The sequence below is a fragment of the Acinetobacter junii genome, assembly GCF_018336855.1.
Classification (GTDB): Bacteria; Pseudomonadota; Gammaproteobacteria; order Pseudomonadales; family Moraxellaceae; genus Acinetobacter; species Acinetobacter junii.
The window spans coordinates 749730-865072 of record NZ_CP059558.1 but is presented as its reverse complement, the minus strand read 5'-3'; the positions used below and the strand labels follow the sequence as shown (position 1 = coordinate 865072).

General features: G+C 38.6%; 108 protein-coding genes, 6 tRNA genes, 1 other RNA gene and 1 riboswitch (2 of these 116 cut by a window edge). Of the genes, 49 read left to right on the top strand and 66 right to left on the bottom strand.

Features of this window, described 5'->3' with window-relative positions; all coding sequences use genetic code 11:
- Positions 1–1215, bottom strand: partial view of a DNA translocase FtsK gene (locus H2677_RS04140; RefSeq protein ID WP_212639198.1) — the 5' end (the start) only. It extends 1875 nt beyond the left edge of the window; 1215 of the gene's 3090 nt are visible here — the first part of the coding sequence; the start codon lies at positions 1213–1215; the stop codon falls past the left edge of the window.
- 255 nt (positions 1216–1470) lie between these two features.
- On the opposite strand from H2677_RS04140, the gene trxB reads away from it, so the two are divergent.
- From trxB to H2677_RS04120, 4 genes are all read left to right on the top strand, one after another.
- A complete protein-coding gene (trxB, locus tag H2677_RS04135; RefSeq protein ID WP_004952686.1) occupies positions 1471–2421 on the top strand; it encodes a thioredoxin-disulfide reductase in 951 nt (316 codons plus the stop codon).
- A gap of 111 nt (positions 2422–2532) precedes the next feature.
- Positions 2533–4089, top strand: a complete 1557-nt coding sequence (locus H2677_RS04130) for a class I SAM-dependent methyltransferase (protein ID WP_212639197.1) — start codon at positions 2533–2535, stop codon at positions 4087–4089.
- Positions 4090–4179: 90 nt separating this feature from the next.
- Complete coding sequence (gene aat / locus H2677_RS04125) at positions 4180–4911, top strand: leucyl/phenylalanyl-tRNA--protein transferase (protein ID WP_099948230.1); 732 nt, start codon at positions 4180–4182, stop codon at positions 4909–4911.
- A gap of 28 nt (positions 4912–4939) precedes the next feature.
- A complete protein-coding gene (locus tag H2677_RS04120; protein ID WP_004913944.1) occupies positions 4940–5755 on the top strand; it encodes an arginyltransferase in 816 nt (271 codons plus the stop codon).
- A gap of 1 nt (position 5756) precedes the next feature.
- On the opposite strand, the gene rimI is transcribed toward H2677_RS04120, so the two are convergent.
- From rimI to H2677_RS04080, 8 genes are all read right to left on the bottom strand, one after another.
- Entirely contained in the window at positions 5757–6218 is a 462-nt protein-coding gene (gene rimI / locus H2677_RS04115; RefSeq protein ID WP_004913946.1) for a ribosomal protein S18-alanine N-acetyltransferase, read from the bottom strand.
- Between the two features lie 97 nt (positions 6219–6315).
- Positions 6316–7200: a metal-dependent hydrolase gene (locus H2677_RS04110; protein WP_004952675.1), complete on the bottom strand. Its 885-nt coding sequence runs from the start codon at positions 7198–7200 to the stop codon at positions 6316–6318.
- A 205-nt stretch (positions 7201–7405) separates the two neighbouring features.
- Complete coding sequence (locus H2677_RS04105) at positions 7406–8287, bottom strand: metal-dependent hydrolase (protein ID WP_004952673.1); 882 nt, start codon at positions 8285–8287, stop codon at positions 7406–7408.
- A 203-nt stretch (positions 8288–8490) separates the two neighbouring features.
- Positions 8491–9681, bottom strand: a complete 1191-nt coding sequence (gene tuf, locus H2677_RS04100) for an elongation factor Tu (RefSeq protein WP_004913952.1) — start codon at positions 9679–9681, stop codon at positions 8491–8493.
- Positions 9682–9773: 92 nt separating this feature from the next.
- On the bottom strand, positions 9774–11912 hold the full coding sequence (fusA, locus tag H2677_RS04095) for an elongation factor G (protein ID WP_075696218.1): 2139 nt from the start codon (positions 11910–11912) through the stop codon (positions 9774–9776).
- Between the two features lie 178 nt (positions 11913–12090).
- The gene (rpsG, locus tag H2677_RS04090) at positions 12091–12561 is read right to left on the bottom strand and encodes a 30S ribosomal protein S7 (protein ID WP_004638185.1); all 471 of its coding nucleotides are present in this window, start codon (positions 12559–12561) and stop codon (positions 12091–12093) included.
- Positions 12562–12721: 160 nt separating this feature from the next.
- Positions 12722–13096, bottom strand: coding sequence for a 30S ribosomal protein S12 (gene rpsL / locus H2677_RS04085; RefSeq protein ID WP_004638184.1), 375 nt, complete (start codon positions 13094–13096; stop codon positions 12722–12724).
- A 169-nt stretch (positions 13097–13265) separates the two neighbouring features.
- Entirely contained in the window at positions 13266–14618 is a 1353-nt protein-coding gene (locus H2677_RS04080) for an EcsC family protein (protein ID WP_212639196.1), read from the bottom strand.
- A 289-nt stretch (positions 14619–14907) separates the two neighbouring features.
- Between H2677_RS04080 and H2677_RS04075 the strand changes: the two genes are divergently transcribed.
- The 3 genes from H2677_RS04075 (at position 14908) to H2677_RS04065 (ending at position 17195) form a co-directional block, all read left to right on the top strand.
- Complete coding sequence (locus H2677_RS04075; RefSeq protein WP_004952669.1) at positions 14908–16137, top strand: beta-ketoacyl synthase N-terminal-like domain-containing protein; 1230 nt, start codon at positions 14908–14910, stop codon at positions 16135–16137.
- Between the two features lie 18 nt (positions 16138–16155).
- Positions 16156–16608 carry a CopD family protein gene (locus H2677_RS04070; protein ID WP_004952667.1) on the top strand — a complete coding sequence of 151 codons (453 nt, stop codon included), beginning with the start codon at positions 16156–16158 and terminating at the stop codon, positions 16606–16608.
- 62 nt (positions 16609–16670) lie between these two features.
- On the top strand, positions 16671–17195 hold the full coding sequence (locus H2677_RS04065) for a hypothetical protein (protein WP_212639195.1): 525 nt from the start codon (positions 16671–16673) through the stop codon (positions 17193–17195).
- Between the two features lie 55 nt (positions 17196–17250).
- On the opposite strand, the gene H2677_RS04060 is transcribed toward H2677_RS04065, so the two are convergent.
- Positions 17251–17415 carry a hypothetical protein gene (locus H2677_RS04060; RefSeq protein WP_004952664.1) on the bottom strand — a complete coding sequence of 55 codons (165 nt, stop codon included), beginning with the start codon at positions 17413–17415 and terminating at the stop codon, positions 17251–17253.
- 834 nt (positions 17416–18249) lie between these two features.
- Here H2677_RS04060 and H2677_RS04055 point away from each other — a divergent pair.
- A complete protein-coding gene (locus H2677_RS04055; protein ID WP_112987590.1) occupies positions 18250–19875 on the top strand; it encodes an NAD+ synthase in 1626 nt (541 codons plus the stop codon).
- A complete protein-coding gene (locus H2677_RS04050; protein ID WP_212639194.1) occupies positions 19868–20899 on the top strand; it encodes a hypothetical protein in 1032 nt (343 codons plus the stop codon). Before H2677_RS04055 ends, H2677_RS04050 begins: the two co-directional genes overlap by 8 nt.
- Before the next feature lie 74 nt (positions 20900–20973).
- Here H2677_RS04050 and H2677_RS04045 read toward each other — a convergent pair.
- The 5 genes from H2677_RS04045 to coaD form a co-directional block, all read right to left on the bottom strand.
- Positions 20974–21050, bottom strand: a tRNA-Met gene (locus H2677_RS04045).
- A gap of 235 nt (positions 21051–21285) precedes the next feature.
- Positions 21286–21362, bottom strand: a tRNA-Met gene (locus H2677_RS04040).
- A gap of 62 nt (positions 21363–21424) precedes the next feature.
- An RNA gene (gene rnpB / locus H2677_RS04035) (RNase P RNA component class A) lies at positions 21425–21780 on the bottom strand.
- A gap of 26 nt (positions 21781–21806) precedes the next feature.
- Positions 21807–22070 (bottom strand): YfhL family 4Fe-4S dicluster ferredoxin, encoded by a 264-nt coding sequence (locus tag H2677_RS04030; RefSeq protein ID WP_004913970.1) that lies wholly within the window; start codon positions 22068–22070, stop codon positions 21807–21809.
- A 1-nt stretch (position 22071) separates the two neighbouring features.
- Entirely contained in the window at positions 22072–22563 is a 492-nt protein-coding gene (coaD, locus tag H2677_RS04025; protein ID WP_004913971.1) for a pantetheine-phosphate adenylyltransferase, read from the bottom strand.
- A 130-nt stretch (positions 22564–22693) separates the two neighbouring features.
- Between coaD and smpB the strand changes: the two genes are divergently transcribed.
- Complete coding sequence (gene smpB / locus H2677_RS04020) at positions 22694–23170, top strand: SsrA-binding protein SmpB (protein WP_004663490.1); 477 nt, start codon at positions 22694–22696, stop codon at positions 23168–23170.
- Positions 23171–23210: 40 nt separating this feature from the next.
- Here smpB and H2677_RS04015 read toward each other — a convergent pair whose 3' ends face one another.
- The 3 genes from H2677_RS04015 to rluD all read right to left on the bottom strand — a co-directional run bounded on the left by H2677_RS04015 (position 23211) and on the right by rluD (position 25676).
- Positions 23211–23783, bottom strand: a complete 573-nt coding sequence (locus tag H2677_RS04015) for a flavodoxin family protein (RefSeq protein ID WP_004913972.1) — start codon at positions 23781–23783, stop codon at positions 23211–23213.
- Positions 23784–23866: 83 nt separating this feature from the next.
- A complete protein-coding gene (gene pgeF / locus H2677_RS04010) occupies positions 23867–24607 on the bottom strand; it encodes a peptidoglycan editing factor PgeF (protein ID WP_212639193.1) in 741 nt (246 codons plus the stop codon).
- Between the two features lie 19 nt (positions 24608–24626).
- On the bottom strand, positions 24627–25676 hold the full coding sequence (rluD, locus tag H2677_RS04005) for a 23S rRNA pseudouridine(1911/1915/1917) synthase RluD (RefSeq protein ID WP_026057388.1): 1050 nt from the start codon (positions 25674–25676) through the stop codon (positions 24627–24629).
- A 71-nt stretch (positions 25677–25747) separates the two neighbouring features.
- Here rluD and H2677_RS04000 point away from each other — a divergent pair, with 71 nt between their 5' ends.
- Positions 25748–26845, top strand: coding sequence for an outer membrane protein assembly factor BamD (locus H2677_RS04000; protein WP_004952650.1), 1098 nt, complete (start codon positions 25748–25750; stop codon positions 26843–26845).
- 126 nt (positions 26846–26971) lie between these two features.
- The gene (locus H2677_RS03995) at positions 26972–28855 is read left to right on the top strand and encodes a DNA primase (protein WP_212639192.1); all 1884 of its coding nucleotides are present in this window, start codon (positions 26972–26974) and stop codon (positions 28853–28855) included.
- 4 nt (positions 28856–28859) lie between these two features.
- Here the strand turns inward: H2677_RS03995 and hemA are convergent, their stop codons facing one another.
- Complete coding sequence (gene hemA / locus H2677_RS03990) at positions 28860–30143, bottom strand: glutamyl-tRNA reductase (protein ID WP_212639191.1); 1284 nt, start codon at positions 30141–30143, stop codon at positions 28860–28862.
- A gap of 79 nt (positions 30144–30222) precedes the next feature.
- Here hemA and H2677_RS03985 point away from each other — a divergent pair, with 79 nt between their 5' ends.
- From H2677_RS03985 to H2677_RS03930, 12 genes are all read left to right on the top strand, one after another.
- Entirely contained in the window at positions 30223–31941 is a 1719-nt protein-coding gene (locus H2677_RS03985; RefSeq protein ID WP_212639190.1) for a tetratricopeptide repeat protein, read from the top strand.
- A gap of 4 nt (positions 31942–31945) precedes the next feature.
- Positions 31946–32527: a lipoprotein insertase outer membrane protein LolB gene (lolB, locus tag H2677_RS03980; RefSeq protein WP_212639189.1), complete on the top strand. Its 582-nt coding sequence runs from the start codon at positions 31946–31948 to the stop codon at positions 32525–32527.
- Positions 32528–32543: 16 nt separating this feature from the next.
- Positions 32544–33377 carry a 4-(cytidine 5'-diphospho)-2-C-methyl-D-erythritol kinase gene (gene ispE, locus H2677_RS03975; RefSeq protein WP_212639188.1) on the top strand — a complete coding sequence of 278 codons (834 nt, stop codon included), beginning with the start codon at positions 32544–32546 and terminating at the stop codon, positions 33375–33377.
- Positions 33376–33450, top strand: a tRNA-Gln gene (locus tag H2677_RS03970). Before ispE ends, H2677_RS03970 begins: the two co-directional genes overlap by 2 nt.
- A gap of 25 nt (positions 33451–33475) precedes the next feature.
- Positions 33476–33550: transfer RNA gene (locus H2677_RS03965), tRNA-Gln, on the top strand.
- Between the two features lie 18 nt (positions 33551–33568).
- A tRNA-Gln gene (locus tag H2677_RS03960) sits at positions 33569–33643 on the top strand.
- Between the two features lie 85 nt (positions 33644–33728).
- A tRNA-Gln gene (locus H2677_RS03955) sits at positions 33729–33803 on the top strand.
- A gap of 37 nt (positions 33804–33840) precedes the next feature.
- Positions 33841–34794: a ribose-phosphate pyrophosphokinase gene (locus H2677_RS03950; RefSeq protein ID WP_004913997.1), complete on the top strand. Its 954-nt coding sequence runs from the start codon at positions 33841–33843 to the stop codon at positions 34792–34794.
- A 97-nt stretch (positions 34795–34891) separates the two neighbouring features.
- Positions 34892–35188, top strand: coding sequence for a 50S ribosomal protein L25 (rplY, locus tag H2677_RS03945; protein WP_004913998.1), 297 nt, complete (start codon positions 34892–34894; stop codon positions 35186–35188).
- Between the two features lie 19 nt (positions 35189–35207).
- Positions 35208–35789: an aminoacyl-tRNA hydrolase gene (pth, locus tag H2677_RS03940; protein WP_212639187.1), complete on the top strand. Its 582-nt coding sequence runs from the start codon at positions 35208–35210 to the stop codon at positions 35787–35789.
- A 144-nt stretch (positions 35790–35933) separates the two neighbouring features.
- On the top strand, positions 35934–36314 hold the full coding sequence (gene panD, locus H2677_RS03935) for an aspartate 1-decarboxylase (protein ID WP_004914001.1): 381 nt from the start codon (positions 35934–35936) through the stop codon (positions 36312–36314).
- Positions 36315–36504: 190 nt separating this feature from the next.
- Positions 36505–38295: a patatin-like phospholipase family protein gene (locus H2677_RS03930; protein WP_125298966.1), complete on the top strand. Its 1791-nt coding sequence runs from the start codon at positions 36505–36507 to the stop codon at positions 38293–38295.
- A gap of 3 nt (positions 38296–38298) precedes the next feature.
- Here H2677_RS03930 and H2677_RS03925 read toward each other — a convergent pair whose 3' ends face one another.
- Together H2677_RS03925 and H2677_RS03920 are read right to left on the bottom strand one after the other, a co-directional pair.
- Positions 38299–39486 carry a hypothetical protein gene (locus H2677_RS03925; protein ID WP_212639186.1) on the bottom strand — a complete coding sequence of 396 codons (1188 nt, stop codon included), beginning with the start codon at positions 39484–39486 and terminating at the stop codon, positions 38299–38301.
- A 9-nt stretch (positions 39487–39495) separates the two neighbouring features.
- The gene (locus tag H2677_RS03920) at positions 39496–39714 is read right to left on the bottom strand and encodes a hypothetical protein (RefSeq protein WP_099948212.1); all 219 of its coding nucleotides are present in this window, start codon (positions 39712–39714) and stop codon (positions 39496–39498) included.
- A 182-nt stretch (positions 39715–39896) separates the two neighbouring features.
- Positions 39897–40052, top strand: a riboswitch (FMN riboswitch).
- 93 nt (positions 40053–40145) lie between these two features.
- Between H2677_RS03920 and ribB the strand changes: the two genes are divergently transcribed.
- A complete protein-coding gene (gene ribB, locus H2677_RS03915; protein WP_004914014.1) occupies positions 40146–40805 on the top strand; it encodes a 3,4-dihydroxy-2-butanone-4-phosphate synthase in 660 nt (219 codons plus the stop codon).
- A gap of 34 nt (positions 40806–40839) precedes the next feature.
- Here ribB and H2677_RS03910 read toward each other — a convergent pair whose 3' ends face one another.
- Positions 40840–41514, bottom strand: a complete 675-nt coding sequence (locus H2677_RS03910; RefSeq protein ID WP_212639185.1) for an HAD-IA family hydrolase — start codon at positions 41512–41514, stop codon at positions 40840–40842.
- Between the two features lie 93 nt (positions 41515–41607).
- On the opposite strand from H2677_RS03910, the gene H2677_RS03905 reads away from it, so the two are divergent.
- The gene (locus H2677_RS03905) at positions 41608–42375 is read left to right on the top strand and encodes a hydroxymethylpyrimidine/phosphomethylpyrimidine kinase (protein ID WP_212639184.1); all 768 of its coding nucleotides are present in this window, start codon (positions 41608–41610) and stop codon (positions 42373–42375) included.
- Between the two features lie 76 nt (positions 42376–42451).
- On the opposite strand, the gene lysM is transcribed toward H2677_RS03905, so the two are convergent.
- The 6 genes from lysM to H2677_RS03875 all read right to left on the bottom strand — a co-directional run bounded on the left by lysM (position 42452) and on the right by H2677_RS03875 (position 46189).
- The gene (lysM, locus tag H2677_RS03900) at positions 42452–42925 is read right to left on the bottom strand and encodes a peptidoglycan-binding protein LysM (RefSeq protein ID WP_004952622.1); all 474 of its coding nucleotides are present in this window, start codon (positions 42923–42925) and stop codon (positions 42452–42454) included.
- Positions 42926–43130: 205 nt separating this feature from the next.
- Positions 43131–43367, bottom strand: coding sequence for an acyl carrier protein (acpP, locus tag H2677_RS03895; protein ID WP_004655272.1), 237 nt, complete (start codon positions 43365–43367; stop codon positions 43131–43133).
- 86 nt (positions 43368–43453) lie between these two features.
- Entirely contained in the window at positions 43454–44188 is a 735-nt protein-coding gene (gene fabG, locus H2677_RS03890; RefSeq protein ID WP_004682865.1) for a 3-oxoacyl-ACP reductase FabG, read from the bottom strand.
- On the bottom strand, positions 44185–45171 hold the full coding sequence (gene fabD / locus H2677_RS03885) for an ACP S-malonyltransferase (RefSeq protein WP_039047459.1): 987 nt from the start codon (positions 45169–45171) through the stop codon (positions 44185–44187). Before fabD ends, fabG begins: the two co-directional genes overlap by 4 nt.
- Positions 45172–45368: 197 nt before the next feature.
- Positions 45369–45554: a 50S ribosomal protein L32 gene (gene rpmF / locus H2677_RS03880; protein WP_004638135.1), complete on the bottom strand. Its 186-nt coding sequence runs from the start codon at positions 45552–45554 to the stop codon at positions 45369–45371.
- Between the two features lie 74 nt (positions 45555–45628).
- Entirely contained in the window at positions 45629–46189 is a 561-nt protein-coding gene (locus tag H2677_RS03875) for a YceD family protein (protein WP_004952618.1), read from the bottom strand.
- A gap of 96 nt (positions 46190–46285) precedes the next feature.
- Here H2677_RS03875 and H2677_RS03870 point away from each other — a divergent pair, with 96 nt between their 5' ends.
- Both H2677_RS03870 and H2677_RS03865 read left to right on the top strand, forming a co-directional pair.
- Positions 46286–46948 (top strand): elongation factor P hydroxylase, encoded by a 663-nt coding sequence (locus H2677_RS03870; RefSeq protein ID WP_212639183.1) that lies wholly within the window; start codon positions 46286–46288, stop codon positions 46946–46948.
- An 88-nt stretch (positions 46949–47036) separates the two neighbouring features.
- Complete coding sequence (locus H2677_RS03865) at positions 47037–47654, top strand: L-threonylcarbamoyladenylate synthase (protein ID WP_004914027.1); 618 nt, start codon at positions 47037–47039, stop codon at positions 47652–47654.
- Between the two features lie 300 nt (positions 47655–47954).
- Here the strand turns inward: H2677_RS03865 and H2677_RS03860 are convergent, their stop codons facing one another.
- Positions 47955–48668, bottom strand: a complete 714-nt coding sequence (locus tag H2677_RS03860) for a GNAT family N-acetyltransferase (protein ID WP_212639182.1) — start codon at positions 48666–48668, stop codon at positions 47955–47957.
- Positions 48669–48906: 238 nt separating this feature from the next.
- Between H2677_RS03860 and H2677_RS03855 the strand changes: the two genes are divergently transcribed.
- From H2677_RS03855 to rluB, 3 genes are read left to right on the top strand one after another with little or no spacing between them, the layout of a single operon-like run.
- Positions 48907–49701, top strand: coding sequence for a segregation and condensation protein A (locus tag H2677_RS03855; RefSeq protein ID WP_004960148.1), 795 nt, complete (start codon positions 48907–48909; stop codon positions 49699–49701).
- Entirely contained in the window at positions 49698–50297 is a 600-nt protein-coding gene (scpB, locus tag H2677_RS03850) for an SMC-Scp complex subunit ScpB (RefSeq protein ID WP_212639181.1), read from the top strand. The genes H2677_RS03855 and scpB overlap by 4 nt, the downstream gene beginning before the upstream one ends.
- 41 nt (positions 50298–50338) lie before the next feature.
- A complete protein-coding gene (gene rluB / locus H2677_RS03845) occupies positions 50339–51283 on the top strand; it encodes a 23S rRNA pseudouridine(2605) synthase RluB (protein WP_004952611.1) in 945 nt (314 codons plus the stop codon).
- A gap of 79 nt (positions 51284–51362) precedes the next feature.
- Here the strand turns inward: rluB and H2677_RS03840 are convergent, their stop codons facing one another.
- Genes H2677_RS03840 through H2677_RS03815 form a run of 6 tightly spaced genes read right to left on the bottom strand, consistent with a single transcriptional unit; the run spans position 51363 to position 60848 of the window.
- Positions 51363–53084, bottom strand: a complete 1722-nt coding sequence (locus tag H2677_RS03840; RefSeq protein WP_212639180.1) for an ABC transporter ATP-binding protein — start codon at positions 53082–53084, stop codon at positions 51363–51365.
- Positions 53085–53098: 14 nt separating this feature from the next.
- Entirely contained in the window at positions 53099–54241 is a 1143-nt protein-coding gene (locus H2677_RS03835) for an ABC transporter permease (RefSeq protein ID WP_212639179.1), read from the bottom strand.
- Positions 54242–54248: 7 nt separating this feature from the next.
- Positions 54249–55187: an ABC transporter permease gene (locus tag H2677_RS03830; protein WP_004914054.1), complete on the bottom strand. Its 939-nt coding sequence runs from the start codon at positions 55185–55187 to the stop codon at positions 54249–54251.
- 12 nt (positions 55188–55199) lie between these two features.
- Entirely contained in the window at positions 55200–57215 is a 2016-nt protein-coding gene (locus H2677_RS03825; RefSeq protein ID WP_212639178.1) for a M3 family metallopeptidase, read from the bottom strand.
- Between the two features lie 22 nt (positions 57216–57237).
- Positions 57238–59049, bottom strand: coding sequence for an ABC transporter substrate-binding protein (locus H2677_RS03820; RefSeq protein ID WP_212639177.1), 1812 nt, complete (start codon positions 59047–59049; stop codon positions 57238–57240).
- 14 nt (positions 59050–59063) lie between these two features.
- Positions 59064–60848, bottom strand: coding sequence for an ABC transporter substrate-binding protein (locus tag H2677_RS03815; RefSeq protein WP_212639176.1), 1785 nt, complete (start codon positions 60846–60848; stop codon positions 59064–59066).
- Positions 60849–61504: 656 nt separating this feature from the next.
- Between H2677_RS03815 and H2677_RS03810 the strand changes: the two genes are divergently transcribed.
- The 5 genes from H2677_RS03810 (at position 61505) to H2677_RS03790 (ending at position 66837) form a co-directional block, all read left to right on the top strand.
- Entirely contained in the window at positions 61505–64183 is a 2679-nt protein-coding gene (locus H2677_RS03810) for a TonB-dependent receptor (RefSeq protein ID WP_171455741.1), read from the top strand.
- Between the two features lie 148 nt (positions 64184–64331).
- Positions 64332–65042, top strand: coding sequence for an energy transducer TonB (locus H2677_RS03805; protein ID WP_129262012.1), 711 nt, complete (start codon positions 64332–64334; stop codon positions 65040–65042).
- 41 nt (positions 65043–65083) lie between these two features.
- The gene (locus H2677_RS03800) at positions 65084–65959 is read left to right on the top strand and encodes a MotA/TolQ/ExbB proton channel family protein (RefSeq protein WP_100833349.1); all 876 of its coding nucleotides are present in this window, start codon (positions 65084–65086) and stop codon (positions 65957–65959) included.
- Between the two features lie 11 nt (positions 65960–65970).
- The gene (locus H2677_RS03795) at positions 65971–66396 is read left to right on the top strand and encodes an ExbD/TolR family protein (RefSeq protein WP_004914066.1); all 426 of its coding nucleotides are present in this window, start codon (positions 65971–65973) and stop codon (positions 66394–66396) included.
- 21 nt (positions 66397–66417) lie between these two features.
- Complete coding sequence (locus tag H2677_RS03790; protein WP_004952591.1) at positions 66418–66837, top strand: ExbD/TolR family protein; 420 nt, start codon at positions 66418–66420, stop codon at positions 66835–66837.
- Between the two features lie 75 nt (positions 66838–66912).
- Here the strand turns inward: H2677_RS03790 and H2677_RS03785 are convergent, their stop codons facing one another.
- Positions 66913–67578 (bottom strand): hypothetical protein, encoded by a 666-nt coding sequence (locus H2677_RS03785; protein ID WP_004952590.1) that lies wholly within the window; start codon positions 67576–67578, stop codon positions 66913–66915.
- Positions 67579–67763: 185 nt separating this feature from the next.
- On the opposite strand from H2677_RS03785, the gene H2677_RS03780 reads away from it, so the two are divergent.
- Entirely contained in the window at positions 67764–68126 is a 363-nt protein-coding gene (locus H2677_RS03780; protein ID WP_004952589.1) for a hypothetical protein, read from the top strand.
- A 36-nt stretch (positions 68127–68162) separates the two neighbouring features.
- Here the strand turns inward: H2677_RS03780 and bioD are convergent, their stop codons facing one another.
- The 6 genes from bioD to H2677_RS03750 form a co-directional block, all read right to left on the bottom strand.
- The gene (gene bioD / locus H2677_RS03775; protein WP_004952588.1) at positions 68163–68804 is read right to left on the bottom strand and encodes a dethiobiotin synthase; all 642 of its coding nucleotides are present in this window, start codon (positions 68802–68804) and stop codon (positions 68163–68165) included.
- Entirely contained in the window at positions 68801–69559 is a 759-nt protein-coding gene (gene bioC / locus H2677_RS03770; protein WP_212639175.1) for a malonyl-ACP O-methyltransferase BioC, read from the bottom strand. Before bioC ends, bioD begins: the two co-directional genes overlap by 4 nt.
- Entirely contained in the window at positions 69550–70704 is a 1155-nt protein-coding gene (locus tag H2677_RS03765) for an 8-amino-7-oxononanoate synthase (protein ID WP_212639174.1), read from the bottom strand. Before H2677_RS03765 ends, bioC begins: the two co-directional genes overlap by 10 nt.
- Positions 70691–71986, bottom strand: coding sequence for an adenosylmethionine--8-amino-7-oxononanoate transaminase (gene bioA / locus H2677_RS03760; RefSeq protein ID WP_212639173.1), 1296 nt, complete (start codon positions 71984–71986; stop codon positions 70691–70693). Before bioA ends, H2677_RS03765 begins: the two co-directional genes overlap by 14 nt.
- Before the next feature lie 335 nt (positions 71987–72321).
- Complete coding sequence (locus tag H2677_RS03755; protein ID WP_212639573.1) at positions 72322–73065, bottom strand: alpha/beta hydrolase family protein; 744 nt, start codon at positions 73063–73065, stop codon at positions 72322–72324.
- 33 nt (positions 73066–73098) lie between these two features.
- The gene (locus tag H2677_RS03750; RefSeq protein ID WP_212639172.1) at positions 73099–73422 is read right to left on the bottom strand and encodes a DUF6176 family protein; all 324 of its coding nucleotides are present in this window, start codon (positions 73420–73422) and stop codon (positions 73099–73101) included.
- 126 nt (positions 73423–73548) lie between these two features.
- Between H2677_RS03750 and H2677_RS03745 the strand changes: the two genes are divergently transcribed.
- Complete coding sequence (locus H2677_RS03745; RefSeq protein WP_212639171.1) at positions 73549–74124, top strand: peroxiredoxin; 576 nt, start codon at positions 73549–73551, stop codon at positions 74122–74124.
- A gap of 51 nt (positions 74125–74175) precedes the next feature.
- Here the strand turns inward: H2677_RS03745 and ftn are convergent, their stop codons facing one another.
- Positions 74176–74640: a heteropolymeric bacterioferritin subunit Ftn gene (ftn, locus tag H2677_RS03740; RefSeq protein ID WP_004952576.1), complete on the bottom strand. Its 465-nt coding sequence runs from the start codon at positions 74638–74640 to the stop codon at positions 74176–74178.
- Positions 74641–74989: 349 nt separating this feature from the next.
- On the opposite strand from ftn, the gene H2677_RS03735 reads away from it, so the two are divergent.
- Positions 74990–76045, top strand: a complete 1056-nt coding sequence (locus H2677_RS03735) for an SDR family oxidoreductase (protein ID WP_212639170.1) — start codon at positions 74990–74992, stop codon at positions 76043–76045.
- A gap of 51 nt (positions 76046–76096) precedes the next feature.
- On the opposite strand, the gene ligA is transcribed toward H2677_RS03735, so the two are convergent.
- From ligA to H2677_RS03710, 5 genes are all read right to left on the bottom strand, one after another.
- The gene (gene ligA, locus H2677_RS03730) at positions 76097–78124 is read right to left on the bottom strand and encodes an NAD-dependent DNA ligase LigA (protein WP_212639169.1); all 2028 of its coding nucleotides are present in this window, start codon (positions 78122–78124) and stop codon (positions 76097–76099) included.
- A 73-nt stretch (positions 78125–78197) separates the two neighbouring features.
- Positions 78198–79196, bottom strand: a complete 999-nt coding sequence (locus tag H2677_RS03725; RefSeq protein ID WP_212639168.1) for a cell division protein ZipA C-terminal FtsZ-binding domain-containing protein — start codon at positions 79194–79196, stop codon at positions 78198–78200.
- Position 79197: 1 nt separating this feature from the next.
- Positions 79198–82647: a chromosome segregation protein SMC gene (gene smc, locus H2677_RS03720; RefSeq protein ID WP_212639167.1), complete on the bottom strand. Its 3450-nt coding sequence runs from the start codon at positions 82645–82647 to the stop codon at positions 79198–79200.
- Between the two features lie 10 nt (positions 82648–82657).
- Positions 82658–83353, bottom strand: a complete 696-nt coding sequence (locus H2677_RS03715; RefSeq protein ID WP_004960197.1) for a GntR family transcriptional regulator — start codon at positions 83351–83353, stop codon at positions 82658–82660.
- 522 nt (positions 83354–83875) lie between these two features.
- Complete coding sequence (locus H2677_RS03710; protein WP_125298941.1) at positions 83876–84676, bottom strand: sulfite exporter TauE/SafE family protein; 801 nt, start codon at positions 84674–84676, stop codon at positions 83876–83878.
- A 31-nt stretch (positions 84677–84707) separates the two neighbouring features.
- Here H2677_RS03710 and H2677_RS03705 point away from each other — a divergent pair, with 31 nt between their 5' ends.
- Entirely contained in the window at positions 84708–85460 is a 753-nt protein-coding gene (locus H2677_RS03705) for a biotin--[acetyl-CoA-carboxylase] ligase (RefSeq protein WP_212639572.1), read from the top strand.
- Positions 85461–85474: 14 nt separating this feature from the next.
- A complete protein-coding gene (locus H2677_RS03700; protein WP_212639166.1) occupies positions 85475–86218 on the top strand; it encodes a pantothenate kinase in 744 nt (247 codons plus the stop codon).
- Here the strand turns inward: H2677_RS03700 and H2677_RS03695 are convergent.
- Together H2677_RS03695 and ffh are read right to left on the bottom strand one after the other, a co-directional pair.
- A complete protein-coding gene (locus H2677_RS03695; RefSeq protein ID WP_212639165.1) occupies positions 86188–86775 on the bottom strand; it encodes an RBBP9/YdeN family alpha/beta hydrolase in 588 nt (195 codons plus the stop codon). The genes H2677_RS03700 and H2677_RS03695 overlap by 31 nt on opposite strands.
- A 172-nt stretch (positions 86776–86947) precedes the next feature.
- Positions 86948–88357: a signal recognition particle protein gene (gene ffh, locus H2677_RS03690; RefSeq protein ID WP_004914148.1), complete on the bottom strand. Its 1410-nt coding sequence runs from the start codon at positions 88355–88357 to the stop codon at positions 86948–86950.
- A gap of 147 nt (positions 88358–88504) precedes the next feature.
- Between ffh and H2677_RS03685 the strand changes: the two genes are divergently transcribed.
- Both H2677_RS03685 and H2677_RS03680 read left to right on the top strand, forming a co-directional pair.
- Complete coding sequence (locus H2677_RS03685; RefSeq protein WP_005403133.1) at positions 88505–89314, top strand: cytochrome C assembly family protein; 810 nt, start codon at positions 88505–88507, stop codon at positions 89312–89314.
- A gap of 79 nt (positions 89315–89393) precedes the next feature.
- A complete protein-coding gene (locus H2677_RS03680) occupies positions 89394–90323 on the top strand; it encodes a tRNA dihydrouridine synthase (RefSeq protein ID WP_099948182.1) in 930 nt (309 codons plus the stop codon).
- A 40-nt stretch (positions 90324–90363) separates the two neighbouring features.
- On the opposite strand, the gene H2677_RS03675 is transcribed toward H2677_RS03680, so the two are convergent.
- From H2677_RS03675 to H2677_RS03640, 8 genes are all read right to left on the bottom strand, one after another.
- Complete coding sequence (locus tag H2677_RS03675; RefSeq protein WP_151769418.1) at positions 90364–91425, bottom strand: pilus assembly protein FilA; 1062 nt, start codon at positions 91423–91425, stop codon at positions 90364–90366.
- Positions 91426–91437: 12 nt separating this feature from the next.
- Positions 91438–94050 (bottom strand): DUF6160 family protein, encoded by a 2613-nt coding sequence (locus H2677_RS03670; RefSeq protein WP_212639164.1) that lies wholly within the window; start codon positions 94048–94050, stop codon positions 91438–91440.
- A 27-nt stretch (positions 94051–94077) separates the two neighbouring features.
- On the bottom strand, positions 94078–94881 hold the full coding sequence (locus H2677_RS03665) for a hypothetical protein (RefSeq protein ID WP_212639163.1): 804 nt from the start codon (positions 94879–94881) through the stop codon (positions 94078–94080).
- 10 nt (positions 94882–94891) lie between these two features.
- Positions 94892–97255, bottom strand: coding sequence for a hypothetical protein (locus H2677_RS03660; protein ID WP_212639162.1), 2364 nt, complete (start codon positions 97253–97255; stop codon positions 94892–94894).
- Positions 97256–97529: 274 nt separating this feature from the next.
- Positions 97530–99017, bottom strand: a complete 1488-nt coding sequence (locus H2677_RS03655; protein WP_212639571.1) for a tryptophan halogenase family protein — start codon at positions 99015–99017, stop codon at positions 97530–97532.
- Between the two features lie 64 nt (positions 99018–99081).
- Positions 99082–100734 carry a hypothetical protein gene (locus H2677_RS03650; RefSeq protein ID WP_212639161.1) on the bottom strand — a complete coding sequence of 551 codons (1653 nt, stop codon included), beginning with the start codon at positions 100732–100734 and terminating at the stop codon, positions 99082–99084.
- Between the two features lie 239 nt (positions 100735–100973).
- Positions 100974–101543, bottom strand: a complete 570-nt coding sequence (dcd, locus tag H2677_RS03645) for a dCTP deaminase (protein WP_004914176.1) — start codon at positions 101541–101543, stop codon at positions 100974–100976.
- 105 nt (positions 101544–101648) lie between these two features.
- Entirely contained in the window at positions 101649–102242 is a 594-nt protein-coding gene (locus H2677_RS03640) for a LysE family translocator (protein WP_112987335.1), read from the bottom strand.
- 326 nt (positions 102243–102568) lie between these two features.
- On the opposite strand from H2677_RS03640, the gene H2677_RS03635 reads away from it, so the two are divergent.
- Positions 102569–103126, top strand: a complete 558-nt coding sequence (locus H2677_RS03635; RefSeq protein WP_212639160.1) for a DUF2062 domain-containing protein — start codon at positions 102569–102571, stop codon at positions 103124–103126.
- Positions 103127–103144: 18 nt separating this feature from the next.
- Here H2677_RS03635 and H2677_RS03630 read toward each other — a convergent pair whose 3' ends face one another.
- The 4 genes from H2677_RS03630 to H2677_RS03615 form a co-directional block, all read right to left on the bottom strand.
- A complete protein-coding gene (locus H2677_RS03630) occupies positions 103145–104017 on the bottom strand; it encodes a 5'-methylthioadenosine/S-adenosylhomocysteine nucleosidase (RefSeq protein WP_212639159.1) in 873 nt (290 codons plus the stop codon).
- A gap of 128 nt (positions 104018–104145) precedes the next feature.
- Positions 104146–105375: an iron-sulfur cluster carrier protein ApbC gene (gene apbC / locus H2677_RS03625; RefSeq protein ID WP_212639158.1), complete on the bottom strand. Its 1230-nt coding sequence runs from the start codon at positions 105373–105375 to the stop codon at positions 104146–104148.
- 150 nt (positions 105376–105525) lie between these two features.
- Complete coding sequence (locus H2677_RS03620) at positions 105526–106062, bottom strand: hypothetical protein (RefSeq protein WP_004960254.1); 537 nt, start codon at positions 106060–106062, stop codon at positions 105526–105528.
- A gap of 192 nt (positions 106063–106254) precedes the next feature.
- A complete protein-coding gene (locus tag H2677_RS03615; protein ID WP_199955883.1) occupies positions 106255–106791 on the bottom strand; it encodes a GNAT family N-acetyltransferase in 537 nt (178 codons plus the stop codon).
- Positions 106792–106898: 107 nt separating this feature from the next.
- On the opposite strand from H2677_RS03615, the gene H2677_RS03610 reads away from it, so the two are divergent.
- The gene (locus H2677_RS03610) at positions 106899–107396 is read left to right on the top strand and encodes a hypothetical protein (protein ID WP_130575681.1); all 498 of its coding nucleotides are present in this window, start codon (positions 106899–106901) and stop codon (positions 107394–107396) included.
- 30 nt (positions 107397–107426) lie between these two features.
- Here H2677_RS03610 and H2677_RS03605 read toward each other — a convergent pair whose 3' ends face one another.
- Complete coding sequence (locus H2677_RS03605; RefSeq protein ID WP_130575680.1) at positions 107427–108143, bottom strand: hypothetical protein; 717 nt, start codon at positions 108141–108143, stop codon at positions 107427–107429.
- Positions 108144–108316: 173 nt separating this feature from the next.
- Between H2677_RS03605 and metG the strand changes: the two genes are divergently transcribed.
- Entirely contained in the window at positions 108317–110374 is a 2058-nt protein-coding gene (gene metG / locus H2677_RS03600) for a methionine--tRNA ligase (protein ID WP_212639157.1), read from the top strand.
- A gap of 57 nt (positions 110375–110431) precedes the next feature.
- Here metG and H2677_RS03595 read toward each other — a convergent pair whose 3' ends face one another.
- Positions 110432–111262: a restriction endonuclease gene (locus H2677_RS03595; RefSeq protein ID WP_212639156.1), complete on the bottom strand. Its 831-nt coding sequence runs from the start codon at positions 111260–111262 to the stop codon at positions 110432–110434.
- Positions 111263–111381: 119 nt separating this feature from the next.
- On the opposite strand from H2677_RS03595, the gene H2677_RS03590 reads away from it, so the two are divergent.
- A complete protein-coding gene (locus H2677_RS03590; protein ID WP_212639155.1) occupies positions 111382–112353 on the top strand; it encodes an MBL fold metallo-hydrolase in 972 nt (323 codons plus the stop codon).
- Between the two features lie 57 nt (positions 112354–112410).
- Here the strand turns inward: H2677_RS03590 and H2677_RS03585 are convergent, their stop codons facing one another.
- Together H2677_RS03585 and H2677_RS03580 are read right to left on the bottom strand one after the other, a co-directional pair.
- Entirely contained in the window at positions 112411–113034 is a 624-nt protein-coding gene (locus H2677_RS03585; RefSeq protein ID WP_112987342.1) for a LysE family translocator, read from the bottom strand.
- A gap of 313 nt (positions 113035–113347) precedes the next feature.
- On the bottom strand, positions 113348–114028 hold the full coding sequence (locus tag H2677_RS03580; protein WP_099948170.1) for a DUF1345 domain-containing protein: 681 nt from the start codon (positions 114026–114028) through the stop codon (positions 113348–113350).
- Between the two features lie 187 nt (positions 114029–114215).
- Between H2677_RS03580 and H2677_RS03575 the strand changes: the two genes are divergently transcribed.
- A complete protein-coding gene (locus tag H2677_RS03575) occupies positions 114216–114764 on the top strand; it encodes a TetR/AcrR family transcriptional regulator (RefSeq protein WP_130575675.1) in 549 nt (182 codons plus the stop codon).
- 13 nt (positions 114765–114777) lie between these two features.
- Positions 114778–115343, top strand: the start of a protein-coding gene (locus tag H2677_RS03570; protein WP_212639154.1) for an MFS transporter. Its footprint extends 1081 nt past the window's final position; 566 of the gene's 1647 nt are visible here — the first part of the coding sequence; it begins with the start codon at positions 114778–114780; its stop codon lies beyond the right edge, outside the window.

The following is a 115343-nucleotide window of genomic DNA, read 5'->3' as shown; positions in this document are numbered from 1 at the left end:
TTCATCAATATCTTCATCCACCTCAAACTGTTGTTTTTGTTGTAATGAAGAAGTCTGCAACTCTTGATTGAATGGTGTATGAACATCTGTCGCTGTTTTGCTATTTGGAACAGCAGCGAGTAATTCATCAAAAATTTCATCATCATTCCAATCTAAATCACGATGATTAGTTTTCTGAACAACATTAGAATGTGATGATGTATTTAACATCTGATGATCATCAAGCTCGTTACGATCATCTGCAGCTTTCAGTAAAGCATCTATTTCTTGTTTATGGCTTTGTTCATCATGTTGCAGTGCACGCCAAACCTCACCAGTTTGTATGAGTCTTTGACTTTCAGCCTCGAATTGGTGCGCACGTTTTAATGTTTGCTCGAAATCGTCCTCTGGTTTTGATTCTTGGACATTCATGCGTTGTAGTTCTTTTGCGGCTACATCGGCAAATAGTCGCTCAGCCAATACCTGATGATGAGAATCATCAAATTTAGTTTGATTCTCTTGGTTTATAATATCGTGAGTAGAATGATTGGCTAATACTGGTTCTGTACCTACAGCAGTAGCAGAAGTCTGAGCATTTGTTTTTAACGGTGTTTCAGTCATCGTAATTTGTTCAGTACGATCATACGCTGACTCTTGTTGAGGTACATTCTTATAAAATAGATCCTGCAAATATGCGGGTGTTTTCTTTAGAGTAATCCATGTTTTATCCCATTGGATTCCAAAGGCTAAAGTTAATAACAAAATACTAAATGCGAGTAAAAATAACGTTGCACCATATATTGTCAGCAAGCCAGTTAGACTTTGTCCCAACTCATAACCAATAATTCCACCAGCTGCATTATCTAGAGTGTCAGCAGGAGTATTCCAATGCAGATAGAACAAACTCGCCACAGATAACACGAGAAAGAATTGTGCAGCATAACGAAACGGACGATTAAGGAAACTTCTTGGCCACCATACTTGGATTGCTTCAATAAACAAAAAAATCGGGAGCAGTAAACTCGCCCATCCTAAGAATCCAAATAACAAATCTGCGATCCAAGCACCTGCAACACCGCTCGCATTGGAAACCTGTTGGGTATCACTAGATATATGCATCCAACCTGGGTCAAATGGAGTATAGGTTACTGTGGCAAGAAATAGATAAATGCCAAAAGAAATCAAAAATAATGTCATTAAAAAGCGTTGTGCATAAACACTTGACACCGCAGTCATATACAGTCCTGTAACCCAATTTCGTTATTTGTTTGTCTATTATTTAAGGTCTAAACAACCCTAATCAATAAGTCTAATATTATGCACGTGTTCTTACAAAAAAGATGCACGATTGTTTACTGTTGTTGTTAACATCCTGATCGGATATAGCGCAATTCGATTGAGTTAATCAATATTATCATCATCGATTTAGCCCACTCCCCTACGGATTCACGTATAATTTTAGCATTTTCAATATAAAAAGGATGTTCTTTAATGAGCGCTCGTCACTCACGGTTAATTATTTTGGGTTCTGGTCCTGCGGGTTACAGTGCAGCAGTTTATGCAGCGCGTGCAAACCTTAAACCAACACTCATTGCTGGCTTACAACTCGGTGGTCAATTAACAACGACGACTGAAGTTGATAACTGGCCTGGTGACCCTGAAGGATTAACTGGTCCTGTACTTATGGAGCGTATGCAAGCCCATGCTGAACGTTTCGGTACAGAAATCGTATATGACCATATCAATGAAGTTGATTTAAAAACACGCCCGTTTGTTTTAAAAGGCGATATGGAAGAATACACATGTGATGCTCTCATTATTGCAACTGGTGCGACAGCTCAGTATTTAGGTCTTGAATCAGAAGCAGCATTCATGGGACAAGGTGTAAGCGCTTGTGCTACATGTGATGGTTTCTTCTATAAGAACCAAAATGTCATGGTTGTGGGTGGTGGTAACACTGCAGTTGAAGAAGCACTTTATCTTTCAAATATCGCAGCTCATGTCACATTAGTTCACCGTCGTGACAGCTTGCGCTCTGAAAAGATTCTGCAAGATCATCTTTTTGCGAAAGAAAAAGAAGGCAAAATCAGCATCATTTGGAACCATCAAGTCGATGAAGTATTGGGTGACAATACTGGTGTAACATCTGTACGTATCAAATCTACCCAAGATTCAAGTACACAAGATGTTCAAGTACAAGGTCTATTTGTTGCGATTGGACACAAACCAAATACAGATATGTTTGAAGGTCAATTGAACTTACGTGATGGTTATATTCAAGTTCAAAGTGGCACTTCGGGTAATGCAACAGCAGCATCAATTGAAGGCGTCTTTGCTGCTGGTGACGTAGCTGATAGTATCTATCGTCAAGCGATTACCTCAGCAGGTTCAGGCTGTATGGCAGCATTAGATGCTGAGAAGTATCTTGATAATTTAAACTAATTTACATTAAGTTTAAAAAGCCACCATCTTTATGGTGGCTTTTTTTGTTAAATGATATATACAATCAAAAACATGGCTTTATTTAACAACAATTATATTTTGGATGAATACATGACAACAACATGGACCAATGGCTACCAAACTGAAGTCAATTACACCTATGGGTATTATCGTGATCTTAGCCCTAACTTCCAAAAATTCTGCTTACTTTTAAATGGGATAGGTAGTCCAGATATTCAGACAAATCAAACACATTGTGAACTTGGCTTTGGGCAAGGTGTCAGCATCAACATACATGCAGCAAGTACTGATGCCAATTTTTACGGTACGGACTTTAACCCTGCACATGCAGCTCATGCCAACCAATTAGCACAACATAGCCAAACTAAACCGTATTTTTTTGATGATAGCTTTGAAGAATTATTAAATCGAAATGATTTACCCATGTTTGATTCAATTAGCCTACATGGAATATGGAGCTGGATAAGTTATGAAAACCAACACATAATTTTGAAATTCATTCGTAAATATTTAAAACCCAATGGTATTGTCTATATCAGTTATAACTGTGTGACAGGTTGGGCTGCCAATATGCCTATACGCGAGTTATTTCATAGCCATTTTAAATTTAATAGCAAAAGTACAAACCCACTGCAAAAAGTGAATGAAGCATTAAATTTTAGCGAAGAACTACTTAAACAAAATCCAATCTTTGCTCAAAGAAATCCCAATGCTTTGCAAAAAGTAATCGATCTCAAACAACAAAATCCAAATTACTTAATTCATGAATATTTGAATCAAGATTGGCAATGTTTCTCATTTCAGCAAGTAGTCAGAATCCTAGATGAAATTAAATTATCTTATGCTGGGTCTACAGACTTAGGAACGCATTTAGATAACATTAATTTTTCAGAAGAACATCAGCAATTTCTAAATGCGATTGAACACCCGATTTTCAAAGAACAGTGCCGAGATTATTTTGCCAACACACAATTTAGACGAGATTTATTTATTCGAGGCAAAAATAATTTAACCCCATTACAAGTCCAAGCAAAACTCCGAAAAACAGCATTTGTGCTTCTAACAGCCAAAGAGCAATTACCGAGTAGCATTACAGGACTATTGGGGACATTCAATTTGATAGAGGAAATTTATCAACCAATTGGCAATCGATTTGCTGAAGTTAACTATCAACCGCTCACTATTGCAGATTTAGAAGCTAGTTTTCCCGAGCTTCACTATGCAAAAATCTTAAATGCGCTCGTTATCCTGTGCCATCTTGGACTAGCTCAACCATGTCAAAATAATGAACCATCTCAAAAAATGTTCGAGCATTGCCATAATCTGAATCATTACATTTTAAAACAAGCGAGTTTTCATCAAAACTATGGCGTTTTAATTAGTCCAATCACAGGCATTGGTATACCGACTGAACATTTTCATCAATTATTTTATCGCGCTCATTTTATAGATGGTTTAACGACTGCAACAGATTTTGCTTACTATGTGCAAGATGTCATCCAACAACTTGGGTGGTTAGTTTTAGATAAAGATGGTCAAACGGTTTCAGATCAGGTTAAAAGCATTGAAATTATCCAATCTAAAGCCCAAATATTTTTAGAAAGTAAGAAGTTGGAGATCGCGAAACAATTACGATTATTTAATTAAATACTGATGATCGAATGGCAAAGTTCTAGATTTGCCATTCGACCTTTCTTAGATTAGTTTAATCTGAATCCTTTCCATATTCATTTTATTATGCATCAACTTCCACCCTCTCAATATATTTTTCCTGATCCTATTGAAGCAGATCCTGAGGGACATGGTTTCATCTGTATTGGTGCAGATCTTTCACCGTCTACATTATTTGAAGCCTACACACATGGATTATTTCCATGGTTCAACGAAGATGAACCTATCTGTTGGTGGAGTCCTGAACCACGTTGCATTATCGAACCAGAGGCATATAAACCGAGCAAATCCTTACTACGAAATATGAAAAAACATGATTATCGAATTACGATTAATCATGCATTTGAACAAGTCATTCGTGCCTGTTCGTTACCACGAAGTTATGCAAATGAGACATGGATTAGTGAAGATATAATTGAAGGATATTCAGCTCTATTTAAAGCAGGATATGCCTACAGTGTCGAAGTCTGGAATAATGAACAGCTTGTAGGTGGCCTGTATGGTGTCACTATTGGTAAAGGATGTTTTGGTGAGTCGATGTTTAGCACCGAAACAGATGTCTCTAAAATGGCATTTTATACACTGATGTTAATTGGACAGGAAAATCAACTGCCTTGGATCGATTGCCAATTGGTCAACGATCATCTTTTAAGTCTTGGAGCACGTACACTTTCTCGCCAAGCCTATTTAAAATCGTTACAAGATGTAATTATTACCCCCTCTATCAATTGGAAAAGTTATCAAGAACGTGTATTTTCAAGTAAAACAATAGCTCTTTTTTCAAAATTAGACGGTTAACGGATTAACACCTTGGAGGGACAGATTAATGAAATCATACCAACCCAAGTCCCTTTTAAATGACTTACAGTATTACATTACTCCACCACATGACTGTAGTTACCTCGATAACAAATCAGCTCGGATGGTGTTCTTAGATCCAATTCATCGCATTGATGTGGTGACATTATCTGAACTGTCACGTGTTGGTTTTCGTCGCAGTGGTGACTTTGTTTATCGCCCAGAATGTCATTTATGTCGTCAATGTTTGTCGTGTAGAGTTCCTATTCAAGAATTTCAAATGAATAGCAGCCAAAAAAAGGCATGGAAACGCAATCAAGATTTAAGCATGAATATCTTGCCTACCACGCAAGCGACAGAACAACATTATCAGCTTTATGAGAGATATATAAACGAGCGACATTCAGATGGTGATATGTATCCAGCCAACTATGATCAGTTTGAGAAGTTTCTCGTACACAGTTGCACTGAAAGTTTTTTTATCGAATTATGGAAAGACCAAAAACTAATTGCGGTCTCTACTTGTGATTTGATGGATGATGGTTTATCTGCGGTTTACACATTCTTTGACCCAGATGAACAACGTCGCTCCTTGGGCGTTTATGCCATTCTTAAACAAATTGAATATGTAAAAACTCTAAATCTTGATTATTTGTATCTTGGTTATTGGGTGCCACACTCAGCGAAAATGAACTACAAGTCACAATACACACCACTTGAACTATTACTAGATGGTCAATGGCGTAGACTCAATCGCCCATTATCTGAGAAAGAAATTCATCAACTCGGAAACTCACTCATGAGTACACTACCTTCAGAGTGGGATGATCTAATCATTAAATAATTTAGGATTTAAATAAAGACGCAAAATCATCAGTGCATGTTTTGACCATAATCACAGCATGCTCTTTTGTACCATCCAAATTGGGATAATAATTTTTGCGTAAATCTATTTGATGAAAATCCATTTTTTCATACAAACGAATTGCAGCATGATTGCTTTGACGTACTTCTAAAAAAATTTGGATAGGATTATTTTTTAAAAGTTGAATTGAATAATCTAACAACTCGTATCCAAGACCTTTGCCCTGCTGGCTTGGATGGATCGCCATCAGTAACAAATTAGCTTCATCTAACACAGGCTGTAAAATACAGAATCCTACTATTTGATTTTTAGTTTCATAGACTGTGCATTGGTAAGAAAGCAAAGACTCCTGAAATTGTTTTTTAGACCACGGATGTGTTTGAACTAAACATTCAATCTCAGCAACTTTATCCAAATCCTTTTCTTGCATCAATCGAATCACGTGAACACCTTGTCAAAAACCTAATTGGCAGATTATCGACAATTTAAAACCAAATTTAAATAAAAAAATGGGCAATCTGATTGATTGCCCATTTTATTTAGTGGGGATTAAAACCTAACTCGGCACGCCATTTATTTAATAATTCAGTGGTGTCGTAGTCATTTGGATGAAATTTAGGTCTTAAAAATGCCAGTAAAGTTGGTATTTGACGGGTCATAAAACCTCTATAACCATACATAAACTTCAGCATATATTTCGTGTCACGCCACGTTAGTTTTCCATCAGTTTTGAGTAGTTTTGCAGTGAAATAGGATTGGGTAATAAAAATCAGACCCATTGCAATCACAAGTGCTAGTGATCTCATAAAATAAGCTTTAGCACCTTGACCATACATTGCCTCGTACACATCAAAGGCAACAGCTTTATGTTCATTTTCTTCAACAGCATGCCACATCCACAAATGATACATGGTTTCATCCATGAACATCGATTGGATATCTGGATTACTTAATAATTCCTCAGCAATCGTCGAAGTAAAATGCTCTAAAGCACATGTTCCAGTTAATCCAATCATTTCTTTGTTGAAACCAAAAGGTTTAAGTAATGTACTGATTACATTAACACCGTAATTGATCACTTTGCCTGTTTGCTCTTCCATCTTACGAACATCATAACCATAGGCTTGAGCAGATGCATTGAACGCTAAATGCTCTTTCGAATGCATCGCCTCTTGACCAATAAAAGCACTAATTTCTTTCTGTAAACGAGGGTCAGCTAATTTAGGATCATTTCTAACTGCACGAGTACTGTTTACAAAAAATTGTTCACCTTCAGGAAATAGCGCTGATAAAGCAGTCATAAAATGTGTGAGTGCAGCATCACCATTTGCCCAATATCGAGGCACATCACCAAACTCAAAATCCATTCGACGTACAGGGAAACTAGCGCCAGCACGATTTGAAATATTGACTTTAGCATTCATACCTTATTCTCCTTAATGATGAATCCATTCTTTGTTTTTATCCATTCTTATTTTATACGCTGTTTATCATGCTTTAATTAAGTGCAGATAAGGTCATAAAAGCATCATCTTAGGACATGTCTTCAACTTTTTATGAAAATATTTAAAATAGAAAAAGGGCAAATTCATGCCCTTTAAAAACAAACAGTATTGAAGAAAATAAGGCTTACAAACCTAATTTCGCTTTCCAATCTTTTAATAATTGAACTGTATCTAAATCATTCGGATGGAAACGTGGTTTAAAGTACGCCAGCATTTCTCCTGCCATTCCTGCGATGATCCCTTTTGATGGACTATAACCATACTTATAAATCATTCCCAACTCTTTAAGATTTAGCTTTTTATCTTGCTTAAGCAAACGTAAAGTGAAGTATGACTGAAGAATAAAAATTAAAGTCATGGCAAATACGAGCGCTGTTGTACGTAAGCCGTATGCTTTAATTCCTGTGCCAAAAACAGACTCATATACATCATATGCAACTGCTTTATGCTCATTTTCCTCAACTGCATGCCAGAACCACATATAAGACATTGTGTCATCAGTCATCAAATCTTGGATATGCTTATTACGCAATAATTCAGATGCAATCGTCGCTGTAAAATGCTCTAGGGCAGTCGTAGCTGTGAGATCAACCATCTCACGTGTCATACCAAAAGGTTTTACGATTTTCGAAAAATTATTTAAGGCAAATTGAATGTAACGACCTGTAATTTGCTCTAAAGCTCTTACATCATGACCGTATTTTTGAGCAGAAGCATTGAAATTAACATGCTCTTGAGTATGCATTGCTTCTTGACCAATAAACGCACTAATCTCTTTTTGCAGCTCTTCATTCTCTTTAATCGCTGGGTGATAACGCACAGCACGAACTGAATCAATAAATAATTTCTCACCATCTGGAAATAAAGCAGATAATGCAGTCATAAAATGTGTAAGACCTGCTGAGCCACTCATCCAGTATTCAGGTACTTGATCAAAATCAAAATTCATACGACGTACTGGGAAACTTGCACCTGCACGATTTGAAATATTTACTTTAGCATTCATGCCGCCTACTCCTTTTCAGTGAACTTTTTTCACTGAGCACTTTTGTTCGTTTTCTTGAGTTTTATATTACGTTTTTATATGAATCAATTAAGTGCAGTTTGGGACAGCGAAGTATCAGTTTGGGACACTATTCAATAAAATTGTCAAACAATTGATATAAAAAAACACCCCATAAGGGGTGTTTTTTCGATCACTCTAGGCGATTATGCAGTTACTTTAGCAACGACACCAGCACCTACAGTACGACCACCTTCACGGATCGCAAAACGTAGACCTGGGTCCATTGCGATCGGGTGGATTAACTCTACTGACATTTCTACGTTGTCACCAGGCATTACCATTTCTACGCCATCTTGTAATTTGATCGCGCCAGTTACGTCAGTTGTACGGAAGTAGAACTGTGGACGGTAACCGTTAAGGAATGGAGTATGACGACCACCTTCTTCTTTAGAAAGTACGTATACTTCTGCATCGAATTTAGTGTGCGGCTTGATTGTACCTGGTTTAGCAAGTACTTGACCACGTTGTACGTCTTCACGCTTAGTACCACGAAGTAAGATACCACAGTTCTCACCCGCACGACCTTCGTCAAGAAGTTTACGGAACATTTCAACGCCAGTAACTGTAGTCGTTTGAGTATCACGGATACCAACGATTTCAACAGACTCACCAACTTTGATGATACCAGCTTCTACACGACCAGTTACTACTGTACCACGACCAGAGATAGAGAATACGTCTTCGATTGGCATCAAGAATGCTTTATCGATTGCACGCTCTGGTTCTGGGATGTAAGAGTCAAGCGCTTCTACAAGTGCAAGAACAGAAGCTTCGCCGTAAGGACCGTCGTTACCATTTAATGCTTGAAGAGCTGAACCGCGGATGATTGGAGTGTCATCACCTGGGAAGTCATAAGTAGAAAGAAGTTCACGAACTTCCATTTCTACTAATTCAAGTAATTCCTCATCATCAACAAGGTCACACTTGTTTAAGAATACGATGATGTAAGGTACACCTACCTGACGAGAAAGAAGGATGTGTTCACGAGTTTGTGGCATTGGACCATCAGTCGCAGCACACACAAGGATCGCGCCGTCCATCTGAGCAGCACCAGTAATCATGTTTTTAACATAATCGGCGTGGCCTGGGCAGTCTACGTGAGCGTAGTGACGGATTGGAGAATCGTATTCTACGTGTGATGTATTAATTGTAATACCACGTGCTTTTTCTTCAGGAGCAGAGTCGATTTGTGAGTAATCTTTCGCTTCACCGCCGTAAGTTTTTGCACAAATTGTTGCAATCGCAGCAGTTAAAGTTGTTTTACCATGGTCAACGTGACCAATTGTACCCACGTTTACGTGTGGTTTATTACGTTCAAACTTGGCTTTAGCCATGATGATCTTCCTTTATAAACTGCTCATGAGGGTCGCTCATGAGCGCTTGGTTTTTAACTAAATTTTAGTTGGGTAATATAGTAATCGAAAGATTACTCGTCGTCACCTTTTTTACCGCCAGCTTGGAACTTAGCGATGATGCCTTCAGCCACGTTACGTGGAGTTTCAGCGTACTTAGCGAATTCCATAGAATAAGTAGCACGACCTTGAGACATAGAACGCATTTGAGTAGCGTAACCAAACATCTCAGCTAATGGAACTTCTGCTTTAATTGCTTTTGTTCCACCAGGAAGATCGTCCATACCTTGAACCATACCACGACGACGGTTTAAGTCACCCATGATATCGCCCATGTAGTCTTCTGGAGTTTCTACTTCAACTTTCATGATAGGTTCAAGAAGAATTGGATCTGCTTTCATGAAACCATCACGGAACGCATAAGAACCAGCCATTTTGAACGACAATTCATCAGAGTCGACATCGTGGTAAGAACCGTCAAAAAGAACAGCTTTAACGCCTACAACTGGGTAACCAGCCAAGACACCATTCTTCATACGTTCTTGAATACCTTTATCAACTGCACCGAAGAATTCTTTTGGTACTACACCACCAACAACTTCTTCAGCGAATTCGTATTCTTTACCAGCAGCTTCAACATCAAGTGGCTCTAAACGAACATATACATGACCGAATTTACCTTTACCACCTGTTTGACGTACGAATTTACCTTCTTGCTCAATAGTTTTCTTAATCGTTTCACGATAAGCAACCATTGGTTTACCGATATTCGCTTCAACACCGAACTCACGTTTCATACGGTCAACGATGATGTCAAGGTGAAGCTCACCCATACCAGCAATAATTGTTTGACCAGATTCTTCGTCAGTACGTACACGGAACGATGGATCTTCTTTCGCCAAACGACCTAAAGCAATTGACATTTTTTCTTGGTCAGCTTTAGTTTTTGGTTCAACAGCCAATGAAATTACTGGCTCAGGGAATTCCATACGCTCAAGTGTAATGATGTTTTTCTCATCACATAATGTATCACCAGTTGTAACGTCTTTAAGACCTACACACGCTGCGATATCACCTGCACGGATTTCATCAAGATCTTGACGCTCATTCGCATGCATTTGCACGATACGACCGATACGTTCACGCTTAGACTTAACTGGGTTATATACTGGGTCACCTTGTTTAAGAACACCAGAATAAACACGTACGAAAGTTAAGTTACCAACGAATTTGTCGTTCATGATTTTGAACGCAAGCGCAGAGAACGGAGCTTCGTCAGATGCTTCACGAGATGCTTTAGTTTCAGCTTTATCGTCAAGGATACCTTCGATCGCTTTAACTTCTGTTGGCGATGGTAAGAATTCAATCACAGCATCCAACATACGTTGAACACCTTTGTTTTTGAACGCTGAACCACAAAGCATCACTTGGATTTCAGATGCTAATGTACGAGCACGTAAACCTGCAACGATGTCTTCTTTAGAAAGATCACCCTCTTCAAGGTACTTGTCCATTAACTCTTCAGAAGCTTCAGCAGCCGCTTCAACCATGTTAGTACGCCATTCGTTAGCAGTATCAACTAGGTCAGCAGGAATCTCACCATATTCAAACTTCATACCTTGAGATGGTTCATCCCAGATAATCGCTTTCATTTCGATAAGGTCTACAACACCTGCAAATGTATCTTCTGCACCGATTGGTACAACGATAGGTACAGGGTTACCGCCTAAACGAGTTTTAACTTGCTCTACAGCACGGAAGAAGTTTGCACCAGTACGGTCCATCTTGTTCACGAATGCTAAACGAGGCACTTTATATTTGTTAGCTTGACGCCATACAGTTTCAGACTGAGGTTGAACACCACCAACAGCACAGTAAACCATGCACGCACCGTCAAGAACACGCATAGAACGCTCAACTTCAATTGTGAAGTCAACGTGTCCCGGTGTATCAATTACGTTGATACGGTGTTGTTCGAATTGGTTGCCCATACCAGACCAGAAACAAGTCGTAGCAGCAGAAGTAATGGTAATACCACGCTCTTGCTCTTGTTCCATCCAGTCCATTGTTGCTGCACCGTCGTGTACTTCACCAATTTTGTGAGATACACCTGTGTAGAACAAGATACGTTCAGTTGTAGTTGTTTTACCTGCGTCAATGTGCGCAGAAATACCAATGTTACGGTAACGAGTAATCGGGGTTTGGCGAGCCATGATGTCTTACATTCCTAAATGTTATCTTTAAAACAGGACGCATCAATTAAATTGATGCGCACGAATATCCAAGCAGGCAACTTAAATACCCGCAAAGCTCCCACTTTGATAAAGAGCGATGTTGAATCGAGCTGCTGTACGCATGAATATTCTCCTGATTAGGGACTGTTTTATCCGTTTAGAAACGGTAGTGAGAGAAGGCTTTGTTGGCTTCAGCCATACGATGCACGTCTTCACGTTTTTTGATCGCTGCACCTTTACCTTCAGCTGCATCAAGCAACTCACCAGCAAGACGTAAAGCCATCGTTTTTTCAGAACGCTTAGCAGCAGCATCTACTAACCAACGCATTGCTAAGGCAGTACGACGGGATGGGCGTACTTCCATAGGTACTTGATAAGTAGCACCACCAACACGGCGTGCTTTTACTTCGACCATAGGACGAACTTTTTCAAGAGTAGTCTCGAAAAATTCAACTGGGTCTACTTTGTTTTTTTCTTGAACACGCTCTAAAGCACCGTAAACGATACCTTCAGCTACAGATTTTTTACCATCTTGCATTACGTGGTTCATGAATTTAGCGATTGTTTGGCTGCTAAATTTTGGATCTGGAAGGATCTCACGAGCAGCGACTACGCGACGTCTTGGCATTTTAATACACCTAATATTATGACACTTCAGGATGATCCAGCAGTTTGTACAAGTGCCATGTACGCTACGCTGGCCTTACTATACGTCGCTTGAATTACAAATCTATGAAGAATTCAAACAAGCGAAACGCTAAAGGGTTGTTTGGGCTGGTTGCCTAGAATTACTTCTTAGGACGTTTAGCACCGTATTTAGAACGTGACTGGTTACGATCTTTCACGCCAGCACAGTCTAAAGAACCACGAACGGTATGGTAACGTACACCTGGTAAGTCTTTAACACGACCACCACGGATTAGAACAACACTGTGCTCTTGTAAGTTATGACCTTCACCACCGATATAGCTTGATACTTCAAAACCAGAAGTTAAGCGAACACGGCAAACCTTACGCATTGCTGAGTTAGGTTTTTTAGGAGTAGTCGTATATACACGTGTACATACACCACGACGTTGTGGACAAGCCTTCAACGCAGGAACTTTTGATTTTTCAATCAAAGTTGTACGACCCTTACGGATCAACTGATTTGTTGTTGCCATTTGGCAATTCTCCCGTTATTAAACAACCTTAAAAAGAAAAGCACCTCTTTTTAAGGGCACACAATTGTAAGTCAAGAAGTAAAAATGGTCAACATTGCAGGCTAAAGCAAGTGTTGACCATTTCTAGATTTTTGTTAACTTTTAGATGCTTTTATACTTCACATACATATTAGCTATGCTTTGTTGATGCAGGCTCAATATCTATTGTCTTTTGTTCGGATAACTGTTCCGTCTCATCAGCCAAGGTGTCATCACCATCTGTCGCTTTAATCGCTGGTTTTTGTTGAGAATATTCATGTTCTGTTACATGTTGCTCAGCAAGCTTCTGAATACTCTCTTCAACCTTTTCATCTTTTGTTGAATTTTCTATGAGTTCATCTTTTGTCTGAACAGCTACATGAGTAATAACATCATTTTTTAGATTTTCGGCTGGAGCTATTTTACTTGCGACATCAAGTTCTGTTGCCTGTAAAAGTTTCGGAGTTGCTTTTCTTAATAATGCTTCAGCTTTGTAATACGCCTCTAATGGAGAAACCTTTTCATTAGGATGCTCATTTATATAGAATCGCGCCGCCCCAAAAACTGATTGTGATTTATGCCCCACATCTTCTAGAAGTTTCCAGCTATAAAAACCACCGACAACTGCACCCGCGATCGGTGTTAGTTTCCCAATCACGGAAGCTTGTGGAATATGATTTAACCACCCCCACTTAAATTGCCCATCAGCATCAACCAACCACTTCTTCAACAATTCAACATCATTATTAGAGCCTAATAACTGTTGGAAATGTTGCAAATCATGCGTGTCTAACATTGATTGTAAAGCTTTTAAAGCAAGTAATAATGTTTGTTTTTCTGCGACAAGACCTAAATCAATTTCTTTAAAAATAAAGGCCACAATATCTTGATCAACCTCTTCAGATAAATCGAAACCATGAGAGCGACCAGTTTGGTAAATCGTGCGTAATGCCAAAACAATCGAAGCAGGTATATCGATTGCAGCACCCCAAACACCAGTAGCACCAGTAATTAATCCCTGAGCAGCTGCAAGTAATTTATTTTGCTCAATGAGTGCCTGACTTAAACGTTGCGAGCGCCCAGTATCCTGTGTCAACTCAGCAAGATCTTTAACTCCTGCTTCTTCGAGAATCTTTTCTGTCAAAGAACTATTTGAACTAAATTCATTCAACCATTGAAATAAATAATCTGAAACTTTTTCACCTAAATCAGGTGAAACAAAAGTCGCCACATTATTTACCTTCGTATAATGCTTACCTAGCAATTGATGTGACAATTTAGGAAGTTGTTGACGCAACATTTGTTGAGGGCTTTCATATTTCTCAACTTCAAATGGACTTTTGAAACGCGCATTTCCTTCAACAATATTAGATGAATTGGAAAGTTTCGCATCAGATGTTATCGGGGCAACTTGAAGTTTTTGCAATTCAGAGCTGAGCTTTTTAGCCACTCCAAATGCTTGGGCAAATAAACCTGAAGTTTGCTTATTTTTAGAATTTGTCATCAAGTACCTCTATTCTTTAATCTGTGCATTTCTAGGTAAATACTAGGTTGAATACAGATTTATCTCAACTTGAATCTGTATAATTTCATTAGCTTTCACCTTAAGTCGTTCTAAACTTACTAATCTTTACACAACTGAAAATAGACATAATATTTGCCATAAGAAATAAAAAACCTTTCTGCTATCATGGTGTCATTCACTCATGAGCCGATTTGATCGTTATTTTCTCCTGATTTTAACTATAGCGATGTTGTACAAGGCTTAGTATTACCATAAAAGGGAACTGTAAATGAAACGTGTTGTAATCACTGGTATGGGCATCAACTCATGTATCGGTAACTCTTTGGAAGAGGTTACTCATTCTCTAAAAAATGGAATCTCTGGGACACGTTTTAACCCAACTTATGCTGAACTTAATTTCAAAAGTCATGTGAGCGCAGCAGCTGTTCAAGATTTTGATGGCATTGATCGTAAATTGAAACGCTTCATGGGCGTGTGTGCGATGTATGCTTACAATGCCGCTATTGCAGCCGTTGAACATGCAGGTCTCAAACAAGAAGACCTAGCTAACAACCCAAGATACGGTATTGCTGGTGGTAGTGGCGGTAACTCAACTGCTTCTGTTGCAGAGATGGTTAAATTACTGGAAGAAAAAGGTGCACGTAAAATTGGACCTTTCTTTGTTCCACGCAACATGAGTAATACGATTACTGCAAACGTTGGTGTTGCATTAAAACTACAAGGTATTGCTCACTCTATTACTAGTGCGTGTGCAACTTCGGCTGATGCAATTGGTTATGCTTACAACCTGATTCAATTAGGTAAACAAGATTTAATGCTTGCTGGTGGTGGTGAAGAAGATCACTGGTCTCAAAGCTTACTTTTTGATGCTATGGGTGCATTGTGTTCTAAATATAACGATACGCCAGAAACAGCATCTCGTCCTTATTCAGCTGACCGTGACGGTTTCGTGATCGCGGGTGGTGGTGGCTTTGTAGTTCTTGAATCACTTGAGCATGCTCAAGCACGCGGTGCGAACATTTTGGCAGAAGTAGTTGCTTATGCTGCCAACAGTGACGGTGCAGATATGGTTGCTCCATCTGGTGAAGGGGCTACGCGTTGTATCCTGATGGCACTTGATGAAGCAAAACAACACGGCATTGAACAAATCGACTATGTCAATACTCACGGGACTTCAACACCTGCGGGTGACGTAACCGAGTTAAAAGCAATGGAACGTGCTTTTGGTGAAGGTAATGTACCAGCACTAAGCTCAACTAAATCGATGACTGGCCACAGTTTGGGTGCAGCAGGTGTACAGGAAGCAATCTACTCTGTGCTAATGATGCAAAATGACTTCATCGCACCGAACATCAACGTTACAGAACTAGATGAAGGCGCGAAAGGTTTCGATATTGTACTTGAAAAACGTGATGCAAAACTGAATACTGTGATGAGTAACAGTTTTGGCTTTGGCGGTGTTAACGCTTGCCTTATTTTCAAGAAGTGGGATGCATAATCCCACGTAGGATTATCGATGGATGCACCTTCTGATGCTTTCTTGTGGGTAAAAGCATTACATATTATTGCTGTGGTGTGTTGGTTCGCTGCGTTGTTCTATCTACCACGGCTTTATGTCTATCATGCGATGAGTGAGGATGCTGTAAGTCATCAACGCTTTGAAGTAATGGAACGTAAGTTATATCGTGGCATCATGTGGCCATCAATGATTGCCACGCTTGTGACTGCCCATTTCCTTGTGGATTGGGGTGATGCCACTCGCCATTATCATGAAGCCTTATGGTTTTATCTTAAAGTAGCTTTAGTAGGACTCCTAGTCATTTACCATCTTGTATGTGGCTATTACCGAAAGAAACTCATCGGGAATGCACATTATAAATCTCATAAGTTTTGGCGCTTCTTTAATGAAATGCCAACAGTGATTTTATTTGCAGTTGTCATTCTCGTTGTTGTAAAGCCTCAGTTTTAACTGGGGCTTTTTTTATTTGAATTGAGGTCATACTTTTAAACAAATACAATTATAGAACTCAAATGAATAAACTTTTAAAGCATCGTGTTGAATGGTTAAGATCTCGACTGATCTCTGAACTGATTTCCTTCCTCAACATACAAGAATTTGAGTATCGTGGCTTAACTAATGGTGAAATTGCGATTGCTCAATCTGTATTTGGTGAACTCATTCATTATTCAGAAGTAAAAATTTTCAATATCCCCTATCTACCTTGGCAACCTGAAAATATATTTATAGCGCCAAATGGTAACCTGTACGTTCATCAAAAATATTTTAGTAAAGATTACTCAAAATGTTCAATCGGATTGCAAAGTCTCTTCATTCATGAACTTGCACATATCTTGCAGTTTCAGCAAAACACAAATGTGATTGTAAAAGGTGCAATATTGCAACTTGGTTATTATCTAAGTTTTAAACGATACAACCCTTATCGGTATCAATTTATAGTTGGAAAGAAATTCAATGAATATAACATTGAACAGCAAGGCGACATCGCACGTGATATTTTTCTAAAAAAAGTTCCAAATATTATTCTTCAGAAATAAAAAAGCCCTGTCGTTTATTTACAGGGCTTTTCAGCTTGAAACATCATCAGCAATTCTATGCTGCTGTGTTTTTACTGCTCTCTGAGCTAAGTTCATGACTATCATCCATTTCAGTCGCAAAATCTACACGCATCGCATCTTTAACAATTGTACCGATACGTCCCACACCAATTGCCAATCCAAAAGCAATTACTGGATATAAGATTGTTGGAATTACCATAACTTATTACCTCTCATCAAAAGTTTAATTAATCAAACTTACTCTGACTCTTGTACTTGCTCTTGGAACATTAAAGTACCAATACGACCAACTACAACAGCTAAACCAAACGCAATTACTGGAAAAAATACAACTGACATAATCATTACCTCTCTTAAGAGACCATTATTTATAAAACTATTTATTGATCATCTTGGTTTAACAAGATAGTTCCCACACGACCTACTGCGATAGCAGAACAAGACGCAACAACTAAAACTAAAAGTACTGACATTTCTATTTCCTCTTTTTATATGCGAAATGCATATTTTTACTGTTACATCTAGTGTACAAATGTTCACATTAATTAGGATAATAGCAGTGCACATTTGTACACTCAAGTGTAGCAAAAGGATTCCCGACGAACGGTCAAAAAAGACTCAATTCAATAAAATTATGTTTTTGATAGATTTAAATTTTACGAAAACTCTAATTTTTTGTATTTTTTTATCCCATTACCGAAATAATCGAAAAAGAGTGTTTCTATTCATGTCATTGAACTGTCATTTCGGTATGCGAAAGTGACACGAAAAAAAAGAATAAATGACAATGCTAAGTTTATTCATAGTCATGCACCATCACTACGCAACCATTTAAAAATGTTGCTCTTTAAAACAGAAAAACTTGTTATTTTTACGCAGAAAAATGTGCAATTAGTATATATTAGACACCTTGTCATTTTTCTTTAAGATATAGAATGTTTGGCGCTATGATATACAACGTTCTTTAAAATTATACTTACACAAATCAAGAACTTGTATATCAACACATGTTAAGACTCAGGATTAAGTTTGAATGAAAAATTTTAAAATTGCCCTTGCCCAGTTCTCTCCGCATATTGGCAATATTGACGCAAATACTCAAAAGATGGTTGAGCAAGCAAATTTAGCAAAACAGCAGCAAGCCGATTTAATCATCTTTCCAGAATTATCAACAATCGGATATCCAGCTGAAGATTTATTGATTCGACCTAATTTAAGCAAACGCACTCAGAAAGCATTTGCACAATTAAGTGAAGTCAAAGATATCGTCATGGTATTTGGTTTTGTTCATCAAACCGAAGATGGCTACCGCTATAACTCAGCAGCCGTGATGAAAGATGGACAAGTTTTAGGGATTTATAATAAGCATAACTTGCCAAATTATGGTGTTTTTGATGAAAAACGCTACTTCCAAGAAGGTCATCAGCATCTAATTTTTGAATATTTAGGTCATAAATTTGGTGTACTTATTTGTGAAGATGTTTGGTCACTGAATACTGTTAAGCAATTAAGCCAGCTCAATGTAGAAACAGCATTGGTTCTTAATGCTTCACCTTACGAAGTAGGTAAACCGCAACATCGCATCCAAACTTTAAATGAATTAGCTAAACAGTTAAATCTCAATCTGGTTTATGTTAACCAAGTAGGTGGTCAAGATGATCTAATTTTTGATGGTTCAAGTTTTGTAACCAACAAAAATGGAGACATCGCACTACAAGCTCCAAGTTTCCAAGAATCAATTTATTTTGTTGAATATGATGCAGAGCAAAAAGAATTCAAAAAAACTGAATCAGCTCCTGCACTTGAGACCTTTGCTGAAATTTATCAAGCACTCGTAATGGCAACTCGTGATTACGTTCAACGTTCAGGCTTCCCAGGTGTCATTTTAGGTTTATCTGGTGGTATTGATTCTGCATTAACACTTGCAATCGCAGTGGATGCGATCGGTGCAGATAAAGTTCAAGCAGTGATGATGCCATATACATACACGTCACAAATGAGTGTGGAAGATGCGACCGAGCAAGCTCGTCGTATGGGCGTAACTTTTGGTATTGCTGAGATCCACCCTATTGTAAATAGCTTTATGCAAACGCTTTATCCATTCTTTGGAAACACACCAGCTGATGCAACTGAAGAAAACTTACAAGCACGTACTCGCGGTACGCTATTGATGGGGTTATCTAATAAGTTTGGTAATCTCGTATTATCGACTGGTAACAAATCTGAAATATCAGTTGGTTACTGCACCCTTTATGGCGATATGGTTGGTGGTTTTTCTGTATTGAAAGATGTCTACAAAACTATCGTATTTGAATTAGCAAAATATCGTAATACCTTAAGTGAAACCCCAGTAATTCCAGAGCGCGTAATCAGCCGACCTCCTTCTGCCGAGTTACGCCCTGATCAAACCGACCAAGACTCTTTACCAGCTTACGATGTGCTTGATGCGATACTTTATGCATACATCGAAGAAGATCAAAGCCAAGCAGATATTATTGCAAGAGGATTTGAAGCAGAAGTGGTAGAAAAAGTGATTCGATTGGTTGATCGCAACGAATACAAACGTCGTCAAGGTGCAATCGGACCACGCATCAGCTCACGTGCTTTTAGCCGTGAACGACGCTACCCTATCGTCAACGGATGGACAACGAATGACTGAAAAAATTGTTTCTGAAAAGTCACAATTACTTGCTCAAGCACTTATGCTTGAGCAAGTGGCCTTTTATAAAAACCAACTCACTACTCAACTCTCACCCGAGTTTTTCCAACAGTTTATTCAGCTTTTTTTACAACATGCTCCGAATATAAAACTGAAAGAAGTTGTAGAGCTTGATCAAATTCAAGCTGTAGTTAAACGCTATGCTTTTGAAATGCAATTAGGTGCTGGACTATTAGAATTCATTGGAGAAATTGCCCAACGTCTTCATGTTTTTTCCCTGCAATCCTCAGCACAACTCCAAGATGTATTCTCAGATCATCAATTTGAAATGTGGCTATCTAAAATCTTAGAATTAGATAATATTCGACAATATTTGAATAAATTTCTAAAAGAAAGCCCATCCATTGAGCAGCTCTGCTTATATATAGCAACCTCTACACTACAAAATAAATTACCCAAACTATTTGCTACAGCTGATGAAGAAAAAGCTCAAGATAGTAAATATGAATGGCAGCAGAAATTAAAAACTTTTTCCTATCGCCAACAACAACGTATTGAGCAAAAAATAGAAGAAAGTATTGCACGCTTTATTCAAGAACAACTTGTTGATTTGAGTCTATTATCAAATGATGATCTAGAAAGTTTGGCACGCAATATATGGGACGATAATAAATCTAAACCACTCTCTGAATACACTAAGCAAGTCACTCCTCTAGATGTAGAAGAGTTCTTTGTGATGATCTATGAGTATTGGAAAGAATTACGCCAGTCTTCATTTTTGCAAGATCTGATTCTCTATGGCGTTAAAGTTTTCTATGATTTTTATAAAGATGAAAGCCTACAAGATGTTTTCACAGCTATTGGCTTGGAAGAAAGCGATCTACACAATGAGGCAGTTCGTTTTTATCCAAAAGTTGTTAAAGCCTTAGATGAACATAATGTGTTAGAACCCATTATTCACATGGTTTTAAAACCTTTCTACGACAACCTTCAGACCCTACAAGTTATCGAAACACATCTCTAATCTAGCTTAAGTCAGCGCTGAGTAGAAAAAAACTATAGATAAAAAGAAACCACGCAGGAGCGTGGTTTTTAAAATGGTGGCTATGACGAGACTTGAACTTGTGACCCCCGCATTATGAGTGCGGTGCTCTAACCAACTGAGCTACATAGCCGTAAACTGTGTGCGCATTATCTAGTGTTCCGCTTAAACGGTCAAGCCTATGACGTTGAAAATATGGAACATATGAACAGTTTTTATTCTTTTAAATCACATTTGATCATTTTTCAGCAATTTCATAAAAATTTAAACACTTAACTAAACTGTAAAATTAGTTTGTTAAAAAGGTATTTAAAAAATTATAAAAACAATAGACAAAAAGAGACCACGCAGGAGCGTGGTCTATAAAATGGTGGCTATGACGAGACTTGAACTTGTGACCCCCGCATTATGAGTGCGGTGCTCTAACCAACTGAGCTACATAGCCGAAAACTGTGGGCGCATTATCTTAACTTTCGCTACACACGTCAAGCACAATTTTCAAAAAAACTTAGAAGTGGGCCTATAAGCCGGGTTCTGTCGAGGACGATCATTCCTCTAGGCGTACAATCACTCATACGCTCAAGCGACCTACCCGAATCCAGTACGGGCCGTACCTCAGGATTCCTATTTGGTCTTGCTTCTGGTGGGGTTTACCTTGCCGTGAACTGTTACCAGACACGCGGTGCGCTCTTACCGCACCCTTTCACCCTTACCTCACGAATGAGGCGGTCTACTCTCTGCTGCACTTGCCGTCGGCTTTCGCCGCCCAGGCGTTACCTGGCACCCTGCCCTATGAAGCCCGGACTTTCCTCCCCTGCTTCAGTCACGGAGACCTCCACAGCAGCGACCGTCCAGCCCACTTCGAGGCGCATATTATCAAAGTTCAAAGTTAATTGCTTGTATTTTTTTGCGCTGTCAATTTTTTATATTTTTCCATCAGTTGGTCTTGTGACTCAACATGATTGGGATCAAGAGGAATACAATCAACTGGACAAAATAGTTGGCACTGCGGTTTGTCATGATGACCCACGCACTCTGTACAAAGCGCAGGATCAATCTCATAGATTGATTCCCCCATATAAATTGCTTCATTGGGACATACAGGCTCACAGACATCACAATTGATGCATTCATCTGTTATATATAAAGACACGCTACCAACCTTGTTGATGTTTACGCTCAAATGCCTGAACGACGACAGCAGGCACGAACTTGGTTACATCACCCTTTAAACGAGCGATTTCACGAACTAATGTCGATGAAATAAATGAGTATTGCTCTGAAGGCGTTAGAAATACAGACTCAAAATGAGGATCAAGCTGACGATTCATATTGGCTAATTGGAATTCATATTCAAAGTCAGAAATCGCTCTTAGACCACGAAGTACAGCTGTAGCACGTTGTTCACGGAAAAAGTTAACCAACAAGCCATCAAATCCCACAAACTCAACATTGGTTAGATGACTTAATGATGCTTTGGCTAACTCAACACGCTCTTCTAAACTAAACACAGGATTTTTATGATGACCAATTGCAATTGCAACAACAACTTCATCAAACATTTTTGATGCTCTTGCAACTAAATCAACATGTCCATTGGTAATCGGATCAAAGGTCCCTGGATAAATCACACGTGTTTTAGACATGCGTTGTACTCTAAGTGAATGAGATAAGGCGTGTATTTTAACAAAAGTTCGCAATAAACGCGAAATTCCTAAACAATGGAAAAAGGTTACGTTTTACGGCACAATAGATGCAATTGTGGAAGTTTGAATTATGGCGCAAGCAACAGTTGTAAAAAAACATAATGGTGGCACGATTGCTCAAAATAAAAGAGCGCGTCACGATTACTTTATCGAAGAAAAATTTGAAGCAGGCATGTCACTTCAGGGTTGGGAAGTAAAATCCTTACGTGCTGGACGTATGACCTTGTCTGAGAGTTATGTCATTTTTAAAAATGGTGAAGCCTTTTTATTTGGTTCACAGATTCAGCCTTTATTGTCTGCATCAACCCATGTCGTACCTGAATCGACACGTACACGAAAGTTATTATTATCTCGTCGTGAACTAGAAAAGTTACTTGGCGCAGTGAACCAAAAAGGTTATTCATGTGTTCCTTTAGCCTGCTATTGGAAAGGTCACTTGGTTAAGCTCGAAATTGCGTTGGTCAAAGGTAAGCAATTACATGACAAACGTGCTACGGAAAAAGACCGTGATTGGCAGCGTGATAAAGCACGTATGTTGCATAAATAATAAAAAAACCTCCAAAGATATTGGAGGTTTTTTATAGGTATCAGATGTTGATCTGTTTTAATCGTAATTCTGCTAAATATTTGCCAAATTTACGTGCGGTTTCTAAATCACCTTCTGGTGGCGTTACTTCGACGCTTGCATTATCTGACTGAGTCATTAAACCTAAAAAACTGGACATACGGTTAATATCTGATGGACTTCGTCCTGTTGGCATAAATGGTAATCCCGCCCATAACATGCCATGCTGCATCGCAAACAGATTGATCTGTTGCAACACCGCCAATTTATCACCGCTTAATCCACCACCATTGGTAAAGCCCGCAGCTATTTTGCCTTGCCAAGTTCGCGCAAGCCATCGCTTAGACGAGTCTTCCATGAATTGCTTGAGCGCAGAAGTCAGACTACCCATATAAGTTGGGCAACCCATTACGATCACATCAGCTTGATCGATTAAATCCCACTGTGGAGCAGCAACAGAAATGAGATGCACTTCTGCCCCTCCCTGTTCCGCACCTTGAGCAATATGTTGAGCAACTTTTGCAGTATGTCCATAAGGACTATGAAAAATTACACAAACTTGAACTTTAGGAGTTTCTTGATCAATAAAAGACATGGAAAATTTAAAAACCAATGAATTGAATCAAGTTTAACATTTTTCATCACAACTAAGCGAATCAACTGCTTATTGAATTAAAATTATTGCATAAACACAAATGTTGCCATACGTCCTGTTTTAGAATCTCGACGATAAGAAAAATAATCTGTTGTTTGTTGGAATGAACATTGATTGCCACCCAAAACATTCTGCACACCTAAGCGATTTAAAATAAATCGAGCGATTGCATATAAATCAGCTAAATATTTACCCTCAGTCTGTCCTGAGATAAATGCAAATTCCAGTTCAGTATATTTTTCACAGAATGCAGCTTTCACCTCTGCCCCGACCTCAAAGCAAGGTTGACTAATCGCAGCTCCAAACCATGCCCAAGCTGGCTGGGAGTGCATCTGAGCGACGGTGTTTTCAATGATACCATTCGCCAAACCTCTCCAGCCTGCATGTAGATTAGCAACCTCTGTACCCTCAGCATTTCCTAAAACGACTGGTAAACAATCCGCTGTCATCATCATGAGTGCATGTCCTGCACGCTGTGTGACTAAGCCATCGCCTTCAGGGGCATTAAATGGAATTTGTTCATTGATAGTTAGACAAATCGTGCTGTGCGTTTGTGTCATCCATGTAATCTTATCAACACCATAATTTGATAGTTGATTAAGCAAAATCATGCGATGTTGCTGAACTCGCTGTGCTTCATCATTAACATGCAATGCTAAATTAAAACCTTTTAGATTTTGATTTGGCGTTGCAATCGCTTGAGGATGCTCAATACACGTTTGACCGACGTAAACACCTTTAGGCAAACCTTGTACAAATTCCATATTTTATTCCAAAGATCGTTTAATAAGCCTTATTTTCAGTGCGCAATACTTCAACTAATTGCTTAAAGTCTTCAGGCCACGGCGCTTCAAACATCATTTCTTCACCAGTGCGAGGATGAACGAGACCAAGTTTTGCTGCATGCAAGGCTTGACGTTTAAAGCTACGCAACATATCAATCAATGTTTCAGAAGCACCAGCAGGTAAACGCACACGATTTACATAGACTGGATCACCGACTAAACCATATCCTAGATAGCTAAAATGCACGCGGATCTGATGAGTACGCCCTGTTTCTAGTTGCGCTTGAACGCGAGTAAAATCTCTAAATCGTTCTTTCACGTTATAGTGAGTTACCGCTTCTCGACCACCAGGTAGGATCGCCATTTTCACGCGATCGACTGGATGTCTTTTAATCGGCTCATCAATCGTTCCACCAGCGATAATGTTTCCATAAACCACTAGATCATATACACGATAGACTGTTTTTTTAGCGAGCTGTTTACTTAGCGAAAATTGAGCTTCTAGATTTTTGGCAACAACCAATAAACCACTGGTATCTTTATCAATACGATGAACCAAACCAGCTCGGGAAAGTTCTGCAAGTTTTGGCGCATGATAAAGTAATGCATTGACCAATGTTCCCGATGGATTACCAGCACCTGGATGAACGACCATCCCTACTTCTTTATTGATCACGATAATATCATCATCTTCATAGACAACATTGAGTGGTATATTTTCAGGCTGGCTTGTCGTTTGTGCTTCTAACTCAACTTCTAAGGTTAGAAGCTCATTACCTTCACAACGATACTTCGGTTTTACGATGTTACCATTTACCAACAGATGACCATCTTTCATCCACTGTTTAAGTTTTTCTCGCGAAAATTCGCTCCATACCATAGCCGCGACTTGGTCAATACGCTGACCGAGATACTCTTCATCGAGTTGTATTTGCAACGATAAACGTGTTGCAGTTGAGTCAGAATTATGATTATCTGCATCCACAGAATCTTCGAGTAAGAAATCTGTTTCAGAGAAGTTTGAATTGGAAGATTGTGCTGAAGTCATTTGATGATCGGTACAAAAATGGTTTAATAGAACCATTGTAGCTCATTGCCCAGAATAACAGAGGAGTTTTTATGTCGCTACCACGTTATAAAATTACGATGCTTGCACTTTCTTTAGGTGTAGCGTCTGCATTTGTGGGCTGTAGCAGCAATCCAAGTAAAAAAGAAGTGGTTGATAAAGGACCACAATCAAGTGAGCAAGTTTATTTCGAAAAAGCACAAAAGTCTCTTGATCGCAATCAATACACTGATGCGGTTAAATCTCTTGAAGCGTTAGATACCTACTATCCAACAGGACGCTACACGCAACAAGCTCAACTTGAACTTCTCTATGCAAAATTCAAACAGAAAGATTATGAAGGCACGATTGCGCTTGCAGAGCGTTTTATCCGTCTAAATCCACAGCATCCAAATGTTGATTATGCTTATTATGTTCGTGGCGTAGCGAACATGGAAATGAACTACGATAGCTTAATTCGTTACACCTCTTTACAGCAGTCACATCGTGATGTGAGCTATGTAAAAGTTGCATACCAGAATTTTGTGGATTTAATTCGCCGTTTCCCAAGCAGTAAATATTCTGTTGATGCAGCTCAACGCATGAAATTTATTGGTCAAGAATTAGCTGAAAGTGAAATGAATGCGGCACGTTTTAACATCCAACGTAAAGCATGGTTGGCTGCAGCTGAGCGCGCACAATGGGTGATTGAGCATTACCCTCAAACACCTCAAACACCTGAAGCTTTAGCGACACTTGCCTACAGCTATCAAAAGCTTGGCGACAATTCGACTGCACAGCAGTATATCGAAATTCTAAAACTCAATTATCCAAACCTTGTGAAATCAAACGGTGAAGTCAATCTACGCGCTGCTCGCAAAGAAGGTAGTTGGGTAAATCGTGCTACTTTGGGCTTGTTAGGTCGTGAATCTAAAACAGTTGAAGTGAAAGAAGAAGTTAAATCTGAAGCTCAACAGCGCAGCCTAACCAACCGCCTAAGTTTTGGTTTACTTGATAAATCTGAAACAGAGTCAACATCTCAACCTGAAGCCGTTGTCACACCAGTAGCACCAGCTGAAAATAATAAGCCTAGTTGGACAAATCGTCTTAGCTTTGGGCTTTTAGATAAACCAGAAGCAACAAACTCATCAGAGGACGATGCTGCAAACTAATTTGCAATCATCTGATACATCAAACAGGCAAGACTCTCCTTGCCTGTTTTTTATTTTATGCAACAATAATTTCTGACATTTTGCTCGGCAAAATAATTCACTTTCTACCTGAATGGTTAAATGCACATGGCGATTCCACAACATACGATTGATCAGATTTTAGATCGAACCGACATTGTCGATTTGATTGGTCAACGTGTGAAGTTAAAAAAGACTGGGCGTACCTATTCTGGCTGTTGTCCATTCCATCAAGAAAAGTCCCCCTCATTCCATGTTTATCGTGATAAACAGTACTATCACTGCTTTGGTTGTCAGGCAAATGGCAATGCAATTCGTTTTTTAATGGATATTGATGGTCGTAACTTTGTTGATGTAATGAAGGAACTATCTGATAAAACAGGTATCGATTTACCCAAGGATAACCAAGATAATAAAAAACTATCCTACAAACGTAGTTCTCAGACTATTACAAAAACAGCACCAACTGTAGCACAAGAGAGTCATACAACTCCGCCTCCTGCTGTTGATGACTATACCGATGGGCACTTTGTAGATATGGATCGTTTCATAGATGATCCCTTTGCGCAGTTTGATCCGTCTTTCGCATTTGAAGAAAATGTACAAGAAGGCAATTTATATGATCTTCTTGAAAATGTTGCTCAATTTTATGAGCGTCAGCTACCTAATAGTCAAAAAGCTCAGAATTATTTTAGGCAGCGCGGCTTGTCACCACAAACAATTCAATTTTGGCGTTTAGGTTACGCGCCTGAAGACTGGCAGCATTTAGAAAAAGCTTTCCCTCAAGATATTGAAGGCTTAAAGCAACTTGGCTTAATTCGCTCTAGTGATAGTGGACGTGATTTTGATTTGTTACGAGAACGTGTGATCTTCCCCATTCGTGATCACAAAGGACGTGTGGTCGGTTTTGGTGGTCGTGCATTAAATGATGAAATCAAACCCAAATACATTAACTCTCCTGATTCAGAAGTTTTTCACAAGAACCAATTACTGTATGGGTTATATGAGGGCCGTAAACTTAAAGCCAATGATTGGTTGATGGTTGAAGGCTATATGGATGTCATCGCCTTGCAGCAATACGGCATTAATGGTGCTGTTGCCACACTTGGAACAGCAAGTAATGCAGATCACTTAACCACATTATTTAAGCAAAATTCGCGAATCACCATCGCTTTCGATGGTGATGCTGCGGGTCAAAAAGCAGCACGTCGTACATTAGAAATCGCATTACCACTTCTCAATGATGGGCGTGAATTAAAGTTTTTTGTATTACCCAATGAGCATGATCCTGACTCTTTGATTCGTCGAGAAGGTTTAGAAAACTTCCAAAGGCTACTTCAACAATCACCACTGTTGTCTGACTTTGTATTTGCCCATTTAACAGGGCAACATGATGTCAGCACACCTGAAGGTAAAAGTTTAGTCATGGGAGAACTACGAGAATTAACGGAGTTATTACCCAAACATGGTTCTTTCCGTTATTTGCTCACCCAATCTTTCCGTGAAAAACTTGGCTTGGGTAAACGCTTTACCCCACAAATTAGTCATGATGCTTCGCTTTCTTTTAATATCCAAACCAAAGATGAAGATTTTGCGATCGCTATTTTGATGCATCACCCCTTTCTTTATATCCATTTTGAAGAATTACGTGCTGTGATTGATCAAACAGAATTGTTGGCCAAGATTTTAGCCGTACTAAATATCGTGTTTGATGATCTACCCGATGATCAAGAGTTAGCAACTTATTATGTACTCGGTGCATGTAGCAATTTTAGCCATGAGATTGCTGATATTATGCAACGCACCAATATTCAATCATTAACTCAGGCACCTGAAATTGCAGATAAATTAGCAAAGGAATATGCTCTAGGCTTACAAGAAAAGTATTTAAGATTAAAACTTAAATCACCGATTACGCTGATTGAATCACGCAACTTACGTCAGCAATTGAATGAGTTAACTAAGCAAATTAGCTTACGCTTACTATCCTAATTTTTTATTGTTTTGGCTTGCGCTCATGCTCAAATATTTCATGAAGATGCTGCTGTAGCCATTCAAAATAATCAGGACTCTCAGCTTTAGCCGCCTCTCGCAATAAAATGGAGGTCGGATGCATCAATTTTTGCGTCAAACGATGAGCAAACTCTTGTAGAACTTGCTCAGGCGGATGTCCATGTTGTAATGCATCCATGGCATGTTCTAATTCAATTTGACTCATTTCTTCGCTATGTTGGCGGTAGGCTTGTATCGTTCCGCCCGCCTCTTTAACTTTTTGCTGAGTAATCAATTGTGTCGCTAATTGATTTACCATCACTTCAGCTTCAACAGCAGCTTGACGACGCTGTGCTAGATTTTCATCTATCACACTTTGTAAATCATCTACGCCATATAAATAAACGTTATCTAGTGACTCAACCTTTGGATCAATATCACGTGGAACAGCTAAATCCACCATCAACATTTGTTGATAACGACGTTTCTTCAATGCTGATTTAACATCTGTATATCCGATCACTTGATGCAGACTTCCTGTACAACTTGAAACTACATCTGCGCGATATAAATTTTGTGCTAACTCATTGAAAGGAATAATTTCAACATCTACTTGATGAGCAATTTCTTGAGCAAGAAGATCTGCTCGTTCACGACTGCGATTACAAATTAACATTTTAGCCACGCCCATTTCAGCGAGGTGCTTGGCAACTAAAGTATTCATTTCACCCGCAGCAACAATCATTACCGTTATTTTCTCTGGGTGGCTAAATACTTGTGATGCTAGTTGCGCAACGGCATAACCCATTGATACGGCATGGCTACCGACTGACGTTTCTGAGCGTACACGCTTTGCTGCGTAGAAAGCATATTCAAAAACACTATTCAATTCTGGGGATACTGTTTCAGCATCTTTTGATAAGGCCAGAGCACTTTTTACCTGTCCCAAAATTTGTGGTTCGCCTAACATCAGCGAATCCAAACCACTGGCAACGCGCATTAAATGTGTAACAGCTTGAGCGTTTTCGTAACGATAAACATGATGAGTTAATTGTTTTACATCAATATTATTCACTTGGGCGAGCCAGTTTAAGACGCTATCCGCGTCTTCTGTCATGGCATAAACTTCTGTGCGGTTGCATGTAGACACAACCACCATATCTTTCAATGAAGGATGTTGACGTTGCTCCTGCAATAGCGCAGCTAACCGCTCTGCATTGAAAGCGATTTGCTCACGTAGTTCAACAGAAGCTGTTTGATGGTTGACACCCAATGCAAAGAAAGACATATCAGATCATCATTTCGCTAAATTTATGTTATTGTGCAACATCGGTGTCATAAAAAGCATTACTTTGGATCAATAAAAATTGCGTCAGCTATATCGCCGTAATAACTTTAGCGGCAAGACGATTCGACGGTATTCTACCACAATCTTGTTGTTAGGTAGCATGAGCTCTTATGTCTCTGCACAAGCAATACACGATATGTATGCTGACAAAAGTTTTGAGAATGCACTACAACAGAGCATGATTGCTGAATTTTCCCTTGCTTATGATGATATTGCAACTGCATTACACAATTACACCGTTCTTGCCATTCGTAGTAACTCTACAACCATTAAGCAACGCGCATTAGATGTTGCTCTTGAATACAATGATCTGCAAGCTGCATTAAATATTGCAACGCACTGGGTTGAACAAGAGCCTAAAGATGTTCCAGCATTATTTTACTTATCACATATTGCATTGAAAACGCATGAATATGAGCTTGCGGCAAAAACCTTAGATAAAATCCTTAATATTGATCCCACTTCTGATCTAGAACAAATTTTGGCTGGAATTGCACCTGAGAATGCTCAAGATCGCGAAATCTTATTAAATGCTTTACGTGCCAGCACAGAAAAAGACAATCCTTCAATATTGGCTTTGATCGCAGGTCTAGAAGCGCAAGATGGTTTGTATGGGCAAGCGCTTAAGAATATTAACCGTGCATTGCGTAAACGGTCTAAGTCGACTAGTTTTATTTTAATGAAAGCCAACCTGCTAATGGCTTTACAAGATGATGAAGCAACCCAAAAATGGTTTGCTAAAGCAAGCCGCAAGAATAAAGAAAATCTCGATATTCGTTTAGCGGAAGCACGTTATTACATTCAGATTAATGATCAACAAACAGCATTAGAAAAACTTGAAGATGTTATAAAAGATCATCCAAATGCTGAAGAAGCACTGTTTATTGCAGGCTTAACCAGTATTGATTTGAAACAATATGAAAAAGCAGAACAGTACTTAGTCGATTTGCGTAATTCAAGCAAATATCAAAATGAAGCCTATTACTACTTAGCCATCAATGCTCAACGCAAACAGCACTATGAAACAGCAAAGGCATATTATCGATTAGTAGACGGCAGTTTATATATCGTGTCTAGACGCAATATGATTGCTATTTTTGAGAAGCAAGAACAATTGAATGATGCACTACGCTTCTTAACCCAAGAGCGTGTGAATTATCCTCAACATGCAAGTTTCTTATATCAAGCACAAGCTGATATTTTAAAGAAAATGAATAATAAAAAAGCGGCTTTAGCATTACTGGATGAAGCAATAAAGAATTTACCAGATGATCCTGAACTCATTTATGCAGAAGTACTATTACTTGATCCTTTCACTGATCGAGATAAATTAGATAAGACTCTGAAACAATTATTGGCAATTGAGCCAAACAGTCCAACCTATCTTAATGCATACGCCTATACCCTTGCTTTACAAAATCGTCGCTTAAAAGAGGCTCGTAAGTATGCGGAACTCGCACTAGAATTTGCACCAGAACAAGCCTCAATTTTAGATACACTAGGTTATATCGCATTTTTACAAAATGATTTTGATACCGCAGTCAAAGTCCTTGGGCAAGCGTATGAAATTAGCCAGAATGTAAATATTGGAATTCGATATGCCAAAGCATTGTATATGCAAGGTGCTCTCACTCAATTTAGTGATGTGTTACATCAATTAAAACAAAAACATGTAAATGCCCCACAATTACAACAACTTGATGGCTTAATCTTACCTGTCACAGTAAAAAAGAGTTAAATTCATGCGCTCATTGTCAAAACTATGCATTGCGATTTGTAGTTCAAGTATTTTATTACTTAGTGGTTGTCAAAGCTTAACTCAACCCAAAAAACCAATCGTGACACCGCAAGTTCAAAATGAAAATAATTTTAACTTACAAGGCAAAATTGGGGTTCGTACACCGCAGCAATCTGGCAGTGCATTCTTTACATGGGCACAGCAACAAGATGAATTTGATATTGAATTAACTGGAATTCTAGGTGTTGGAAAAACACAAATTCAAGGTAAACCTGGTGAAGTCACACTAAATAGTGCAAAAACTGGACTTATTTCAGCGACCACACCTGAAGAATTACTTGAAAAAGCTACAGGATGGCAAGCACCAATTATGCACTTGACGTATTGGGTACAAGCCAAACCTGCGACTCAAAATGCGCAAATCATAAAAGATGAAAATAATAGATTGAAGCAACTCATTGAAGATGGTTGGACAGTTGATTTTAGTTATAACGACGCACAAATGCTGCCAAATAAATTATTACTCAAACAACCACTTGCGGAAGATAAAGAAAACCGTATTACAATGGTGATTCAAAATCGATAATTGATTAAATTAATCTATGATTAGAGTACCTTCACCTGCAAAATTAAATTTATTTCTGCATATTACTGGTCGTCGAGCGAACGGTTACCATGAATTACAGACGATTTTTCAATTGATTGACCTATATGATTGGATGACTTTTGAAAATTTGTCTGAAGAAATAATACAGATTGAAGGTATTGCTGAAGTTCAACTTGAACAAAATCTCATCTATCGTGCAGCACAATTATTACGCCCACATGCAAAAAAACCGTGTGGACTAAAAATTTTGATAGAGAAAAATATTCCTATGGGTGCTGGTCTTGGTGGTGGATCATCCAATGCCGCAACCACACTGATTGTGCTCAATCAACTTTGGGAATGCGGCTTAAATGAAACACAGTTGGCTGAATATAGTGTGCAACTTGGTGCAGATGTTCCTGTCTTCATTTATGGTCGAAATGCATGGGCAGAAGGCATAGGTGAACATTTATCATTCATAGACTTAGATCAAAAACAATTCATTATTTTAAAACCTGATTGTTTTATCAGCACTCAATTGTTATTTTCACAAAAAACATTGACAAGAGACTCTAAGATCACTAAATTTTGCGCCTATCAGTTAGAACCTTCTAGCTTTGGAAATAACTTTGAACCTTTGGCTCGACAGTTATACCCTGAAGTTGAAGAAGCGATGCAATATTTAGATCAATTTGGTCTAGCAAAGCTTACAGGTACAGGTGCTTGTGTTTTTACTGAAGTAACCAGTGAAATGGATACAAAGAAGATTTTGCAAAACGCACCTTGTAAAGCTTACTTGGTCAACAGTTTAGCAGAATCACCTTTAAGACATTTCAAAGTTACACGTTAGGGGCGTCGCCAAGTGGTAAGGCAGCGGGTTTTGATCTCGCCATCCGTTGGTTCGAATCCAGCCGCCCCTGCCAATTTTCACCTGTAGATGTATGTAATAGGGGCGTCGCCAAGTGGTAAGGCAGCGGGTTTTGATCTCGCCATCCGTTGGTTCGAATCCAGCCGCCCCTGCCATTACATATCATCAAATTTAGGGGCGTCGCCAAGTGGTAAGGCAGCGGGTTTTGATCTCGCCATCCGTTGGTTCGAATCCAGCCGCCCCTGCCATATCTTTAGACAGACTTGTTTTATATTGATACCTGTTCAATCATATTGACATTATCATGCAAAACGATTAAAGTTCTGCCGCATTAGGGGCGTCGCCAAGTGGTAAGGCAGCGGGTTTTGATCTCGCCATCCGTTGGTTCGAATCCAGCCGCCCCTGCCATCCAAATTCATTATAAGCCAACCGCCAAGGGTGCTTCATGCCCAATCTTGTCGTTTTTAGTGGAAGTGCTCATCCACAGTTCGCCCAAAAAGTCGTAAGCCATTTACATATTCCACTCGGTGCTGCTTCTGTAAGCAAGTTTTCTGATGGTGAAATTTCAGTTGAAATTACTGAAAATGTTCGTGGTAAAGACGTTTTTATCGTTCAATCTACTTGCGCACCAACCAATGATAACCTTATGGAAATCTTGGTAATGGCAGATGCTTTGCGTCGTGCAAGTGCTGGTCGTATTACTGCAGTTATTCCTTATTTTGGCTATGCTCGCCAAGATCGTCGTCCACGTTCAGCACGTGTACCGATTACGGCCAAAGTTGTAGCAGATATGTTGACAACTGTTGGGATCGACCGTGTGGTAATGATCGACTTACACGCAGACCAAATTCAAGGTTTCTTTGATATTCCTGTTGACAACATCTATGGAACGCCAGCGTTATTGGCAGACCTACGTCAACAACAACATGACAACCTTATGGTGGTTTCACCTGACGTTGGTGGTGTTGTTCGTGCACGTGCTGTTGCAAAACAATTAGGTGATATTGATTTAGCTATCATCGATAAACGTCGTCAAAAAGCAAATGAATCACAAGTGATGCATTTGATTGGTGACGTAAAAGATCGTGACTGTGTCATTGTTGATGACATGGTAGATACAGCAGGTACGCTTTGCAAAGCTGCCGATGCACTTAAACAATTTGGTGCTCGCCGTGTTATTGCTTATGCAACTCACCCTGTTTTATCTGGCAAAGCGATTGATAATCTTCGTAATTCTGTTATTGATGAACTTGTTGTTACCGACACGATTCCTCTTTCTGATGAAGCTTTGAACTTAGGTAAAATTCGCCAAGTATCTGTAGCTAGCATGGTTGCTGAAACAATTCGTCGTATTAACAACGAAGAATCTATTAGCGCTATGTTCGATAGTTATCTATAATAGCCCAGCTTTTTTCTTAAACCCTAGCTTAGCTAGGGTTTTTCTATCACTAAACTGGTCGCAAGTTTAGTTTCATAATCTCAATGAGGATATGCCCATGGCAAACTTCGTATTAAACGCTCAAGCACGTGAAGCTGCACTACAAGGGAAAGGTGCGAGCCGCCGCCTTCGTCATGCTTCACAAATTCCAGCAATCATCTACGGTGGTAGCGCTGAACCTGTAACAATCACTTTAGAACTTCGTGAAATCGTTAAAGCTTTAGAAAGCAACGAATTCTTCGAAGAAGTGATCGAAATCAAGATCGGTGATAAAGTTGAAAATGTTAAAATCCAAGCGTTACAACGTCACCCAGCTAAAAACACTCCTATGCACGCTGACTTCAAACGCGCATAAGTGTTAAAGGCGTAAATTAGTGTCAAATATTTCGCTAATTGTTGGTTTGGGTAATCCTGGTAAGGAATATGCCCAAACCCGCCATAATGCAGGCTTTTGGTTCGTTGAACAACTTGCTGATCGTTATGGTATCTCTTTAAAATCAGAACCAAAGTTTCATGGGTTCACTGGTCGTGGTCAAATTGAAGGTCATGACGTACGCTTACTCTTACCAACAACATTTATGAACCGTTCAGGTCAAAGTGTTGTGCCATTTGCCAAATTTTATCAAGTCACACCAGAAGCGATCTTAATCGCTCATGATGAACTGGATATGGATCCTGGCATAATTCGTTTAAAAACAGGTGGCGGACACGGTGGACATAATGGTCTTCGTGATATTGTTCCGCATATCGGTCCTAACTTCCATCGTTTACGTATTGGAATTGGACATCCTGGCTCCAAAGAACGTGTTTCTGGTCATGTGCTTGGCAAAGCTCCTAGCAGTGAACAAGATTTAATGGATGCAGCAATTGATCATGCGCTTTCAAAAGTGAAAATGCTTGTTGATGGACAAGTTTCACAAGCGATGAATCAAATTAATGCTTACAAACCCGCTTAAACTTAAACTGAATTGTTGAACAATCACGCTTGCCATATTGTGTTTTTAAGCGCAAAATGCGCATCAAACCGCCTACACCCTGCGGAAACGTGACAAGTCAACCATAAGATATTCATCTTAGGTCTTACTCAGGAGACGCTAGCCATGCTATCTCGTTTATTAAAATGTAAAATTCACCGTGCAGTTGTGACACATGCAGAACTTCATTACGAAGGTTCTTGTGCAATTGATGGTGTATTAATGGACTTAGCAGGGATTCGTGAATACGAAGAAATCCACGTATGGAACGTAACTAACGGTAAACGCTTTACAACTTACGCAATTCGCGGTGAAGATGATTCAGGCATTATCTCTGTGAACGGTGGTGCTGCTCATCAAGCTGATGTTGGTGATTTAGTCATTATTGCTACATTTGGTGATTTTACTGAAGTAGAAGCTGATCTTCATAAGCCACGCTTAGTGTATGCAAATCCAGACAACACTGTAAATCATACAGCGAACTGCATTCCTGTACAGATTGCTTAATACAAAACACAAGATTCCCAAAAAAGTCAGTCATCGTGTACTGGCTTTTTTTATGGGTATATTTTCTGATATGTCCAAATAAATACAAAAATGCGTCAAACTATCGATAGGTTTTACTGAACCTCACTTGCAAAATATTGTTCAGATTCATTAAATAAATAGACAATAAAGATAAATTGAATGAAAGCATATGGATATTATAAAAACACTCAGCAAAGTAAAATTATTCCATGAATTAGAACCTGAATCTTTAATAGATCTAGCTCAGTTCTGCTCTGTAAAGCATTTACAAACGGGGCATCAACTCTATGATTTAGATGATCTCCCTCTTCATGTTTATATTATTGCTCATGGACGAGTCAAATTAACAACAAGAACCAATTTATCTACTTACCTAGGTCGTCACGAAATCGTTGGTGAAATGGGTGTTATTTCCAACCAACCTCATCATGGTCGTGTAATCGCAACTCGAGATACTTGCCTTATAGAGATTCCCCAACAGCAGTTTACTGCGTTTCTACAAAAACACCCTCAAGTTTTATTTGCTGTATCTCAAATGATCATTGCCCGTTCTCAGCCTGAATTGCAGCATATTCACGCAATGAGCCATAGCAGAACACTTTCAATCATCCCGATCTCAATGCAGATTCCAGCAATTCATCTTGCAGAACAATTGACTGAACATTTAAAACGTTGGCCCAATGTAAGAGTCGTGACTGCAGCACATGTCGATGCCTTATTTGGAGAAGGATTTAGTCAAACAAAATTAGACTACAGTTCAGAAGATCTAAAGTTAAGGCAATGGCTAGCTATTCTTGAAGAAAAGCATTGTTATGTATTATATGCTGCAGATCGACCTGATGATGAATGGGCAAAGCGCTGTCTGCACCAAGCAGACCGAATCTTAATTTTAGCAGAAGCAAATCAATCTCCGATTCACAGCCCCTTAGTTGATGTCTTAAATCAATATGATTGGCAAAATCCAATTGAACTGGTGTTATTACGCTCTGAAGGTGATCCCTCACCTTACACCCTGCAATGGAAGAAACTATATTGTGCTCAAGCACATTATTTTATTCACCCGTGGTCCGAAACAGATATTCGTGCAATCGCTAGACAAATTACTAGTCAAGGCTTAGGGCTCGTTTTAGGCGGGGGCGGCGCACGTGGTTTTGCTCATATTGGGTTGATAAGAGCATTAGAGCAACTGCATATTCCAATTGATATTGTTGGCGGAACCAGCATGGGAGCCTTCATTTCTGCTTTGGTCGCTTGTGGCTTCGATAGTGTAGAAATGAAACATATTGCATATGAAACATTTGTTGCTCGAAATTATCTCAATGATTACACCATGCCTAAAGTTTCATTGATTCGTGGGCAACGCTTTCATGCTCGTTTGCAGGCTATTTTTGGTCATCGTCGAATAGAGGAATTGAAGCAAACCTTCTACTGTATTTCTACAAATCTTTCTACAGGTGAAGCAGTTATTCATGATCAAGGTGAACTTGCGACTTGGGTAGGAACCAGCATGAGTGTTCCTGGCGTTGCTCCACCTGTGGCGTGGCATGAAAATTTATTATGCGATGGAGGTGTGATTAATAATTTACCTACGGATGTTATGCAAAATTTGGAACGTGGTGCGATTATTGCCAGTAATGTAAGTTCACATGATGACATTCGTGTTCCAGGCATTGGATTGAATGAACCTGATCAAAGTGCCTTATTGAATTGGAATAAAATTATTAAAGATAAATTATTAAGAGCTCCACGTCTTGCAGAAATCTTAATGCGTACAGCGACACTTGCTAGTGACACAATGATTCAAGCAGCAGCAATAGAACGCGCTAATTTACATATACGCATGCCCATAGATGGGATTGGAATGTTTGATTGGCATCGGCTTGATGAATTGGTTGAACGTGGGTATGAGCATGCATTAGAAACCTTGGTTCCTATCCGAGATACGCTCCCCTCTGCCTGATTATCACTGCTCACTGACCGAACTCAATCCAATACCATATTGATCTAATAGATGATCTAGATATTGATAGGTTTCTTCATCGAGCTGCTGCATGTAACCATTCAAAATGCTTTGACATAGCTTTTGTTTTGCAATTGGCATACGGCGAATAATGTCAAAAGTGACATCCCATTGTGATCTTAATAAAGATGCATAAGCGATATGATGCAAGACCTCCTCATCAATCTGAGATATTGCCTCAGCCACAGCTTCTCTCGCTTCATCTTGCATAAACGTAACAACTACAAGCATATCAGTCCATAAATTACACTGATCAGCTGCGGCTACGATACTTTGAATAATTTCAACCTGTCTCAAGGCTGGTAAATTGGCGACAAAATTCTGTGCGTGATTCGACAAACAAGCGACCACAGGCAGCATATCTTCCCATAGCTCATCTTCCTGCGTAGCTTGAATGATCGCATTAATCACACTTTCCCCTTGCTGAACAGCCAAATCACCTAGCTCTTGTTTCAAGCTATAACCAATATGCGTCATAAGTGCCAAGAGTTTTGGCCATATGAGACGTTGAGAAGAATCACAAATAATTAATAACGTTTTTTGTATCCGCTCTTTCGGCAAGACATGCACTAAATGATCAATACGTTCTCTTGATTCAATATAAAAGACGATTTCGAGTAAATCGCTCTCCTTTTCAATCATTTCGGCGATATCTCGAACAACATCGTCCGCCAACATGCCAACAAAGCGCCCCATGGTCACAAAATCACGTTGCTCAAGTAAAATAGCAGCGATATCTTTTATTTGACGTGTCGTTAACAACATCAATAATTCTCTGGCTAAACGAGGGTCAAGATAAACTGCAATATCGGCAAGCATTTTGGGTGTTAAATGTTTAGCGATTCGATATAAATTTTCTGTAGAAAGATGCGATGCAATTTGAGCAACAATCAATGGCGATAAAAAGCGTTTTACGATAAATACGTTTAACCAACTTGGTAACCAATTTACCCATACAGCAAGAGAGCGAAATCTGTTTTTTTGTTGATCTTGTAATTGTTCTATTATTCCAAAGCGAAACTGACGTAGGGTCTCTGGAGCCAAGGGTTTTAAAAAATTGAGCTGTGTTTGTGCAACACCCAAAATATGCGCCAGCTTTATAATTTCAGCTTCAACAGCTAATCTTGTCATGACCAGCCCCTATTGTTGATAGTTTTTAAATAAAGGTCTTAGAAAAAATGGAACTTTAAAGAGACTTTGATTAATTTTTTTATTCTCTTGTTCAATGGTTTGTTTTAATTGCTGATTCAACCAAGCCAAATCTTGCTGCGAGACTAAACTAAAATCTTTTAAGCTCATCACAGGTCGGTGAAGTTGTTGAGCCAAGTTTTCCAACTCGATATTATCCTTAATATCCATTTTATTGATCTCCATTTTTATTGTTCTATGTTTGGAGTGTATGCGTAATTCAAAAAGAATACTAGCACTTAGAATTATTGAAAAATGTGAATGATTTCTTACTTAATTTTCTGATTTAAATAGAACGGTTCATTCTATAAAAAACTATTTTCAGAATATAGAAACTCGATATAATCAAATCACATCGCTTCAGGGCGGGGTGAAATTCCCCACCGGTGGTAAGTTAGGCTTTGCTCATCAAAGACCTAATCAGCCCACGAGCCTGTATATTTTTATATACAAGCAGATTTGGTGAGAAACCAAAGCCGACGGTATAGTCCGGATGAAAGAAGACGAAATCACCGAAACTTACTTTGGTTTGTTTTGGTGTCCGCTTATTTTGCATCAGTCCTGAAATGTTCAACCGTAACCCAATTACGCGAGCGTTTCATATGTCTAGTTTAATTCAACCTGAACTTTTCTTTTCAGCACTCTCACCAGCTGAACTTCGTATTCAACAAGCTTTAGATGATATTCGCCAAGGCAAACCTGTATTGGTCATGGACGATTTTGATCGGGAAAATGAAGCTGATCTTATTATTGCTGCTGAAACATTAACCGTCGAAACTATGGCACAAATGATTCGTGATGGTTCTGGTATTGTGTGTTTATGTTTGACTGAACAATTAGCTGACCATTTAGAACTCCCACCTATGGTCATAGATAACTCTAGCCAATTCAAAACTGCGTTTACCGTCACGATTGAGGCAGCACAAGGCGTTACGACAGGTGTATCAGCAAAAGATCGTGTAACAACGGTTTTAGCTGCAACTAAAGATGGTGCTGTTGCAAGTGATCTTCATCGTCCAGGTCATGTATTCCCCTTACGTGCTCGCGATGGCGGTGTACTAACCCGTCGAGGTCATACTGAGGGGACAATTGATTTAGCTCGTTTGGCAGGCTTAAAACCTGCAGGTGTGCTATGTGAGCTAACCAACCCAGATGGTTCTATGGCATCAGGTATTCAAGTGTTAGCGTATGCGCAAACACATGGCTTGACAGTGATTAGCATAGAAGAACTCGTCCAATACCGTTTAAAGCATAATCTTTAATACAAAAAAAGCCTCGATTCATCGAGGCTTTTTATTAGGATACTTTGCGCCGTTGATTTAATTGCTCGATACATTCAATCAGCTCATTAAACTGATTGATTTGCGTGATCGGCTGCGCTTGAGCCAGTTCTTCTGGTGTTCCATAGCCATAACTGACCGCAATGGTATCAATTCCATGAGCACGTGCACCAACAATATCATATTGACGATCACCGACCATTACACAGTGCTGTGCATTCAATTGTTCTTGCTCAAGAATATAAGCAATTAAATCTGCTTTGTTGGTACGTTCACCAGTCAACTCACTACCATGTATTTCTGTGAAATATTGATCCAACTCGAAATGCACCAAAATTTGTTTCGCATAGACTGTTGGCTTAGCTGTTGCTAAAAATAATTGATAATCTTGTTGTTTTAGTTTGTAGAGTGTCTCAGCAACATTTGGATAGACTTGATTTTCAAATAATCCGATCACTGCAAAACGTTCACGATAGGCTGCGAGTGCTTGCTCAGCCAACTCATTACTTTGGGAGTTTAACAATCTCGCCAAGGAACCTTTTAATGGTGGTCCAATCGCCCAATCCAAATCTACTTCATCAGCTATTGGATAACCAAGTTTCTCTAGCGCAAAACGAATTGAACGATGAATACCTTCTTTGGGATCAGTTAGAGTCCCATCTAAATCAATTAAAATATTTCTGATCGTCATTCGCTCAATCTCTTACAGCCTTACATAACATAGTCGAGAGTTTCTCGAAACTTACATATACTAGCGTAATTGAGAGAACAAAAGGAAATAGCTGTGCGTCCTACCGTACTATGTTTTTCAGGTTTAGATCCTTCAGGTGGTGCTGGTCTACAAGCAGATATAGAAGCCATAGGACAAAGCGGTGCACATGCGGCAATTGCTTGTACAGCTTTGACAATACAGAACTCACAACAAGTATTTGGTTTTGAAGCAAGTTCAAAAGAATTGCTGTTAGCTCAAGCAAATGCTGTGGTTGGAGACTTACCTATCAAATGTGTAAAATCTGGCATGTTGGGCACTACCGATAATATTGCTGCATTAGCTGAATTTTTAAGAGCACATGCTGATTATCTATATGTACTTGATCCTGTTTTAGTCGCAAACAGTGGTGGCTCACTAGGTGATCAAGCAACATTAGTAAAGGCATTTGTTGAGCTAATTCCTCTCGCGACTGTGATTACACCCAATACAGTTGAATTGAGAGCTTTAACTGGTGTGGATGATATTGAACTCGCTACTCAGAAATTATTTGAAATGGGTGCAAAAGCAGTTTTAGTTAAAGGTGGACATGAAGATACACCTGACCATATCCGTAATGTTCTCTATGCTGATGGGAAAATGATTGCTGAAAGCCGTTGCCCGCGTTTAGAAGGTCAATATCATGGTTCAGGCTGCTCTTTGGCAAGCTTCATTGCTGGACGTTTAGCCTTAGGTGATTCACTAAAAATAGCGGTTCAGCATGCTGAAACATGGCTATTTGGTGTATTAAAAAATGCTGAAACACCCGTTCCAAATGGGCAAAAGATTCCAAAACGATTTTGATGTCTGAAATATTGAATATCTTTCAATGAATAGTTATAAAAAAAGGCGCTGAATGCGCCTTTTTAAAACCCACAAATTATTGCGGAATACGCAATACCTGACCAGGGAAAATTTCATCAGGATCTTTTAACATCGGTTTATTGGCTTCAAAAATTTTAGGGTATTGGTTTGCATCACCATAAACTTCTTTTGCAATCTTTGACAAGTTATCCCCTGATTTTACTGTATAGAACTTACTTTCAGGTTCTGGAACTTCAACAGTCATTTGATCATCCACCTGAGCGACATGATCAATATTACCGACGATCAATATAATTTTTTCTTTATCAGCCTGACTCTTTACCTGCCCTTTAATGATTGCCGTATCCGTATTGCCGTTATACGTTACAGCCAATCCTTCAACACCTAGACCTAAACTCTTAATTAAACCTAATAATTTATTGGCAACTTCTTGTGCAGAAGGTTCAGCTGGAGTTGCTGGTGCTGGTTGTGGCTCTGCTGGAGCATTATTTTTCTTACCAATTCCTTTAACAAAATCAAAAAGACCCATTTTTATTTCCTCTGTAATTATTAATAAAGCTTAGTCAAAGTTGACGTACATTTAGTTATACCGAAAAAATAGTCAACTCGAGTTTCAATTTAAATAGGTCTTGTAAATATATGTATATATTCGGGTATAGAGACTTTTGAAAAATTTCTGTAATTTTCAAGCATAAAAAAGCCACCTCACGGTGGCCTTTCATCACACAAATTGATTAACCAAGTTTCTTAGTTACATAATCAATTGCAGATTGAACTGTAGTGATTTCATTTGAATCTTCATCTGGAATCGTGATGTCAAAATCATTTTCAAAAGACATTACAAGTTCAACCAAATCTAAAGAGTCAGCACCTAAGTCATCCATGAAAGATGCTTCGTTTTTAATCTCTTCAGCACGCATACCTAATTGTTCAGCTACTGCTTGTTTGATGCGTTGTTCGATATCGCTCACAGGAATTCTCCTCATTGCTTGTGGCGTTTTAATTTGCCACTAGTTTAATTGAATATAAAATTTTTTAAAAGTTTATACATCGCCACTTAGGCCATGTATAAACCACCATTTACGTGTAAAACTGTACCAGTAATGTAACTAGCTTTATCGCTTGCAAGGAAACTCACTGCATGCGCAATATCTTGAGGCTCACCTAGACGATTTAAAGCTACTTGATCACTCATTTTTTTACGAACATCTTCGCTTAACTGATCAGTCATTTCAGTCGCGATGAATCCAGGTGCAACACTATTTACAGTTATCTGACGGCTGCCCATCTCTTTAGCTAAACTACGACTGAATGCTTCAATCCCTGCTTTTGCTGCTGAGTAGTTGGCTTGGCCTGGATTTGCAAAATGTGCAACCACTGAACTAATGTTAATAATTCGACCAAAACGTGCTTTAGTCATACCTTTCAAAACACGCTTCGAGAGACGGTAAACAGCTTTGAGATGAATATTGAGAATATCGTCCCAATCATCTTCAGACATACGAAGTAACAAATTATCTTTCGTAATCCCAGCATTGTTCACTAGAACTAGCACAGAACCGTATTTTTGCTCGATATCTGTTACCAGTGCATCAATCGCTTCACCATTTCGAACGTCAAGTACAGCACCCGCACCGTTCTCAGCAAAGCTTTCTGTCAGTTTTTGCGCGCCTGATTCAGAAGTCGCGGTGCCAACTACAAAAAAACCGTCTTGAATGAGCTGCTGTGCAATTGCTGCGCCAATGCCTCGGCTAGCTCCTGTCACTAACGCAACTTTTCGTTGTTGTGTCATGCAATTTTTCCTTCTGCCACTAATACTGCGTTTAGGGCATCTTCCATACGTGCTTTGCTATCAATCGCAAATGCTTTATCTATGTTCGGTAATCGCTTCGCAAGATTACTCAGTACAGTCCCAGGTCCACATTCGACCACATACTGAATACCTTGATCTTGCAGATATTGCATGGTACGAGTCCATTGCACTGACTCATACAACTGAGCCGTTAATGCCTGACGCAATTGAGCAACATCTGTCGCAATTTCCGCGTTGACATTTTGTATTACAGGAAGGCGTGGTAGCTCAATGGCAGTTTGTTCCAAAGCTTCAGCAAACTGTTCTGCTGCTGGCTTCATTAATGAGCAATGTGAAGGCACAGATACTGGTAGCGCAATGGCTTTGCCTGATTGCTCCTTTGCAGCAGCGATAACCTGTTGGACTAAAGTCGCAGTTCCTGCAATCACAACTTGACCTTGCGCATTGTAATTGGCAGCTTCAACCGAACCCTCACCATTTGCTGTCGCAGCTTGGCAAAGCTCAACCACTTTCTGATCATCAAGACCTAGAATTGCAGCCATAGCACCTGCACCTTGAGGAACTGCATTTTGCATGAGTTTCCCACGCAAATTCACTAGTTTTACAGCATCTCCCAATGTCATCGCTTCCGCAGCAACTAAAGCACTGTATTCACCTAGAGAGTGTCCTGCCAAGTATTTTGGTACTACACCGCCTAACTCCAACCATACGCGCCATAACGCGATACTAGCGGTTAATAAAACAGGTTGTGTATTTTCAGTTTGATCTAAACCTTCTCCGCTTTGCGCGATATGCCATAAATCAAAACCTAGTGCATTTGATGCTTCATCAAAGGTTTCTTTGATCACACCGAACTGCTCAGCAAGTTCAGCCAGCATACCTACTTTTTGCGAGCCTTGACCTGGGAATACAAATGCGGTTTTTGTTGCTTGAGCTGCCTGCTCAAGTCGTTTAGTCGACATATAAAAATCCTTAAAATGGTCTATTGCCAGTTTCATCATTTCTCATGATTCTACATGAGAATAGCAGCAGACTTTTTCTCGATGCGGAAATTTAACATTGATTAAATCGTTTTATAATTGCGAAAAACAACAAAAAAGGGAGCTTTCGCTCCCATTTTTTCTATACTTTAAGCTAACGCTTAATGCATATGATTCAATTATTCAGCATCAGCTGCTTTAGCGAATAATTGACGACCACGGTAAATACCGTCTTTAGTCACGTGGTGACGACGATGAGTTTCACCAGTAGTTTGGTCTACAGATAATGCATTCTCGGTTAAAGCGTCATGTGAACGGCGCATGTCACGGCGAGAGCGACTTTTACGGTTTTGCTGAACGGCCATGATGGCTCCTTACAAAGATCGAAAAAATGGATCAGAACAAATTCAGTTGTCTTAACTCAACATTATAACACAAATTATGAGTTAAGTTTACCCTTCAAACTTGCCAAAACATCAAACGGGTTATCCCGCTTCTCTTCGACAACGTCCTGAATGGTAGGTCGATGTTTTAACTCACAAGCATCATGCTTAGGAGATAAAGGCATCAACAATAACAGTTCATCTTCTAGTAATGCGAGCAAATCGATCGAAGCAGGTGTATCAATATCACCTTTTTTCGTTGACTCACTTTCACCTAAAACGATGAAATCAGCATCCTCATCCAAGCGCTCTATCAGTGACTCATCATCGATTAAAGCTAAATGAAAATCTGATACAAGTTCAGTTTCAACGGTATCCAGACAACGCTGGCATTCCATCGGAACTTTCGTATCAATATGTCCATCTAACCATACAATGCGATGATATGCATCCATTGATAGCTTACAGTCTATGTTGATCAATTGATCATTAATTGATCCAACAGCTTCACGAGCGATACGAGCAAAGCGAGACAATGGCAGTGTACCTGACCATGTAAAGCCTTGTTCAGCCCATTTAAACGGCTCAATCTGTGCCGGAAAGGTATTTGCTGACATAATTAAGGCGGCAATTCTACAAATTCATCGGTACTCTGTCAAAGATTAAGATACAATTTTGCACTTCTTTAGACAGAACTCGGGGTAAATTAAGCAATGCACCTGTTGCAGCCGCAACCTGAAGTAACAACTTCATCACTTGTTAGCACCCATTCAACTGATCTACCTCGATTGATACCAGATCAAGTGCAACGCTCATCTTGGCAAAACTTAACAACTGAAGTAGAACATGTTGATTGGCTCATTTTACACTTTAATCACTGGTTTTCCCACCATAATGTCACATTAGTTAAAGGTGATTTTGAACCAGAATATTTCCCAGCGACAGATCAGCTACCTGCACGAATCCAATTTGCTCATGGTTTTTTTAATAGTGCCTTACATGAAATTAGTCATTGGACGATTTCAGGGGAACAACGTAGAAAGTTACCTGATCTAGGTTATTGGTATGCACCTGATGGTCGAACTGCGGAACAGCAAGCGCTTTTTGAACAAGTAGAAATCAAACCCCAAGCGATTGAATGGTTGTTTGCAACTGCATTTGGTCGAAAGTTTCGTGTCTCTTTAGATAACTTAACTGGCGAAGGTGGTGATGGTGCTTTGTTTAAAGACAATGTTTTTAATCAAGTAAAATGCTTTTTTTCAGGTGAGTCTAAATTACCTCGTGATGCTGCACACTTCATTTATTATATCTGCTTGTGTACGCGTAATGGACGAGCATTACAACTTGATGAATTTAAACGTGAATCGCTTGATTGATTGACAAAATTATCACATCTGAGACTTGCATCCGCCCCTTAACACGTTTCATACTTAATTCAGCCATAAAGATCAGGGAGTTATAATAATGTTGCACTTACATATTCATCCTGAAAATCCACAGGCACGCTTAATCACTCAAGCTGTAGATCGTATACGTGCAGGTGATGTGGTTGTTTATCCGACTGATGCTGCTTATGCAATTGGTTGCCAAATTGGAAATAAAAATGCCATGGAGCGAATTGCACAGATTCGCGGTCTAGGTCCAAAACATCAATATGCGATTATGTGTTGTGATCTATCTGATATTGCAACCTATGCAAAAGTTGATAATGCAATGTATCGACTGCTTAAAAATAATACGCCTGCTGTAACCACTTTTATTTTGCCTGCAACCAGCGAAGTTCCAAAACGTTTGATGCATCCTAAGAAAAAAACCATTGGTTTGCGTATTCCTAGCAATCCTATCGCACAAGCGTTGCTAAAAGAGCTCGGCGAACCACTACTCACAAGCACCCTGATTCTTCCTGATCAAACAGAACCACTAGATGATCCTTATGATATTGAAAATCAACTCGGCAAACGCATAGATGTATTTATTGATGGCGGTTTCGGTACTTTATCTACCACTAGTATCGTGGATTTATCTGGAGAAAACCCAGAGATCGTACGTCGTGGGGTTGGAGATGTAAGTGCGTTTGAATAATAAAGATATAGCAAATGCATCTATTTCAAATGTTAGTGAACATTTATGATTATGCTGATGACCAGACAATCTATGTCATTGAACCTTGGCTTTTAGAACCTATCTATCACCCTTGAAGTCAAAGAACCCAAAGAAGGGCTTATACAAATTAAACATGACAATAAGGTTTTGAATATTTTTTAGAAGTTAAGATTGTAAAAGACATATTTGAAGATTTAGAGAATCTAAACTTGTGTATTCGATCTCAATGTCAATCAATTATCGAATACGCAATTTTTGATGCTTAATGTCTAAATTGAATCATATAAAATCTGATAACCGCTTTTTCTGAATACCTTTTGCATCAAAATTTTCTGGACTTAACCATTGTTGATAAGCTGGCTCTAAATCTGACCACTCTTCATCAATAATTGAAAACCACGCCGTATTACGATTTCTTCCTTTCACAATTCGATCTTGTCTAAATAAACCTTCATATTGAAACCCGAAACGCAATGCAGCTGCTTTAGAAGGTTGATTACAATCATCACACTTCCACTCAATGCGTCGAAATCTTTGCTTAAAACATTGTTGTATTAATAGAAAAATAGCTTCTGTAGCAGCCCTCGACTTTTTCATTTTATGAGAGAAATAAACATTGCCGATTTCTATGGCACCGTTGTCGAGTCTAGAATTAAGCAGAGCAATCCATCCACAAATTTCACCCTCAATTTCAATTAGAAAATGTGTTGAGCCTTTAAAATTAAATGAATTTTTTAGTGATTCCGTAAGTACAGTTAAATTCAATGGTGCGGCATACGGCAAATAGGTCCAACAACTTTCATCTGGCTCTGTTGTGACACAATTCCAAATTTGGGAAAAAGCTCGATTTGAAACTTCAGAATTGATATCAATTAAATTGACATAATTCCCCTCAATATTTCCACGCACTAGCTCACAAGGCTTAAAGTGCTCAACTGAAAAACTGGTGAGCTGTCCAAATTTGTTTTCTTGTGTTTCTTGATATCTGTACATAAAAAAATGCCAATTTTTTATAATGCGAAGACAATTTAACCATAAAATTCATCTATGGACTGCATACGATGCCATAAGCATAGAAAATACCCTGAGAAACTTAAGGTTTTTGTAAGTGAGCAATTTATTAAATTAGGTAATTCGATTAGAATAGCTGAACTTGCTGTGACATGTGAATTTGCATGTGTCCGCACTTTCTCTTTCATGCTTTTGAAAATTCGCGTGGCTTATAACGGTAATGAATCAAATCCTTTCTTCTACATTGGAGACTTCTCCTTCCATTCGTGTGCTTGACGAATGGCAAGAAGCTATACCTGAAGATTTGTATATTCCCCCTGCTGCATTTGAAATTTTACTTGAACAATTTGAAGGTCCTCTAGATTTCCTCATCTATTTAATCCAGAAAAATGGATTTGATCTTTTACAATTGGATATTTCCCCGATCGCTACCCAATATCTGTCTTATATGGATAGCATGAAATCGCTCAATATCGAACTCACCGCAGACTATATGGTGATGGCTGCATTACTCGCCGATTTAAAATCTCGTTTGTTACTTCCAAAACCTGTTGCTGTAGATCAATTTGAAAAAGATCCAAAACAAGAACTTATTGATCGACTTGAAACGTATTTAAGAATCAAACAAGTGGCTGAAAAATTAGGGCAAATGCCAATTTTTGAGCGAGATACTTTTAGCACTAATGTAAGCATAGGTCATATTGCCCCAATTTATGAAGGTTATGATGTAGATGCATTACGTGATGCTTTGTTTTGCGTATTCAATCGTCCTGAACCCGTTAAACATGTTGTTGCACAAGAACCTGTACTGTTAGAAGAGCGAATCGCCTTCATCGAAAGTCAACTTGCAACTGGTTTGAGCTTGAGTTTTATTGAGCTGCTAAATCCAAAACAAGGTCGTATGGGAATGGTTGTAACATTTATGGCTGTTCTTGAACTCACGAGACAACAAAAAATTCAAATTATTCATTCTGGTATCGAGGCTCCATTAACTATTCAAGGAGTATCAGCATGAGTTTAGAACAATTCGATTTACATGAAGGCATGTCTCTTGAAGATATACATCATGATGTTTTGTTGCAAATTGAGGCTATTTTATTTGCCAGTGACTCCCCAGTTTCACTAGCACGACTAAAAGAAGCATTTCAAAACCAATATAATAAGCAACAATTACGTACTTTTCTGCAACAGCTTGCAATGTTGCAGCATGGTCGATCTATTGAATTAATTGAAACGGCACAGGGCTTTCGTTTTCAAGTCCGTGCAAAATATCGAAATATTATCGCGCAAGTTTGGCCTGAACGTCCGACGAAACTTTCTCCTTCTTTACTCGAAACGGTTGCAGTGATTGCTTATCATCAACCTGTAACACGTGCTGATATCGAACAAATTCGTGGTGTTTCAAACAATAGCCAGAACTTGAGAACGCTTTTTGACTGGAACTGGATTAAAGAATCTGGTTTTAGAGATTTACCTGGAAGACCCGCGTTGTTAGTTACAACGCCTCAATTTTTAAATGCTTTTGGTTTAGCTTCGCTAGGTCAATTGCCTCCCCTACAGAACGCCAAGGAAGCATTCATGGCTCTCGATGCACATGCGCCGAAGTCTTGAGAAGGTGAACTGTTGATCATTATGTCTAAGGTTGTGCTGTCATGAGTGAAAAATTACAAAAGGTACTGGCGAGAGTGGGGTTAGGCTCACGTCGTTATATGGAAGAGGTTATTGCTGCTGGTCGTGTCAGCATCAATGGTAAAATCGCCCAAGTGGGTGAACGTATTGAACCGACTGATGAACTCCGTATCGATGGTCGTAAAGTACAATTCCAGATTGAAGACGAAATACGTCGTCGTGTATTGATCTACTACAAGCCTGAAGGTGAGATTTGCTCACGCAATGATCCTGAAAAACGCCCTACGGTATTTGATCACTTACCCCAAATCGCCAATGATCGTTGGGTGATGGTGGGTCGTCTTGATATCAACAGTACTGGTTTATTGATTTTTACAAATGATGGTGAGCTTGCTAACCGCTTAATGCACCCTTCAAATGAAGTAGAACGTGAATATGCCGTGCGTGTTATGGGTGAAGTCACTCCGCAAATCCGTAACAATATGCTTAAGGGCGTCGAACTTGAAGATGGTCCTGCTAAGTTTGAATCTTTCTCCGAAATTGGTGGCGATGGAATTAACCGTTGGTATCAAGTTGTTGTGAAAGAGGGTCGTAATCGTGAAGTACGTCGTATCTTTGAATCACAAGGTTTAAAAGTAAGTCGTCTACTCCGTACTCGTTACGGTACAGTGATTTTGCCACGTGAATTACGCACAGGTCGCTGGATGGAGCTCGATAAAGCCGATATCGATAACTTAGCGAAATCAGTTGAATTAAAACCTCGTCAAGGTACGGGCTTATTCGGTATGGCAAAACGTCGTACTGAACGCATGAGTGAAAAACCAATGGCGGCGCGTCGTGGAGGTTATTTACGTCAACAACGTCGTGATGATGAACAACCAGAGCAACAACAACGCCCAAATGCCAATAATAACGGCAACAGTGGACGCAAAACTATTGGCCTGAATAAAGGTTTTAAAAAGTTCTAATTGCTCAGCAATGTAAATAAAAAAACGCTCAAATTTGAGCGTTTTTTTATGGGACTTAGATATGAAAATCAGAAGCTAGCTAAGCAATACCTTGTGGAATTGCTTTTAATAATTTTTGAGTATATTCATGTTGAGGATTCAAATAGAGCTCATCTGAATTTGCAATTTCAACCACTTCCCCATGATTCATGACCATTACTTGATCTGAAATATATTTCACCACAGATAAATCATGAGAAATAAAAATATAACTCAAACCAAACTCATCCTGTAAATCCTGAAGCAAGTTTAATACCTGAGCCTGTACAGACACATCAAGCGCTGAAACTGACTCATCACAGATCAAAATCTCAGGTTTCAAAGTTAAGCAACGTGCAATCGCAATCCGTTGACGCTGTCCTCCCGAAAACTCATGTGGATAACGATCATATGCTTCAACAGGTAGGCTAACACGCTCCAGAAGCTCTAGTGCAATTTTTTTACGCTCTTGATCATTTTGACCGATCCCATGAATACGCATCGGTTCAAGTAAAATCTGCCCAATGGTAAAACGAGGATTTAATGATGCGTAAGGATTTTGGAAAATGATCTGAATTTTACGTTGATAGAGGGCAAATTCCTTCTCTGACATCGCAAGAATATCTTTACCATCTATAAAGGCCTGACCACCAGTTGCTTCATGCAATCGCATAAGTAACAAACCAATTGTCGTTTTCCCAGATCCAGACTCACCCACCAAACCCAATGTTTTGCCCTTAGCCAGTTTAAAGGAAACACCTTTCACCGCCTGAAACTCATCACGTCCCCATAAACCTTTACGACTATAAAATGATTTTTTGAGATTTTGTACATCCAAGATAATCGGCTCGTCACCTGTTAAGCCACGACTACGTTCTTGCAGATGAACCGTTGACAGATTAATAGCTTCGATAAGCTGACCATTTTCTTGTTTCATAAAGTCACTGGTCACAGGTAAACGATATGGTCGAGAAGAAAGTTGTGGGCGACAATGCAACAGTGCTCTCGTATAGACATCATTCGGTTGTTCTAAAACTTGTTGAGCATCACCACTTTCACGAATTTCACCATGACGCATTACAATCACTTCATCGGCAATTTCACCGACCAATGCCAAATCATGGGTAATAAACAACATTGACATTTCACGACGCTGACGCAAAGACTCCAACAAATCAATAATTTGTTTTTGAATAGTGACATCTAGTGCAGTAGTCGGCTCATCCGCAATCAATAGTTTCGGTTCACAAGCGATCGCCATCGCAATCATCACACGTTGTTGTTGACCACCAGATAATTGACTTGGATAAGCATCGATCTTGGTGTCGGGAGATGGAATACCGACTTCTTTCAATAATTCTAAAACACGTGCACGAGCTTGTTTACGTCCCATACCCAAGTGAATACGCAAAACCTCTGCAATTTGATCACCAACGGTAAATACTGGATTTAATGATGACATTGGCTCTTGGAAAATCATCGCAATATCTTTTCCACAAATATTACGTAGCTCTGCAACAGATAGATTAAGTAAGTCTTTATCTTCAAAACGGATTTGACTCTGTTCTGAAATTTGACTTTGTCCTTTCGGTAATAATCCCATAACTGCCAATGAAGTGACTGATTTACCACTTCCCGACTCTCCAACTAAGGCAACTGTTTTATTTTTTGGGATACTAAACGAAATCCCTTTAACAGTTTTAATCCATTGTTTGCTTTCGGATTTAAAACTCACCTCAAGATTTTCAACTTTTAATAACGGTGATTCATTTATTGTTGTCATCGCATCTCACTCCGCTATTTCAGTTTTGGATCCAATGCATCACGTAATGCATCAGTAAACATAGAAAATGCTGTCACTAACACCGCCATCGCAATCGATGCGGCAGCCAATTGCCACCATTTCCCTAAAATCAATTCGGTTTGCGCCTCATTCAACATACTGCCCCATGACACAACACCGACAGGAACACCAAAACCGAGGAAGCTTAAGATTACTTCTGACTTGATAAACGCTACCACTAGAATTGAAATCTGAACCAACGCGATATGACTCACGTTGGGGAAAATATGCACAAACATACGGCGGAAATGGCTGACCCCAATTGCTTTGGCAGCAAGTACATATTCACGAGATTTATGCTTCATATATTCAGCACGAATCAAACGGAACACTCCTGTCCAGCCTGTTAAACCTAGAATTAATACAATCGAAAGAATACCTTTCTGCTGCAAAACCGCTGCAACAGCCAAAACCAATAATAGATAAGGTATTGAAGTAAAGATGTTATAGAACCAATTGAGCACATCATCTACCCAACCACCAAAATATCCCGCGATTGCACCAAGAAAAGTCCCAATTACAACAGCTAAAAGTGCTGACAGTAATCCTACAAGAATCGAAGTTTCAGCGCCTTTAATCGTTTTAAGGAGAACATCTTGCCCCCATTTATCTGCACCGAATGCTAAGGTTGTTTTTAGTTCTTGCTTTTGATCAAGTAACTCGCCACCAAGTTGCTGATTGATTGCATGCATATCTTCCGCCAATGGATCGATTACACCGTAGTAATCAATAGCTACATTGCCTGAGGTTTGTTGTGTAGTCTGAGTATTCAATTCCCGTAAAATATCTTTTAAAGGATCGACTGGATTTTCAGGTAAAACTTCTGCTTGTTTAGCGATTGGGCTCAGAGGCGTGTCTTCAGTATCAGCGCCCATAAAGGTTGGCGGCGCATAACTGACTGCAACCTCTTTGTTCCAATCCGAAGCGATTACGCCTGTAACAGATAGTAGCAACACAATGAAATAGGCGAATACGATGAATAAGGATGCCATAGCAATACGATCTGCTTTTAATCGTTGTACTGCCAAACGCCATAATCCTGAAGATGCGGTGTTAGTCTGAACTTGCGCTTTTCGTTTTGATAATACACTCAGCATAGTTCACCTACTTCAACTCTACACGCGGATCGATCAATTTATATATCAGATCAGCAATTAAGTTAAAAAACATGGTTGCAGCGGCAACGTATACCGTAATCGCTTTAATCACAGGAAAATCACTTCGTTCAACGGCAATAATGACTTCTCGACCGATCCCTGGAATACCAAAAAAGCGTTCGATCAAAAAGGCACCAATTAACAAAGCAGGTAAAGTTGCCATCACATCCGTCACAATCGGAATTGAAGCATTACGTAAAACATGCACGCCATAGACACGTCGTTCACTCACCCCTTTAGCGCGTGCCGTGCGCACATAGTCCTGATTCACCTCATCCAAAATAAAGCTACGATACAGTCTTAACGTTGGGGCGATACTTACCACCAACATGATAAGAACAGGTAATAATGCATATTTGAATAGATTTTCACTGAAGCTATCGCTCCAGCCTTGAACTGGAAACCAACCAAGCTGATAAGCAAAGAAGTATTGAAAAATAATGATATAAACCAAAATACTAATCGACATTCCAATCGTGCAAAGCATCATTACCATACGATCAGTCAAACTTCCTCGCACTGAGGCAACAGCCAACGCCAAAATGATCGAAATAACGGTTTGTAAAATCGTCAATGGAATCAAAATCGTTAAAGATGGCCCTAAACGCGTACTTATAATTTGCGAGACCGATTCACCTGTACTCCAACTCACACCATAATCGAAGCTTAGAATTTGCTTGATAAAGATCCAAAGTTGAACGTAATAAGGCTGATCGACGCCTAACTGTTGTCGGATATTTTCTATTTGCTCAGGATTCGACATTTTTCCTGCCAAGATATATGCAGGATCTCCCCCCACCCAATTGAATAAGAAAAAAATCAGCAGCACGACCCCGAGCATCGTCGGGATCATCTGCCATATACGGCGTATGATATATGCCAGCATAAAGATGCTCCCTTATTTCACTCGTTGACCTGTAATTTCATCAAAAAATGCTTTGTTGTTCGGTTTACGTCCGAGGAAATCTTCGACCAACTTTTCTGCTGGTTTTTGGCTACCTTGAGATAAAATTGTTTGTCGATAATGCTGACCAACTTTTGGATTATTTAAGTTATCGCCAAATGCCGACAACATATCCAAAGCCATAACCTCAGACCACATATATCCGTAATAACCTACTTGATAACCATTCATGATGTGATTGAACTGTCCAGGGAACTCAGTTGTTGGTACGTACCCAAGTGCTGTAGCATTTTCCATTTTCTTCCACACATCCAATGGCTGTACCTTCAAAGCATCCGTTCCATGCAATGCCATATCATACTGGGCGTACAAAGTTTGACGTGCATAATGCAAGCCACGACCGTAACTATGTACAGCAGCTAGCTTTTTAATTAATGCATCATCAACTCGTGGGCAGGCAGGTTGGCAATAATCTGCAAGTTTAGAAAGTGTCTCTTTTCGTCTTGCCCATTCTTCATACATCTGAGAAGGTGCTTCTACAAAATCTCGCTCAACGGTAGTGCCCGTTTGTGATGAATATCGAGTGTTGGAAAGGATGCCATGTAAAGCATGTCCAAACTCATGTACAAAAGTTTCTAGCTCATCACTGGTCAATCCTTGACGGTTAAAGTTAGTCACTAAAGCTGAAATAGGTTTACGATCAGTTAATGTACTTCGCCCATAAACACTCCACACAGCAGCATGACCATATTTCCCTTCACGTGGGAATTTGTCCATGTATAGTCCGCCCAGCAATTTTCCAGTTTTGGTATCCGTTACATCGTAATATTCAACTTCATCTTGCCACGCAGGCACTTTTACAGGTTTAAACTCGATACCATATAAGTTAGATGAAATCGCAAATAACCAATCTTGTGCTGCTTGAGTTGGAAAATATTCACGCAGTTTTTCTTGATCTACTTGATATTTAGCTTTGCGTAACTTTTCACTCCAGTACGCTTCACTCCATCGTTCGATTTTGGCTTGCTCAAGTGGAATATTTAATGTTTGAGCTTTAAATGCTTGTAAGGTTTGTACTTCTTTTTGTTCTAAAGGCGAAACTGTTGCATGAATATCTGCCAGAAATGTATTCACTGCCTCAGGTGTTATTGCCATGCGTTTTTGTAAAACCCATTCAGCATAACTTGATTTTCCAAACAGTTTTGCAAGTTCATATCTCAAATCGACAGCTTGTTTTAATAAATTCAGATTCTTTTCACTACCACGGCGTGTAAATGCGACTTGATAACGCTTTCGTGCCTCGTCATTTTCTGCAAGCTCCATAAATGGACGATATTCTGGATATTCAAATCCTAGTAAATAACTTCCTTTTTCATTTTTCTTTAAAGCATTAATATAGCTTTGTGGTAAACCTTTTAACTCAGCAGCAGTAAATTCTAGCTTCTGCTTATTATCACGAACGTTCCGACTATATTCCTGCTCTATTTTAGTGAGTTGATCCAATATTTCTTTTAAACGCTGCTGTTTATCAACAGGGAGTTGTATCCCTTTTTCTTCAAAATCTTTCAAGATATCGGCTTGAAACTTTTGATCGATAGGATCAGTAGATTTAATTTTTTTAAATTGTTGATAAATTTTTGAATTTTGCAAAATTTCAGTTTGAAACTGACTAATTTTAACCTCACAATCTTCTGCAGCTTTGCGAACCGCTTCATCAGGATCTACGTTGCTATACAAACCGATTGGACCGTAAAAATCCTCAAAAGAAGCAAGAATCGCATCCCATTTTGCCAATATTGGAGCGGCTGGCGTATCTTGAGCGAGTTGAAGAGCTTCTAAGGACGTAAGCTGTTTTTTAACATCGTTAATTTTGGCGTCACATAATGCTGGAATATCTTTTGACTGAAATAACGGTAAGGTTTGTCGAGTCAAGTTATCTGCCGATGAAAATTGATTAACTCCCATCGTGAGTAGGCAAAAGGTGGTGAGTTTTAAATTGTAATGTTTCATTGTTACTCCAGTTCTTTAAATTTTATTTCTTCATATCAATATCGATGTACATCCACTCCGCAGGAAGTATTGGATGCTTTTTAAAACCAATCACTCGAGGCTGCGCCAGAATATTTCGGTAACGAGCACCGATCACTTGTACAGGCATATAAACCTCTAAAATACGTGACATTTTTCTGTATATGGCATCGCGCTCTGGACCTGGCACCATGTTTTGAGTTTGTTCATAAAGACGATCAAATTCAGGAATTTTGCTACAACCATTGTTCGTTACATTGATATTTTTGCCATAAAACAACTGCATAAAATTATCGGCATCAGGATAATCTGCGATCCAAGCTGAAGCTTTGAACATGGTTTTACATTGCTTTTCCAACTTCAAGGCTTCTGAAAATGGGAGAGATTGTGTGGTCATCTGTATCTTGAGACCATCAAGGATTTTCTTCCAGAATTCAGCTTGTTGTTGACTACGTAAACTACTACCACTCACAGTCATCTCTATGACCAAAGGCTTACCATTTGGCAAGGTTCTCCAACCGTTTGTACCAACTTTGTACTGATAACGATCTAATAATAGATTGGCTGCTTTGACTGAATAGGGAATACTTGATCTGTAATTTGGGTCATAACCGACAACACCTTCTGGGATAGGTGCTTGTAATTTTTTAGCATCACCTTTTTGCAAGATATTGATGTAGTTATCTGCAGAAAATGCCATCGCAATCGCACGGCGTAAGGCTATTTTTTCTTTGCTTAATCCCCCAACAACAGGGTTTTGCATGTTCCAATAATGATAGTCAAGTGATGGATCAACGATGCGAGATAATTGCACACCTTTTTTCACCAATTCAGGTTTTAACTTACCATTTTGTAAAGCCTGTACAGTCAATTCACCATCAAGTTGAAATAAGTCAACCTCATCTTTACTGAATGACAACCAGCGGGATTGCCCTTCTTCCATCACTTGGATGTCAATCACACCAATCTGAGGCATTTTTTTGCCTTGCATCGCTTTTACAATTTTCTGGTCTTCAGGGGAACTCGCTTTAAAGTTCCATACAAAACTACGAAAATCAGGATTGGCTTTTAAAATAATTCTTGAACCTGGCGTCCAGCGAGACAGCATATACGGTCCTGTACCCACAGGATGACCCATCGCAAACCCAGCTTTGTTTCTATATTTTTCGATCACTTCTCTTGCCACAGCACCTGCTGGTTGATGTGCAAGTAACATTGGAAAGTTTTGATCTGGTCGAGTTAGACGGATAACCAATGTGTATCGGTCTGGCGTTTGTAATCCCACAATCGGTTGGTCGTAATTGAATTTGCCATTCTTTTGCGCTTGCTTCTGTAACGCATCTATTCCAACAATACGTCCATCCAGTAACCAACTGTTTGGTGAATGTAGATTCGGATCCAAGAGACGTTTAAAGGTATACGCATAGTCAAAAGACGTGAGTTCACGTTTTTTTCCTTTAAAAGCAGGATCATTGGCAAAATAAATCCCTTTTTGCAAACGGATGGTATACGTCAAACCATCTGCACTAATCTCAGGTAATGCGACTGCCGTGCGAGGGACTAACTTTGCTGGTGAGGCTAAATAATCATATGTATATAAAGTCTCGAAAATCGAACCATTTACATGTGCAGAATACAAATCATGCACACCAGCAGGATCAAAACCTGTTTCAGCGACTGGAAAGACATAACGCAATACTTTATTTGGATCAGCTGGACTTTTAGCAAATGTCAAAGTTGTTGTAGAACTCGCTATAAGCCCAACACAAAGCGCCAAACTGTAGGATTTCAATGAAAGTTTATAATTTTGCTTCATCTTGAACTCAACACTTATTTTTGTCGTGGTGAAGCAATATCTAAATATTGCCAGTTACTGTTCATAATTGGATGGGCTTTAAAACCTTGAACGTAGGATTGGATCACCCAATTTCGAATACGGGTATCTTGTAAAATTAGAGGATTGTCAGCTTCAATTTGACGACTCATTTTTTCGTAATATGGCATGCGCTTTTCTGGAGGCTGTTGCATCGCTTGTTTATACAAACCATCATAAGCGGATGAGCTATAGCAAGACTGATTACCTCTGCCTACATTCGGTCCATATAATAGTTGCGTGAAATTTTCTCCTTCAGGATAGTCTGCATGCCAAGCTCCACCCCAAATCATATATTGACATTGCGTCGCTGCTTTTAAGTTATCGGCGAAGTTACTTACTCTGAAATCTGCGCGAATGCCGATCGCATCTAAATTCTTTTTCCACAACTCCGAATACATCACTGAGGATGAGCCACTTTCAGTATTTATTTTTAGAACAAGTGCTTTGCCATTTGGCAGATTTCGATAACCATCAGCACCTTTTTTATAACCAAAATGATCTAACAGTTTATTAGCCAAACTCGGGTTATAGCCAATACTACTTCGATATTTTGGATTGTGCCCATTTACCCCCGTGGGTACCAACATTTCAGCTTTAACAGCCTGTCCTTTTCTTAATATCCGAATATATTCATCAACATTAAATGACATCGCAATTGCGCGTCTTAATGCAATTTTGTCCAAATTGTTCCCACCTATGATTGGATCACGCATATTCAGCATGGTATAGGTGATCTCTGCCTCCTTGTTCGGATAAAGTCGAATCCCCTTTTGTCGCATCACAGGCTTAAGTTGATTATTTTGGTCTAAAACTTTAGGAATGGAACTCGAGGTGAGTTTATCTAAATCGAGTTGTTTTGATTGAAATGCCAGCCAACGTGACTGCTCTTCTTCAATAATACTGATATTTACTTTACCAATTTGAGGCATTTTTTTGCCTGTCATTTCTTTAACTAACTGGTTATCCCAAGCAGTTCCTGTCGATTTAAAATTCCAAACAAAACCTCGATAATCTGGGTTAGCTACTAGTTCTATTTTACTACGGGGCACATACTTACTCAGCATGTAAGGTCCTGTACCTACGGGATGCATTCCCAATCGATCTTTATAATAATCAACTACTTCACGAGCAGTAGCACCAAACGTACTATAAGCTAGAATATAGGGAAAGTTATAATCAGGTTGAGTCAAGGTAAATTGAAGTGTGTATCGATCTAAGGCTTTTACCCCCTCAATCTTGGCATCATAATTGAAGCGACCTGTTTGTTTCGCTTGCTCAACTAAGGCATTTGCACCCACAATTTTCTGGTCGATAAATGCATATGAAGAAGAATGATTTTTAGGATCTAAAATACGTTTGACCGAATACACATAGTCTTCTGCAATTAACTCTCTACGCTGACCTTTAAATGCTGGATCAGCAGTAAAATAAATACCTGGCTTTATTTTAAATATATAAACTTTCCCATTTTCTTTGATCACAGGCATACTTTGTGCCGTAGCTGGAACCAACTTGACAGGATTAGCTAGATAATCGTATTGCAGCAATCTCTCAAAAATAACATCGGCTACATTACCGCTATAAAAATTAAAAGTTTTGACCATATCAAAACCATCGTCAGGTGCTTCAAATGCGATTCGAAGCACCTTATCCGCTTGCGCTGGAGTTTTAGCGTTTCCCAAAGGAGCAAATACAATAACGGTTGAGAACAAAGCGACCGTAAAAAATTTAGACTTCAATTCAATGCTCACATTATCGTTTTTTAATAAATACTAGACTTTCGAATAGCATTCAACCACACATCGATCTTACCTGCCTGACTTAATCCAATGATCTTGTTCACAAAAATGAATGGTTTGTGATATTTTTACCAATCATAAAAATAATTCAGATGTAAAACCGACATCAAGACCCAAAATTACAGTGCTAATTTCATGCCACTTTTCAAACAAATTTAAAATAGAAAAATTAGACTCCAGTCTATTCACCCCTCTAATCAATATTTATTCATCCTAATTAAAAGTAACTTTATGCAAAATCTCATTTTTTCATAATATTCTTAACAATCAAAATAAGAGACTATAAATACATGTTTTAAAATACATAAAATAAAAATGCACCAAATAAATGCACATATAAATTAGCATGTTTCATTTTAATACCATGTATAAAACCTAGAAAACTGTAAAAAAATGCCAATAAAAAATATTTTTATAAATTCATAATTTTTTAATAAATAGTAAAAATATGAAAAGCTTATTCAATAAAACTAGAACGCTTTTACACAATTTATTCTAGATTAAACCTGATCCAAAAAATGTATTTGGCACATGTCTTGCTAAAACGCTCTTGTTCAGTCTTTAAGAGTGACAATCCACTAGGGGTTATAAATTTAATGAAAAAAACCAATTTCGTTCAATCAAATGCTATGCCAAAAGCGAGCAAAACCGTACTCAAACTCAGTACCCTGAGTCTCAGTATGTTGTGTTTAACAATGACCCATGCAGCTGAAAATGAGTCGACTACGGAGGATAAACCCGCCAAAGTCGTCAAAGTTGCCGTTACAGGATCATCGATTAAAGGCGTTGCTGCACAGAGTGCATCTCCGATCACGGTGATTAGAGCAGATGACCTTGTAAAGCAAGGTGTTACAACAGTCGAAGAAGCTTTAACCAAGGTTAGTGCCAATCAAGCAGGGTTTTCTACAGCTCAAAATGTAGGTGCAAGTAATACTGAGGGTTCTTCTGCGAATCTTCGAGCATTAGGTACTGATAAAACATTAATCTTATTAAACGGTCGACGTTTAGCATACAGCCCATTTAGTACCTCAACCACAAACCTAAATATTATTCCAATGGCAATGGTTGATCGTATTGAGATTTTACGTGATGGTGCTTCGGCAATTTATGGTGCGGATGCAATTGCTGGGGTAATCAACTTTATCACCAAGAAGTCTTTTGAAGGTTTAAATATTAGTGCTGGCTTTATTCAACCAGAACAAAGTGGTGGTGATAAACAAGACATTTCAATTTTCGGGGGTTATGGTGATCTTGATGAACAAGGCTTTAATCTTATGGGGGTTATTGACTATCGTCGTTCAAATGACATTATGGCAAAAGACCGTAAAATTAGCCGACGCGGTGGTTTAATACCGGAACTTGGTATTGATGGAACTTCTGCAAATGGTTTCCCAGCAAATTTTCGTGATCCCGTTACAGGAGCTCTTGGTAATCCTTATGGCGATCTAAACTGTAATAATGCACCTAATACTATCGCTGATGGTGGGCTCTGCTATCTCAACACACAAGCATTGATAGGAATTGTACCCAAAACAGAAACAATATCTGCTTTAGGACGAGGTACGTTCAAATTAAATGATAATTTCAATGCTATCGCTGAATATGTTTACTCACGAAATGAAGTGACTACATCAATCGCACCTGATGTTTACAGCCGCTCAGTTACTCTTCCTTCTACAAGCCCATACTATCCTGGTAATGGTATAACCCCTGAAGTCGCTGGATTAAGTGGTAATCCCCTTGAACTTTATTTGAGATCACAAGCTGGTAATCGCATGTCTAATCCAGTGAATGAATCACATCGGGCGTTAATCTCTTTAGAGGGTGAAGCTTACGGTTGGGATATCAATACAGGTTTATCTTATGCACGTAGCGAAGCGACAGACGGTTTTGCTGGAGGGTATTTAAACAAAAGTAAACTCCAAGATGCTTTAAACAATGGAACCATTAATCCTTTTGGCCCTAGCGAAAATCAAGAACTTTGGAAGTCTTTTGAAGTAAAAGGCGATACTAACACTGGTACGCTCACAGCCACCACATTTGACTTTACTATTAGTCGTCCAATTTACACGTTACCTGCTGGTGACGTAGGCTTTGCTTTGGGAGGTAGTTTTAGTAAACAGGACTGGAAAGCCAATGTGAACTCAGAAATTGTAAGTCAAGTTCCTGGTAGCGGTATTGATCCTAGTAAACCTGAAAGTAAAGGTAAGAGAGATATCACCGCAGCTTTTGCAGAGTTACATGTTCCAATTACCAAAACCTTAGAGGCACAACTCGCTGCTCGTTATGATGACTATAGTGATTTTGGTGATACATTTAATCCTAAAATCGCTTTCCGCTGGGAACCGATTAAACAATTAATGTTCCGTACCTCATACAGTACTGGTTTCCGAGCACCAAGCTTATATGACATCAATGCCCCTCAAAGTAAAACTTATACGGGTGCTCGCTACGATGACCCTGTGCTATGTCCAAATGGTAAAGCTATATCACCAGAATACCAAACTGAATGTAATACCCAATTCTATCGTACACAAGGTGGTACAAAAGACTTACAACCTGAAGAATCAACCTCAATTACAGCGGGTTTTGTTGTAGAACCGATCAAAAATTTAGTGTTCTCTGCTGATTATTACAACATCAAAATTGATGGGCTAATTAACAGCATCGGTGAAGCAATGATTTTCGGTGATCCTGAAAAATATGCAGATCGCTTCATTCGAGGGGCTGATGGTCGATTGGAATATATCAACAGCGCACTAACAAATATGGGTGGAGTTAAAACTGAAGGTATTGATTTAGCGCTAAATTATCTTTCACCGATGACTTCTACTGGTCGTTTTGGCTTCGGTATTGATGGCACATATGTTATCAAATACGACCGTCAAGAAGAGAAAGGTGGTGCATGGGAAGGTTATGTTGGTAAATACGATGATCCAGCAATCTTACGTTGGAAACATGTTGCCAATCTTAACTGGAGCTACGAAAACTGGAAAATGGTCTTCGAGCAAGAGTTCTACCGTGGCTATAAAGATCAAAACCAAATTGGTGATGAGAAATATGATAATCACCGCGTAAGTGACTATACCCTGTACAACGTTTCAGGAACGTATAAAGGCTTTAAAAATCTAGAATTGACTGCTGGTATCAAAAATCTATTTGATGCTGAACCTTCTGCTTCGAATGTGCTCGATAACTTCCAATATGGTTATGACCCTCGCTATAGCGACGTAACGGGACGTGCATATTTCCTCAGAGGCACTTATAAATTCTAAAACTCTAACCACTGCAAGATGTTCCTTTTTGTCTTGTAGTGGTTCAACGTAATCCTGATGTCTATATAAGATAAAAATTGCTATCAAGATTTTCAATCTAGCCTAAATACTTTTATATAACTCAGCGATTACATTTTCAGGAGCAATTATGGGCATACCCTTTGCTGAAAGTGAAAATCAATCTGCCAAACGTCTCGTCGGACTTGGTCTAGTTTTATTTTTACATCTTGTGATCGCCTATATTTTAGTAACAAGTTTAACCACTGATTTTACTAAACCAGTCGAGAAGCCTGTAGAACTTCAGATTATTCAAGATATTGAACCGCCACCACCTCCTCCTCCACCCAAACCTGAGGAAAAACCACCTGAACTACCCAAAATGGTTGAAAAAGTGGCAAAAATGCCTGATCCGCCTAAGCAGGTGGAGAAAGTAACGCCTGTTGCAAAACCAACACCTACACAACCAACCAAAACTTCAGTGGCAACACCTGCACCTGTCACAGCGGCTTCTCCAAGTCCTAGCCCTGTTGCTGCTCCAGTTGCAGCTGCTGCTCCCCCAGCACCTGCAAAACCTGCAGGTATTTCACGAGGCGTTTCCGAAGGTGAAGCAGGTTGTAAAGAGCCTGGTTATCCACGTGAACAGGAAATGGCTGGTGAAGAAGGTACTGTGCGTATGCGCTTACTTGTGGATAGCTCGGGCAAAGTAATCGATGCAAAAGTCAAAAAATCGAGTGGTGTACGTGAGTTAGATAAAGCCGCGACCAAAGCTTATAGCTTATGTAGCTTCACACCAGCGATGAAAGATGGTGTACCTCAACAAGATTGGTATGAAATCGAATACACATTCAAGATTTCTTAATGAATATAGAAGTGAATTAAACAATTTTTGGAGAATTTAAAATGAATAAAACTGTAAAAAAAATCTCTCGATTTGCTGCGATTGGTCTTATCTCAACCAGCACCCTGCTTCCAATTAGTTCTGTTTGGGCTGAAGAAACCACGCAACCCACAGCTGTAACTACGGTCGCGACTGATGCAACAACACAATCATCACCAACACCACCACCTCTTCCTGCGACTGAAGAAAAAGTGCATAACCCTTATGGCTTAGAAGCTTTATGGCGTGAGGGTGATCTCGTTGCAAAAACAACCTTATTCATCCTTGTTTTAATGTCAATTGGTACGTGGTACATCATCCTTTCAAAACTATTTCAACAAAGCAAAATTAAACGCCATGGTACTGAAGCTGAACGTAACTTTTGGGAAGCAGATACGTTAAATAGCGCAAAAGAAAGCTTAGACCCTAGCAGCACGTATCGCTACATCGCTGAAAAAGGTATTCACTCAACCAAACATCATGATGGCACCTTATTAGAACGCATTGATTTCAACACATGGGTAACGATTTCGATTCAACGTGCGATTGATAAAGTACAAAGCCATTTAGGTAACGGCTTGGCATTCCTTGCAACAGTGGGTTCAACTGCACCTTTCGTTGGCTTATTTGGAACAGTTTGGGGAATTTATCACGCATTGACTGCGATCGGCATTTCAGGACAAGCATCTATTGATAAAGTTGCTGGGCCTGTGGGTGAAGCATTAATCATGACCGCAATTGGCTTAGCTGTCGCTGTACCTGCAGTACTTGGTTATAACTGGCTGACTCGTCGCAATAAAGCTGTCATGGACAATGTCCGTTCATTTGGTTCTGACTTACATGCAGTTTTACTCAGTGGCGAATTACGCAGCAATCCTGTCAATCGTGATTCTAAATAAGGAATATGATTATGGGCATGATGATAAATTCAGATCAAAGTGATGATGATGTGATCGGCACCATCAACACCACTCCGCTTGTGGACATCATGCTGGTGCTTTTGATTATCTTTTTAATCACTGTTCCAGTGGTCACACATACGGTTCCTGTAAAGTTACCTGAAGAAAAGAATACGCCTTACGCCACCACCCCTCAAAATATTCAACTTTCAGTCAACAAAACTGGCGATATTTTTTGGAATGAACAATACGTTGCAAATAAAGAAACTTTACTTGCTCGTTTACAAGTTGAGGCGCAGAAGCGCCCGCAACCTGAAGTTCATATTCGTGGTGATCAGTTGACACACTACGCTGCGATTGATCAGGTAATTAGCACCACCCAACAAGCGGGTATTGGCAAAATCGCATTTGTCACTACTCCACCTAGTTCACCTTAGTCAGACGATAAGGAGTTAGTCATGGGTATGAATGTCGGACCAAAAAGTGGCGAAGATGATGTGATGCTCGAAGTCAACATGACACCTTTAATTGATGTCATGCTGGTGTTATTGATCATGTTCATCATTACGATTCCAATCCCAAACAACGCCATTAATATCAATTTACCTAATGGTGCACCACCGCCACCAACCGATCAGAAACCACCTGAAACCATCAACTTAAGAGTCGATGCACAAGGTCGTATTTTCTGGAACGATCAAGCTGTTGCTGATCGCCAAGCATTGAAGGTTTTGTTTGAATCTGTTGCGCAAAAAGCTGATCAGGATCAGATCAAGTTTAAACCTGATCCTCAAGCTGAATATAAAAATATTGCTATGGTGATGGCATTAGCTCAGCAAAGCAAAGTCACTAAAATAGGAATCGTGAGTAATAACTAGAAAAATAAACACTAACTATTAAGCTTCACAATTCTAAGTTCCTCCTGTGCTAACAAGTCTGCTTGTTAGCTTTTTTTATTTAATTTCACTAATGACGATTGGGAGAACCAAACTATTTACTTTATATCCTTTCGGTTTGTCATTGCAGGCATTTCCTGTCACCGTAGTTTTCACAACATAAGGCGAATACGGCATCACGTTTAAATAACCCGTATTATCTGATCCAGTACGACAATCCTCTGCATCAAGTTTTTCGTCATAGCGACCAGCATTAGAAGACTCTTGAACTTCAGTAATCAACTTGGCATTCCATTGGCTCAAATAAACTAAACTTTTAGTAGCTTCAACAGTTCCCTGTCCCGACCCAGCACTTTCTATTTCAACCAGTTCAATCGGTTTACCTTTATACATCGTTGGATGAACTTTAAATGTATTCGATTGACCACCAAACTCTTTTAAAATTTTTGCTTGTTTTAATTTTGGACGGGTTAGCACATAACCTGCCCAAAAGTTACGCCCAGCATTTTCAAAACTAACACCAGACAAATAAGCTTCTTCGCCTGAAATTAATTTTACTTTTTCCGTATGATCAATCTGAATAGCTTGCTGAGGATTCGCATTTGAATCTTGTAAATTAGTGATCCAACTAATGATGGTTTTATCTGTTGGTACAGCAGCTTGAGTAGTCGAGATCAAACCTAATAGGCATATAGCCATACACATAAAATTATTTTTGTTCATGATTATCAACCCTTTTAATTAAATACTTTACCAAAACCCATTAATATCAAATTTTCCTCAGTATAACTTTCACATGTATTAGAAAACATGTTTTTTATTATTTTAACTTGCAAGAATTCTTATAGTCTCACAAAAAATAAAGTAAGCTATTACAAGCATTATTGACCAAACAGAATGACCATTCCATGTGGCTAGAAAACGTTCAAAACTACTACTTTGTAAATGGATATCACGATCTTTACCATATTCTAAAAGAAACAATTTCTACAAATAAAATGAATTATTTAAATATCTTATTTCATATTAGTAACGGATATGGAATCACTTCAAGTGAAGGATGTGGTTTCGGCTTAGAACAAGACTATGATCACCCAGAAGAATTTATAAATATTCAATTCTTCATGGGGGACATGCAAAGCTCAACCATGGAGCTTTGCAATTTTTTTGAGACTTTGGTAAAAACAAGCGAGTGCTACCTAGACACGTATCCAACCGATAAGAAAAAAATACATGAGTATATCGATAAAATTCGTCAAAAATATACTTAACTATTGATCAATACATACTAATAAAACTTTAATCATTTAAAACTTTTCCAAATCAATCCATTGAGCATCAGGAAAATGCTTTGCCAAATAAGCTTTTAAATAATCCGCTGTATCTTTAGAAATAAGTGGATCTTTCGATTCATCTTTTAAGTTATATACCAAAGCATGCAAACTCAAACCACGATGTTTTAAAGCTTCTAAACTCAATAAAGTGTGGTTAATGCTTCCCAAACGTCCAGAAGTCACCAAAATCACAGGAAATTGATGTTGAGCAATATAATCAATGGTCAATAACTCTGTGGTTAAAGGCACCATTAAACCGCCCGCACCCTCTAACAGCACCACCTCAAAACGCTGAGCAAGCTCTTTAGTTGCAGCTTCGATCTTGGCAAAATCTAACTCACGCCCATCTAAACGCGTCGCCAAATGTGGTGAAGCTGGATAAGTGAAAATTTCAGGCATGGTCAATTTTTCATGATCTTCCTGAAACCAGCCACTCCCCATGATTTCACGGTGTTTTTCGATGTCTTCAGACACATCGACATTACCAGTTTGCACCAACTTCTGGGTAATAACACGCTGCCCTTGTTCGGTCCAAAGTTTGGCGAGATAACCTGTGGCATAAGTTTTCCCAATTTCTGTATCAATACCACTGACAAAATAAATTGCTGCACTCATGCTTTTCTCCGCGCAATCACGTAAATCGGATGATAAGTTAGGCGAAAACCTTGCTCATCATGAAACTGTTGATAATCAGAATAAAACTGCTGTAAAGATTGCTTGGTCCAACGATGTGACTTTGCTGTTGCAGTCACCCCCGTCGCTTTTAGATGATGCAGCACTAATTTAGGATCATCAAAATATAGATTTTTTTGTTCTTCTTGTATAAACACAATCTCAAAGCCATTTTCTTCAAGTTTCTGTTTCAACACTTCACTAGAACAATAATTTAAACCTTGCCCAGTCAGCTTTTTGATTTCAATTAAATTATTTTCACCAAATGTAGAGAAACCCAAATAGCCTTTCAGTTTTAAAGTATCATGAATTCGTTGTAATAACGCAGGTAGATCAGTCATCCATTGTAAAGCTGAACTTGAAATCATCGCATCCAATTCTGATGGTAATTCAAGCTGTTCAATATCTCCGATCAACCAAGCTATATTTTTAATCTTTGAAAAATGCTGTTCAACATCCTCATAAAGATCATTTAAAAATAATTGATCAAACTGGAAATGAGTCTGAAATAAATGCGTTAAATTACCCGACCCACAACCGATCTCAAGTACAGAATCAAAAGTCTTTGGAAAATACGCTTTCAGATATTTAAATAACTGGGCACTGATCTGCTTTTGCACTACAGCATGCTCAATGTAACTTTGCCCTGCTTTGGCAAAACGTTGAGCGACTAAAGCTTTATCGACACTCACAAACATTCCACCAATTTTTCTAATTCAGCTTTTTGAACCATAGACGTTAATGAGATACGTAAACGTGAACTATTTTGCGGTACTGTTGGCGGTCGCACAGGCATGGCATAAAAACCTTGTTGCTGAACATAACGTGCTTTTTCAATCGCTGCGTTACTTTCGCCGACAATAATTGGAATAATATGGCTACTCGATGGACTTGAAAAACCTTTTGCAATCACCGCCTGCTGTAAAAAATGACTGATCTCAGCCAAGTGCTGACGCTGCTGCTGCATATTTAAAACTTTATTAAAGATAAAGTCAGACCATGCCATCGAGATTGGTGGTAACGCTGTGCTGAAAATCAAAGGACGCATTTTATTAATAAGATAATCACGGATGATAGGATCACAAATAATATAACCGCCAATCGAAGCAATCGCTTTGCCAAAAGTCCCAACAAGGAAATCAATCTGATGCAATACACCATATTGCTCAGCACAACCTAGTCCTTGCCCACCTCTCACACCGATGGCATGAGCTTCATCAACATACAACATTGTTTTGACAAACCGTTGCTTTAACTGCGCCAGTGCCGCTAAATCCGTTTCATCTCCATCCATACTAAAAATACTTTCAGTCACCACAATAATACGTTCAACTTGCTCATCTTGTTGATACTTTTGCAATAACTGTTCCAAATGCTGCAAATCATTATGACGATAACGCACATATTGAGCATTCGATAGACGAATACCATCAATCATACTGGCATGAACAAGTTTATCCGCCAAAATCACGGTTTTACTATCAGCTAATGCAGGCAAAATACCGATATTCATGTGATAGCCACTATTGAAAAGTAAGGCAGCACGACCAAAAGCTTTGCTTAGGCTATTTTCAAATTGCTCGTACTCTGCAAAATTACCCGTCAGTAAACGTGAAGAAGATGAGCTAAACAGTGCACGGTCGATTTGCAAAGTATCAAGAAATTCTTCTCTTAAACTTAAATCAGCCGCCAGACCTAGATAATCATTGGATGCCAAATTCAACATGGTTCGATCTTGAATAGTAATCCAACGTCCCTGCTGTTGATTTGCAGTAAATTGGCGGAAATTACCTTGCTGTTTGAGCTGGTCAAGCTGCTCAGCATAATGATCAAGCAAGGACATTAGCTTGTACTCCTTGCATATTTTTGACCACTTCACTCATCTGCACTAATAAGTAATTTAGCTCATCATCGGTGATCACATACGGCGGCATCACGTAGACCAATTTTCCAAATGGTCGCACCCAAATACCACGTTCAACAAACTGCTGCTGTAAGCTTTTCATGTCAACACTTGAGGTTAATTCAACCACACCAATTGCACCTAATATGCGTACATCTGCAACATGATCAAGTTCTGCTAAATCACTTAATTGCTCAACAAGGATCTTTTCAATACGTTGAATATTACTCTGCCAATCTTGTTCAACTAATAATTGAGTACTTCTTAGAGCAACAGCACAAGCCAGAGGATTCGCCATAAAGGTTGGTCCATGCATGAACACGCCAGCTTCGCCACGACTAATGGTTTCAGCCACTTGTTTAGTCGTTAATGTTGCAGATAATGTCATATAGCCTCCCGTCAAACCTTTACCGATACACATGATATCGGGTTCAACTTGTGCATGCTCCCAAGCAAACATTTTGCCTGTACGCCCAAAACCTGTTGCGATCTCATCAAAGATCAACAACAAATTGTATTGCTGACATAATTCTTTGGCTTGGCGCAAATACTCAGGATGATAAAAACGCATCCCTCCCGCACCTTGCACAATTGGCTCAATAATCAGTGCAGCAATACTGTGATGATGCTGTTCGATCTGTTGTTTGAGTTCTTGAATATCTTGTGGATTCCACTCTTCATCAAAGCGACTTTGAGGCGCGGGTACAAAGATTCGATTCGGTAAACTTGAGCCAAAAATCTGATGCATTCCCGTGACAGGATCACACACAGACATCGCATTCCAAGTATCACCATGATAGCCAGAACGTGTAGTAATAAAATTGGTTTTCTCAGGTTGATTCAACGCAGCCCAATATTGCACTGCCATTTTTAAAGCCACTTCAACTGAAACTGAACCTGAGTCAGCATAGAAAATTTTATCTAAACTCGGAGGCGTAATTTTTAATAAGAGTTTACCCAATTCAATTGCAGGTTCATGCGTCAAACCACCAAACATGATATGCGCCATGTTTTGCAATTGATCAGTAATGGCTTTATTGAGTTCAGGGTGGTTATAACCGTGAATCGCACACCACCATGACGACATGCCATCAACCAAAGTTCGACCATCCTCTAGTTCGATGGTTGCACCATAAGCACGTTTCACTTTAAAAGTTGGCAGTGGATTTAACATCGAGGTATAGGGATGCCATATATGTTCTAAATCAAATAAATCGGTCATCCTCTACCTCATTTGCTGCTATTTCAAAATTTTCCATTTGCCTGATCACACTTTTTCGATACTCGTAAATGTCATCTGCAACCTGCGTGGTATAAATAAAATACAAGGCTTCGTACACTAGATCAAAAGAAAAAAATGAAAGAAGTGAACAGGTTTTGCAGATGACAAATGGTTTTGCCTACTTTTCCCGAAATGAGAAACATCGTTTCGTAAGGTAGGTCGCCGAAGGCATATCCTGAAAATGGATGAGTACTCGGCACGATTCCGTTAGATCTATAAAATAGGTTTTATCTTAAACTTGTCAAAATCTAAAATATATTGCGAGAACTTTCATTTCAAGCAAGATTGAACGTTGAGTAAATAAAATCTTCAATTACTTGCACAGTATGCTCCACCATAAAACATGGAAAAGCATGAGAAGCATCATCAATAGAAACAACAGTTAGATTTTTTGCAGCTAAATTCTGGATATTTTGAACAACTTGGTAAGGAACCAAAGCATCATGCTCAGCAAACACATGCAACTGTCTGCCTTGATAATTTTCATACAAACCAACCAAATTTAATTGCTCCAACAACTGCAACCCATCCCTAAGCAATGCAATCGCTTGTGGACGAATCAATTTCTGCATAGTTAAGAAGTCCTTTTTGGCAGAACTAGCCCCCTGACACACCAATAAACCAAACCGTTTTAGCGTAGTAATCGCATCCTGTTCAAATGATTGCTTAAACTGCATAAAAGTTTCGACTGGCATTGCTGTAAGCCAATTAGCTTGAGCAACAAAACATGGATTCGATGCTAGAGTGATTAACAGCTTCTGTTCATCATATTGCAGTTGAATTTGGTTGACTAATAGTGTTGCCAGTTGCCCCCCCAACGACCATCCCACAATGACATCAAATTTCACTGCAAGTTCGACATGCTGTTGCAAAACTTCATTATCGAGAGCATTAAAAATATTAATCCGCTCAACGAGATATCCCTTTTGTTCCAAAGCATCATGTAAAGGTTTTAATAATTCAATACCACCGCCCCATCCTGTGATGAGTAAAATCTTTTGCTTCACCTTATGACCCAGATATGCAAACTTTAAAAATTATAACCTGTTTTTCTAATCATAATTTTCCAAATCAACCAATAATGTCGCAGGAATTATCCGTTCCCAATTTTGTTTGAACTGCTTATGAACTTTATCAATTTCAAAAGAACTATTTCGTGCAACTTGCTGAGCATTACCAATGTCATGCGACCGTATATATGCAATTAAATAATTATTCCCATCCAATTCTAAATGAAACCAAGATTCTATTGTTACACCCTCGGCTTTTAAGGTCTGAATAGCTTCATCTTTTCGTTGTTCAATTTCTATTTTCCAAGCATCGACATTTGCCAGCGTGTCTTGCTTTAATTTAATTAACACTGCACCTACGTCCATTCTATTTTCCTTTTACCTTATTTAAATTCAACGATATAAAACAATCAAAAGCCCTGAAAAGAATTTACTCACGCATCAAATTTTTAAATTTGCTAAATTAAGTATCTATCACACTTTGAGATCAAAATGATGAATACGATAAAGTCCAAAGTTCTTATCGTTTGTAGCACACTTATGTTGCTCGGATCAGCAAGTTCTAGCTTTGCTCAAACCTCTATTTTCTCTAAACAAAATACCGCTCAAAAAGAATGGGTTGGACAGTCTGCACCAGATTTCAAACTTCAAGATCAAAGTGGGAAATGGCATACTTTAAGCCAATATAAAGGCAAATGGGTTGTGCTTTATTTCTATCCAAAAGACGATACAGCTGGTTGTACCCAAGAAGCCAATCAATTTAAATCGCTCTATCCTCAGTTTTTAAAATCTAATGCTGTGGTACTCGGTGTGAGCTTGGACGATGTCGCATCACATCAGAAATTCTCAAAAAAACTTGGGCTTCCTTTCCCCATTTTGGCTGATGACAAAGGCGACCTTGCTGGAAAATTTGGCATTGTTCGAAATCTAGGTATTACCAAAATTGCCAAGCGAGAGAGTTTTTTAATTAATCCTCAAGGTGCCGTCATTTATCATTACACGAGTGTGAATACACAGACACATGCCGATCAAGTATTGAAAGATTTAAAAAACTTACAGAAAAAATAGAATATCAAATAAAAAACTCAGCATATGCTGAGTTTTTTTAATTCACAAATCTTAGATCTGCGATTGAATATAATTCTGTAAACCAATCAATTCGATCAAACGTAGTTGCTTTTCTAACCAATAAGTATGATCTTCTTCTGTGTCAGAAAGCTGCTGACGCAACATATCACGGCTAATAAAATCGCCTTTTTCTTCGCAGAGTTTAATTCCTGTCGCCAATTTTTCACGTACATGATATTCAAGTGCTAAATCGGCTTTTAAACAACTTACCACATCAGTACCCACATTAATGTCTTCACGGTTCATGTTTGGTTGTGCACCTAAAAACAGAACACGGCGAATAATGGCATCTGCATGTGAGGCTTCTTCTTGCATTTCATGATCAATGCGCTCATAAATTTTGCTCAAGCCCCAATCTTCATACATTCTTGAATGAATTAAATATTGATCACGAGCAGCCAACTCACCGCCAATGAGCATATTTAAATAGTCGATGACTTCTGGATTGCCACGCATAATATTTACTCCTTTCGAATACAAGTATTATGAGCAACTTATAAGACATTTGCAAAAAATTAATTGTGTAAGTTTATGATTTTTATAAAATTAAAATGAGAAACATACGCATTTACAGTTCTAATTCGCATAATTTGTTTAGATAAAATAAGCTCTTGCGGATTTATTACCCCATTCGAAGCGGTAAAGTTACATCATTTTGTATTATTTGATTTTTGTAACGATTAACAATACTTCTTATTTGAAAGTGGAATTGATCAAAAAAACATTAAAAATGACTGGTCAGCTGTTGTTTGTTTGAGCAAAATTCGCTAAATAACTTCAATCACAAAAATCATTAGGAAAAAAAATGGATAAAAGTAAAGCAATTCTAGTCACGGGTGCGACGGGTTATATTGCAGGCTGGATTATAGAACGCTTACTCAACCAAGGTTATAAAGTTCACGCAACCGTTCGAGACCCCTCAAAAAAAGATAAAATTCAACATCTCTATGACCTCGCTGAAAAATCATCAGGTGAAATTCATTTTTTTAAAGCAGACTTACTTGAAGCACATTCATTTGATGAAGCTATGAAAGGCTGTGAGGTTGTCATTCACACTGCGTCCCCTTTCGTAGTGACCAATTACAAAGATGCCGTTAAAGACATTATTGAACCTGCCGTGAAAGGGACAGAGAATGTACTAGACAGTGTAAACCGAACTGATTCAGTAAAACGCGTTGTTGTGACCTCAAGTATTGCATCAACCTACGGTGATGCGATTGAGATTCAAAATACTGCTCATAATGAATTTGATGAGAGCCACTGGAATAATAGTAGCAGTGAAACTCACCAACCATATCCATATTCAAAAGTGGCTGCCGAACGTAAAGCATGGGAAATGGCTGAACAACAAGATCGCTGGAGCCTTGTTTGTATCAATCCTGCTCTTGTTATGGGTCCATCACTCACTGATGCGAGTCAATCAGGCAGTATTGAAGTATTACAACAATTTGGTAATGGCTCAACCTTATTTGGTGTTCCACCAATGTGGAATGGAATCGTAGATGTTCGAGATGTTGCGGATGCTCACGTCGCAGCTGCCTTAAATACTCAAGCAAAAGGTCGTTATATTATTTGTGGCGGTACACTAAGCTTATTAGAAATGGGCAAAGCTTTAACTCAGAAGTTTGGTTATAAATATCCTTTTCCACACTTTACTGTACCTAAAGCAGCATTCTCATTGGTCGCACCAATATTTGGGCACTCTCGTCAATTCGTAAAACTCAATATGGGATATCCAATTTATTTTAATGCTCAACGTAGCGTAGATGAATTGGGTATCGAATATAGAGACATTCGAGAAAGTGTTTGCGAACATTTCCAACAATTACTTGATGATGGCATTGTAAAAAAACGTGCATAAGCAAAAAGCCCGTTCAATGTGACTCACAGAACGGGCTTTTTTATAGCTTTATTAGGCTTCGTACTGTGCAAGGAACTCTAAAAACTCTTGCTCGTTCATTACACGAATGTCTAACTTTTGTGCCTTATCAAGTTTGCTGCCTGCTTTCTCACCTGCAACGACACATTTGGTTTTACTTGAAACACTACCGCTCACACGCGCACCTAAAGCTTGAAGCCGCTGGGTTGCTTCATCACGCCCCATACTTTCCAATGTGCCAGTCACAACCCAACTTTCACCATTCAAAGGCTGGCGAGTTGGTGCAGTTGGTGCATCCCAATGAATCCCCGCAGCAAGTAAACGCTCCAAGACCTCTAAGTTATGCTCGGCTTGGAAAAAATCCACAATCCATTCTGCCGTAATATCACCTACATCAGGTGTTTTCTTCAAAGCATCAATATCTGCAGCTTTCAAAGCATCGAAGGTCTGGAAAGTATTGGCGAGCATACGTGCCGTAGTTTCACCTACACCACGAATACCTAAAGCATAAATGAAGCGTGCCAATGTGGTTTTCTTACTCGCATCAATTGCATCAATAAGGTTTTGAACTGACTTTTCACCCATTTTTTCAATGCTGAGTAATTTTTCGCGATGTTCATGTAAGTGATAGATATCAGCTACATCTCTGAGTAGATCTAGATGTAATAATGACTCTACCCAACGATCACCTAAGCCCTCAATATCCATAGCCTTGCGTGAAACAAAGTGACGAATCGCCTCAATACGCTGTGCTGCACAATATAAACCACCAGAACAACGAGCTAAGGCCTCACCTTCTGGCATGACGACAGGAGAATCACATACTGGACAATTCGTTGGTAAATAAACAAGCTCAGCATCGGCAGGTCTAAATTCAGCCCATACCTTTTCAACTTTTGGAATCACATCACCCGTGCGATACACGCTGACGGTATCGCCAACACGTACATCTAAACGATGAATTTCACCAATATTATGTAAAGTTACATTCGAGACAGTCACACCGCCAACAAAGACAGGAGCTAAACGAGCAACGGGTGTTAGCGTGCCAGTACGCCCAACTTGCCAGTCAATATTTTCAACCTTGGTCAAAGCCGCTTGCGCTGGGAATTTATAGGCTGTCGCCCAACGTGGCTCTCGACTTAAAAAGCCCAGTTGTTGCTGCTGTTTAAGGTCATCGACTTTGACCACCATCCCATCAATTTCAACTTTGAGATTCGGACGTTCAAGCTGAATTTGCTCATAGCGTTCTTGGACTTCTTCAATCGACTCACAAAGATATTGACGCTCTGCGATCTCAAAGCCAAATTTGGTCAACCAGTGCAAACTGTCATGCATCGTCGTTAAGCCATGATGAGGCTCGCATTGAGCAATACCATAAGCATAAAAAGCTAATGGACGCGATGCTGCGATATTGGGATCAAGCTGTCTTAAACTCCCCGCAGCAGCATTTCGTGGATTAGCAAAAGTCTTTTCACCTTTAGCCTCTTGATCTGCATTGAGCTTTTCAAAACCTGATTTTGGCATCAATACTTCTCCACGCACCTCTAAGAGTTGTGGAATAGCTTGGTGCTGAGAAGATAAAATCTTAGGTAAATTACGGATGGTTTTGACATTTTGAGTAATATCCTCGCCTGTTTCTCCATCACCACGAGTTACGCCTCGAACCAACACACCATTTTCATACCAAAGCGAAATCGCTAAACCATCGAGTTTAAGTTCAACTTCGTATTGAACCTTTTGATTCGGTAGACGCTCATCAATACGACGTGCAAAGGCAAATAAATCATCCTGATTGAAAACATTACCTAATGACAGCATCGGCACTGCATGAGTCACACTTTCAAATTTTGATAATGCTTGTCCACCAACTTTATTCGTGGGTGTATCAGCTTGCATAAACTCAGGATACTGTTGTTCTAATGCTTTAAGTTGATGAAATAAATGGTCATACTCACTGTCGGTGATCGTAGGTTGATCCATCACGTAGTAAGCATGATTATGTTTAGCGATCAATTGAATCAATTGACGCATTTGCTCAATAACTGAGTTTTGTTCCATTTAAATTTCACCATATAAAAGGGCGGAAAACCGCCCTATGTCTTTCATTAAATTTATTATAAAAGATTTGAGTTTAAACAGTTGTTTGACTTGGTCGATAGTCAATCACATGATGACGCCAATGCTCTTTCAACTGCGGAGAAAACTCGAGGTTATTCTCATCATAAACTTTACCATCAATTTCACGCGCAATTAATCCTGCAATACTGGTCATCATATCGTAGCCAGTAACCGCTTTGCTGTTTGGTAAAGCAAGGAAGAAAGCCAAGCCCTGTACTTGTTCACCTGATAACGTCTCCAAGTCAAAACCTGCTGGACCATTATCTGTAATGCGCAATACTGAAAACATCAAAGCACTTGGTTCATCAGTATTTTCATAGCGATGGAAACATGACATTTCGCCAAAACGCAAACCGTATTTAAGTAATACTTTTAATGCTTTGTCACCAGAAAGTGCTCGACGCGGGTTTGGATAGACATTTAAGGCAATAATTTCTTCAGCAGTTGCTAACGCACTTTCATCATCGTAACGTTGTTGCTCATGTAAATGGACATCTAAAATATTGCTTTCACCATCAAACTCAGCAATCTCGACAGTCTCAATACTTGGGTTTAACGTGAGTTCAGGCTCAACTTTCGCTTCATCAAGTTTATCGGAAGGATTTACTTGATCCTCTAAAGCCTTCCCTTCTGTCTGAGTTGGAGTTGAAAGTACAGCTTCAGTTGCTACAGATGTTTTAACTTCAGCTGATTCAGCAATTTCTTGAACTTTTTCAGGTTCAGATGCTTTTTCAACTTCAGTGACTGGTTGAGAAGCAATAACGGGAGCAGCTTCGATTGGATTAGTTTTAAAACTCGGCTCAACACGCTCAACAGCAAGCTCAGGAGTTTCCACCTTCAGAATCTGATCTCTCACATGACGTGGAATCACAGGCTGATTACTTTCAGGATTAATGTGCAAATCTGCTTCTAGTGAAGGCTCAACTGGTTTTGGTTTTCTTAAAATCATTATCAAACCAACGAGCATAATCACAACGGCAATAACAATGCCTATTATTGTATTCATTTCCATATTAGGACTCCGCAACTAACCCGTATTCTTTTGCCTGTTCTAAATCGACAGTCACTAATTTTGATGTACCTGGCTCTGGCATGGTCACTCCCAATAGATCAGTTGCCATTGTCATCGCCAATTTATTATGTGTAATGTAAATGAATTGTACCTGTTCAGAAAGCTCTTTTACCAAATTACAATACCGTTGTACATTCGCATCATCCAACGGCGCATCTACTTCATCTAGAACGCAGAAAGGCGCTGGATTCAATCTAAAGATCGCAAACACCAAAGCTAGAGCAGTGAGTGCTTTTTCTCCACCTGACAGCAAAGCCAGCGAGCTATTACGTTTGCCTGGTGGTCGAGCCATTAATTTGACACCTGACTGCCAGTCATCCTCAAGACTCAAAGTAGCTTCACCGCCGTTAAAAACTTTAGGGAACAATACTTGTAGCTCTTGGTTGACCTGATCAAAGGTGGTCATAAATAGCTTTCGTGTTTCTTGATCAATGCTTTTCATTGCATCTTTTAGTTGGTCAACAGTATTTTGCAAATCTTGCATCTGATGGCTAAGCTCATCAAAACGCTGTGACACCTCTTCGTATTCTTGAGAAGCTGCTAAATTAACTGCGCCAATTTTCTCAAACTGTTGTTGTGCTTTTTCCAGTTTTTGCTGATGCTCTTTAATTTCAATCGACAGATCAGATACAGGTTCGGAATTAAGTTCTTTAAGTTGTTCTAAATAATGTTCACGATCTGACTTAGCTGCCTGCCATGCCAAGCGTTTTTGTTCCAACTGTTCACGCACCAGTTCATCTTTCTGTTCGGCTTGATGGCGTTGCTCTGTCAGTTGTTGCTGCTTTTCTTGTACTTGATTCAATTCAAGCTGCCATTCATTCCAATTTTTTTGCAATTTTTCAGTTTGCTGGAACTGCTCTTGGAATTGTGATTCGAGGTTAGGTAACTCGAGTTGAATTGGATCAACAAATTTCTTTGCCTGTTCTATTTGCTCAATAATTTGTCGATATTGTGTTTTTAAAAAAGAAATATCTTTTTCCAACAACTCAATCTGTTGATTGGCTTGTGATGTCTGCTGGCGTAATACTTCACGTTGTTGTTGTTGTTGAGTCAACTGTTGTTGTTGTTCATCTAACTGCTCATTTAAACTTTCAACCTGAAACTGCAAAGTTTTATAGTTCGGTAATACCGCTTCTAATTTAATTGCGAGTGCATGCAGATCAATTTCTAGATCATCTCTCTGCATCGCATCTTCTTCAAGCTGCAAATCCAATTGTTTTAGTTGATCTGCCAATTGCTGTTGCTGCAATACAAAAGCCTGTGCAGTACTTTGTAATTTAGCAATTTGCACATCGAGTTGTTGTAATTCTTTTTGCTTTTGTTTTTGGCTTTGTTGCTGTTGCTGTAAATGTTGTTGCTGTTGCTGCAAAGTTTGTTGTTGAACAGAAAATTGGTTTTCTAACTCAAGTAATTGTGGCTGCATTTCTGCAAGTTGTTGTTCGATTTCCTCTAAACGCACTTGATGGCTTAGCATGCCCTGTGCACTTTGGCTATCTTCATCATAGTGCAGAGCGATCACCCAATCAGCCCCGATATGATAACCATCAAGCGTCAAAATCGATTGTGCATGAATAAGATCAGACTGATGACTCAATGCTGTTGTTAAATCATCTGCAACGGCAACATTTGCCCAGAGCGAAGATTGTGGAGCTTCAATAAAATCATTTAAACAACGCAGTTGTTGTATTTGAATCTTTTGCTGCGTGGATGATTTTAACTGACGTGCCACATCTTCTTGGAATGTTTGTCCACTTTCGATCAACTCTGCTTGTAACCATTTAGCTAAAAATTTCTCAATGATCACAGCATGAACTTTGCCTTGAGTTGTTAAGCGCAAGCTTTGCATCAATCGAACAGCATTTTGATTTTGTTTTGGACTCTGCTTCGCCAGCAATTGATTCAAATTTTTCTGTTCAGCCAATAGAACTTGAATTTCTGTTTTTAAACTCTGTAGATTGGTTTTATCTTGCTGTTGTTGATCCTGCAAAATCTTTGCATTTTGTTGAAATTGCTCAATTTCGGATTCTAAAACAATGATTTCTTGTTGTAGTTGCTGCTGTAATTGTTCTAGTTGCGCTTGCTCATCATCCTGAACCTGTGCACGAATCTGATTACTTTGGTTCTGCAAAGTCTGCTTTTGTTGTTCGATTCGTTGCACATTTTTAGCAAGCTGTTCAATTTGTGCCGCCATTTGCAACTTTTTTTGTTGCTGCTGATCAACTTGGGTTTTAATTTGTTCAAATTGTTGTTGTGCTTGTTTTTGTTGCGCCTGAAGACCACTAAAGTGATGTTCGGTCGATTGTGTTTGCTGCTCCAATTCAACTAAGGCTTCACTCTGCTCATCATATTGTACAGTTAAAGTTTCGACCTGAAGTTCCGAAAGCTGTAGTCGTTCTTTAGTTTGAAGTTTTTGTTGTTCAAGCTGAATCAAACTACTACTATTTTGTTGAAATAAGCTTTGCTTTTGCTCCAAAGTCATTTTCAATTCAGCCAGTTTCTTCTCTGCCTGTTGCCATTCATGCTGCAAAGGTGATGATTGCTGAATCAAACGTTGAAATAAAGCACTTGTCGCTTCTAAATCATGCTCAATTGTATGCGACTCTGACCGAACTAATTTAAAGCGTTCGCCAAGCTCATTCATTTCAACAGTATATTCTTGTTGTAACTTCTGACTTTGATTCGCTTGGAAAGACAGTATTTCGATTTTTAAAGTACGAATCTGAGTTTCTAAGGTTTTATATTGGATGGCGGCTTCGGACTGGCGTTTTAGCGTTCTCAGCTGTGATTTTAATTCAGCCGCTATATCTTCCAAACGAGCTAAGTTTTGCTCAGTATGTTCTAAATGCTGCAAAGTCTCACGACGACGTGCTTGATAGCGAGATACGCCAGCAGCTTCTTCAATAAACACTCGCATTTCTTCAGGTTTAGCATCAACCAAACGATTGATCATACCCTGTTCAATGACTGCATAAGAACGTGGTCCTAGACCCGTTCCTAGAAAAATATCGGTAATATCACGACGGCGGCATCGTGTGCCATTCAAGAAATATTCTGATTTACCTTCACGTGTGACCTGACGACGAACAGCAAGCTCATTATATGCATTGTATGCGCCGCCTAATTTTCCATATGTATTATCGAAACGAAGCTCTACACTGGCAACACCGACAGGTTTACGCTTAGATGTCCCTGTAAAAATAACATCCTGCATACTACCGCCACGCAACTGACGTGCATTTGATTCGCCCATAACCCAACGGATCGCATCAATCACATTCGATTTTCCGCAACCGTTCGGCCCAACTACCGCAGTGCGGTTCGCTTTAAAATGTAAAGTGGTACTATCGGCAAAAGATTTAAAGCCTGAAAGTTTTAAACTGCTTAAACGCATACTGCCCTAACTAACGGCGTGAGCGTCTCGCCCAAGCCAATTCAATCTGTTTCATTCGTGTTAGAGATTCCAACACAAGGTTGCGCAAGTGTCGACAAAAATCTTCCATAAATAAAGCAGCTTGTTGTGATTTTCGGATCAAAATTGCATCAATCACTAACTTAAACAAGGTAAATGATTCTTGTAGTTCTCGGCGCGATGTATTTAAGGTTAAAAAATAGCTACGACGTAGTGATGGCAACAATTCCTTATAAAATTGCATCATGTAAGGATTAGCCACCATCTCATGTTGTTCTGCTAGATATTTAAAAATAGCATCATAAAATTTCTCTATATCACCAGCACGAACAAACTCGACAAGTTGATCCAATAACTCTTGTAGTTGCTCAGCTTCATTTACTCGCCAAGTTTCACTAATACGCTGCACAATATGCCCAAGAACCATCACATTCGTATCAAACAAAGCTTTGACTTGCTGAGCAGACATTTCAGAAACAATCGCCCCACGACGTGGAAAAATCTCGATCAAATATGTACGTTCTAGTAATAACAATGCTTCACGGACAGAGCCACGACTGACATCTAATTCTTTAGCAATGCGCAATTCTTGAATGCGTTCACCCTCGACAAGCTCACCACTAATTATTTGTTCACTAATATATTTTGCAATCTGTTCAGAAAGACTATCCGCCTCTTCGAGATTCATGAGCCCCTCGCTATCTTTGTTATTCGCATTTTCCAATGCTGTTTGCGCTTTTTTGTTTTAACTGATCTGACCTTATAAATTCTATATCATTGTCTGACAATTTCATTGCTTTTTAAGCCAATCACTACTTTTAGACACTATTTCACCTTTAAATTTGACTTAATAATCTATTTTTATAATTTAAAGATCAATTATTTAGATACTCTACTCAGCATCAACCGAATATCTGAAACATTTTTTCTAATTGATTTTTTATTGACCTTATTCTCATAAATTTTTATTTATGCAAAATAAGTCTCATCTAGAATTCTAGCATCCTAGTTCGTTTATCAAATGAAAAAGTAGTTATAAGCAAACAACCTACCTTATTGTTCATAACTTAATTTCCAAACGAAGATCACCATCTTTAGACTAAAAAGTCTTTTCTTTTCAGTGGTTACACGTCAACAACATGACGTGCACTTTTAGAATAAAACAGCCTATTAAATCAACGTAATAGTAATGATTACATGAAATTAAGAACTAAATTAAACCTTTGTAAATAAAGTAGCTTCCAACAAAAACCAATAATCCTGCAAAACACTTCTTCAGCATCGCTGCTGATAGTCGATGTGCTACCCTAGCACCAACTTTGGCAGTAATAAAACTCATCACACTGATCCCCAGAAAAGCATATACATGTACATAGCCAATCGTATTGGGAACATCAATCTGTTCTTTTGCACCAAACCACATAAATCCAATCGCACCTGCTAAAGCGATTGGTAAACCACAGGCTGCAGATGTTGCTACAGCTTGTTGCATCACTACACCATGTCGATTGAGATAAGGAACCGTTAAACTCCCGCCCCCAATACCAAAAATCGCGGATGCGATACCAATTCCGCCCCCTGCTGCACATTGTAGAGGTGCTGAAGGTAAATGCTTATTAGGATCAATCTGTGCATGCGCTCCTCTAAACATTTTATAAGCCATCCACACTGCAAAAATGCCAATCACTAACTGTAAATGTTGTCCTGACATGAGATCAGCAATTCCCGCCCCAAAAAAAGAGCCTAATATCAATCCTGGAGCTAGATTCTTAAATACCGACCATAGCACTGCACCTTTTTTATGATGCGCCATGACTGAGCTGATTGAGGTAACAACTATGGTTGCAAGTGATGTACCTACAGCTATGTGCATAATGACATTAGGATCATAATTCAGCTGAGTGAATACAATAAATAAAATTGGAACAATTATTAATCCACCACCAACACCAAACAATCCTGCGGTGAATCCAGCAATTGCACCAATGAGCAAATATATGATTAACTCCATGAATACATGACCACTCTACTTGTAAAAAATGATGGATGATTTCGCAACACGCCAGTTACAGCAACTCTTAAATGCAAAGAATCAATATCCAGAAGTGGTGTTATTCAAAACCACAACGACATCTACTAATGATGATATGCGTGAGCTTGCTCAAAAAGGCATGACAACAGGTCTTGTGTGTAGCGCGCAACAAACCAAAGGACGTGGTCAACACCAACGTGAATGGGTTTCCCCTGATGGAAATGTTTATTTAAGCACACTGATTCAAACCAATACAGCACTTGATGGGCGATTTGCACTTGAAGTTGCTTTGAATATTTTACAGATCCCATGCTTACGTAACTTATCATTAAACGTCAAATGGCCAAATGATTTATACAGTTCACAAGGGAAATGGGGGGGGATCTTAGTTGAACCGCTTTCTGTAAATCAAGCGATTGTCGGTGTAGGTATTAATATTAACACCCCTAATGTGGAAGATGCAGATCAATCCATTACATCACTACATCATTTAGGACTACAGCAACTTGAACGATTTCAGCTTATTGCTGAATTATATGTTGCGATTCAACAAGCAGCTCAATGGTTCGAACATGGCAGCTATAATCTAGCTGAACGATTTAATCATCATGCGATTTGGATCAATGAGTTTGTAGAGTTTGAACATGCACTAGGTAAAACCTATGGTCAGTTCCAAGGCATTTCGAATGATGGTGCCGTTATAATCAAATCAGATCAAACACAACAGTTCTATCAAGGTCGTTTACGTCTTGCATCTAACTAAGGGATCACAATGCGATGAAAAGTTTATGGCTTGATATTGGTAATACACGTTTAAAATATTGGATTACACAGCAAGATCAAATTATTGAGCATGCTGCTGAATTACATCTCCAATCGCCTGCCGACTTGTTGTTAGGACTTATTCAACATTTTCGTTATCAGAACATTACTCACGTTGGGGTATCTTCTGTTCTCGACAGTGAAAATAATCATCGTATTAAAACAATCCTAGATATTTTAGAAATACCCGTCATTTTTGCCAAAGTACATACTGAATATGCTGGATTACGATGTGGCTACGATGTTCCAAATCAGTTAGGAATAGACCGATGGTTGCAAGTATTAGCAACCGCTAAACCGAATGAGAGCTATTGTGTGATTGGATGTGGAACGGCTTTAACTATTGATCTTATTGATGGTTTCCAACATCTAGGTGGATATATTTTACCTAATCTGTACTTACAGCGTGACTCTCTGATTCAAAACACTAAGGGTATCAAAATTCCAGATTCTGCCTTTGATAATCTAGATCCAGGACATAACACCGTTGATGCTGTCCATCATGGCATTCTTTTAGGCTTGATTAGCACGATTCATCAAATCATGCAGCAATCGCCAAGAAAACTCGTACTCACAGGTGGTGATGCCAATTTGTTTGAAAAATTTTTAAAGCATTATCAACCGCAAATCGAATCGGATTTACTTTTAAAAGGCTTAAAACATTATGTTCAGGTCAATTCTGCTGCTACTAATGTTTGAATTACCTTAAATAAATGTTCAAATTCACGATAGCCATCATCCTCACAAAAATGTCCTGCTTGGCTTACTTCAATCAATTGCGCATTAATATAATGTGCAAATTTGAATGTGTATGGCACAGGCACGACAGGATCATTGCTTGAAAAAAACACGATACGTCGAAGGATATTCGTTCGAAGGTATTTGCTTTCGAAACGATTTTCTTGAATAAATTGATTCCATTCTGGATGTTGTGGAATTGTTTCGTTAAAACCTGCTAAAAATAATGCTGCCTTAATAGATGTCCCTTTGAGCTTATCAGCCAGATATCTCGCTGCCGCTAGACAAGATAATCCATGTGCAACCAAAATACTTTGTTGATTAATAGTATTTAATTGAGCCTCTAAGCAAGTTTGCCAAACCTCCGCATCAGGATGACTTGAATCAGCCAGAACAACTCTTTCAGCAGAGATACCAATGCTTTTTAGTTGTTGCTCTAACCAGATATACCAATGCTGTTCTGGATTTGCATTTTCACAATGCAAAATAAAAACCTTATTTTTCATATCTTGTGACATAGTTTACATTTATCAATAAAATCATACATTTAATTTTTATTATCTAATTTTTACTAAACGTTTAGTGTTTAATTTTGTACTATTTTTATACACTAACTTTTTTATACACCAACCATCAGTTAATAAAAAAGGCGCTAATGCGCCTTCTAATGAAAGTATGGGCTTTTATTTATTATTTTTTGGTATCGTTGTTACCAAATAATGGTCCCATACCGCCACCACCACCGAATTGTTTCTGCATATTGCCCAAAGATTTCAACATTTTGCTCATGCCTGATGGATTCGCAAATTTCTTCATCATCTTCGCCATTTGTGCTTGTTGCTTGATCAATTTATTCACTTCAGCAACATCCATACCACAACCAGCAGCAATACGTTTTTTACGGCTTGGATTAATTAAATCAGGATTACGACGTTCTTTAATCGTCATCGACTGAATAATCGCTTCCATACGCTTAACTTGCTTTTCAGGATTAGCTTTTTCAATTGCATCCTGAATGCCCGCATTACTCATACCAGGCAACTTATCCAAGAAGCCCATCATGCCGCCCATTTTACTCATTTGCTCAAATTGCATCAGCATATCTTCAAAGTTGAAGGTACCGCCTTTTTGCAATTTTTTCGCCATTTTTTCGGCTTTTTCTTTGTCGATCTTACGTTCAACTTCTTCGACTAAAGAAAGGACATCACCCATACCCAAGATACGTTGTGCAACACGATCTGGGTGGAATGGCTCAAGCGCATCTAGTTTCTCACCAATACCCAAGAACTTGATCGGCTTACCCGTGATGGCACGAACAGAAAGTGCAGCACCACCGCGTGCATCACCATCAGTTTTAGTGAGAATCACACCAGTTAAAGCCAAAGCATCATTAAAAGCTTTTGCTGTATTGGCAGCATCTTGACCTGTCATCGCGTCAACGACGAACAAAGTCTCGGTCGGCTTCACAGCAGCATGTAATTCTTTGATCTCATCCATCATGTCTTCATCGACATGTAGACGACCTGCTGTATCGACAATTAAAACGTCAGCAAATTGAATTTTTGCTTGCTCAATCGCACGATTGACAATATCAATTGGTTTTTCTGACGCTTGTGAAGGAATAAAACCAACACCAACTTCATTTGATACTGTTTCTAACTGCTTAATCGCTGCAGGACGATACACGTCGGCAGAAACAGTCATTACTTTTTTCTTTTGGCGCTCTTTGAGGAAGCGCGCTAATTTTGCAGCCGTCGTGGTTTTACCAGCACCTTGCAAACCAGCAAGAAGGACCACAACAGGTGGTTTTGCGCTTAAATCAAGAGTCTCATTTGCCTCACCCATCATTTTGGTGAGTTCATCATAGACAATTTTTACAAATGCCTGACCTGGAGAAAGCTGAGTCATTACTTCTTGACCAAGTGCTTCTTCCTTCACCTTCGCGATAAATTCACGAGTTACAGGTAACGCCACATCGGCTTCAAGAAGTGCCATACGTACTTCACGTAAGGTATCTTTAATATTGTCTTCGGTCAGCTGCCCTGAGCCAGTAACATTTCTTAAACTCTGTGTGAGTCGTTCTGTTAAGGTATCAAACATTGCGAAATCCGCTTAAAATGGCTAGTTGCAAAAAAATCTTTCTTAAAATAGAAAATTTATGCATAAGATGCTATAGGATACTGTAGTTCGAAGCGAATTTATATCTTATATGGTGAATATTATTCATCCCCCTAAAAAAGGTTTGACATGATCAGTCTCCCCTTGGTTTACACAATTTTGGCACTTGTCTCATATACCAGTTCATTCTGGTATCTGTTTATCCATTTAATGTCAAAACGTACTCCAAATCTTTGGTGTTATGGTCTTATTGTTGTATTAGGATTGATACTTCATGGTCTTGTCTTGTCACAGGATATGATTACTCCGTTAGGGGTAAATTATGATGTATTTAATCTCATTTCCTTTACCTCTGGACTGATGTTAAGCCTAAGTTTAATTTTGAGTCTGATTCGCCCAATATTACCTCTAAATTTAATCGGCATTCCTGTTGCTGCGATTGGACTAATCCTAGGGTTTTCTTTAAGCCAATCCAATCAAACCATTGAACATCATGGAGTCGGTTTAGATACCCATATTATTTTGTCTTTGTCCGCTTATGCGGTTCTGTTAATGGCAACCATTCAAGCAGTTCTATTATGGTTTCAAGACAGAGAACTCAAGAAAAAACAAAAAAAACGTATTTGGGTCAACCTGCTCCCTCCTTTTCAAGTGATGGAATCCTTACTTTTTGATTTAATTATTACTGGGTTTGGTTTACTCACCGCTGCACTAATCTTTGGTTTCTTTACCATTGATAATTTCTTTGCTCAACACCTCGCTCACAAAACTGCATTTAGTATTATTTCTTGGTTTTTATATGGAGCTTTACTAATCGGACATTACAAATTTGGTTGGCGTGGACGTAAAGCGATTCGATTTACAATTACAGGATTCGTATTACTAGCAATCGGATTTATTGGCAGTAAATTTGTTTTAGAAATGATATTAGGGCGTTAAATTAACTGTCCCAATAAAAACTAGACAGCTTCTCTTAAAATGCGTATAAACCAGTTTTTGTTTAACTAGGTAATGCATTGTGAAACTCGCACTCGCCCCTATGGAAGGTCTAACAGATCCAATTATGCGTGATGTCCTCACTCATGTTGGTCGTTTTGATTGGTGTGTGACTGAGTTTATTCGTATTACTGACAGCATTCTACCTGACCATATTTATTACAGTTTTTGTCCTGAACTAAAAACTGATGGTAAAACAGCTGCTGGAACGCCTGTACATGTTCAATTTTTGGGAAATAATCCTGAAATGCTCGCAGCCAATGCTGCTAAAGTCGTTGAACTCGGTGCTCCTGCAATTGATCTAAATTTTGGATGTCCAGCTAAAACAGTAAATCGCCATCGCGGCGGTTCAGTTTTATTAGATGAACCTGAAACGGTACATCTCTTAGTCAAAGCTGTTCGTGATGCTGTACCTAAACATATTCCAGTTTCAGCAAAAATGCGACTCGGTTATTTAGATGAAAACCATACACTCGATAATGCACATGCCATTGAAGATGCGGGTGCTAGTTGGCTCACAGTTCATGCTCGTACAAAAGCCGATGGCTATACGCCTCCTGCCTATTGGGAAAAAATCCAGCCAATTACTGAAGCATTAAAAATCAATGTAATTGCCAATGGTGAAATCTGGAATAATGCTGACGCCAAAGCATGTTTAGAACAATCAAGTTGTCAGGATTTGATGATAGGACGTGGCGCTGTTACAACTCCAGATTTGACACTCTGTATCCGTGAAAATAGCGACCAAGCAATTTTAACATGGCAGGAGCTAGTCGTATTACAACAACGTTTTTTAAGCGGACAATTCAAAACTGAAATTGGAATGATTGGTCGTTACAAGCAATGGTTAGGTATGATGACTAAAGCCTATCCAGAAGCTCAAGAGTTGTGGAGCCTAGTAAAACGAGAAAAGCAACTTGAGAATATTCTTGAATATTTAAATAAAAAATAGGGAGCGATACTCCCTATTTTTTACTAATGCTCTTGATTAATTACAGACCACTAATTTTCATTTTTAAGTCAGTAACTGAAGCATTTTTAAATCCAACATTTCCGATTGAACTATTTTGTAAACCATTAAATCGATAATTAGCACTTCCAACCGCAGGAATTGTTGTCATATCATTACCTAATTTGATTTCATTTAATGATAAATCAACTGCATCAGAGGTGATACAAGTACTAGGTGTTGTAGAGCACGTGTTTACAAAATTTCCAAAAACAAAACCATCGGATTCAATACCAGCATGAAAATTATCTAAACGAAAACCTGTTAAAGGATTTGATGCTTTCATTTGAAACTTAAAATTTGCACCAATAGCTGTTGTTGTTGGATCAGTTTCAGTAGCGTAGCTAGAGACTAGCATCATATTACACCCTGTCCCAGCTCCACAAATAGAATCAATCGCCCCACCTAGACGCACCATGTAACCCTGTGGCGCTGCTCCGAGTTGAATATTCATTTTCGGTTTATTCGTAGCTAAAAACTTTATATTCAAACCGTCATTTAATCTAAGTAACTCTTTAACACCTGTATTTAATGTTGCTGTAGTTCCACCAAAAATGGTTCTTTGCGTATAAATACCAGGAGTTGTCAAACCCATATCTGATACAGCATTTGCACCAGCCGTATAGATAGAGAATTTAGAAAATACTAACTCATCTAAATTTCCAAAAGTTATCCCGATATTCGCGAAAGCTCCATTAGTACCAGTCCCCTTATCTGTATCAATAACAGCATTTAGACTTAAGTTAGTAGAAGTACCAGCAGCTTTTGCGGTTATAGTTGGACTCGACATAGTTGAATTAGGACTTTGTGCAAGTACTAACGCAGCTCTACCACGATATTCTGTTGCAGCAACCGTCTTCGTATCCCAACCATCAGGATCAATCACAGCCATTTGTTTAAATTCAATGCTTGGGGTAGTTACATTAATATTTAAACCATCTTGACCAGTCGCAACTGATAGACTTTGATCATCCATTGGTTGCATTGCTATTACTAGAGGACTAAAAAATAGAGTTAGACATCCTAGCATCTTATTTTTATTCATCAGATTCTATCCTTAGTTTCGAGGAATAATTCCTAATTGGCCAGTAATACGTCCACCCGTCAACACCATTTCACCTAAGCGTTGTGGCTGTGCTCCCACTGTTGGAGGATAAAGATTTATATCTCGAACTCTTAATACACCCGCAATCTTTTCAGCATTTGTTGCACTATTTGCTCCACCAGTTGCTCCAATACCTGTTGTTCCAGCTGGGTTGAAAGTTAGACCTGCTTTAAAGGAAACCATACCATCACAACCAGCTGTAGGACATGTCTCTCGAGTATCTGGTGAAATAATAATTGCATTATTAAATGCAACTTTACCATCGATATTATCGAAACCTACAGTAGAACCATCTAATGGATCACTTAACTGAATTGCGCTTTTCCCACCATCTTTTACAGCCTTAAGCTCTAACTCACCAACAACACTCAAGCGACTACCGTCAGTACTGGTATATTCACTATTTGGTATCAAAGAAAGATCTATTTTCTTACCATCTAAACGTAATTTAGTAGACAACAAAACATCATTATTATTTGAGAAGTCCGCTGATGAAGCTGATGCCGGTGTAGATGTCCCTTTATATAATGCTCCTGGTAAATATCCTCCTGCAATTTGTGCAGATAAGATAATCAAAATGTCTTTTAAGCTAGCATTAAAACTTCCATTTTCAAGCCCAACTGTTCCCGTACCGCGCAATAACATATCGATATTACGCAAACCAATATAACGTACTGAGTTTGTATCTGCGTTATCTAATAACAAGATTGAAGTAGTCTTTTGCTTAGTAGTATCTGTACTTCCATTCATACCCGTAGTACTCATGGCAAGTGAAAAACCTAAACGCTCCGCACCAGCTACAACAGTATATCTTGTTCCACCTAAATCATAATAGTAAGCATCTGCTGGAGCAGTTGTACCATACATGGCTAAATTTGCATTTAAATCATAGAAAGGTAATGCTAAACCCCACGTATTACCTGTAGTATCATTGATTTTAGGAATCGTTGTACCTGTCGTTCTTGCACTATTGGTAAAACGACCGCTGCGTGAAAATGCCTGAAACTCTGCACCTCGTATAGCTGCCAGAAGCGCATAAGGATTTTGATCAGTCGTTCCATTATGAATATTTTGAACGTAATCAGCATCAGTGGTTAATGTTGTAGAACTAGAACCATTCCAATAACGACTTGTTTGCAATACTTTATTCGCTGGTAATAAAACAGTTTTTGTATCTACTAAATTTAGATAAACATTTCCTGTATCAAACGAACCTCTGTTTCTCAAATTCAAACCCGTTAATTCTCCGAATTCAAATCCGTAGGTATTAAACCCTGCGCCCCCTAGCTCCAATGTCGTCGCTTTTGTATTATCGCCTTGCAACATTGGATCATTCTTTTTAGTAAAGTCAGCTTTCATACGGAAAGCTATACCGGTATTACCAATAATATTTTGTGTCCCTGACGAACTAACCCCGTTATTCGCTTTACCTAAAATATTAGTATTATCAGGATTCCCAAATTGGTTAGACGCTACATTATAAACAGGATCTGTTCGGGTAAATCCATCGTTGCTATTAGCATTTGTACCACGTATCTGTATAGAACCATTGACCATACGACCACTTGCACCTAATCGTATAAGTCCTTGAGCTTTCTCGGATGTAGCTTGACCATTTAAAGGGGTTTTAGTTCCATCTACAGAATAACGGTTATTTGGATTTACATTTTTATTCAGCATAAATTCTAAGTTTAAACCCGAATTACTCGCCGTAGAAGAATATGTATTTCCTGTAATTGTTCCAGAATTTGCAGGATCAGTTACACGAGTAAAATCGACATAACCGTATGTTGTATTAGGCGTGGTACTTGTTGAAGTATTTACAGTACCATCTGCATTGTAATTAATAACTGCATCTGGTACTCCAGCTGCATTAGTTCGAACAATAAATCCTTCTGTACCATCAATGTACATTACGCCTTTAGCAAAAAAATTAAAATTAAAATTTTTCAGGATTAATTGATTGAGTGCTTGGCTTGGTGATAATCCAGTTGTTTGTCCAAGATAAATACTTGCATTTTTCGAAGCAAATGTTAGTTCACTTTGGCCAGTCTTACTAAAAAGACCGTCTCGAGTTTTAAAACTAATACTTGTATCTGAGTTAGTTTGTATCGCGATGTCCCCGACTGGACTGCCACAAGCTGTTGAGTCACAAACCTTAAACTTATTCATACTGATTAAAACAGGCGCAACTTTTAAATTGAAGTCTAATCCTGCCTTATTAGATTCACTTCCAGTATTCATTTGGATATTGATATTAGGTCTTACTGTTGGTGATGAGCTATGCGATTGAATTTTGAAATTCTCAGCTTCAGCTCGTAAGGTACTGTCAGTTGCTTTTCCCGCACTTCCACGTCCTGCATTATCTTGCCAAAAGAAAGTCCCTACATTTAACTCTTTAAAATCTAAATTAACATTTAACCCATCTTGTGCGTTAACGTCGCGCATAGATGTATCATCTAATGCTTGTAAAGCATAAGTAGAGTTGCTAACTAATAAAATACTTACAGCTAGAGTATTAAGTACAAAATATCGTGTCTGTAGCTTCTGATTTTTCTTTTCCATTGTTCAATCCTTTGAATTCAATAAAATTTAACAACGAGCATGATTACTACATGCAAAAATTTGTACCTTACCATCTATTGCAAGATTGCCATTCATTTGTAAACCGATAAAACCTTTTTCTCGGCCAGTGTCATAATTATTTGCTGTTGTCACAGTAATAGGTGAAGAAGTCCCAATTACACCTGTACTTTGCGGAACTGCACTAAATGTTCCTGTTTTTAAGAATCCATAATCTTGCGGATTAGTGCTTGTACCCTCTATCAGATTACCATTAGTATCATAATATGAAAGGACAGAGCCCGTATCTTGCTCAATTGATAATGCATTAAAGCCAAAATTACGAATTTGAATTGGCTTACTACTATCAAAAGTAAATTGCATAGCAGGCTTAATTACCGTACCAGTGCCAGTTTTTGGAAGGTATTGTAAATCAACTGCATCTAAGCCTAATTTCTGGATATTCAAAGTACCCTGCAATCCTTTGAAGACCACCCAAAGCTTACGTCCTTTATTGTTTATATCAGGATCACTAGCTGCCATCGACCAAACTGGATCGCTTGCTCCAGCTGAACCCTGTTGTACAAAGCGTTTATTTACAGAAATTGCTAGACGACAATACTCTAAGCGTGCTGGATCGCAGTTAAAAGTTGGTGTAATTCCTGCTAATAAATCGCTATCACTTAAGATATTATGGTTTAAGGAGAGTTTAAATGATAAATCTGCTCCACCTTGTCCTTGTATAGACTGAAGTGTTTGATTATCCAAAGCTTGTAATTCAGCATGAGATAAATTAGTTATGGATAATAGGAGTAAAATCGCTATTTTTTTCATCTTAATACTCCTATAGTCCTTTCGTGGTTAATTTCATATGTTGAATTAAAAGCCCATCAATTACTGCTGAACCATAGTTATTCATTGCCGAAGGGTTAACACCACCAGTTGGAACTGCTGGAGCAGGATCATTAGCGCTGCCATATAAAATTTTCTCTAAACCACCATTAACATTAAACCATCTTGCCTCATTATTACGTGTACCAAATGCCCATTGTCTATTTTCTGCTTTCGCCGCTGTTGAGTCCAATATTGTTAAACGACTTAAACCTTTAACCCCTTCTCCGGATTGGCTTGTTCCTGCACACGCATTATTACCTGTCTCACCTGGCCAACACTCATCAAGACCTGCAATAAATCCACCCAAAGTTAAGTTATTTAAATTTGTTGCACTTGTAACGCTACCTTTTTGACCAGCCACAGCACTGCCACCATTTACAGGCGTGCCACCTAAACAAGCAAATGCAGTTGTACAATTTCGAGCATATGTTCCATCTGTATTACCAAATACTTTTGTCCCATCTGCATTTACACTATCTAAGTATATCCAATCTTCATGGTAACCTTGTGTTGTAAACCAACGGAACTCCTCTACAGTACTTGCCCATCCAGCAGTAATTGTATGCCCATCATAAGGGTCTCTTACTGTTGAACCGCCAGAAAACAATCCACCTTGTGATCTCAAAACATAACGATCTGTCACTAGGTAATTCGTATCAACACGTTGACGACGCTGTTGATACTGCACCTCATTGTAAGTCTTTGTTCCAGATATTCCTGTTCTTGAAACAGGTTGGCCAAAAAACACCCCCATGGACTCAACGCCATCATAAGCCAGCAACGTCTTCCCACCATCAGGGCTATAAGCTGTACCAATACTAATACTACTGTGTGTTGCTAATTTAGTACCATTTGCCAAATTATAGTTTGTACGTGCAGAACCACCTTGGTAACCAGAGATGGTAGAATCACCACATTGATACACATTACAAGTCGAACCTAAATAACTAGTATCTAAGCCAGAATAGTCTGTGTAAATTTTCTTGTAAATTTCAGGTCTATTTGGAATACGTGCTATTTCTAAACTAAAATTTCGTCCATCAGAACCCAAAATTACAGGTTGATATAGACTTCCTAATACAAGGTTGATATTCGGATAATAGAGATACAATCCTTCATTAGCCTCAAATGTTGGTGCAACAGTTCCATTTAAAGCTGGTGTTGATAAATTTGATTGTACTGTTGGGTTAGCAGCAGATGTCGTTTCTTTTGTACTTATACGCAATACTTTGTCACCAGCTTGGAATCCAGTAGGTAAATTCCACGATGCACCTGATACAGTATCTTTGACCTTGCGATCTCTGAATCTGAATTGACAATTAGCATCACTAAAACTTATTGAAGCGTCACCACAACCTGTCGTTGCAGTTCTCCAACCCGCTGTTGTAGAGTAGTTTGTACCACCATCTATACTATAGGTACGAGATGCTGTACCGGGATTGTAGACAGCCTTGAAGTTTTGACTGTCACCACTATTTATACGAAAAACACCTGAGACGCCTAAAGTGTTATTATAAAAGGCACTCATACCATTATTATTGCTCGAGCCACCTAAGGTTTGAAATATTTGCAAATTACTGCCATTTATTCCAAAACCATTCGCTATTGCTTGCAAACGTAAACGATTCGCTCGATCGCCAGCTGAAGCCTCAGCAGCAGTTTGTGTGGAGCTAAATAATTCTCCGAGTTTAAATTGATTAGGGTCACCTTCAGGTTTACTTTGATCCCGTACAAAAGCATCAACCCATAGTGCAAGCTTTAAATTATAGGCATCTACACCTGTTTTTGTCCCAGTTTCATATAATGGTGCTTCAAGGTTTAGATATGTAACCGTTCCGTTTGTACCAGAAAAATCAGGAACATTGGTTGCTGTTGCAGCTTTGAGCACCCAAGGGTTATTTGCTGTTCCCCAGCTTGCAATGTTGGAACCAAAACGGTTATTTGAGTTATTATCATTTTTGGATAAAGCCAAACCATATAAGTATAGATCCGCTTTACCAACAGAGTGATCAGCTGTAGTCACTGACCCATCCTTGTTCGTATCTTGAACCATAGAGGTTAGACCACCTACTGGAACATAATGTATATAACCAGTATCTTTACTTCTATCAGTTAGAGATGTTTCGTTACCGGCTTTATCACCACGAAGAACAAAAGAAAAATCAGTAGGTAAAATTGCAACACCTTCACCAGTCGTTTGGCTTAAAGCATCGTCAGATATTTCTTGAAGCGCAAAAGCATATCTACTTATGCACAGACTAATTAACGTCGCCAAAACAGTTCGTTTGAATGATACCGTATGAAGTGTAGTCATCTTGACCTTCCTGTTACACGATGCTCCGCATCATCGTTATTTTTATACATCAAACTGAGTGATTTATCCTTTCAAAAAGGATACTTCCGAGTATCACTCAAGATAAAAGGCATATTTTGCCTATGTAATCTCACTTTTCATTATGCCGAATAATTACACAAAAGCAAAATAAACTGGCTAAATGTTACATTTTTCCGATAGATGAAAATACAACTGGCTTAGAAGAATCAGTAGCTTTCTAATTTTCAAATTCATTCATAATTTTTAGTATATTTCATAAGAGTAAATGCTGTTTTGTATCGTTCAAATACTTAGCTAATTTCTGCTTTTTTTCAGCTGATAATGAGTATAATTCAGCAGCTGTTGCTTCTGGTTTTATTACACCTACACCAGTCCCTACAGCAAACCAACTTGAAATACCAAACATTTGGAAATTATTCATTTGATATTGGGTAAAATCAATCATTCTAGGTGTTCGATGTTGCCAGCATTTTTTTAGCTCACGATAATTTTCAGATAATGGAACTGTTTGCATAAACTGCCAAAATGGTGTGTCCGAACGTCCAGTATCGTAATGCATTCTAATAAAATCTCTTATTCCCAACCATCCCTGTGCATTCTGTTGATTATAATAATCAATACTTTGTTCTGAAATCACTCCATGACTCCCTTTTATCAATGATGATAAGAATGAGAGCTGTTCTAACATCTGCCCGATTGATGTTGCCTCTAAAGGTTCAACGAATCCACCAGCTAAACCAATTGCAACTACATTCTTTATCCAAACTTGTTGATAATAACCAGCTTCAAATGAAATTGGTTTAGCTGGACTGATTTCATGTCCCAACCACATTTCTACTTCTTGCTGCGCCTGTTGATCTGTAATAAATTGATCATTATATACGTAGCCAGCTCCAATTCTTTGTTGCAATGGTATTTGCCATACCCAACCTGCGCTCATTGCTGTTGCGCGTGTCACTAATTCAATCCTATCTTTATGATTTATATGAAAAGGTAAAGCACGATTCATGGGTAATGAATCTGCAAATGAAATCCACGGGCTTTTATATATTTTTCCAATTAATAAACGAGAAAAACCTGAAGCATCAACCACAAAATTACATGCAATATCGCGATCAGCTAATTGAATAGCAGTTACATCTCCAGTCTCTGGATGTAACTTAACATCCTGAATTTTCTGCTCAACATGTACAATACCTCTCAACTTAGCTATATTTTTTAGATATTGTCCAACTCTAAAAGTGTCAAAATGTAGCGAAGCTCCAAAATTATTATTTCTTCTCGCTAAAATTGCCAAAACCTCATCTGATGATTTTCGATCCTCACAAAATTGATAAGATGTTAAATAACGATTGATATCTATACCATGATTCAACAAACCTGATAAATAAGGGTGAAATCCATCCTCCATCCACTCAAACTCTTGAGTCTTACCCGAAAAAAGATGGTAAAAATAGTCATTTTGCTTACCAGTACGCCATCCTTCATAGCGAAAACCCAATTTAAGCGTAGATCCAGTTTCATCTATAAATTTTCTTAAATCTATATTTAAATGATTCAATGTTGTAAGTAAGTTAAGTATACCACCCTCTCCAACACCAACTATTGGTACTTCAGGAGCAGAAATCACCATAATTTCGACAGAGCTGCTAAAAATTTGTCTGAGTTTCAGCGCAGCAAACCAACCTGAAGTCCCCCCTCCAACAACAACAACTCGCTCCATCCCTCGCAAATTAATCATTCTTATATCCTTATTATTCAAAAAATAAAGCAGCCGAAGCTGCTTTAATCTACTATATAAAAAACTAACAGAACTTCAAGTTACCATAACAGTTTGGTGTAAAATATTGATTACCTAAAGTTAGACCGTTTACAGTTAAACCCAAATTAGATAATGCAAAGCCACCTGTTGCCCCCGTAGTTCCAATCTGAATACCTAATGCCTCATTACCAGTAATCAATCCGCCTAAATCACTTGTTGATGGTGGGTTGTTTGCTAGGTAAGCATTTACTTGCTGAGCAATTTGTGGATGAACACATTGTTGTGGTACCGCAGTTGTACCTTCACACAAATTAACTGGATTTGTTGGAACAATAGTTCCCAAATCAACACCATCTTTAACACTCAACCACCAACCTGGTGAAGTAATATCATCTAAAGGTTGGCCTGGCCATAGAAGATTTTGTGACTGTAAACTTAGAGATGCTCCAGAATTAAGAGGTAAAGAGTGAATCAAGCCTAATGGTTGATTAACAGTAACACTCGCAGTAATATTTTTCACTTTTGTATACATGTTTACGTAATAACTACTACCCGCAACAATACAACCAATACCACTACAACCATCAACTTTAGCTCTTATAGAAGCTAAAACATTTGTATTGTTATTTGCCTGATTTGGATCATTAACACCCCCTTGTGTACCTACTGCAGAGATATTATTTGGATTCAAATAGACAATATTACCACCAGCTCCATCAGAAATTGTTGTACTTCCAATCGTATATGTTGGTTTCACAGGGAAAGTACTACCATTAGAAGACAGACCATAACTATTACATTGACTACTTCCACTACCACAGTTACTGTTATTGAAATCACGTCCCAAAACTAAATCTGGTAGTCGCACCACAGGATTGAGAGATAGAACCGTAGGCATACGATTACCTTTAATCGTAAATCCAGGAATTTCAAAACCAACATTTTTAAATCCTGGTACCCAAAATCCACCTTGATCTAAATGGAATTTAGCAACCGTACCTAAAGGGGCATTTAATGAACCTGAAATTCTGTTATAAGGATCAGAAGCATCAAAATAACTTGGCGCAGTTTCAACTACACCTTTAATTTTACCAGAACTATCTGAGCGGACAGGTATATAACCAGATAAAGCATTAACACCATTTGGAACAGCAGAGTTTTCTGTTCCAATCGTTAATAATCCTTGTGCTTTTTCTGAACTAACACGAAAACCGATCATTTCTCGCGTAGCTGCAGAACCTGGATTTTTAATGGCAAATTCTATGAATGGATTTGTTAATTTTGCTGAACTACCAACACGATTTGTACGGTTTTGATCACTGCCAGCATCTGTTGCTGGATTACCTGTAATGCCAGGGTTACCACTCAAACTCACATTATCTAAATCAATATCACAACCAGGCCCATTACGACCACCACAACCTAATTGTAATTTCTTAATATTCACATTAAGTTCTAGCTCAGCTTCCATGCCTAACTTATAAAACCCGACCGTTTGATCACCACCAGATCTAGCTCTTTCCAAGTTCGCAGCATCAGTAGGAGCAATATATGACAAACTCATTAATGCTTGACCAGTTGTAGCCGACATTTCAGTATCAGTTAAGCTTGTTAAAGTAGAAGTAGCATTAGTAGTATTCAAGCACAATCCGCCCAAAGCCAACAATGCCAAATGAAGAGACTTAAACTGTCGCATGAAACCGACCTCCATGTTCTAAACATCCGTATTTTTTTTATAGGTGTTATGCCAAACCACAACTCGGCCTTTAAATGAGCTTATAGTGATTCTGTACAAAAACAAACCAAATTATGTTCATTCTATCTTATTTTTATCAAAATACTAGCTTCATTCATCTGAACTATTTTTAACGATAAAGTATTTTGTAAGAAATGATATGTAGAAAAAAGCCCATCATGTTATAGATGGGCTAATTATTAGGTCTTAGGTAAAGTCACGCCTGTCTGACCTTGATATTTACCACCACGATCTTTATATGATGTTTCACACACTTCATCGCTTTCAAAGAAAAGCATTTGTGCGACACCCTCACCTGCATAGATACGCGCAGGTAAGTTTGTTGTATTGGAAAATTCTAAAGTAACGTGACCTTCCCACTCAGGCTCTAACGGCGTCACATTTACAATAATACCGCAACGCGCATAAGTCGACTTACCCAAACAAACAGTAAGTACATTTCGCGGGATACGGAAGTATTCAATGGTACGTGCTAAGGCAAATGAGTTTGGTGGGATGATACAAACGTCTGATTCGATATCAATAAAGCTTTTATCGTCAAAGTTTTTAGGATCAACAATCGCTGAATGAACGTTGGTAAATACTTTGAATTCACGTGCGCATCGAACATCATAGCCATAGCTCGACACCCCATAAGAAATCAACTTTTCGCCATTTTCACCATAACGAACTTGATTCTCTGCATAAGGTTCAATCATGCCGTGTTTTTCGCTCATTTCACGAATCCAACGATCAGATTTTATTGCCATGACTTTTTTCCAAAATCTAAATTAATGATTGGCAGGTACTTTAACGTAAATCATCATTAATGAAAATAAGACTGCTATCCTGATAGGCAGAATAGCAGAGATACTTTATAAATTGATTAATGCAGAATAGCTGATCGGGATTGAAAAACTAATAAGCACGACAGATGCTGTGCGTTGTAATTTTGATTGTGAAAGCCATTTAACCTTATTGGTCGCCAACATTGCTCCAACAGATATCCAAAACAGAGCAATCGGCAAAATCAAACCAACAAAAACACTCATATGTACTAAGTAAATGTCTTGGTTCTTCCATGCAACTGCTGGAAAAATTGCAGAAGCAAACAACAACGCTTTAGGATTTAAAAGCGTAGCAAACAATAATTCACGTGGGCGAATAGTTGGTTGATTTAATGCCACTTGTTGATTCGCTGTACGCCAAAGCTTAATCGCCAAATACAAAATATAGCCAGCGCTCATTAACTTTAAAAAGGTAGGAAGTAATGGTAAAGCTGTTGATACTTTGCCAATCAACATACCCCAAGCTGTTATAGCAACGATATAACCCAATGCTTCAGCTGGGATAAGTAAAAGTGATTTGCGTACACCAACCTGAACACCAGATGATGCCAATAATGTGTTGGTTGGGCCAGGAGTAAATAATATGGTTATAACTAAACCAATGAAAAACCATGAAATCATTGAATGACCTCACTAAAGGATTCTCTGAGATTAATCCAATTACAATTTTATAGCAAAAAAATAACTGTAAGCACTTATAACGTTAATTTCACTACAATTATTTAACTATTTATTTTATTTCATCTTTATAAATTTCAAGTAGCTCACTACTGAACAGTCACCTAGATATCTGTGTATATTTAAAGTACGATTACCGTGAATTTTTGAATAACATTTTACTGATTAGATTAAGATTTAGCATGAAATTTAAGCTAGGCCTAAGCAAATAGTGCTATTTTATAATCAGTTGATCACACTATTTCCATTCTTCTACTCGCCAATATTTTATGCCTAAGCAATTTTTTCATAAGTGGCTTCCTTCATCAGAGAAAGTTGCTCAACTCAAGTTTATGCGCATTTTTGGGCAAAGTACCTTAAATCCTTTACTTTGGTATGTGAATCGTCACTCTATCGCCAAAGCGATGTTTATTGGTACCTTTTGGGGCATATTACCTGTACCTTTCCATAGTTTATTTATTATTCTGACAATCCTATGGTTTGAGGTTAATTTGCCGATCGGACTGTGTATGGCATGGCTGACCAATCCTCTCACTGTAGTTCCTATACTTTATTTAGGCTTTTGGTTTGGTACTAAGATTTATCATGTCAATATGATTGATCAAGAGATGTTATTGGGTGTGCTACATCAAATCATCAATTGGTTAAAAAACTTTGGACATGGGCATATAGACTTGAGTCTGGCAAAAATCTTAATTTCAGGTTTAATGATAGAAGCCATTCTGTTTGCTTTACTGTTTTATTGTGCGACTCACCTCTTATGGCGCTGGTTTGTTATAAAAAGCTGGAAAAACAGAATTCAAAATAATCAAGAAGAAATCATTTAGCTGATTTCTTCTAAATCTTTAGTTTTTATCCAATTGTTGTTTCATGTATTGTTCAACCACATCAAGTACATAGTCCTGACATGCCTCACCCGTAGCAGGGTTATATGCACCATTATTAGTAATATTATTAGATAAAATTCTTATACCTAAAAATGGAACATCAAACTGATGTGCAATCTGTGCAACAGAAGCTGCCTCCATCTCCTCTACAGAAGTTTGATAATTATTATGGAAAAACTGGATTCGATCTAGCTCATTATTCCAAACATCTGCTGAACCAATCGTTCCCTCAACCACATTCCCTTTGCTGTAAAAAGTTTTTGCTTTATGTGCAGCAATCAGTAACTGTTGATCACCTTCAAATTTGCGTATCGCAATCGGTTCAGGGTCAGACTCATCTTCTGGTAATACATCAAATGCCTCTGTCCATGCCAATGAGTTTGAACCGCCCCCTATCGGTAATCTTGGTGTTCTAAACGCACCAATATTTGTCGTGTATTTGCCTAATACAATATCAAACACCTTTAAAGCAGGATCATGCCCGCCTGATGTACCTTGATTAATAATTGCAATGGGTTGATATCGCTCAATTGCAAGTGCTGTAGCTGCGGCAGAATTACTCATGCCCATACGTGTTTTGGACACGATCACTGGATAACCTTTATAAGTTCCTTTCCAAAACTTCCATCCACCCACTGTTTCAACACTGACATTCTCTAATTTTGATGCCATACGTTCAGATTCGACAGGTAAAGCACCTTGGATCACGATGGGTTGTAATTTAGTTTCTAATTGCTCAGTCTCTTTTGGAGAATCTTCACCATTACAAGCACTCAGTAAAAATGCACTACACAATCCCAGAATACTTACAGCTCTTTTGACGGACTTCATATCATCACTCGAAAATAAAATAGTGATGAAGCAACTCCCATGCCATATTTTACCAAACGATATATTTAAAACATTAAACAAAGAAAAGCCCAACGAAATGTTGGGCCGAACTTAAAAATAACCATCAATTAGAAAATGCGCTTGTCATCTCTCTGACGTTTTGGAAGTTTTTCCATCTGTCTTAAGACACTTTCCGCAATATTTATATAGCTTTCAGAAGCGACATCTTGTGCAATGACACTTGGTTTACCATTATCGGCATTCTCTCGGATTTTTGCATCTAAAGGTAAACGACCTAGTAAAGGTATGTCATATTGTTCAGAAAGCTGATCACCACCACCCGTACCAAATATTTGCTCTTCATGTCCACAGTTAGAACAAACATGTGTTGACATATTCTCAATCACACCGAGTACAGGAATATTCACTTTATTAAATAATTCAATCCCTTTTACAGCATCCATTAAGGCAACATTTTGCGGTGTAGTAACAATTACCGCACCAGTCACTGGGATACGCTGTGCAAGCGTTAATTGAATATCGCCTGTACCTGGTGGCATGTCGATGACCAATACATCCAAATCTGGCCACAGAGTTTGATTAAATAACTGCATCAATGCGCCAGTGGCTTTAGGACCACGCCATGCTACAGGAGTGTTATGCGCACCAATCAAATGACCGATTGAAATCACTGCCATTCCATAAGCATCTAAAGGAACAAAATGTTCATTTTCAATCTGTGGTGTGCGACCAGCATTGCCTAACATAGTTGGAATACTTGGACCATAGATATCTGCATCCAATACCCCAACTTTTAAACCGAGTTTTTGCAATGCGAGCGCAAGATTCACAGTTGTGGTTGATTTACCTACACCACCTTTACCCGACGATACCAAGATTACGTTTTGAATACGTGGATGTGGAGCAACATCTCGTTGTTGTGGTGCAGCTTTCTCAATCGGAGGATTATTTGGGTCAGCTTCAGCTTTAGGAGATGCATCCATCACTGGAGGAAGGTTGGTGTTTTGTGCTTTGGGTTTAGATGAACAACTATGTCCTGCCTCGCCATGGGCAGCATGTTTCTGCTGAATAATATGCAGATTGAGTTCTTGGATACCACACTTTTCTAAGGCATCTGCAAGTTCATCATGGATTTGTTGTAAATGATCTTTTTCTTCAGGAAATGTATTGATCGTGAGCTGTAGGATGCGACCTTGAACATTAACTTGGCTTATACGATCTTTCAAGGCATTTTCAGAGTTTGGAAGAATATAATTTTGAAGGACTGTTTGGATTTCATCTTCCTTCACTTCTTGCGCAGGCGAAAAAACGGATTTTAAGGAAGAAAGCCACGACATTTTGTACTCCAAAAACTGATCATACTCACTGAATGTGGTTAGTTTAGCAGTATTGGAGATTCGACGCTCATATCAAAGACCGTAATTGCTCAATTTTATGTCGCAATTTATCTTTGCCTATCAGCGTCGATTGTTAAAGCTTTATCGTGATTAGCCTTTGAATTTATTGATCGTATCAGTGGCAGCTTTCTTTAAATCATCTAACTTGCTGCTAGCTTGAGCTTTCAGATCATCAAATTTTGCAGCTGCCTCATCTTTTAACTCAGCTGCTTTGGCTTTTGCATCTTCTAATTTATGCGTTGCCTCTTCTTTTAAATGATCTAATTTCTCTTTGGCAGCATGTTGAGTATCCGCCAGTTTTTCTTTTAACTCATCTGCTTTAGCTGATAATGCAGCTTTACTTTCACCGTATTGATCGCTTGCATTGGTCTTTAAATCATCTAAAGCTTGCTCGCCTTTTTGCTTCAACTCATTGGCTTTATCTTTAGCTTGCTGTAAATCAGCTTTAGTTTGATCAATATCTTTCGCTGCGAAGTTTTTTACATCCTCTACAGTTTCCTGACCTTTTTGTTTGATATCACTTCCAAGCTCACTGACTTTATCTTTAGCCTGCTGAAAGTCTGCTTTGGTTTGCTCTAAATCTTTTGCTGCGAACTGTTTTAACTGATCAATTTTGTCATTACTCATGTCTTGTTCCTCTTGTTATTTCGTAAAAGCTGTCGTTGATTTCTATTACAGTTATACAAGATTCTGCCTACACTTATCGTGTTTGCTGCAAATTGAAACAAATGGGATACAGGATGATTCAAATTTATTGCTGATTAATAACCATTTGAATTTTCATATATAAAAATCATATAAATGCATAACACAACTAAATTACTTGATACGATCAGACTGCTGAATCTCATACAATACATGCCAACTTAATGGATGATCTTGAACTAGAGCAGGATGTTGAAATTCTGCTAATTTCCTCATCCCTAAGCTTTGCATAAGCGCTTGTGATCGCAGATTTTCTAAAGTGGTAAAAGACACAACAGTTTCAAGCTGCAAATGATTAAAAGCAAAATCTAAGGCTGCATTTGCTGCTTCTTTTGCATAACCTTTGCCCCAAAATGGTTGATCTAAGCGCCAGCCAATTTCAACACAAGGCGAAAATGAAAACTGTGTGGGTTGATCATGTAATCCTACCAAGCCTATCAATTGTTGAGTCTGTTTTAATTCTACTGCCCAAAAGCCCCAACCCTGTTTTTCAATAATTGCCTTTAATTTATCTATATATACATCGCTTTCAGCGCGCGTTAAAACTTTTGGAAAATACCGCATAACCTCTGGATTAGCACTCATCTCTGCAAAAGGTAAATAATCCGTGTCTCGCCATTGGCGTAAAATCAGTCTTGGTGTTTCGATCATTTTTAGAACCATTAAATTTGTATTAAAAACTATTCACAATATAGGGAATTAGATCAGATATACTTTTGCGCTATCGTGAAATTAACCTGACTTATAAAGCTTTATATATGAATGAAAATGAACTTCTAGAAATTCAAAATGAACTGCAAGCTCAACAAAAGCGCCTGAACTATATTCTTTCGAGTAAAAGAAGAATCCAAAGCATGATTGATTCTTTTGAAGGTGATTTGGCAGAACAATTACTTCCTGTCATTCATAATGAAAGCAACGATTATGCTGGAATCGCAACAAGTTTGGCACTTTCAATTTGTTGGAAATTTTCAAAAGTTGAATTCCCAAAGACCGTTCATTGGTGCAGTGAATTAAGTATTAGCGATCTACAAGTTAAAGATGAATTTACCGCTGTAATTAAAGCTCAGGCTTGGTTAGGTACTTTAGGAAGTGATGAAATTTGGCAAACGCCACTCTTTGCCGAAATTACAGTTGATCCAAAAACCAATAGTTTAAAAAGCTATCACATCCATTTCTTATCTAAAGGGAAAATCATCTCTTTAAGAAAGAACGCTAAGCAAAGTGTTACCGTTAAGCAGATGCAGAGTATGTAATGGTGATCAGGTCTAAAATATTTTAGACCTTTATTTTTGGAATTTTTCTTGCCAATCTTCTATAAAGATATTTCGTTTAAATATTTCTGAATACATATGTTGTTCTAAAAAATAAAAGTTATCCTGAAAATCTTCATCATTAAAAACGTCAGGATAGCGTTTAGCCAATTCAATTACTTGATGAAAAGCATTATCTTCTGAGTCAGTAATATTGGTCGCCAAACGATACCAATGCCATGCTTGTCGAATACTTTTCGGCGTGGTGTGGCTTTGAGAAAGTAAGTTGCCCAAATATGTTGCTGCAATCGCATCGTCATTCATCCATGCTAATCTCTCTAGCGTGAATACGGCATCATTCCACTTTGTCCGACTTACATCAGACGCATTTAAGATTGCATAAGCTTGCTTTCGGCTAGCTTCTACTTGATCCTCGTCATCAGCCAGAAAATAATTATGAATCAAATTATTCTTAATTAATTGATTACTATAGAAATTACAAATCAAAAAACCCCATTGTTGATAAAGTTCATATTGTTGTAAAAATAAAAATTGTCCTTGTTGCACATGTTCGTTCCATTGTTTTCTCAATGTTTTTGAATCAAAGGCATCACTATAAGTGATCGGAACATTTCCATATTGCAACGCATATTCTGCAATTTTCTTTCTATATTGTCGTGCAATCAGGGGAACAACACCCCACCATAAAATAATCCCCACGGTGACAATAATAAGCACCCAAATCCACATTTTCATTATCCATTTGTTAATTTTATATTCTTGTATTTTATAAAAGTTCTAAGCAGTTGAATAGCTCACTTTCAAACAATCATTACCGCATTCTCACCACAGAATGTCATGCATGAAACTCAAAAGTCCGTTAGAATAGCCACCTTGTAAATACGAATGAGAGAACAATATCCGTGCGTAAAATTTTAGTCACCAATGCCCTTCCTTATGCCAATGGTCCTATCCATATGGGTCACTTACTCGGTTATATCCAAGCAGATATTTGGGTTCGTGCGATGCGTGCAATGGGTCATGACGTGACTTACGTATGTGCGGATGATGCTCATGGTACAGCGATCATGTTACGTGCTGAAGCGAATGGCATCAGTCCTGAAGCGCAAATTGCAAATGTTCAGAAAGAACACATTCGTGATTTTGATGGTTTTGGTGTGCATTTCGATCATTATGATTCAACTCATAGCGATGCAAACAAAGCACGTGCATCTGAGATTTACATCAAAAACCGTGAAGCAGGCAATATCGCTGTTCGCCCTGTCACACAATTATTTGATCCTGAAAAAGGCATGTTCTTGTCTGATCGTTTCATTAAAGGCACGTGCCCGAAATGTAAAGCAGAAGATCAATATGGCGACTCATGTGAAGTCTGCGGTACAACCTATAACGCGACTGAGTTATTAAACCCACGCTCAACATTGAGTGGTGCAACGCCAGTTGAGAAATCATCAGATCACTATTTCTTTAAACTACCGAATTTCTCAGAATACTTACAGAAATGGACACGTGATCAAGGTCGTTTACCATTGTCTATTGCCAACAAACTAGATGAATGGTTTGAATCAGGTTTATCAGATTGGGATATTTCACGTGATGCGCCTTATTTCGGTTTTGAAATTCCAGATGCACCAAACAAATATTTCTATGTTTGGGTAGACGCTCCGATTGGTTATATGTCGAGTTTTGAAAACTACATCAAAACTAAACGTCCTGATCTAAGCTTTGATGATTTCTGGAAAAAAGACAGCGACAAAGAAGTTTATCACTTCATTGGTAAAGACATTGTTTACTTCCATGCACTGTTCTGGCCTGCAATGCTTGAAGGTGCGAACTACCGCACGCCATCTGGTTTATTTGTAAATGGTTTCTTGACAGTGAATGGTCAGAAGATGTCAAAATCTCGCGGCACATTCATCAAAGCTGAAACTTATTTACAGCACTTGAACCCAGAATATTTACGTTATTACTTTGCTTCTAAGCTTTCTGACAAAGTTGAAGATTCGGATTTGAATTTGGATGACTTCGTACAGAAAGTGAATTCTGACCTTGTAGGTAAAGTGGTAAATATTGCCAGCCGTTGTGCAAAATTCATTAACAGCAATTTCAATAATACGCTTTCAAACACATGCGCTGAACCTGAATTGGTTCAAAGCTTTATTGATGCGGGCGATTCAATTGCTCAAGCCTATGAAGCACGTGAATTCTCTGCTGCTATTCGTGAAATCATGGCTCTTGCTGACAAAGCGAATCAATATATTGATGAGAAAAAACCGTGGGCGCTTGCGAAGCAAGAAGGTCAAGAACAACAAGTTCATGATGTTTGCTCAGTTGGTATCAACTTATTCCGTCAGCTTGCGATTTACTTAGCTCCAGTGCTTCCAACACTTGCGGCTCAAGTTCAGTCTTTCTTACAACTTGAAAGCTTTGACTTTGCATCACGTCAACAAATCCTCGTTGCACATGAAATTGCTCAATTCCAACCGCTTATGCAGCGTGTTGATCCTAAAGCAGTTGCAGCCATGGTGGATGCATCTAAAGACTCTTTAGCTGCTGCAGCAGAAGCACCAAAAGTGGAAAAGAAAAAAGAGAAGAAAGCCGAGAAGAAGCCTGAACCTAAAGTGGGTGAAGCTGAAATTATTGGTATTGAAGACTTTATGAAAGTTGACCTCCGTGTAGCTGAAGTTTTAGAAGCTTCAACTGTCGAGGGTTCTGATAAATTACTTCAACTCACTTTAAATGTTGGTGAAGCTGAACCACGTAATGTGTTTAGTGGTATTCGTGAGTTCTATCAGCCAGAAGATTTAAAAGGCAAATTAGTAGTGATGGTCGCGAACCTTGCACCACGTAAGATGCGTTTTGGTATTTCTAACGGTATGGTACTTGCCGCAGGTAATGGTGAAGGTGTTTGGGTAATTTCACCTAAATCTGGTGCTAAAGCTGGTGATAAAGTGTCTTAAGAATTTAAATGTTAGATAAGAAAAGCCTCTACTGATGTAGGGGCTTTTTTAGCAGCTTCAAAAATTATCAATAGCTTGTAACAACATTTTTTTCTCTAGTTCAGATTTTTCTTTCAAATCTAGACTAATTTCATACCAAGATTTTTTATGTGTATCTATTTTATGAAAATCAGGACGATAATCACTATTTAAATGCATTTCAGCCTCAGCGAAGTAAATTTTTTCATCGAACCAATTCAAATTTAAATTAAGCCAATTAATTAACTCTAAGAAATTATCTGCTTTGTTAACCCCTACTTTTTCTAACATATAATTATCGAAAGTTATTGGGTATTCACCTCTTATAGCTGCTGCTATAGAATCATATATTAGAAATATTAGTAAATTACCTGAAAAACTTATAGGATACTCTAGAAAATCATTTCTTAAGCCATATTTAACTCTGACATTCTTTTCATGAGCGTAATATTTATTTTCAAGAAACCTAATTCTTCGACTAAATGATTCAAGTATTAAACTTTGTATCATATTTGTTGAGCTTAAAACTAACTCATCGAATGTCAAGAGAACTATATTTGTATTCTGCGCTGCTTCTTTAGAACCAGATTGAAATCCAGCTTCAGATATAATGAACCCTTTATCAGCTCCCACATCATCAACTATTGTACGTAAAGCTAATACCTTTTCTTTAGGTACTTTAGTTTTCCAATATTTAGCTTCAACTATCCATTTAATATTAGTACATAAATACTGAGATGTAACATAAACATCAATTTCATGATCAGTTCTAATTCCTCGTACAGTCTCATTCGTAACAGCACTAACCCCCAAGCATCTAAAGTGTTGAGCTATTTTTTCTTGAAAATCAAACCAATCTTTTGACATCATTTTGAGTTTATTAATAAAATCTTTTTACTAATTTACATATTCTATGAAAAATTTCCTACCTAAAAATCTATTCCATGCTAAAAAATAGATAATTCAATTAAATTTGAGAAATTTTACCAATGAATAAAATCCTCATATCAGCTTTGATCAGTACAAGTTTTCTTAGTCTTACAACATTTGCCGCTATCCCTCCCCAAACTTCAATCCAAGCACAAAAACAAGTCTCTGGTTATTACCAATATCAAGCTGGTGACGTACAAATCACAGCCCTGCTCGATGGTACAAACTTTATGTCGCCAAACTTGTTTAAAGACATACCGCAACAACAAGTCCAAGAAATCTTAAAAAAATACTATGCAGATCAAGAGAAAGGCGTACAAACTTCAGTGAATGCGTTCCTCGTCAATACAGGGAAATCACTAGTTTTAGTCGATAGCGGTGCAGCCAGTTGTTTTGGTGCTCATTTAGGTTCAGTTTTAACTAACCTAAAAGCATCAGGCTATCAACCTGAACAAGTCGATACCATTCTACTCACACATCTACATCCCGACCATGTCTGTGGTATCAGTAAAGATGGTGTTGCAAATTTCCCTAATGCGACAGTCTATGTATCAGATGATGAAGCAAAATATTGGTTAGATCCGAAACAAGCAGCAAAACTACCGAAAGAAAAACAAGCCAATTACACAGGTACGGTTGAGAAAATTAAACAAGCGATTACACCTTACCAAGCCAAGCAACGCTTTAAAACCTATAAACTCGGTGATGACATTCAAGGTTTTAAAGTTATTAACACGGCAGGACATACACCAGGGCATTTTAGCTATGAGCTAAAAAGCAAAGGTGAAAGCATCGTGTTTATTGGAGATATTGTTCATTCACACACTGTTCAGTTTGATCGACCTGAAACTGCTATTGAGTATGATATTGACCCGAAAAAAGCCGTTGAAACTCGCTTAAAGCAATTTGCAAATTTTGCTAAAAATGGTCAAACAATTGCTGCACCACATTTACCATTTCCGGGTATTGGGCATATTTATTCAGCTGATGGAAAAAGCTATCAATGGATTCCGATCCATTTTAAAGATTAAGTGGAATAAGCAGAATTTAACCTATAAAAAAGCGACCTTGTTGGTCGCTCTTTTTTATTACTTCATTCCAAAGATCAACTTCAATCCAAGCAAGGTCATGACACCACCTGCGATACGATCAAAAACAGCTTTAGATTTTAAATAAACTTTACGTGGTCCTTCTGCTGACAATGCAACAGCCACTAGAGAATACCAACCTGCATCAATAAAGAAACACAAAACTGGCAACACCACATAGAAATAAGTTGGAATTTCTTTAGGTAATAAAGCAGTAAAAATACTGGCAAGCACGATCGCAATTTTAGGATTACTCAACTGCGTGATGAGACCTAAACGAAAAGCTTGTGCATAGCTCATGTTATGAACAGCACCTTCAGTTGATGCCATTGGTTCTTTGGCATGTTTAATAATTTTATAAGCGAGCCAAAGTAAATACAGACCACCAAAGATTTTTAAAGCCAAATATGCTGAAGGCACTGCTAGTAAGATCGCCTGTAATCCCATCACAGCTAGAAAACCAAACAACGCGGCACCCGTACCTGTACCAAGCGCAGTAAATAAACCATGTTTACGTGAAATCGCAATCGAGTTTTTTGCAACATAAATAAATGTCGGACCAGGGCTAATCGCACCCAACATCAATGCCAATGTAATCGAGCCTAAAATCAATATTGATTCCAAGATAAACCTCAAAATTAGAATAATTTTCTAGCAAATATTTTATGCGAAAAAGGCTCATACAAGATACTATTTTTTTACAAACCACAGTGCATAGATAAAATCTTACAATTCAATAAATTAATTAAAAACAATAATAAAAATTAAATAACTTATATAAAAAACTGTCTAAAATACAGAGCTAAGATGAGCTATTAAATAAAATACCAATCATCTACATTTCTTATTTAGCCAGCTAAAAGATTAAGTATTTACTCCACTATTTCACTATTTTAAATAATAAAAATCACCTTATAGATTCATTAAGCATTGTTAATTAGCCAAAACCGATCAGACTCGCTGCCACATTGATTGCAACCGCCAAAATCACTGTATTAAAAATAAAAGCTAAAACACAATGAAAAATATTCAGATGTCTAAGCTGTGAGCTGGTAATAGAAACATCTGCGGTTTGTGCAGAAGTGCCAATGATATAGCTGAAATAGACAAAATCGAGATAATCAGGTTGATCTGTTTTTGGAAAATCCAATCCCCCATCGACTTGACGGCTTTTCGCAAGATAATAGTCATGTGCATAATGAATAGCGAACAAGGTATGCAGTAATAGCCACGATGAGAAAATAGTTCCTATCGTTAGCAAGATCAGAATCGTTTTAATGATTGCTTGATCTTTGGGAACATGACTGAGTTGCACAGCAATCGAAATAAAACAAACAACAATTGCGATTAAAGCAACCGTAAGTATCATCCACTTCCCTTCATCTTGTTGCTTTGCCCGTTCTAAGATGTGTTCTGGATCTAAACGCCACATCATCTTTAGAATCATAAACAAATATAGCCAGATTGCAGTATTCCAGCCAATTTGTAGCCGTGTCGCCCAATGCCATGAGCTGAATGTTTGCAGCACAAAAAAGATAACGAAGCCCAAAGCAAAAGTTGCGGATAAGTATGGACGATGTTTTAAACCACGAAAAAATCGATGCATAAAGGCTTGCATATAAAACCTACCTTAAAATTTTCAAAATCAAATTGTTTTATTTTTTAATACGATAAGTTTGTTGCTACACAAACCAATTTACCCCTATTACTCAATATAAACAAATCAGATATCGATCGTTTATTTACATCGGACAGGTTTGTCCGTTAAATAACTCTTATCCAATTTATACCTAGCAAGTTCAATAATGAATAAACGTGTTCAACAAGCTGCTCATAACCGCGAGGAATTGCTTCATGCAGCAGAAGAGGTATTTCGGGCTCAAGGTGTACATGTGCCATTACAAGCGATTATTGATCATGCAGGCGTAGGACGAGCAACCTTTTATCGTAATTTCGCTGATCGTAAAGCACTCATGTTTGCCCTACTTGATCAAGCGATGATGCGCTTAGAACAGAGAGCATCCGCTCTACTCGAATATAATGATGGTTTTATTCGTTTGATTGAAGGGCATATTGAACAACTCCCTCATCTGATCGTACTGATTGATTACTGGCGTATCATTGATCGCCAAGACCCAATCATGCTAAACATTTATGAGCGACGAGATAAAGCATTACAACCTTTAATTGATAAAGCCATAGAACATCAATTATGTCGCCCTGATCTGACCCCACAAGACTTTGGCATGATTACGGCGATCTTAGGCTCTTCGTTTCAAGGGCATCCTGCTTCTGATCAAGTACGACTGGCAAAACGCGCAATAGAATTATTATTAAACGGCATCAAAATTTAGTTCGAGGAATAATATGGATAACAGCCCTCGCTATCTTGAAACTCCACCCGATTGGTCAGCCGATGAACGCCCTACGCTTCCCGGCTCTCCTGCGGCTATCGCACATGCAAAGCCAAAACGTTTTGCATATTTCTTTATTGGGCTATTTATTTGTATTGCTGCCAGTTTAAGTAATGGTTTTATTGTCGCTAATTTACCAATTTTCCAAGGTGAGTATGGTCTCACACCATCACAAGCAGCTTGGTTACCTGCTGCTTATGTGATGGCAAATGTCAGTTCAAATTTGATCCTATTTAAAGCTCGGCAACAGTATGGCTTAAGGCTATTTTCAGAAATTGGATTATTAGTATTCATCGGTGTATTGGTCTTACACATCTTTGTCAAAACCTATGAAATGGCTTTATTTGTCCGTTTTATTGCAGGTTTAGCCGCTGCTCCACTTAGCTCATTGGGTATGTATTACACCATGCAAGCTTTTGGTAAAGCAGATATGGCAAAAGGGATTTATTTGGCTTTCGGCTTTCAGCAACTCGGTTTGCCTTTGGCTTGGATTATCTCGCCGTTTTTACTAAGCGCCAA

Coding starts and splice junctions, on each gene's coding strand:
- H2677_RS03780 (WP_004952589.1), top strand. CDS start 67,764: ATGTGGCTAGAAAACGTTCAAAACTACTACTTTGTAAATGGATATCAC.
- fabD (WP_039047459.1), bottom strand. CDS start 45,171: ATGTCGACTAAACGACTTGAGCAGGCAGCTCAAGCAACAAAAACCGCA.
- H2677_RS03700 (WP_212639166.1), top strand. CDS start 85,475: ATGAAAAGTTTATGGCTTGATATTGGTAATACACGTTTAAAATATTGG.
- H2677_RS03660 (WP_212639162.1), bottom strand. CDS start 97,255: ATGACTACACTTCATACGGTATCATTCAAACGAACTGTTTTGGCGACG.
- dcd (WP_004914176.1), bottom strand. CDS start 101,543: ATGGCAATAAAATCTGATCGTTGGATTCGTGAAATGAGCGAAAAACAC.
- fusA (WP_075696218.1), bottom strand. CDS start 11,912: ATGGCTCGCCAAACCCCGATTACTCGTTACCGTAACATTGGTATTTCT.
- rluD (WP_026057388.1), bottom strand. CDS start 25,676: ATGACTTCAGCACAATCTTCCAATTCAAACTTCTCTGAAACAGATTTC.
- H2677_RS04065 (WP_212639195.1), top strand. CDS start 16,671: ATGAATAAACTTTTAAAGCATCGTGTTGAATGGTTAAGATCTCGACTG.
- rluB (WP_004952611.1), top strand. CDS start 50,339: ATGAGTGAAAAATTACAAAAGGTACTGGCGAGAGTGGGGTTAGGCTCA.
- H2677_RS03785 (WP_004952590.1), bottom strand. CDS start 67,578: ATGAACAAAAATAATTTTATGTGTATGGCTATATGCCTATTAGGTTTG.
- H2677_RS03860 (WP_212639182.1), bottom strand. CDS start 48,668: ATGTACAGATATCAAGAAACACAAGAAAACAAATTTGGACAGCTCACC.
- rpmF (WP_004638135.1), bottom strand. CDS start 45,554: ATGGCCGTTCAGCAAAACCGTAAAAGTCGCTCTCGCCGTGACATGCGC.
- H2677_RS03840 (WP_212639180.1), bottom strand. CDS start 53,084: ATGACAACAATAAATGAATCACCGTTATTAAAAGTTGAAAATCTTGAG.
- H2677_RS03610 (WP_130575681.1), top strand. CDS start 106,899: ATGAATGAAAATGAACTTCTAGAAATTCAAAATGAACTGCAAGCTCAA.
- H2677_RS03790 (WP_004952591.1), top strand. CDS start 66,418: ATGGGTATGAATGTCGGACCAAAAAGTGGCGAAGATGATGTGATGCTC.
- H2677_RS04055 (WP_112987590.1), top strand. CDS start 18,250: ATGAAAAATTTTAAAATTGCCCTTGCCCAGTTCTCTCCGCATATTGGC.
- coaD (WP_004913971.1), bottom strand. CDS start 22,563: ATGTCTAAAACACGTGTGATTTATCCAGGGACCTTTGATCCGATTACC.
- H2677_RS03615 (WP_199955883.1), bottom strand. CDS start 106,791: ATGATCGAAACACCAAGACTGATTTTACGCCAATGGCGAGACACGGAT.
- lysM (WP_004952622.1), bottom strand. CDS start 42,925: ATGGGTCTTTTTGATTTTGTTAAAGGAATTGGTAAGAAAAATAATGCT.
- H2677_RS04080 (WP_212639196.1), bottom strand. CDS start 14,618: ATGACAAATTCTAAAAATAAGCAAACTTCAGGTTTATTTGCCCAAGCA.
- H2677_RS04075 (WP_004952669.1), top strand. CDS start 14,908: ATGAAACGTGTTGTAATCACTGGTATGGGCATCAACTCATGTATCGGT.
- H2677_RS03670 (WP_212639164.1), bottom strand. CDS start 94,050: ATGGAAAAGAAAAATCAGAAGCTACAGACACGATATTTTGTACTTAAT.
- bioA (WP_212639173.1), bottom strand. CDS start 71,986: ATGACCGATTTATTTGATTTAGAACATATATGGCATCCCTATACCTCG.
- ffh (WP_004914148.1), bottom strand. CDS start 88,357: ATGTTTGATACCTTAACAGAACGACTCACACAGAGTTTAAGAAATGTT.
- H2677_RS04130 (WP_212639197.1), top strand. CDS start 2,533: ATGACAACAACATGGACCAATGGCTACCAAACTGAAGTCAATTACACC.
- rpsL (WP_004638184.1), bottom strand. CDS start 13,096: ATGGCAACAACAAATCAGTTGATCCGTAAGGGTCGTACAACTTTGATT.
- H2677_RS04050 (WP_212639194.1), top strand. CDS start 19,868: ATGACTGAAAAAATTGTTTCTGAAAAGTCACAATTACTTGCTCAAGCA.
- H2677_RS03995 (WP_212639192.1), top strand. CDS start 26,972: ATGGCGATTCCACAACATACGATTGATCAGATTTTAGATCGAACCGAC.
- H2677_RS03925 (WP_212639186.1), bottom strand. CDS start 39,486: ATGACAAGATTAGCTGTTGAAGCTGAAATTATAAAGCTGGCGCATATT.
- H2677_RS03665 (WP_212639163.1), bottom strand. CDS start 94,881: ATGAAAAAAATAGCGATTTTACTCCTATTATCCATAACTAATTTATCT.
- lolB (WP_212639189.1), top strand. CDS start 31,946: ATGCGCTCATTGTCAAAACTATGCATTGCGATTTGTAGTTCAAGTATT.
- H2677_RS03825 (WP_212639178.1), bottom strand. CDS start 57,215: ATGAAACATTACAATTTAAAACTCACCACCTTTTGCCTACTCACGATG.
- H2677_RS04105 (WP_004952673.1), bottom strand. CDS start 8,287: ATGAATGCTAAAGTAAATATTTCAAATCGTGCAGGTGCAAGTTTCCCA.
- H2677_RS03875 (WP_004952618.1), bottom strand. CDS start 46,189: ATGTCAGCAAATACCTTTCCGGCACAGATTGAGCCGTTTAAATGGGCT.
- H2677_RS03710 (WP_125298941.1), bottom strand. CDS start 84,676: ATGGAGTTAATCATATATTTGCTCATTGGTGCAATTGCTGGATTCACC.
- H2677_RS03745 (WP_212639171.1), top strand. CDS start 73,549: ATGATGAATACGATAAAGTCCAAAGTTCTTATCGTTTGTAGCACACTT.
- H2677_RS03620 (WP_004960254.1), bottom strand. CDS start 106,062: ATGAGTAATGACAAAATTGATCAGTTAAAACAGTTCGCAGCAAAAGAT.
- H2677_RS03805 (WP_129262012.1), top strand. CDS start 64,332: ATGGGCATACCCTTTGCTGAAAGTGAAAATCAATCTGCCAAACGTCTC.
- fabG (WP_004682865.1), bottom strand. CDS start 44,188: ATGACACAACAACGAAAAGTTGCGTTAGTGACAGGAGCTAGCCGAGGC.
- H2677_RS03735 (WP_212639170.1), top strand. CDS start 74,990: ATGGATAAAAGTAAAGCAATTCTAGTCACGGGTGCGACGGGTTATATT.
- H2677_RS03675 (WP_151769418.1), bottom strand. CDS start 91,425: ATGAATAAAAATAAGATGCTAGGATGTCTAACTCTATTTTTTAGTCCT.
- apbC (WP_212639158.1), bottom strand. CDS start 105,375: ATGTCGTGGCTTTCTTCCTTAAAATCCGTTTTTTCGCCTGCGCAAGAA.
- aat (WP_099948230.1), top strand. CDS start 4,180: ATGCATCAACTTCCACCCTCTCAATATATTTTTCCTGATCCTATTGAA.
- H2677_RS03650 (WP_212639161.1), bottom strand. CDS start 100,734: ATGCGACAGTTTAAGTCTCTTCATTTGGCATTGTTGGCTTTGGGCGGA.
- bioD (WP_004952588.1), bottom strand. CDS start 68,804: ATGAGTGCAGCAATTTATTTTGTCAGTGGTATTGATACAGAAATTGGG.
- rpsG (WP_004638185.1), bottom strand. CDS start 12,561: ATGCCAAGACGTCGCGTAGTCGCTGCTCGTGAGATCCTTCCAGATCCA.
- H2677_RS03820 (WP_212639177.1), bottom strand. CDS start 59,049: ATGAAGCAAAATTATAAACTTTCATTGAAATCCTACAGTTTGGCGCTT.
- H2677_RS03640 (WP_112987335.1), bottom strand. CDS start 102,242: ATGATTTCATGGTTTTTCATTGGTTTAGTTATAACCATATTATTTACT.
- H2677_RS03750 (WP_212639172.1), bottom strand. CDS start 73,422: ATGGACGTAGGTGCAGTGTTAATTAAATTAAAGCAAGACACGCTGGCA.
- panD (WP_004914001.1), top strand. CDS start 35,934: ATGCTATCTCGTTTATTAAAATGTAAAATTCACCGTGCAGTTGTGACA.
- H2677_RS03920 (WP_099948212.1), bottom strand. CDS start 39,714: ATGGATATTAAGGATAATATCGAGTTGGAAAACTTGGCTCAACAACTT.
- H2677_RS03810 (WP_171455741.1), top strand. CDS start 61,505: ATGAAAAAAACCAATTTCGTTCAATCAAATGCTATGCCAAAAGCGAGC.
- H2677_RS04000 (WP_004952650.1), top strand. CDS start 25,748: ATGTCGCTACCACGTTATAAAATTACGATGCTTGCACTTTCTTTAGGT.
- H2677_RS03950 (WP_004913997.1), top strand. CDS start 33,841: ATGCCCAATCTTGTCGTTTTTAGTGGAAGTGCTCATCCACAGTTCGCC.
- H2677_RS03830 (WP_004914054.1), bottom strand. CDS start 55,187: ATGCTGGCATATATCATACGCCGTATATGGCAGATGATCCCGACGATG.
- scpB (WP_212639181.1), top strand. CDS start 49,698: ATGAGTTTAGAACAATTCGATTTACATGAAGGCATGTCTCTTGAAGAT.
- ligA (WP_212639169.1), bottom strand. CDS start 78,124: ATGGAACAAAACTCAGTTATTGAGCAAATGCGTCAATTGATTCAATTG.
- ftn (WP_004952576.1), bottom strand. CDS start 74,640: ATGCGTGGCAATCCAGAAGTCATCGACTATTTAAATATGCTCATTGGC.
- H2677_RS04015 (WP_004913972.1), bottom strand. CDS start 23,783: ATGTCTTTTATTGATCAAGAAACTCCTAAAGTTCAAGTTTGTGTAATT.
- trxB (WP_004952686.1), top strand. CDS start 1,471: ATGAGCGCTCGTCACTCACGGTTAATTATTTTGGGTTCTGGTCCTGCG.
- H2677_RS03635 (WP_212639160.1), top strand. CDS start 102,569: ATGCCTAAGCAATTTTTTCATAAGTGGCTTCCTTCATCAGAGAAAGTT.
- rplY (WP_004913998.1), top strand. CDS start 34,892: ATGGCAAACTTCGTATTAAACGCTCAAGCACGTGAAGCTGCACTACAA.
- H2677_RS03715 (WP_004960197.1), bottom strand. CDS start 83,353: ATGAATCTCGAAGAGGCGGATAGTCTTTCTGAACAGATTGCAAAATAT.
- H2677_RS04060 (WP_004952664.1), bottom strand. CDS start 17,415: ATGGTAATTCCAACAATCTTATATCCAGTAATTGCTTTTGGATTGGCA.
- H2677_RS03725 (WP_212639168.1), bottom strand. CDS start 79,196: ATGGAAATGAATACAATAATAGGCATTGTTATTGCCGTTGTGATTATG.
- H2677_RS03595 (WP_212639156.1), bottom strand. CDS start 111,262: ATGATGTCAAAAGATTGGTTTGATTTTCAAGAAAAAATAGCTCAACAC.
- H2677_RS03695 (WP_212639165.1), bottom strand. CDS start 86,775: ATGTCACAAGATATGAAAAATAAGGTTTTTATTTTGCATTGTGAAAAT.
- H2677_RS03590 (WP_212639155.1), top strand. CDS start 111,382: ATGAATAAAATCCTCATATCAGCTTTGATCAGTACAAGTTTTCTTAGT.
- H2677_RS03800 (WP_100833349.1), top strand. CDS start 65,084: ATGAATAAAACTGTAAAAAAAATCTCTCGATTTGCTGCGATTGGTCTT.
- H2677_RS03870 (WP_212639183.1), top strand. CDS start 46,286: ATGCACCTGTTGCAGCCGCAACCTGAAGTAACAACTTCATCACTTGTT.
- H2677_RS03705 (WP_212639572.1), top strand. CDS start 84,708: ATGGATGATTTCGCAACACGCCAGTTACAGCAACTCTTAAATGCAAAG.
- tuf (WP_004913952.1), bottom strand. CDS start 9,681: ATGGCTAAAGCCAAGTTTGAACGTAATAAACCACACGTAAACGTGGGT.
- H2677_RS03605 (WP_130575680.1), bottom strand. CDS start 108,143: ATGTGGATTTGGGTGCTTATTATTGTCACCGTGGGGATTATTTTATGG.
- H2677_RS03765 (WP_212639174.1), bottom strand. CDS start 70,704: ATGTCCTTGCTTGATCATTATGCTGAGCAGCTTGACCAGCTCAAACAG.
- H2677_RS03930 (WP_125298966.1), top strand. CDS start 36,505: ATGGATATTATAAAAACACTCAGCAAAGTAAAATTATTCCATGAATTA.
- H2677_RS03910 (WP_212639185.1), bottom strand. CDS start 41,514: ATGACGATCAGAAATATTTTAATTGATTTAGATGGGACTCTAACTGAT.
- H2677_RS04120 (WP_004913944.1), top strand. CDS start 4,940: ATGAAATCATACCAACCCAAGTCCCTTTTAAATGACTTACAGTATTAC.
- H2677_RS03835 (WP_212639179.1), bottom strand. CDS start 54,241: ATGCTGAGTGTATTATCAAAACGAAAAGCGCAAGTTCAGACTAACACC.
- H2677_RS03580 (WP_099948170.1), bottom strand. CDS start 114,028: ATGCAAGCCTTTATGCATCGATTTTTTCGTGGTTTAAAACATCGTCCA.
- smpB (WP_004663490.1), top strand. CDS start 22,694: ATGGCGCAAGCAACAGTTGTAAAAAAACATAATGGTGGCACGATTGCT.
- hemA (WP_212639191.1), bottom strand. CDS start 30,143: ATGTCTTTCTTTGCATTGGGTGTCAACCATCAAACAGCTTCTGTTGAA.
- bioC (WP_212639175.1), bottom strand. CDS start 69,559: ATGTTTGTGAGTGTCGATAAAGCTTTAGTCGCTCAACGTTTTGCCAAA.
- H2677_RS03655 (WP_212639571.1), bottom strand. CDS start 99,017: ATGATTAATTTGCGAGGGATGGAGCGAGTTGTTGTTGTTGGAGGGGGG.
- ribB (WP_004914014.1), top strand. CDS start 40,146: ATGTCTAGTTTAATTCAACCTGAACTTTTCTTTTCAGCACTCTCACCA.
- ispE (WP_212639188.1), top strand. CDS start 32,544: ATGATTAGAGTACCTTCACCTGCAAAATTAAATTTATTTCTGCATATT.
- pgeF (WP_212639193.1), bottom strand. CDS start 24,607: ATGGAATTTGTACAAGGTTTGCCTAAAGGTGTTTACGTCGGTCAAACG.
- H2677_RS03630 (WP_212639159.1), bottom strand. CDS start 104,017: ATGAAGTCCGTCAAAAGAGCTGTAAGTATTCTGGGATTGTGTAGTGCA.
- smc (WP_212639167.1), bottom strand. CDS start 82,647: ATGCGTTTAAGCAGTTTAAAACTTTCAGGCTTTAAATCTTTTGCCGAT.
- H2677_RS04110 (WP_004952675.1), bottom strand. CDS start 7,200: ATGAATGCTAAAGTCAATATTTCAAATCGTGCTGGCGCTAGTTTCCCT.
- H2677_RS03795 (WP_004914066.1), top strand. CDS start 65,971: ATGGGCATGATGATAAATTCAGATCAAAGTGATGATGATGTGATCGGC.
- H2677_RS03865 (WP_004914027.1), top strand. CDS start 47,037: ATGTTGCACTTACATATTCATCCTGAAAATCCACAGGCACGCTTAATC.
- H2677_RS03855 (WP_004960148.1), top strand. CDS start 48,907: ATGAATCAAATCCTTTCTTCTACATTGGAGACTTCTCCTTCCATTCGT.
- H2677_RS03575 (WP_130575675.1), top strand. CDS start 114,216: ATGAATAAACGTGTTCAACAAGCTGCTCATAACCGCGAGGAATTGCTT.
- H2677_RS04070 (WP_004952667.1), top strand. CDS start 16,156: ATGGATGCACCTTCTGATGCTTTCTTGTGGGTAAAAGCATTACATATT.
- H2677_RS03685 (WP_005403133.1), top strand. CDS start 88,505: ATGATCAGTCTCCCCTTGGTTTACACAATTTTGGCACTTGTCTCATAT.